This window comes from Micromonospora sp. NBC_01796 (genome assembly GCF_035917455.1).
GTDB lineage: Bacteria > Actinomycetota > Actinomycetes > Mycobacteriales > Micromonosporaceae > Micromonospora_G.
Window position 1 is genome coordinate 1,720,100 of sequence record NZ_CP109078.1, and the last position, 115,343, is coordinate 1,835,442.

A 115,343-nucleotide genomic window follows, 5' to 3' on the forward strand; every position below is an offset into this window, starting at 1 on the left:
TACATCTTGTCAATGTGGCGCCGCACACCGGCTCTCTGATCCAATGACCGCATGAAGGCCTTCGTACCGTGGCTGGTCGTACTGGCGGTCATCTTCGCGCTCAGCGCGTTGCGACTGCGCCCGCTCGCCACCGCGGTCGCGCTCGGCTGGCTCGGCTACTGCGTCTGGACCTGGATCCGCGCCGCCCGCGCCGGAAACAACAGCGGTCGGGCCGGCTGACGCGAGCGCCAACCGACCCGACCGGTGGTACGGCGGAGACTCAGTACCGGTAGTGGTCCGACTTGTACGGACCCTCGACCGGGATACCCAGGTACGCGGCCTGCTCCTTGGTCAGCTCGGTGAGCCGGACGCCCAGGGCGTCCAGGTGCAGCCGAGCCACCTTCTCGTCCAGGTGCTTCGGCAGCACGTAGACGCCGACCGGGTACTCGTCGGTCTTGGTGAACAGCTCGATCTGGGCGATCGTCTGGTTGGCGAACGAGTTCGACATGACGAAGCTCGGGTGCCCGGTGGCGTTGCCGAGGTTCAGCAGCCGGCCCTCGGAGAGCACGATGATCGAGTGCCCGTCGGCGAACTTCCAGACGTCGACCTGCGGCTTGATGTTCGTACGCTGCACGTCCGACCGCTTCTGCAGACCGGCCATGTCGATCTCGTTGTCGAAGTGGCCGATGTTGCCGACGATCGCCTGGTGCTTCATCCGGGCCATGTGCTCGTTGGTGATGACGTCGAAGCAACCGGTCGCGGTGACGAAGATGTCGGCCGTCTCGACCACGTCGTCCAGCGTCGCGACCTGGTAACCGTCCATCGCCGCCTGCAACGCGCAGATCGGGTCGATCTCGGTGACGATGACCCGGGCACCCTGGCCGCGCAGCGACTCCGCGCAGCCCTTGCCCACGTCGCCGTAGCCGAGCACGACCGCGACCTTGCCGCCGATCAGCACGTCGGTGGCGCGGTTGATGCCGTCGATCAGCGAGTGACGGCAGCCGTACTTGTTGTCGAACTTGCTCTTCGTCACCGAGTCGTTGACGTTGATCGCCGGGAACAGCAGCGATCCGGCCTGCTGCATCTCGTACAGCCGGTGCACACCGGTGGTGGTCTCCTCGGTGACACCCTTGATGCCGGCCGAGACCCGGGTCCACCGGGTGTTGTCCTCGGCCAGCGAGCGGTGCAGTACACCGAGGATGACCGCGTACTCCTCGGAGTCGGCGGACTCGATCGGCGGCACCGCACCCTCGCCCTCGAACTGGGCGCCCCGGTGCACGAGCAGGGTGGCGTCACCACCGTCGTCGAGGATCATGTTGGGGCCCTGCCCGTCCGGCCAGAGCAGCACCTGCTCGGTGCACCACCAGTACTCCTCGAGCGACTCGCCCTTCCAGGCGTATACGGGGACACCGGCGGGGGCGTCGACGGTGCCCTCCGGGCCGACCACGATCGCGGCGGCGGCGTGGTCCTGGGTGGAGAAGATGTTGCACGACGCCCACCGGACCTCCGCCCCGAGGGCGGTCAGGGTCTCGATCAGGACCGCGGTCTGGATGGTCATGTGCAGCGAGCCGGTGATCCGGGCGCCCCGCAGCGGCTGCGCGGCGGCGAACTCCCGGCGGAGCGACATCAGGCCGGGCATCTCGTGCTCAGCCAGCTGGATCTCCTTGCGTCCGAACTCGGCGAGCGACAGATCCGCCACCTTGAAGTCGCCACCGGCGAGGGTCGTGGGTCGGGCCTCGGTCGACGCGCCACCGGAGGGCGCCGGGAGAGTGCTGGTCATGAAAGCTCCTGTCGTACGGGTCTGCTGCGCGACCCTCCACATTACGCCCGACCGCACCCGTGCCGGCACAGGCGGTGCCGTCCGCTGGCGGACAAGCACGACATTTGGCAACGACAACGGGTACGGGGGGGCCATGGTTGGCCGGCGTCTACGCCAGCGATGGTCGCACAGCGCGCGGGGCGGTGGGGCATGGACGGTTTCCCGCCCAGCATCCCTCCGCCCCGCGCATCCCCCCGGTTTGGTACCCCCGCGCGCGTCTTACGACCCCCATCGCAATGACGCTGCGTGGTTATAGAGTCACACTCCGCTAATGGCCTGTCAAGCCGATCCGGGAATATCCGAAATGCCGGCCGCGCCGACAAAAACCTCTCCCCGACCGGAGAAGACCAGCTCACCACCGTCGGCCGCCCCGATCGCCGCCCGACCGGGCTCGACCGTCACCGCACCGGCCGCGTCCCGTACGGTCACCGCACCGGAGGTGCCGACCAGCACCCGCGGCCCGGTCACCGTGAGCCGGGCCTCCGGCAGCGCGTCGTCCAGGCGCACCCGGTACAGGGCGAAGTCGTCCACCGGCACCGGCCAGGTGACCACACCCGGTGCCACCGGAGCCGGGGCGAGCAGCGGATCCTCCAGCACCTCGAACCGCAGCACCCGGAGCAGTTCGGCGATGTCCACGTGCTTCGGCGTCAGCCCGCCCCGCAGGACGTTGTCACTGGCCGCCATGATCTCCACACCGGCACCCCGCAGGTACGCGTGCAGGTTGCCGGCCGGCATCCAGATCGCGGACCCCGGTTCCAGCCGTACGTGGTTGAGCAGCAGCGCGACCAGCACCCCCGGATCGGCCGGATACCAGCCGGCCAGCCGGCGGACGAGTTCCTGCTCCTCGGTGAACTCCGGACCGAGATCGGTGCTCCGGACCGTCTCCACCAGCGCGGCCCGGTCCACCGCCGGCCACGTCAACAACCGCTGTACGGCGTCCCGCAGCCCCGCCACCCCCGTACGCAGGCACGCCACCACCGGCTTCAACGCCGGGATGTCGAACGCCTCCAGCACCGCAGCCGACTCCCGGGGATCCCGGAAACCGCAGAGCGCCTCGAACGGCGCGATCGCCACCAGCACTTCCGGCTTGTGGTACGGGTCGACGTAGTTGCGGTGCGCGGTCGGGGGCAGGTCCTGGTCGGCCGCGTACCCGGTGCGGGCCTGGTCGGGATCCGGGTGGGCCTGCAACGACAGCGGTGCCTCCGGCGCCAGCAGCTTCATCAGGAACGGCAGCCGCCCGTCGAACCGGGCCAGCACCTCGTCCCCCAGCCAGCGCCCCGGCTCGGCGGCGAGCAGTTCCACCAGGCTGATCCGGGCGTCCTGCTGGCACACCATCGCCGGGGATCCGGGGTGTGCGCCGAGCCAGAGTTCCGCCTCCGGCCCGGCGCTCGGCACGGATCTACCCTGCAACCCGGCGATCACCGTCCGGGATCCCCAGGCGTAGTCGCGGATCGGGCCGTACAAGGGTTCCACGCTCAGCCTTTCCCGCCCGTTTCGCCGCCAACCGGCGGCTCCACGTTCTCCGACGCGCTCCGCAGGTTCGCGGCCCGCGCGCTGTAGATGTCCGGCTCCAGGTAGATCACCCGGGCGATCGGCACCGCCGTACGGATCCGCGCCTCGACCGTGTCGATGTCACGGGCCAGTGCCTCGGCCGACGCCGACGGCGTGACCGCGATCTTCGCGGCGACCAGCAGCTCCTCCGGCCCCAGGTGCAGGGTGCGCATGTGGATGATCCGCTCGACCTCGGAGCCCTCGTTGACCGCCCGCTCGATCGCGCTGACGTCCTCCGGGGAGGCCCCCTCGCCGAGCAGCAGGCTCTTCGTCTCCACCGCCAGGATGACCGCGATGCAGACCAGCAGGATGCCGATCGCCAGGGTGCCGGCCGCGTCCCACCGGCCGTTCCCGGTGACCAGCGTCATCGAGACGCCGACCAGGGCGAAGATCAGACCGATCAGGGCACCCAGGTCCTCCAGGAGCACCACCGGCAACTCAGGTGCCTTCGCCCGGCGGACGAACTGCACCCAGTTCGCCCTGCCCCGGATGTGGTTCGACTCCTTGATCGCGGTACGGAACGAGAACCCCTCCAGGCCGATCGCGACGACCAGCACCGTGATCGGCAGCCACTGCCAGCTGTCGAACCCGTGCGGGTCTCTCCACTTGTGGTAACCCTCGTACAGGGCGAAGAGGCCACCGACGCTGAACAGCACGATCGACACGATGAACGCGTAGATGTAGCGCTCACGCCCGTACCCGAAGGGGTGTTGTGGGGTCGCGCCGCGCTGGGCCCGACGGCCGCCGAGCAGCAGCAACGCCTGGTTTCCCGAGTCGGCCACGGAGTGGATCGACTCGGCCAGCATCGACGACGAACTGGTCAGCAGGTACGCCACGAACTTCGTGATCGCGATACCCAGGTTGGCCAGCAACGCGGCGATGATCGCCCGCGTCCCCCCACCGGCGCTCATGCCGGCGTCCCCCGCCGGTCGCTCTGTACGTTCACGGGTTCGAAAGCTCCTTCATCTCGGTGACCGCAGGCACCGCCATCGGATCGAGCCCGTGTGCCAGAGCCAGGTACACGGACGCGAAGTCCGGTACGGCGATCAGCGACGCGAGCCGCTCCAGGGCCGAGCCGCCCTCGGCGGTGACCACGTCGCAGCGCACCCCGCGCCGCTCGGCCAGGGTCTGCAACGCGTCCGCCCGCCGTTCCTCGACGGCCAGCGGCTCGTCGCTGTCGTCGTCGGCGTTCAACCCGCCGTCGCGCAGCAGCACCACCCGCAGCCGGGTCCAGTCGGACTCGTCCTCCGGGTCGGCGAAGATGTCCCGGGTCGACTCGGCGAGCCCGCCGAACACCCCGTCGAGCAGCCCCACCCGGCCCCGGCCCGCCTCGCCGAGCGCACCGGCGACCACGGGGTAACGCGCGTTTGCCGACAGCGTGTCGCCGAACCGCCGGGCGGCCACCGTGGCCAGCGGGGACGAGCCCCAGACCACCGGCACCGACCCGGCCAGCGCCAGGGCCAGCGACTTGGCTGGGTTGACGAACGACTCGGCGTCGGGCCGGCTCCGGTCGGCATCGGCGTCCAGCCGGGCGGCCGTCTCGGCCAGATCCGCCTCGTTGACCTTCACCAGCCCGAGCGCGCGGGCGGCGAGCAGCACCGGCACCGTCAGGCCCCAGAGGCTGGCCCGGGCGGGCGCCCGCCGCGGCACCGGGATGAACGGCGCCCGGACCCCCTCGGCCACCGACTGGAGCTGCGAGTCCGGGGCACCGACGGCGACCAGCCTGGCCCCGCGCCGGGCAGCCGCCTCGGCGGCGCCGAGCGCCTCCGGGCTGCGTCCCGAGGCGCTCACCGCGATCACCACGTCGGCAGCTCCCACCCAGCCCGGCACCCCGGCACTGCGGTGCGCGATGACCGGCACCGGGCAACGCGGCCCGGCGACGGTGGCGAGGATGTCGCCGGTACGTCCGGCGGTACCGATGCCCGCGATCACCACGGCACGCGGGCGGCCCTCCTCGGCCAGCACCCCCAGGTTCGCCTCCGCGGCCAGCGCCGCCGACTCGCGTACCTGGGCACCGGCCGAGGCGGTGAACCGCAGCATGCCGCCCGGATCGGCCTCGGCCAGCGCCGCCACGTCGTCGAGCAGCCCCTCGTCGGGGACCCGTCGCCCGCTCACGCCGGCGTGGGCGTCCATCACTTCTCCTCCTGAGCGGTACCGCCGCGGGCCTCGTCGAGCAGGAGCACCGGTACGTCGTCGCGAACCTCGAAGATCCGCTGGCATTCGGTGCAGGTCAGGGTCTGCGCCTCCGCGTCGTAATCGAGCGGGGCGTGGTGCGTGTCCGGGCAGGCGAGAATCTCGAGTAACTGCGGGTCAAGGGCCACGGTGCGGCTCCTTCCACGTCATCCGGGCGGCCGGATCGGCGTTCCGGCCGGCGCACGGGATCTTATCGGCGTACCAGGTCGAGCACCTCGTCGCGGAGCGAGGTCATCCGGTCCTTGGTCGGCCCCTCCACGTTCAGCCGCAGCAACGGTTCGGTGTTGGAGGGGCGCAGGTTGATCCAGGCCCCGTCCGGGAAGCGGACGGTCAACCCGTCCAGCTCCTCGGTCTCGGCACCCTGGTAGACCTGCTTGACCTCGGCCAGCTTCGCCGCCTGGTCGGCGACCGTGGAGTTGATCTCGCCGGAGCAGACGTACCGCTCGTACTCGGCGGCGAACTCCGACAGCGGGCGGTCCTGCTCGCCGAGCGCGGCGAGCAGGTGCATCGCGGCGAGCATGCCGGTGTCGGCGAACCAGAAGTCACGGAAGTAGTAGTGCGCCGAGTGTTCACCGCCGAAAACCGCATTCGTACGGGCCATGTCGGCCTTGATGAACGAGTGCCCCACCCGGCTGCACAGCGGCTTCCCGCCGTGCTCCCGGATGATCTCCGGGACCGCGCTGGAGGTGATCAGGTTGTGGATGACCGTGGAGCCGGGGTGCTTGGCCAGCTCGCGTACGGCCACCAGGGCGGTGATCGCGGACGGCGAGACCGGCTGGCCGCGCTCGTCGATCACGAAGCACCGGTCCGCGTCGCCGTCGAAGGCGAGTCCGAGGTCGGCGCCGTGTTCCAGGACCGCCGCCTGGAGGTCGACCAGGTTCGCCGGGTCGAGCGGGTTGGCGTCGTGGTTGGGGAAGGAGCCGTCCAGCTCGAAGTAGAGCGGCACGATGGTCAGCGGCAGGGCCGGCAGGACGGCGTCGCCGAGCACCACCGGGACGGTGTAGCCGCCCATGCCGTTGCCGGCGTCGACCACCACCTTGAGCGGGCGGATGCCACTCAGGTCGACCAGTTTGCGCAGGTGGGCGGCGTACTCGGGGAGCAGGTCGCGCGGTTGCACCGGTTCCTGGGGCTCGCCGGCCGGGTGCGCGTCGGCCTTGTCCAGCATCGCCTGGGCCCGCTCGCGGATCTCGGCCAGGCCGCTGTCCTGGCCGATCGGCCGGGCACCGGCCCGGCACATCTTGATCCCGTTGTACTGGGCCGGGTTGTGGCTGGCGGTGAACATGGCACCGGGCAGGTCGAGGCTGCCGGAGGCGTAGTAGAGCAGGTCGGTGGAGCCGAGGCCGGTGTCGATGACCGACATCCCCTCGGATCGGACTCCGGCGGCGAATGCAGCGGCGAGACCGGGTCCGGTCTCCCTCATGTCGTGGGCGATCACGACGGCGTTGCGGTCGCCGGCCGGTTCGCCGTCCGGGTCCGCGCGCACCACCTGTGCGAAGGCCGCGCCCAATGCCTCGGCGACCCGCTCGTCCCACTGTTCGGGGACGGTACCGCGGACGTCGTACGCCTTGACGATTTGGGACAAATCAGACAACGGTCTCGCTCCTCAGTCATGCGCCGCCAACGGCCTGAGCGTATCGGAGCCAACGCCCCGAGCCGGGTGCAAGGCCGGTTGCGGGCAAGGCTCAGCGTGGTCGGGCGCGGGGGTGAAGCTCAGGATCTGGCGTCGGAAACTCGGGCGCGGTCGCCGGAATCGGGCTCAGGGGCGGATCCGGGGCATGACCACGGTCGCGTCGCCACCCGCGCCGGCCGGCGGCGGAAACGGCGGACGCGGCCCGGCACCCGGTACGCCACCGGCACCCGGCTCGTCCCGGCCACCCCTGGCCCGGCGGAGCAGGAGCACCAGCAGGGCGATACCGATCCCCACCATCCCCACCCCGACCACCATCACCATGGAGCCGACCCCGCCACCACCGCTGTCGCCGGCACCGGCACCCAGACCCGGCTGACCGGTCGGTACGACCGCAGCCACCTCGGTCTCCTCCGGCTCCGACCCGAAGGTCGTCTCCTCCGGCGTCGGGCTCGGGCTGGGCGACTTCGAACTCCGCTTGGTCGGGGTGGGAGTGCCCTTGGCCCCGTTCACCTTCCGGGCCTCGGTCGCCCGCGCGATCAGCGGACCCCCGCCCGCGTACGCCTCGGCGACAATGTTCAGCCGACCGGCCGGCACACCGGCGGCGAAGGACAGCCGGTAGCGGACCGAGACGCTCTTGCGCTCACACAGCTCCGGCTTCTCCGGCGCCACCCGGCCACTGCGGACCAGGTCGTTGCCGGACACCGGCACCTCCTGCCAGCGGCCGTTCTGGGCGACCAACAGGGTCACGTCACCCGCGGACAGCCCCGGTAGCTGGAACATCAACGCGGTCCGGGCCGAGACACAGCCCTTGGACCGCTTGGTGACGGCCACCGTGATCGAGCCCGCCGAACCACCGGCGGTGAAACTGCTGGACGAGCCGAGCCGGACCGAGTCCTCGTCGTCGGCGAACGCCGGTGCCGCGCCGACCATGACCAGTCCGGCCAGCAGCGTGCCGACCGTCGCGAACCGAGCCGCTCCGCGCCGTACCAACATGATCACCTCGCCGGTTCCGGTTGGGGTACGGCCGACAGGCTACCGTGCGCCGCCATCCGTACTCCTGCCGCGCACGCCGCCGACCGGTCACCGTACGTGTGGATCACGGCAGTTCGGCGGCCAGCCGAGCCAGCCATGCCCGCGACTCGTCGCAGGTCAGGGCGTCTGCCTGGAGGTTGTCGAAGACCATCCGGTAACGGGCCACCCCGGGCTCCTTCTCCACGTAGATGTCACCCGCCTCGTTCTCCACATAGACCACATCACCGTCGGCCGGTTCCCCGACGACCTCCTCGCCGTCGGCCGGGGAGAAGCCGAGCAGGAGGAACGGGCCGGTGTTGCAGGCGTACGCGCCCCGGTCGAACGGGAGCACCTGGAGCTGCACGTTCGGCCGCCCCGCCATCTCCACCAGGTGGCGCAACTGCGGGCCCATCACGTCCGGTCCACCCACCTGCCGGCGCAGCACCGCCTCGTCCAGGATCGCCCGGAGCCGGACCGGATCCTGGGCTCGGGTGAGAATCCGCTGCCGGGCCAGCCGGACCACGAGTTTCTCCTCGGTCGCGGCGTCGGCCTGCTCCAGCAACGTCTTGCGCAGCACGGTACGGGCGTACTCCTCGGTCTGGAGCAGCCCCGGCAGCACCGACGACTCGAACGTACGCAGCTCGGTGGCGTCGTGCTCCAACGCGATGAGGGTCGAGTACTCCCAGGTCAGGGCGTCGCTGTGGGCCTGCCACCAGCCCGCCTCCTGGGCCTGGCGGGCGAGCGCGACCAGACGCTGCCGCTCGGCTCCCTCGACCCGGTAGACGTCGAGCAGCTCGTGCACCGTGCCGGGCGTGATCCGTACCCGGGCCGTCTCGATCCGGCTCACCCGCGAGGGTGAGCAGCGCACCTCCAGGGCGACCTGCTCCGCCTTGAAGCCCGCGGCCTCGCGCAGTTTGCGCAGCTCGCGGCCGAGTTGCCGGCGTCGCACGGTGGGTGGTGATCCGACGACCATTCGGTGCCTCCCTGTCCGATTCCCCGAGGCAGTCTCCCGCACAGCACGTGCTTTGTCAGCAACAGATCGTTGTCTTTCCTGGCCCCCTCGATCGACATCACCGTGCGTCGCGAGAGCCCCGGTGGCACCGGATTCCGCTCCCCGACCACCATCAGTCCAGGTCCGTCCCCCGCGACCGGCCCAACGCGACCCGACACAACCGATCCGCCTGGCGGGTGGTCTCCGGCAGCCGGTAACGCGGAGTCAGCGCCAACACACGGGCGCAGGCGTTCGCCAGATCCATCCGGTGTCCCACCGACACGAACACCGGCTTGACCCCGTCCCGGGTACGCAGCACCCGGCCGACCACCTCACCGCCGTCGCGCAGCGCCGACCAGGCACCCCGCTCGTCGCCGGGCGGATCCCACGACCCGACCAGCGGGGTCTTGCCCACCCCGATCGCCGGGAGCCCGGTGAGCACGCCCAGGTGGCAGGCCAGCCCGAACCGCCGTGGATGGGCCAGCCCGTGCCCGTCGCAGACCAGCAGGTCGGGCGTGGTGGTAAGGCTCGCGAGCGCGTCCAGCAACGCCGGCAGCTCCCGGAACGCGAACAGGCCGGGAACATACGGAAAGGCCGCCCGACCGACGGTCACCGCCGTCTCCACCACGGCCAGCGTCCGCGCGTCCAAGACCGTCACCGCCGCCGCGAGCCGGTCACCGTCCTCGGCGTACGCGACGTCCAGGCCGGCGACCGTACGCGGCTGGTCCGGTCCCGGCCCGACCAGGTCGACCAACGGCCGCAACCGATCCTGTACGGCCTCCGCCTCGGCAACCGTCTCCGGCCAGTCCCCACCCGTCATCCGCCCGCATCCCTCCCCCGTCCGGTTCGTCCCCACCACCCGAGTCACAGCGGTGGGTTCGAGGCGGGCTCACGCCGCCCGGTGAGAGTCTCGTACGCCACCAGCCCGGCCAGCACGAGGGTGGCACCGAGCGGGGCGGCCAGTGGCGGCAGGAAGACCATTCCCGGCGCGGCGGCGACCATCACGATCAGCCCGACCCACATCGACGGACGTACCCGACCGAACAACTGGTGTTCGAATCGGACCCGACCGGCCAGGAAAAGTGCCGGCCCACCCATGATGGCGACCACCCATGCCGGATCGACCGGCGGTTCGGGGTCGTCGATGATCAGCCGGAAACCGACCCCGGCGACGAGGATTCCGGCCACCATCACCAGCAGGGTGTAGCTCGCCGACTGGCTGAGCTGGATCGCACTGGGTGCCCGGTGCAGGGCCTGCGCGAGGGCGAGTCCGGCATGGTAGAAGAAGATTCTCCAGAACAGCACCGTGGTCAGGAAAGAGGCGACGAAGACAATCATCCGCTCGGTTTCGAATGGGCGTACGCTGATTTCGATTCCGGTGGCGATGACCGATTCTCCGAGCGCGATCAGCAGGAACTGTACGTAACGTTCGGCGAGGTGGTCCTCGGCCAGGGTCCACTCCGGCTCCCGGGGTCGGCCGAGTCGCGGCGTCGGCCACCGCAGCGCCGGACCGACCAGTTCCAGCAGCACCGCCACGATCCAGAAGGCCGCCCGCCCCTCCCCGCCGCTGATTCCACCGGATAGCCAGAGCACACCCGCGGCCAGTGCCCAGACCAGCACCCGGATCGAGGTCGCCTGCCGGTCATGCCCGCGCAGCGCCCAGACCAGGTACAGCGGCCGACCGACCTGGATCGTGACGTACGCGCAGGCGAAGATCAGGCCACGGTCGCCGAACGCCTGGGGCAGACAGACCGCGATCAGCAGGCTGCCGAACATGGTCACCACGACCACGAGTTGGATGTCGGCCCGCTGCGGGTCGAACCTGCTGGTCATCCAGGCGTTGAGGTACCAGACCATCCAGAGGGCGAGCAGCAGCAACAGGGTCTGGCCGGCTTCGGAGAACAGCATGCGACGGGCGATGGTGAGATCGTCGGTCACCCGTTGGGCGACCCGGGTCAGGGCGAACACGAACACCACGTCGAAGAGGAGTTCCAGGACGGTTACCCGGGGCGTACTCGTGTGGTCCCCGAGCCGGCCCCGCGCGGAGGACGCGCTCACGAAGCCTGCCGTGCGCGACTCGTCAGGGTGTGGGTGGACCGATCGGGACAGCACTCGGCGTACGACTGCTCCAGACCCGGCATAACACCCACAACGATCGACCCCGCGCTGCGTCACCGGCGTCCCGTGGTCCGGACCGTCCGCCCTCCCACACCTCGCCCGGTCCACGTTGCCCCCACTGTGGACCGGCGGACGTTTACCGTCGGTATCGCGAGCTGTACGGGCTGACGCGAAACGTCGTGGTCCGGTAACTTCGCGGACGGTGTCCGGCTGAGCAGGAACGGGGGGACTTGCACATGATCAGCCGCCAGGAAGCCGAAGGAATCGCCGACAGATGGGCGCAGCGGGAGGCACTGCGGCTCGGCCATCCCTGCACCCCGACGCTGGACGAGTTCGACGTCGGCTGGGTGATCCTGGTCGATCCGCCCGCCGTTTCCGGAGCCGGTGGAACCACCATCATCGACAAGGAGACCGGCGAGGTGTCGACCTGGCCGGGCCTGCCGCCGGAGGTCGTGTGCGACATGTACCGCACCGACCGGTTGGGGCGCAGCCGGCTGACCCGGACGGTGGACCCGGCGGTGGAGTTGGGCCGGTCCACCCGGCGCCTGCCGACCCCCGGTGCCACCGCCCGCCTGACCGTCCAGCACGACCTGCACGTCGGCCACTCGGCAAAGGGCGACCTCCGTTTACAGCACCACCGGCTGATCCGGGGCTACCTGGACCGCCTGCCGACCGGACATCTGGTACGCGGCGCCGAACGGCACGCCGAACTCGTGGTCGTCTCGGACGTGCTGCACGAGTACGACCGCAGGCTGGCCACGCTCGGGCAGCCCGAACTGACCCAGGAGTCGGCGCGGGAACTGTTCGGCAGCGCCCACCTGGAGGTGTTCCGGGTCCGGGAGCCGGGCGACCCGTTCGGCTGCGCCGCCGAGCGCCCCTGCGACTCGTGCGTACCCGCACTGGTCCACTTCGGACTGCTCCCGTGGGCCCATCTCGCCTTCGCCGAGGAGTGGCGACCGGCACCGCAGCCGGTTCCCGACCCGGACCGGTTTCCGGCCGAGGTCGCGTACGCGCTGGTCGAGGGGGGCTGGCGGCCGGGTTTCGGGGACAGGCTGCTGGCCGGCGAGGCGATCACGAAGGTGTGCGGGGTGCCGGGCGTGCACCACCGGCACCAGGGGTTCGAGGCCGCCGAGCGGACCCTGACCGCGTTTCCCGGCGTGGTCTGCGGGCGGCGCGGGCCGGGCGAGCAGGTGTGGATCCGGCGCTTCGAGATCAACCCGGCCGGGGCCGCGTACAGCGCCGACAGCCTGGCCGGACTCGGCGCCGTGCTCGGCGTACGACTCTTCCCGATCGGCACCGAGGGCGGCGACAGCATCCTCGCCGTCGACGAGTTGGGTCGGATCTTCGCACTCGACGAGGCCGGCGAGTGGTTCCTCGGCCCCGACATCGACACCGCCCTGACCAGCCTGCTCCTCGGTCGCGCACCCGCCCGGGTCCACGACGACGGCACCTGGTAGCCCCGGCCCTGCCCGGCTACAGGTCGACGCCGGTGAGGACCATGACCCGGGGTTCGGTGTAGTCGTCCATCGCACTGCGTACGCCCTCGCGCCCGACACCGCTGCCCTTCACCCCGCCGTACGGCATCTGGTCGGCCCGGTACGACGGCACGTCGCCGACGATCACCCCACCGACCTGGAGGGTGCGGTGGGCGGTGAACGCGGTCTGGAGACTGTGCGTGAAGACCCCCGCCTGAAGCCCGTACGCCGAATCGTTGACCGCGGCGAACGCGGCCCGGTCGTCGGCGACCGGGGCGACCACCAGGACCGGCCCGAACACCTCCTCGGTCCAGACCTTGGCCGCACCCGGCACTCCGGTCAGCACCGTGGGCGGGAAGGAACTGCCCGAACGCGGGCCGCCGAGCGCGGACGCCCCGCCGGCGGCCACCGCCTCGTTCACCCAGTCCTCGACCCGGACCGCGGCCGTCTCGCTGATCAGCGGTCCCACGTCCGTGGCATCGTCGGCCGGGTCACCGACCCGCAGCGCCTTCACCGCGCCGACCAGCCGGGACAGGAAACCGTCGTAGAGCCCCTCGTGCACGAACACCCGCTGCACCGCGATGCAGCTCTGCCCGGCCTGGTAGTTGGCGAAGGTGGCGATCCGCTGCGCCGCCCAGTCGAGGTCGGCGTCGCTCGCCCAGTCACCGCAGATCACCGCGGCGGCGTTCCCGCCCAACTCCAGGGTGACGTGCTTGTCCGGTACGGCCCGCCGGATCGCGGCGCCGACCGGCCCGGAGCCGGTGAACGACACCACCGGCAGGCGTGGGTCCCCGGTCAGCTCGGCGGCCCGGTCGTTGGGCAGCGGCAGCACCGAGAACAGCCCCGCCGGCAGCCCGCCGTGCGGCTCGGTCACCTCGGCCAGCAGTTCACCGAGGAGCAGGGCGGTCAAAGGGGTCGCCGGTGCCGGCTTCACCACGATCGGTGCACCGACGGCGAGCGCCGGGGCGACCTTGTGCGCGACCAGGTTCAGCGGGAAGTTGAACGGCGTGATGCCCAGGACGGGGCCGCGCGGCACCCGGCGTACCAGGGCGATCCGCCCGGTGGCGGCCGGGTCGGTGTCCAGTCGTTGCAGTTCGCCGGAGAACCGCCGGGCCTCCTCGGCGGCCCACCGGAAGGTGGAGACCGCCCGGGTCACCTCGATCCTGGCCCACTTCACCGGTTTGCCGCTCTCGGCGGTGATCAGCCGGGCGAACTCCTCCGCCCGCTCGGCGAGGCGGCGCGACACGTGGTCCAGCGCGGCGGCCCGGACGTGCGCCGGCAGCGCCGCCGCCGTCGCGGCGACGTCGTGGGCGGCGGCCACCGCCCGCTCGACCTGGTCCGCGGTGGCATGACTGGTACGCCCGACCTCCCGCCCGTCGTACGGGTGCGAGACGACCACGACGTCGTCGCCACTGGCCGGCGTACCGGCAACGTAGAACGGGGTTGCCTTCATGCAGTGCAGCGTAAACGAACACGTGCTTGCACTAAAACAGTCGCTCAAGCCCTTGTCTGCCGCGAATTCAGTAGCCAGGATGGCAGGCAGGTTGCGATTACCTCCGCGACACCGCCTCCTCCACGACAGCGCGCAGGCTACCCCCGGGAGACCCGACATGACCGACAAGCAAGTACTGCGCAACTTCGTCAACGGCGAGTACGTCGATCCGATCGACGGCCACAGCGTCGACCTGATCGACCCGTGCACGGGTGAGGTGTTCGCCCAGTCGCCGGTCTCCGGGGCGGCGGACGTCGACGCGGCGATGACCGCCGCCGCGACCGCCTTCGAGAGCTGGCGGGACGTCACCCCGGCCGACCGGCAGCGGGCCCTGCTGAAGCTGGCCGACGCGGTGGAGTCACGGGCGGCCGAGCTGGTCGACGCCGAGGTACGCAACACCGGCAAGCCCCGCCAGCTCACCGCCGACGAGGAGCTGCCGCCGTCGGTGGACGAGTTCCGGTTCTTCGCCGGGGCGGCCAGGATGCTGGAGGGACGCTCCGCCGGGGAGTACCTGGCCGGGCACACGTCCTACGTACGGCGCGAGCCGATCGGCGTCTGCGCCCAGGTCACCCCCTGGAACTACCCGCTGATGATGGCGGTCTGGAAGATCGCCCCCGCGCTCGCCGCCGGCAACACGGTGGTGCTCAAACCGTCGGACACCACCCCGGTCTCCACCCTGCTGCTCGCCGAGATCGCCGCCGAGTTCTTCCCACCGGGGGTCTTCAACGTGGTCTGCGGTGACCGGAACACCGGCCGCAGCCTGGTCTCCCACCCCACCCCGAGAATGGTGTCGATCACCGGCTCCACCCGTGCCGGCATCGAGGTGGCGGCCTCCGCCGCGTCCGACCTGAAGCGGACCCACCTGGAGTTGGGCGGCAAGGCACCGGTGGTGGTCTTCGACGACGCCGACATCGCTGCGGCGGCCGAGGCGATCGCGGTCGGCGGGTACTTCAACGCCGGCCAGGACTGCACCGCCGCGACCCGCGTACTCGCCGGTCCCGGCGTGTACGACGACTTCGTCGCCGCCCTGACCGAACAGGCGCGCAACACCAGGACCGGTGCACCGGACGACCCCGACGTGCTCTACGGCCCACTCAACAACGCCAACCAGCTCGCCAGGGTCAGCGGCTTCCTGGACCGCCTGCCCGACCACGCGGAGCTGCGGTCCGGCGGCAACCGGGTCGGCGAGCGCGGCTACTTCTACGCCCCCACCGTCGTTTCCGGGGTCCGGCAGTCCGACGAGATCATCCAGGACGAGGTGTTCGGGCCGGTCATCACCGTGCAGCGGTTCACCGACGAGGACGAGGCGGTCCGGTGGGCCAACGGCGTCGAGTACGGCCTCTCCGCCTCGGCCTGGACGAAGGACCACGGACGGGCGATGCGGATGACCCGACGGCTCGACTTCGGCTGCGTCTGGGTGAACACCCACATCCCGTTCGTCTCCGAGATGCCGCACGGCGGGTTCAAGCACTCCGGCCACGGCAAGGACCTCTCCATCTACGGCCTGGAGGACTACACCCGGATCAAGCACGTCATGCACAACATCGAGAGCTGACCCGATGACCAGCGCACCCCGGCCCGCATCGCCGGCCAGCTCCGAGGACCTGCACAAACGGCGGGCCGGTGCGGTCGCCCGTGGCGTCGGCAGTGTCATCCCGTCCTACGTGGACCATGCCAGCGGCGGCACCATCGTCGACGTCGACGGCCGGGAGTGGATCGACTTCGCGGCCGGTATCGCGGTCACCAACGTCGGCAACTCCGCCCCCCGGGTCGTCGCCGCCATCCGGGAGCAGGCGGAACGGTTCACCCACACCTGCTTCATGGTCGCGCCGTACGAGTCGTACGTGGCCGTCTGCGAACAGCTCAACACCCTCACCCCCGGCACGTACGAGAAGCGTTCGGCGCTGTTCAACTCCGGTGCCGAGGCGGTGGAGAACGCCGTCAAGATCGCCCGCCACGTCACCGGCCGAGCGGCGGTGGTGGTCTTCGACCACGCGTACCACGGGCGGACCAACCTGACGATGGCGTTGACGGCGAAGAACATGCCGTACAAGCACCGCTTCGGGCCGTTCGCCGGAGAGATCTACCGAGTGCCGATGTCGTACCCGCTGCGCGACGGCGGGTTGACCGGTCCCGTTGCGGCAGCCAACGCCATCGAGCTGATCGAGAAGCAGGTCGGTGCGGAGAACGTGGCCGCACTGCTGATCGAGCCGATCCAGGGCGAGGGCGGTTTTGTCGTACCGGCTCCGGGTTTCCTGCCCGCGTTGCGGGAGTGGGCGACGGCGGCCGGGGTCGTCTTCGTCGCCGACGAGATCCAGACCGGCTTCTGCCGTACCGGCGACTGGTTCGCCCTCGACCACGAACAGGTCGAACCGGACCTGATCACCCTGGCGAAGGGAATCGCCGGTGGACTCCCGCTCGCCGCCGTCACCGGCCGCGCGGAGCTGATGGACGCCGTACACGTCGGCGGCCTGGGCGGCACCTACGGCGGCAACCCGATCGCCTGCGCCGCCGCACTGGCCGCCATCGAGACCATGCACGAACTGGACCTCCCCACCGCCGCCCGCAACATCGAGGCGACCATGCTCCCCCGCCTACAGACCCTGGCCGCCCAGGACCCCAGGATCGCCGAGGTACGCGGCCGAGGCGCCATGCTCGCCGTAGAGCTGGTCCTGCCGGGCACCCTCACCCCCGACCCCACCACCACCGCCGCCATCTCCGCCGCCTGCCACCGCCTGGGCCTACTCACCCTCACCTGCGGCACCTACGGCAACGTTCTCCGCTTCCTCCCCCCGCTCGTCATCGACACCCCCACCCTCACCCGCGCCCTGACCCTCCTAGAAACCGCCTTCACCACCACCTGAACCCCACCCCCCGGTCCCGGCCCCACTCCCTCCCCACCCCGCTCCCTCCCCGCTCCCTCCCCGCCCCTCGCCCCGCTCCCCGCTCCCCGCGTCGATCTTGCAGTTGTGGTCGTAGACATAAGCCGCAAAGGAAATGGATCAGGCGCCACAACTGCAAGATCGACGGGGCCGGGGCGGGCGGGCCGGGGCCGGGGCGGGCGGGGGCGGATTTAGGGGAGGAGGATGGCGCGGACTGTGGCGGCTATGTGGGCGGGGCGGCTGTAGAGGTCGCGGGCGGTGAAGTAGCGCATTTTCCAACCGTTGGTGGCGAGCCAGTTCATCCGGGCGCGGTCGTAACGGAGCCGCTCGGGGTCGAGGTGGGATGCACCGTCGTACTCCAAGCCAATCCGACGCTCCCGGTATCCCAGGTCGAGCCGGTAGACCCGCGAGCCGTACCGGTCGCACGCCCAGATCTGCGGCTCCGGCACCGGCAGGCCCGCGTCGATCAGCACCAGACGGAGTTGGCTTTCCTGCCTGCACTCGGCACGAGGGTCAGCGATCGGCACCAGGTTCCGCACCTGACAGACTCCCCGCAGTCCGGCATGCCGACCGACCTCCGCCCACAAATCGTCGGTACGGCAGGCACCGGACCGGAGTACGGCATCGAGCAGCGGCAGGGCATCCATCCGGCGCAACTGCCGCGCCAGGTCGATCGCGCACCGGGCAGCCGGTACGCAGGGCACACCGGCAAGTTCAACCGGGCCGAGCACCGGCAGCACCGCCTCGTGCGCGACAACGCCCCGAATCCTGGTCACCGCGACGCCCGTCGGCACTATCACGTGGATCATCTCCGGAGGCGAGGTCCCGAATCCGTGTAACGCGGCAGCCGACTGGTAGCCGAGCACCGCCCCGGCCGGAAGCCGCCGGAACGTCGCCCGCAACAGGTCCAGCCGGCTCGGGTTCGGGACGTAGATACCCCGGGTCACCCGTCGCAGATCACCGCGCGCGACCCGATGACGGACCGCCGCCCGTGACATGCCAGCCGTACGCAACTCCGGATAGCGAAACGTCCCCTCGATCTCCACCCACCCAACACTGACCACCCACCCCCGCCCCCACCACCCCCACCCGCTCCCCTGTGGACAACCACCCCACCTGTGGAAAACCCCCTAATCAACCACCCACCTGCTACACACACACCCCCGCCCCTCCCTCCCTCCCTCCCTCCCTCCCTCCCCTCCCCCTCCCTCGCCTGGCGATCTTGCAGTTGTGGCGCCCAGGATGCCGGATTCGGGGCCTTTGTCAGCCACCACAACTGCAAGATCGCCGAGGAAGGCTGGCACGGCGGGCCCGAACCCCATCCGGGCACGGCGGCTCACCGGTCTTCGATGCCCCAGGGGGAGCCGTACGCGGTGAGCAGATCCAGGAACGGCTTGGGCGGCAACGCCTCAGGCCCGAGTACGCCGATGCCGCTCCACACTCCGGTGGCGAGCAGTTCGAGGGCGATCACCGGGTTGATCGCGGTCTGCCAGACGACGGCCTGGTGGCCGTACTCGGCCATCGACCATTCGTTGTCGACCACGTGGTAGAGGTAGGTGCGGCGGGGTTTGCCGTCCTTTCCGGTGCCGGTGACCCAGGTGCCGGCGCAGGTTTTGCCGCGCATCCGGTCACCGAGGCTCGCCGGGTCGGGCAGGCAGGCGGCGACCACGTCCCGGGGAGCGACGGAGACCCCACCGACCCGGACCGGGCGGGTCGAGTCCAGCCCGAGTTTGTGCAGCGTACGGAGCACGTCGATGAACTCGGCGCCGAGCCCGTACTTGAAGGTGACCTTGCGGGCCGGCACCCAGCGCGGGACGAGCAGCACCTCCTCGTGCTCCACGTGCACACACTCGACCGGGCCGATCCCCTCGGGGAAGTCGAACATCTCCGGTTCGGCGAACGGTTCGGTCGTGTACCAGCCCCGGTCGGCCTCCCAGATGACGGGCGGGTTGAGGCACTCCTCGATGGTGGTCCAGATGGAGAACGACGGGGCGAAGTCGTAACCGTCGACGGTCAGGTTCGCGCCGTCGCGTACGCCGATCTCGTCGATGTCGGAGAAGAGCGCGTCGGCGGCGTAGCGGGCGAAGATGTCGGACAGACCCGGTTCGACACCGATGCCGAGCAGCGCCAGCCGGCCCGCCTCGGACCATTTTTCCGCCATCGCGAACTGGTCGTCGCCGAGCTTGACCCCGCACTGCTGGTAGGGACTGTCGGGGTGCGGGGTGGACAGCGACATCGCCATGTCGAGGTAGTCGGCGCCGGCGGCGAGTGCCCCTTCGAAGATCGGCATGACGAAGCGCGGGTCGACCGCGTTGAGGACGTGCGTGATCCCGTGTTCGCGGCAGAGCGCGGCGACCGCGTCGGCCGAGGAGGCGTCGACGGTCGCGGCGACGAACCGGGAACGTCCCGCGACCGCGCGCTCGGCACGGGCCGGGTCGTGGTCGGCGACCACGCAGAGGTCGAAGAAGTCGCGGCGGTCGGCGATCGCGGCAGCGGCGGAGCCGACCCCGCCTGCGCCGAGGAGGAGGAAACGCATGGAAAACCCCTTCCGGGTACGGATATCAGCGCCGTACCCGTAGTCGCCGCCCGACCGAGCCACCGAGCACCAGCAGTACGGCGATCGCGAACATGGCCGTGCCGATCACGTTGACCTGCGGCGGGATACCACGCTGGGCGGCTCCCCAGACGTACATGGGGAAGGTGACGGTGGTGCCGGAGTTGAAGTTCGTGATGATGAAGTCGTCGAACGAGAGCGAGAACGCCAGCAGGGCGGCGGCGACGATGCCGGGCAGCACCAGTGGCAGGGTGATCCGGCGGAACGTCTGCCACTCGTTGGCGTAGAGGTCCATCGCCGCCTCTTCCAGCCGGCTGTCCATCCCGGCGAGCCGGGCCTTGACCGTGACGACCACGAACGAGACGCAGAACATGACGTGTGCGATCAGTACGGTCCAGAAGCCGAGCGGCACCCCGCCGGCGACGAACAGGGCCAGCAGCGAGGTCCCCATGACCAGTTCGGGGCTGGCCATCGGCAGGAAGACCAGCAGGTTGACCACACCCCTGCCCCGGAACCGGTGCCGGACCAGGGCGAACGCCATCAGCGTGCCGAGCGCGGTGGCGACGACGGTGGCGAGGAACCCGATCTGGGCGCTGCGGGCGACCGCCGAGCACAGGTCGGCCGGACCGCACGGGTTGGCCCAGTTGTCGAGGGTGAACTCGTTGAAGTCGTACGACACCCGGCTCGACGGGCGGTTGAACGACAGCGCCCCGACGACCGCGATCGGCAGGAACAGGTAACCGAGGACCACCAGCGCCACCACCATCACCCAGTGGTCCGCGACCCAGCGCCCGATCCGATGACCCATGTCAGATGACCTCCTCGGTGCCGGAGCGGCGCAGGTAGACGAAAACGATGGCCAGGATCGCCGCCATCAGGAGGAAGGAGAGCGCCGCGCCCTGGGGGTAGTCGAGCCGGACCAGGAACGCGGAGTCGATCACGTTGCCGATCATGTACTCGTTCGGCGTACCGAGGAGTTCGGCGTTGATGTAGTCGCCGCTCGCCGGGATGAAAAAGAGCAGGGTGCCGGCAACGAGACCGGGCATGGACAACGGCAGGACGACCGTACGGAAGGTGCGTACCGGACCTGCGTAGAGGTCCTTCGCCGCTTCCAGCAGTCGACCGTCGAGCCGTTCCAGGCTGGCGTAGAGCGGCAGGACCAGGAACGGCAGGAAGTTGTACGTCAGCCCGAGTACCACCGCGAACGGGGTGGCCAGCAGCCTGCCGTCGGCGCCGAGGAGGTGCAGGTCGCGCAGCAGCCCGACCAGGACACCGTTGTCGGACAGGATCGTCTTCCAGGCCAGGGTGCGGACCAGGAAACTGGTGAACATCGGGGCGATGACGCAGACCAGCAGCAGGTTGCGCCACCGCCCGGCGCGCTGCGCGATCGCGTACGCCAGGGGGTAGCCGAGCAGAATCGCGAGCACGGTGGCGATGCCGGCGTACAGGAACGAGCGGCCGAACTGCGGCCAGTAGGCGGCCAGGACGTCACCGTAGTTGCCGAACGCCCAGGTCATCGCGTACCCGGTGGCGAGCGAGCCGCCCGGGTCGTAGAGGCTCGCGGCGGCGAGTTGCACCACGGGTACGACGAAGAAGAGCAGCAGCCACAGTCCGCCCGGCAACAGCAGCAGGTACGGCAGCGCCTTCTTCCTCATGTCGGAAGCTCGGCGGGGGTGTCGAGGATCGGTGCGGTCTGGTCGGCCGCGCCCGGTTCCCGGGGCAGCAAAAAGGCGTGTTCACCGCGCCAGTGCGCCACCACGTCCGAGCCGACCGGCAGCACGCTGGTGGCGCCGCTGTTCGCCACGAAGACCGACAGTTCGGTCCCCCACCCGGTCCGGACCTGGTACTGGGTGCTCACCCCGAGGTAGGCGGCATCACTGACCACGCCGGTGATCTGCTGGTGTCCGGCGGGGACCGGATCCTCCGCACCGACCAGGTGCAGCTTCTCCGGGCGTACGCCGAGGTAGACCGGTCCCCGGTCGACCCGGGACCGGGCGGCGGGCACCGAGAAACGCGAGCCGTACGCCTCGACCGGAACCTCGTCCCCGGCGCGCCCGGCGGCGTCCCCGGCCAACAGGTTGGACTGGCCGAGGAAGTTGGCGACGAACGCGGTGGCCGGGAACTCGTAGAGGTCGGCCGGGGCGCCGAGTTGTTCGATCTTCCCGGCGTTCATCACCGCGACCGTGTCGGCCATCGTCATGGCCTCCTCCTGGTCGTGGGTGACGTGTACGAAGGTGATGCCGACCTCGGTCTGGATCCGTTTGAGTTCGAGTTGCATCTGCCGGCGCAGCTTGAGGTCCAGGGCGCCGAGCGGTTCGTCGAGCAGCAGCACCTGCGGTCGGTTGATCAGCGCCCGGGCCAGCGCCACCCGCTGCTGCTGGCCGCCGGAGAGCTGCGCCGGGTGCCGCTTGGCGTAACCGTCGAGCTGCACCAGCGCCAGCATCCGGTGCACCTGTTCGGTCACCTCGCGGACCTTGCGACGGCGCAGCCCGAAGGCGACGTTCTCGAAGATGTCCAGGTGCGGGAAGAGCGCGTAGCTCTGGAAAACCGTGTTCACCGGCCGCCTGTACGGCCGCAGCCGGCTGATGTCCTGCTCGCCGAGGAGGACCTGCCCGCTGGTCGGCTCGGTCAGCCCGGCGACCATGCGCAGGGTGGTGGTCTTGCCGCACCCGGAGGCGCCGAGCAGGGCGAAGAACGACCCCTGCGGGACGGTCAGGCTGAGGTCGTCGACCGCGGTGAAGATGCCGTACCGCTTGGTCACGTTGGTCAGGCGCAGGTCGCCCGCAACCTGTTCTGTGGTTTCTTTGGTCATCGCCGGCTACGCACCGATGACCTGCTGGAACTTGCCCTCGTACGCGCGTTCCTGGGCGTCGGTCAGGGCCATGAAGACCTTCGCCTTGGCCAGCAGCGCGGCATCCGGGAAGATCAGCGGGTTGGCGGCCAACTCCGGGTCGATCTTCTCCATCTCCGCCTGCGCGCCCTCGACCGGGCAGATGTAGTTGACGTACGCGGCGACCTGGGCGGCCACGGCCGGGTCGTAGTAGTAGTCGATGAGTGCCTCGGCGTTGCCCTTGTGGGTCGCCTTGTTCGGCACCTCCATGTTGTCCGAGAAGAGCATCACCCCGGAGTCCGGCGCCACGAACTGGATCTTGTCGTTCTCGGCGGAAAGTTGGATGACGTCGCCGGACCAGCCGATACACGCCGCCACGTCGCCCTTGGCCAGGTCGGGCGCGTAGTCGTTGCCGGTGAACCGGCGGATCTGCCCGCTGTCCACGGCCTTCTGCAACTTCGCGAGCGCGTCGTCGAACTGGGCGTCGGTGAACTTCGCCGGATCGTGCCCGTTGGACTGCAACAACAGACCCATGGTGTCGCGCATCTCGCTCAACGCGGTCACCTTGCCCTTGAGATCGGGGCGGGTGAGCAGTTCGTCGACCGTACGGATCTCCTTGGTGACACTGCCGTTGTAGGCGAGCCCGGACAGGCCGGACTGCCACGGCAGGGCGTACTCGTTGTTCGGGTCGAAGGAGCGACCGCGCAGCGAGGCGAGCAGGTTCTTCTCCACATTGGGGAGTTTCGCCTTGTCGAGCTTCTGCACCCAGCCGAGCCGGATCACCCGGGCGGCCATCCAGTCGGTGAGCACGATGATGTCGCGCCCGGTCGACTGACAGGCGGCGAGCTGGTTCTGCACCTTGCCGAAGAACTCGTTGTTGTCGTTGATGTCCTCGGTGTACGTAACCTGGATGCCGGACTTCGTCTGGAAGGCGTCGAGGGTGGGCCGCTTCGACTCGTCGGCCTCGTCAACGTCGAGATACTGCGGCCAGTTGGAGAAGGCGAGCGTCTTCTCGGTGCCGGAGAGGTCCTCGCTGACACAGCCGGCCTCGGTCTGCTGCGCACCCTTGGTGCCGCAGGCGGCCAGGGCGCCACCGGCGGCGAGCAGCGCCGCCGAGCCGGCGGCACCGTGCAGCAGGGTCCGACGGGAGACTCCGGGCAGCAGGGTCGGACGGGAGGCACCGAGCGGCGGGGGGCGGAAACGGTTACGCATATGACGGCTCCTCGGGGGTCGAGCCAGCGGTGCGGAACATGGGGGGTGGCGCCCGCCGGCCGGATGTCATCGCGACTGATTCAATGTGACGACGATCCTGGCATGCAGCACCGCTTGTTACAAGGGATTCCGTCGCGGAAGTAGCTGTTCGCAACGAAATGCGCCAGACTCACCGCGGTAACACAACAGGCATCCAATGCCTGGTCAGCGACTGGGGGAAAGATGGCCAACGGGCCCACCGACGATCGCCGCGCACGACGAGTCACCGTACGCGAGGGCGCGAATCACGCCCTGCTCGACGATGTCGCGAAACAGATCATCGAACAGTTGCAGGAGGACGGGCGCCGGGCGTACGCGACGATCGGTCGGGCGGTCGGCCTCTCCGAGGCGGCCGTACGCCAGCGGGTGCAGCGGCTGCTCGACGCCGGGGTGATGCAGATCGTCGCGGTGACCGATCCGCTCCAGCTCGGCTTCCCCCGCCAGGCGATGATCGGCCTGAAGACCGACGGCGACCTGGAACAGGTGGCGGACCGCCTCGCCGAACTGGACGAGGTCGACTACGTGGTCATCACCGCCGGCTCGTTCGACCTGCTCACCGAGGTCGTCTGCCGCAACGACGACCACCTCCTGGAGATCCTGCAACGCCTACGCGCCGTCCCCGGCGTCGTCTCCACAGAAGCCTTCGTCTACCTAAAACTCCGCAAACAAACCTACTCCTGGGGCACCCCCTAACCCCGCTCTCCCAACCCCACCCCCGTTCACCCCGTTGATCATGAAGTTAGCGACCGGATGAGGCTGATTTCAGGTCGCTAACTTCATGGTCAACTTCGCGGGGTGGGGTGGGGTGGGGTGGGGCGGGGTGGGGCGGGGTGGGTGGGGTGGGCGGGGTGGGGCGGTGGGGTGCGCGCTGGCAGTGGTAGCGCGTTCAGTTCGTACATCAGAGATGGTGTGCGTACACAATGCCGCTTAGTTAAGGCGTTGGTTGGTGATTTTGGTGGTGGTTTGGCTGGGTGTGATGGTGATGTGGTGGTGGGTGTGGGTGGGTGGTCGGGGTTGGTGGCGGGGTTTTGTGGGGTAGGGGGTGGCGGTTGGTCGTCGTTGGCGGGGGTAGGTGCGGTGGCGTCTGGTGAGTGGTGGTTCGTTGAGGATGTCGGTGATGGTGTGGTTGCGGGTGTGGTGGGTGGGGGGTTGGTGGAGGGCGGTGCGGGCGGTGCGGAGGGTGAGGGTGAAGGAGATGTGGTCGGGGTCGTGGTTGGCGGTGGTGGCGGCTTCGGTGCGGAGGTGGCAGAGGGCTTGGTAGGTGATGAGGAGTGCGTAGATCTCTTGGGTGATGCCGGTGGGTGTGTGTGAGCGGAGGGTGGTGTTGGTGCCGATGAGGCGGGGTTTGAGGAAGCTGTAGTGGGTTTCTGATTCCCAGCGTTGTTGGTAGAGGGTGGCGAGTTGTTGCGCGGGGGCGTGGTGGTGGTCGAGCAGGGTGGTGAGTAGCCGGTATTCGTCGGTTCGGGTGTCTTGGCCGGTGGTGGTGGTGATGGTGAATTCCACGACGCGGATTTGGTGGCCGTGGCGTGGTGGTTGGGGTGCGCGGCCGCGGGCGCGGGCGCCGTTGAGGCGGGCGGTCTCGCGTCTGGTGGGGAGTGTGGCGAGGAATGAGCCGTCGGGTAGGTGGGTGGTGGGGACGAGTTGGAGGTTCTTCTTCGCTCGCCAGATGAGGTCGGCGCCGGTGGCGGTGGCGTGTGACCACAGGTCGTGACTGGTGAAGTTCCGGTCGGCGAGGAGGAGCATGCCGGGGGTGAGTGAGGCGAGGAGCCGCCGGGCGAGGGCGGGTTCGCTGGAGGTGACGACTCCGTCGAAGGCGGCGTCGATGATGCTGTGGGTGCCGCAGTCGATGAGTGTCATGAGTCGGATCAGTGGGGTGCTGCCGAGCCGGCGTAGGTAGCTGTCCACTTGTTTTTTGGTGGGTTTGCGGGCTTGGCCGTGGTAGCCGAATTCGGTGGCGTTGGCGGGGGTGTCCGGGGCGGGGAGGGTGGTGGCGTCCCATGCGACGAGACGTCGACCGAAGGCGTAGGTCGAGCCGGTTGTGGGGGTGTTGGTGGAGTCACGGACCCGGTCGAAGAGCAGGTGGAAGGGCTTGACGCCGAGTCGCTGCCGGGCCTGGGTCAACGCTGAGCTCGACGCGATCACGCATCCCTGACACAGGCCCCGCCACCGTAGGACCAGGATCCGTAGGACGGCCCGGTATCCCGGTGGGCGGTAGCCGTCGGCGGCGCTGAACAGTGTTAACGCGAGTACGAAGTAGATCACCACCCGGGCGGGTAGGACCCGGCGTCGTTGTTCCCGGCAGCCGGTGGTCTCGATGACCTCGTCGACCAGGTCGGGTGGGACGGTACTGGTCAACACCCCGAGATCGATGTGATCGCGGGCTGGGCCACTCATCGCGGGCATGGCAAACTGAACCGACAACGGAACTCCCGGGACAGACGGTCTTTCTTGGTCGATCGACAGTCATACCGGTAGTTCCGTTGTTCCATGTTCCGCCACGCCGCCGTGACCATCCGGCGTCACCCGACCACCCACCGCCCTAACTGAGCGGCATTGTGTACGTACATCGTTTTTGATGTAAGAAATTTCCGCGTTATGTGGTCCGGCGAGGAGGTCGTCCCCGCATCGTGACGGGTCGTCACGGCAGTACCCCGCAGGGCGACACCCCCGGTACGGCAACGCCACGGCGCGGCACGGCACGCGCGGCAACGCCCCGCGCCGAAGTGTCCGCGGCGGGGGCGGGTGGTGAAGAAAAGGGTCAGTGCTTCGCCAGGGCCACGAAGGCTCGCCCTGCGGCGGGGGGCGAAACTGAGGGTGCCGCCGTCGCGGTTCCTGGTGTCCGGACCAGGACCCGTCCGGGCAGGTTGTCCGCCACTTCGACGCAGTCCCCGCCGTTGTTGCTGCTGCGGGTGGAGGTGCGCCCGCGGGCGTCGGTCATGTCCATGTCCGCGCCACATCCCTGATCAGCTCGATCGTCTGCCGACGGGACAGCGCCTCACCGGTCAGGCTGTCCCAACGCTTTGCCGTCCCTGAGCTGGGCGAGGACGAACGGACCGGCCAGGCCGGTGCGCCACGGCGCGGCGGCGGGGATGACCCGGAACTGGACAGACGGAAGCTCGGCGACCTTCACCAGGTGTTCGAGCTGCCCCCGCATAACGTCACGATCTGCTCCACCGTCTCCGGCGGCAGCACCCGGCCGACGTTGAGCATCGCGCGGGCACCCACCCTCTAGCAGCACCTACGGATTTCGTTGCGGGCAGCAGCGCAATGCACAGAAACCGTTGCCGTGATCGCGAATGAGTGGCGTTAACCCTTGCGTCACGGCCCACGCCTGTGCGATAACCGTGGTCACAGCGGCCGGGATCCGGCCCGATCACGGAACAGGGGCAGGCAGCCATGGCCAACGCCACCGACCACCTCTGGATGCACTTCACCCGGATGTCCGGGTACCGCGACGCGGAGGTGCCGACCATCGTCCGGGGCGAGGGTGCGTACGTCTGGGACAGCCAGGGGCGCCGCTACCTCGACGGGTTGGCCGGGCTCTTCGTGGTCAACGCCGGGCACGGCCGTACCGAGCTGGCCGAGGCGGCAGCCAAGCAGGCCGCCGAGCTGGCGTACTTCCCGCTCTGGTCGTACGCGCACCCGACCGCGATCGAGCTGGCCGAGCGGATCGCCTCGCTGACTCCGGGCGACCTGAACCGGGTCTTCTTCACCACCGGGGGCTCGGAGGCGGTGGAGTCGGCGTGGAAGCTGGCCCGCGCGTACTTCAAGCGGACCGGCAAGCCGACCAAGTACAAGGTGATCAGCCGGTACATCGCGTACCACGGGACGTCGATGGGTGCGCTGTCGATCACTGGGCTGCCGGGCATCAAGACGGACTTCGAGCCGCTGGTGCCGGGTGCGATCAAGGTGCCGAACACCAACTTCTACCGGGCGCCGGAGCACGGCGACGACCCGGAGGCGTTCGGCCGGTGGGCCGCCGACGAGATCGGGCGGGCGATCGAACGGGAGGGGCCCGACACCGTCGCCGCCGTGTTCCTGGAACCGGTACAGAACTCCGGCGGCTGCTTCCCGCCGCCGCCGGGTTACTTCGACCGGGTACGCGAGATCTGCGACCAGTACGACGTACTGCTCGTCTCCGACGAGGTGATCTGCTCCTGGGGCCGGCTCGGTGAGTACTTCGGCGCCCAGCGGTACGGCTACCAGCCCGACATCATCACCACAGCGAAGGGCATCACCTCCGGGTACGCCCCGCTCGGCGCGATGATCGCCAGCGATCGGCTGATCGAGCCGTTCCTCGCCAACACCGAGATGTTCGCCCACGGCATCACCTTCGGCGGGCACCCGGTCTCCTGTGCGGTCGCCCTGGCCAACCTCGACGTGTTCGCCCGCGAGGACCTGATCGGCCACGTACGGGCCAACGAAGGCAGCTTTCGGACCACTCTGGAACGTCTGCACGACCTGCCGATCGTCGGCGACATCCGGGGCGACGGCTACTTCTACGGCATCGAGCTGGTCAAGGACAAGACGACCAGGGAAACCTTCGACGAGGCCGAGTCCGAGCGGCTGCTGCGCGGTTTCCTGTCCACCGCCCTGTTCGAGGCGGGGCTCTACTGCCGAGCCGACGACCGCGGCGACCCGGTGGTGCAGCTCGCCCCGCCGCTCATCGCCGACCAGCGACAGTTCGACGAGATCGAGCAGATCCTGCGCACCGTGCTGACCGAGGCGTGGCGGTTGGTGTGAGCTACCGGGACATCTCCTACTGGATGTCCACAGTAGAAGACGACCTGACGCCGCAGGATCCGCTGCCCGGTGACCGGGACGTCGACGTCGCCATCGTCGGTGCCGGTTACACCGGGCTCTGGACGGCGTACTACCTCGCGATCGCCGACCCGTCGCTGCGGATCGCCGTACTGGAAAAGGAGATTGCCGGCTACGGCGCCTCCGGGCGAAACGGCGGCTGGTGCTCGGCGCTGTTCGCCACCGCCATGCCCAAGCTCGCCCGCCGGCACGGGCGGGACGCGGCGATCGCCATGCAGCGGGCCATGCAGACGACGGTGGACGAGGTCGGTCGGGTGACCGCCGCCGAGGGCATCGACTGCGACTGGCACCGGGGCGGGACGGTCACCCTGGCCCGGGGCGCGGCCCAACTCGCCCGGGCCCGCGCCGAGGTCGACGAGGCCCGTGAGTACGGCTTCGACGAGTCCCACCTCGCCCTGCTCGGACCGGCCGAGGCGACCCGCCGGTGCAACGCCGAGGGCGTGCTCGGCGGCACCTTCACCCCGCACTGCGCCGCGATCCACCCGGCCAAGCTGGCCCGTGGCCTGGTCCGGGTGGTCCGGCGACACGGTGTACGGGTCCACGAGCGGACCCCGGTCACCGCGATCGGGCCGGGCCGGGTGCGAACCCCCGCCGGAACGGTCCGGGCCCCGATCGTGATCCGGGCCACCGAGGGATACACCGCCGGCCTGCCCGGTCACCGGCGCACGCTGGCCCCGCTCTACTCGCTGATGGTGGCCACCGAGCCGCTGCCGGCGCCGGTGTGGGAGCGGATCGGGCTGGCCGAGCGGGAGACGTTCTCCGACTTCCGCCGCATGATCATTTATGGGCAACGGACCGCCGACGATCGGCTCGCCTTCGGCGGCCGGGGGGCGCCGTACCACTTCCGCTCCCGGATCCGCCCCGAGTACGACCACGAGCCGAGGATCTTCGACGCCCTCCGTGAGTGCCTGGCCACCCTCTTCCCCGTACTCGGGGCGGAGGTGGCGATCAGTCACCGCTGGGGTGGCCCGCTCGGGGTGCCCCGGGACTGGTCCACCTCCGTCGGGCTGGACCGCTCGACCGGGCTCGGCTGGGCGGGCGGTTACGTCGGCGACGGGGTGGCGACCACCAACCTCGCCGGGCGTACGCTCGCCGACCTGATCCTCGGGGTGAGCAGCGACCTGACCTCGCTGCCGTGGGTGGGACACCGGTCCCGCCGCTGGGAACCCGAGCCGCTGCGCTGGCTCGGCGTCAACGCAGGCCTTCGACTCACCAACGCCGCCGACGCGGTCGACAGGTAGGCGCAGGCCAGGAACGGGGGCAGGCGCAGGAAACGGCGCAGGCCGGGAACGGGGCGGGCGCGGGGAACGGGCGGGCGCGGGGAACGGGGCGGGTCAGTGAGTGGGTGGGATGACCCGGAGGTGACCGCGCCGGCCGGTCTGCTGACCGGGCGGCAGGTCGATGTCGATGTCGTCCTGGCGCTGCACCGGGCGGGCCGCCTCGCGTACCGCCTCGGCGAGCGCGACCAGGTCGTCGGTGGTCGGGGGCGGGGGCTCGAACTCGCCCTCGTGCCGGACCACCTCCCAGCCGCGCGGGGCGGTCAGGCTGCGGGCGTGCTGCTCACAGAGGTCGTACGTGTGCGGCTCGGCAAAGGCGGCCAGCGGACCCACCACGGCGGTCGACTCGTTGTAGACATAGGTCAGCGTGGCGACGGCCTGTCGGGGGCAGCCGTTGCGCGAACAACGCCGTGGTGACCTCACGGCGGCACGGTATCTCTCTTACCGCCTCCAACACACCGCTTGCCGGTACGACACGCCGACCGTCCTGGCCACAATTCGGGCAACGGCCGGACGCGCCGGAGATCCCGGTCCCGACACGGGGTGGTCCGCGATCCGGGATCTGCCCAACCTGGGTCTACCCTGTGCACATGACCAGTCCGGACCACCGCCGGCCGGGGCCCGGGCGGCGTACCCGCCGGGACCGCCACGGCCGAGGCCTGCGCGGTCGGCTGGTGCCGGCGACGGTGCCGCTGGCGCGTACCAAGGCCGAAATCTTCGATGATCTTGTGTTGGACACCGTGGAAACCCTGGAACGGCGGTTCGCCAAGGAGCTGGCGGGTGTCGAGTTCGCCGTCGAGGACGTACCCCCGGATTTGAACGTCTACGACTCCGACGTCCTGGAGGACGGCGAGGTGCCGCTGGCCCGGCTGCTGCCGGGCCGACCGGGCCGGCAGGAGGTGCCGCCCCGGATCGTGCTGTACCGCCGACCGCTGGAGTTCCGGGCCATGGACCGGGAAGACCTGGCCGACCTCGTCCATGACGTGATCATCGAACAGGTCGCGAACCTGCTCGGCGTCGATCCGGACGAACTCGCCTGAGCCGGGCGGCCCCCACCGCCCGGCCGGCGTACGTCAGGCCACCCGACGCTTGAGCTTGCGGCGCTCCCGCTCGGAGAGCCCACCCCAGATACCGAACCGTTCGTCGTGCCCGAGCGCGTATTCCAGGCATTCGGCCTTCACGTCGCAGCGCGAGCAGATCCGCTTTGCCTCACGGGTCGAGCCGCCCTTCTCGGGAAAGAACGCCTCCGGGTCAGTCTGCGAGCAGAGCGCCCGCTCCTGCCACTCCGGCGCATTCCCGAGCAGGTCGGCCACCTCGAGTCGGCCGTCCATCAGATGCCTCCTTATCGCGCGCCGGCAACGTGGCCGGCGCAACCCCCCACGCGGAAGGCGTGTTTTTGTCCGTACGGTGGCAGTTTGATGCGCTCCGTTCGAACGACCCCACTGAAATTACACGGGTGTAATGCGTGCGTCGTCAAGCCGAACCTGATAAATGGGGTCACCCTTCCGGTACGCCTCGAACGACCTGCTGACCCATCCGGTGTCGCCGCCTGCCCTACCGATTGAGACCCGGCAGGAGTAACGCCTCATCGGCGAGTTGCCGCCGAAATCCGGCGTGGCGCGACGGGACACGCCAACCAATCGATCGGCGTGTCGCCCGTGAACTGTCGGATATCCAACCCTGGATCCGGTCGACTCCGCCCGGTGGTCGGGACGGGACGACGGGTCACCCGGTCGGGAGTCAGCCGGTGTGCCCGTAGGCCGTGGTGCGCCGCCGCGCGGGCCGTCCGGCCGCCGCCGCGATGGCCTCCAACTGCGCCACCGTACGGGCCGAGCCGTTGTCGGAGCCGGCCATCCGGGAGATGGTCTCCTCCATCAGGGTGCCGCCGAGGTCGTTGCACCCACCCCGGAGCATCTCCACCGTGCCCTCGTCGCCGAGCTTCACCCAGGAGCACTGGATGTTGTCGATCCGCCCGTGCAGCAGCAGCCGGGCCATGGCGTGGACGACCCGGTTCTCCCGCCAGGTGGGGCCGGGGCGGGCGATGCCGGCCAGGTAGATCGGGGCGTTGGTGTGCACGAACGGGAGCGCCACGAACTCGGTGAAGCCACCGGTACGGTCCTGCACCCCGGCCAGCACCCGGAAGTGCCCGAGCCACTGCCCGGGGTGGTCGACGTGGCCGTACATCATCGTTGAGCTGGAGCGGATGCCGAGCTCGTGCGCGGTGCTGACCACCTCGACCCAGGTCGCGGCGGGCAGTTTGCCCTTGGTCAGGACCCAGCGCACGTCGTCGTCGAGGATCTCGGCGGCGGTGCCCGGAATGGTGTCGAGCCCGGCGTCGCGCAACTGGGTCAGCCAGTCCCGTACGGAGACGCCCGCCTTGGCCGCCGCGGTGACGATCTCCATCGGCGAGTACGCGTGCACGTGCATCCCCGGCACCCGTGCCTTCACCGCCCGGACGATGTCGGCGTACACGGTGACCGGGAGCTTCGGGTCGATCCCGCCCTGCATGCAGACCTCGGTGGCACCGGCCTGCCAGGCTTCCTCGGCCCGGTCGGCGACCTGCTCGACGGAGAGCCGGAACGCATCGGCGTCCCGTTCCCGCTGGGCGAAGGCGCAGAAGCGGCAGCCGACGTAACAGACGTTGCTGAAGTTGATGTTGCGGTTGACCACGTACGTGATGTCGTCACCGACAGCCGAGCGCCGTACGTCGTCGGCCACCCGGCACAGCTCGTCCAGGGCGGTGCCGTCGGCGGCGAAGAGCGCCATCGTGGCCGCCTCGTGCCGTGGCTCCAGCAGGGCCGCCGGATTCTCCGATGCCAGCCGCAGCCCGGCCAGCAGGTCGGCGGGGAGCCGCTCGGCCGCACCGCCACCGGCCCGCAACGCCGCCGCACCCTCGTCGACGTGGGCCGCGAGCTGCGCCCAGTCGCCGTAGACGCTGTCGAAGTCGCCGCGCCGGTCGTCGGTCCGCCCGGTGGTGTCGATGGTCGTGTGCAGGTCGGTCCGCCCGCCGGGCACGTACGCGTCCTCCGGCTCCTGCCACGGCCGACCGACCGGCAGCGCCGACTCGACCGCGAGCCCGGTCGCCGGGTCGGAGAGCGCACCCACGTGCGGCCCGATCCTCGGGTCGAGCCACGGGTCGCCGCGACGGACGTACTCCGGGTAGATGGTGAGCCGTTCCCGCAGGGTGAACCCGGCGGCGGCGGTACGGCTGGCCAGCTCCTCGATCTGCGGCCAGGGGCGCTCCGGGTTGACGTGGTCCGGGGTCACCGGTGACACGCCGCCCCAGTCGTCGATCCCGGCCCGCAGCAGCAGGTCGAACTCACCGGCGATCAGGTTCGGCGGCGCCTGGATCCGGGCGCCGGGGCCGAGCAGCACCCGCGCCACCGCCACGGTCGCGGCCAGGTCGTGCAGCTCGGCGTCGGGCATGCCGCGCATCGCCGTGTCCGGCTTGGCGCGGAAGTTCTGCACGATGACTTCCTGGATGTGGCCGTACTCCCGGTGGGTGCGGCGGATCGCGAACAGCGCGTCCACCCGCTCGGCCGGGGTCTCCCCGATGCCGATCAGCAGACCGGTGGTGAACGGGACCCCGACCCGTCCGGCGTCGTCGAGCACCCGCAGCCGTACGGCGGGTTCCTTGTCCGGGGAGCCGTAGTGCGGACCGCCGGGCTCGGACCAGAGCCGGGTGGCGGTCGTCTCCAGCATCATCCCCATGCTCGGCGCCACCGGCTTGAGCCGCTGCAACTCGGCCCAGGAGAGCACACCGGGGTTGAGGTGCGGCAGCAGTCCGGTCTCCTCCAGCACCGCCACCGCGCAGGCGCGTACGTAGTCCAGTGTGGAGTCGTAACCACGCTCGTCGAGCCACTGCCGGGCCGCCGGCCAGCGTTCCTCCGGGCGGTCACCGAGGGTGAACAGCGCTTCCTTGCAGCCCTGGGCGGCGCCCTCGCGGGCGATCGCCAGCACCTCGTCGCGGTCCAGGTAGGCGGCGGGCAGCCGGTGCGGCACGGTGGCGAAGGTGCAGTAGTGGCAGCGGTCCCGGCAGAGCCGGGTCAGCGGGATGAAAACCTTTTTGGAGTACGTGACCACGCCGGGACGGCCGGCGTCGCGCAGGCCCGCGTCCCGGATCGCACCGGCGATCGCGAGCAGGTCGTCCAGCGGTTCACCGCGTGCGCTCAGCAGCGCGACGGCCTCGTCGGTGTCCACCGCCCGGCCGTCGGCGGCGCGCTTCAACGCCCGACGCAGGCTCGCCTCGGTCGGAGCCACGGTCGGACCGGAGTCGATGCGATCAGCCACCAGTGCAGCCTAGGCGCTACCTCCGACGTGATCGCATGGTGCCGGTCACATCAGCGTCCCGGTCACATCGTGTGCCGCTCACATCGTGCGTCGGGCGCATCGCGTGCCGTTCACATCGTGTGTCGGGCGCATCGGCCGGAGCGGACGCCCACCGTCGGGCGCCCGCTCCGGTCGACGGTCAGCGCTGGTACGGCTCGGTCGGCTCGTCGCCGTCGATCCGGGGGGCCGGCGGCTGGCCGCCCGCGCTCGGCTGCTGGCTCGCCGGGTTGATCAACTGGGTCCGCTCGCTGTTCTCGTCGCCCTCCGGAGACCGCTGGATCACCTGGGTGGGCTCACCCGAGGCCGGCGGCGTGGAGGTCGGTGCGGCGAACGGCGACGCGACCGGACCCGGCGCCTGGGCCGGTACGACCGGTGCCTGGGCACCGGAGGTCGGAGCCGACGGCGGCGCCGAGACCGGCGGCGCGGAAGCCGGCGCGGGTACGCCGAAGCCCCCGGTCGGCTGGCCGTAACCCGGCTGCGGGTACGCCTGCTGCGGATAGCCCTGCGGGTAACCCGGCTGCGGCTGCTGGGGGTAACCCTGCGGGTAGCCCGGCTGCCCCGGCTGTCCCGGCTGCTGCGGGTAACCCTGTTGGGGGTATCCCTGCGGGTAGCCCTGCTGGGGGTAACCCGGCTGGCCGTAGTAGCCCGGCTGGGGCTTCGGCTTGGGGACGTAGTAGAAGGTCCGCCAGACCTTGAAGACCAGGAAGGCCGCGACCGCGAAGATGGCCAGGTAGGCGATCTGGGTCAGCAGCCCGGTGAACGCCTGCCGGAACTCCCCGTCGGCCAGCACACCGACCAGCCAGGCGAGTACGGCGAGGGCCCCGAAGAGCGCGGAGACGGCGTACTCGACCAGGGCGACCTGCGTGATCAGCTTGGCCTGGGCGACGACCGGCTGGAGGTGCGTGGCGAGCAGGACGGCGAGCAGCGGCAGCAGGATCGTGGTGACCCCGACGAAGTCGCCGAAGCTGCTCCCCGCCCGGTCGGTGAACTCGTCACCCTCGCCGCGCGGGATCAGCATGTTGATCACGGCGACGAAGAGCAGCAGTGCGTTGGCACCCACCAGCACCAGCGCCGCCGGCTCCCGCAGTGGTTGTGTTATCTGTCGGACCTGCGCCGAGTCGGTCGGCGCGGGTCCAGGCTGACTGGTCAAAGCTCCCCCTGGGGCGGTTTGCGGACGGGTGCCGCAGGTGAGCCTAGTCGCCAACCCGCATAACGGCTCGGCACGCGGGGTGCGGGAGGATGGTCGTATGCACATCGTGGTACTCACCGGCGGCATCGGCGGAGCCCGCTTCCTGGCCGGCGTACGGGCGTACGCGGCTACGACGGGCGACGAGGTGACCGCCGTGGTCAACGTCGGCGACGACGTGATCATGCACGGGCTGCGGATCTGCCCCGACCTGGACAGCGTCATGTACACCCTGGGTGGCGGCGCCGACCCGGAGCGCGGCTGGGGACGGGTCGGTGAAACCTGGACGATCAAGGAAGAACTCGCCGGGTACGGCGCGGAGCCGAGCTGGTTCGGGCTGGGCGACAAGGACATCGCCACCCACCTCGTACGGACGAACATGCTCAACGCCGGCTACCCGCTCTCGGCGGTGACGGAAGCGCTCTGCGCCCGCTGGCAGCCCGGCGTACGGCTGCTGCCGGCGACCGACGACCGCCTGGAGACGCATGTGGTGGTCGACGCCCCGGCCGACGACGCGGGTGACGGCGGCGGACAGCGGGCGATCCACTTCCAGGAGTGGTGGGTACGCCACCGCGGCGCCATCCCGACCCACCGGTTCGTGTTCGTCGGTGCCGAGGCGGCGAAACCGGCGGCCGGGGTGCTCGACGCGCTCGCCGGGGCGGACGTGGTGCTGGTGGCGCCGAGCAACCCGGTGGTGAGCATCGCCCCGATCCTGGCGGTGCCGGGGCTGCGCGAGGCGCTGACCGCCAACCGGGCCCCGGTGGTCGGGGTGTCACCGATCATCGGCGACGCCCCGGTACGCGGCATGGCCGACCGGTGCCTGTCGGTGCTCGGCGTGCCGGTCTCCGCCGCCGGGGTGGGTGCCCTGTACGGCGCCCGCGCGACCGGTGGGATCCTCGACGGCTGGTTGGTGGACACCACGGACGCGCAGACGTCGGTGCCGGACCTGACCGTCCGGGCCGCCCCGCTCTGGATGACCGACGAGACCGCGACCGTGGCGATGGTCCGGGCCGCGCTGGAGCTGGCGTGATCAGCGCATCCGGCGGGAGAAGCGAATACGGCACGATCGTGGAGTTGGCGTGAAACTGGAGATCCTGCCGGTGCTCGGCATCGGTGACGTGGCCGAGGGCGACGACCTCGCGGCGATGATCACGACGGCCGCGCCGTGGCTGCGCGACGGGGACGTACTGATCGTCACCAGCAAGATCGTCTCGAAGGCGGAGGGGCGGCTGGTCGACGTACCGGCGGCCGAGGGGCCGGAGCGGGACGCGGCGCGGGAGGAGATCCTGGTCGCGGAGACCGCCCGGCCGGTCGCCCGGCGCGGGCCGGTCCGGATCGTGCAGACCCACCACGGTTTCGTGATGGCCTCGGCCGGCATCGACGCGTCCAATGTGGACCCGTCCCGGCTGGTGCTGCTGCCGAAGGACCCGGACGCCTCCGCCCGGGGGCTGCGGGCCGCACTGCGCGCGCGGCACGGCGCCGACGTTGCCGTGATCATCTCGGACACCATGGGTCGGCCGTGGCGCAACGGTCTCACCGACGTGGCGCTCGGCGTCGCCGGCCTGAGCGCGATCCGGGACCACCGGGGCGAGGTCGACCCGTACGGCAACGAGTTGAGCATCACCCAGATGGCCGTGGTCGACGAGCTGGCCGGCGCGGGTGAGCTGGTCAAGGGCAAGCGCGACCAGGTCCCGGTGGCGGTGGTACGCGGTTACCTCAACACGACCGAGCCGGCCGACGGAGCGGGCGCCTCGGTCCTGGTCCGCGACGCCGAACTCGACCTGTTCTCGCTCGGCACCGCCGAGGCGCGGGCCAGCGGGCTCCGGGCGGCGGCCACCCTGCCCGAGACGGCCCCGACCGGGGCCGGCTCGGACGGCACCGGGGTCGACCCGGTCGCGGTGCGGCGGGCGATCGCCACCGTGGCCGACGCGGTGGCGCCCGGCACCGTCTTCACCCCGGTCACCCGCGAGGAGGTACGCGACCCGCTCGGCGTACCCGACCGGCCGGTGGCTGCCATCTCGATGGTGCTCTGCACCGCACCGGGCGAAGTCACCGCGACCGCCGGCACGCTCATCCGGTTCGGCGCCGACCTGCACCGGCTGCGCGCCGCCCTGGCCGCCGAGGGCGTCGCGTCGTCGGTCACCACGGCACCGGCCGACAGCACCGCGTCCGCCGCCCTCACCCTCTGACCCGCCAACCGCCGGCGAGCGAGCCGGACGGCTCCGTCGCGGGCCGGACGGTTCACGAGTGCGGCATAGCAGGGTTCACCGACGCGGCATGGCTCGGTTCACTGGTGCAGCATGGCTCGGCCGAGCGGGGTGAGCGTGTGCCGGACCGTGTTGCGGTCGCGCTGGCTGACCAGCAGCCCGGCGTTGCGCAGGACGGTGGCGTGCTGGCTCGCCGCCGCGGCCGAGATGTGCAGCCGGCGAGCCACCTCGCCGGTGGAACAACCCTCGTCCACCACCTCGAGGACGTTGGCGCGGGTCCGGCCGAGCAGCGCGGCCAGGGCCTCCCGACCGCCGCCCTGGCCGATGGCGGGTGCCGTACCGGCGCCCTCCCCGGGGGCGGGGGTGAGCCCGCCGAGCCGGTCGACCGGGTAGACCAGGACCGGCGGCAGGTCCGGGTCGAACAGGGCCACCGGCGTACGTGAGCAGAAGAACGACGGGATGAGCGTCAGCCCACGATCACCGAGGTGCAGTTCCCGGCTGTACGGGTAGTCGAGCACCTCCAGCACCCCGGCCGAGTAGCGGACCGCCGGACGCAGGCTCGCCAACAGCCCTTCGGCGCCTCCGTCGAGCAGTGCCCTGGCCCGACGGATCCGGTCCGCCTCCACCGCCGCCTCGACCCGGTCCCAGTACGGTCCGAGCGCCACCGACTGGTACTGCCGCATCGAGTCGGTGAGCTGCCGCAGCACCTCCGGCTCGCCCCGGGCCAGGGCGCCGGCCGTGCTGGGCAGCGCGTTCTCGGTGGCGAGCACGGACAGGTCGCGGTGCAGCAGGCGGGCCGGTGTGGACCGGATCGCGTCCAGGCCCGCATCGAGCCCCCGGGATCCCTGGGAGGGGGTGAGGAAGTCGGGGAAGTATCCGCGTGGCGGGTTGAGCGCGAAGAGCAGACGCTGTTGACCGGCCTGGTTCTCCCGACGAAGGCCCCGGTACACGTCCCGCCGCCAGCCGGACATCACCGGGTCGTGGGTGCGCCCCTGCAACAGGTGCAGGCTCAGGATCAGTTCCCAGACCGGGTCGGCCGCCGAGGCCACCCGGGTCCGGGCGATGTCCTCACTGGAGAAGAAGATTTTCAGCATCCAGGCGGCTCCCGGTGGTGGCGGCCAGGGGGCATTCCGACACCTGTCAGATCGTACCCGCCACGATCCACCTGCATCTTTCAGCCTGAACTGAAAGACCTCGACGCCCCCGGTGCTGTCCCGGCATGCTCGCTATTGCCCAGCGCAACGCAAGTCTTGCCGGGGGTAAGGGGAGGTACGGACGTCCGGGCAGGTCACCACGAGGTTTCGCGGCCGTTGATCCGCGAAGGTGTCGCCCGGACGTCCCACTCCGTTCCAGCGCTGGACCAGAGCCCGATCCGCTGGTCCTCGTCGGTGACGTAGAGGTGCCCACCGGCCACCTCGGCCAGTCCCTCCACATTGCGCAGCGGCGCGAGATCGGCCACCAGTTCTCCCGGCACCTCCCGCCGCCCCGGACCGGTCGACGGGGGCAGCACGTCGGCGTCGGCCGGCAGTCGGAAACGTACGTGCCGCGACGTCACGTCACCCCCGGCCGGGTGGTCGTCGAGCAGCACCGAGCCCTTCCCGAGCGCGTCGATCGATCCGATCACCGCCGAGTAGGACCCGTCGGCGTCGGCCGACAGGGCACGGAACCCGGTCAGGGCACCCGGTGGGGTCACCCCGGTCAACGCGTACGCCCGGACCACCCGTGGCCAGGCGGCCGACTCGAACATGTCGGCCATTCCGGTCACCTCGACCAGGATCGGTTCACCCCGGTCGGTGACCGGGAACCGGAGCCCGAGCAGCAGGGATCCGCCCGGGGTGAACGCCGCCCCCTCGACGTTCAGCGGATGGTCGTCCGGGGCCAGTCGGCTCACCCAGGTCTTCGCCCTGGCACTGCCCCGGGCCACCGTCTCGGCGATGAACCGGTGCCGGACCCGGTCGCCCGGCGGGAGGACGGTGATGTCGGCGCCGGCCAGCACGTCGTTGACCGCGCGGTGCAGTCGGAACTGGTTGCGTACCACCTGGAGGCGGGCCAGCCCGGTGGCGGCGTCCGTCTCCCGGAACCGGGCCACGAACGCCCGCCGGGGACGCAGCGGACCGGCCTTCGATCCGAAGTGCGAGCCGAACACGTAGATCCACTCGCCGAACCGGGCCAGCGCCTCGGCGTCCTCGGTCCGGCCCTGTTCCAGCCCGGCGTCCGCGGCGAGCGGGTACGCGCCCCACCCGCCGCCGTTGCCCTGGACCAGCAGGCCGATGCTCCGCTCGACCGGTGCCTCGTCCAGCACCGTCCAGAACGCCTGCCGGGCGCCGTACGCGGCGAGCACCGCCGGTGCGCGTACGGGGAGCAGGTCGCTTGCCTCGTTACCGCCGAGGGCCAGGTCCACGGTGTGCACGGCGCCGGTCATGTCGATCAGGGTACGGACCGGCGCCAACGCCGCCGGCTCAGATGTAGCCTTCCTCGCCCCGCTGCTTCAACTCGTCGACCAGCTTCTTCACGTCCTGGGCCCGGTCACGGGGGCAGATCATCAACGCGTCCGGGGTGTCCACCACGATCAGGTCCCGCAGGCCGAGCGCGGCGACCAACCGGCCCGAGTGCGGCACCACGACCATGTTGGTGCTGTCCCAGAGCAGCACACCCGGCTTCTCCGTCTCCTCGCCACCGAGCACCACGTTGCCCGCCGCGTCCGCCGGCAGTACGTCACCGAGGGTGTGGAAGTCGCCGATGTCGTTCCACCCGAAGTCGCCGGGGACGGTCGCCACCCGACCCGCCGCGGCGGCACCCTCCATCACCGCGTAGTCGACCGAGATCTTGGTCAGCGTGGGCCAGACCGTGCCGAGCACGTCCTCCCGTTCCGGGGTGTGCCACGCCTGCGCGATGGCGGTCACCCCGGCGTGCAGTTCGGGCTGTTGGCGGGCGAGTTCGGTGAGGAAGACGTCGACCTGCCAGACGAACATGCTGGCGTTCCAGAGATAGCGCCCGGACCGGACGTACGCCTCGGCGACGTCGGCGGCCGGCTTCTCCTTGAACTCCTCCACCATGCGCAGCGGGCCGCCCTCGATCAGGGGACCGCACTGGAGGTAGCCGTAGCCGGTCTCCGGGCGGGTCGGGGTGATGCCGACCGTCATCAGCAGGCCCTGTTCGGCGCCGGTGATCGCCATCCGGACCGTCTCCACCCAGCGGGCCGGGTCGCCGATCAGGTGGTCCGCCGCGAACGAGCCCATCACCGCCGTCGGCTCCCGCAGTGCGATCACCGCCGCGGCCAGGGCGATCGCCGCGCAGGAGTCCCGTGGCGAGGGCTCGACCAGGATGTTCTCCTCCGGCAGCCCGGCGAGTTGGCGGGCGACGGCGGTGACGTGCGCGACGCCGGTGACCACCATCGTCCGGTCCGGGGTGGTGAGCGGGCCGATCCGGTCGACCGTCGCCTGGAGCAGTGACGCGTCGGTGCCCGTGAGCGGATGGAGGAACTTCGGGTGTCCGGCGCGGGACAGCGGCCAGAGGCGGGTGCCGCTGCCGCCCGCTGGGATGACGGCGAAAAACATCAACACATCATGCCGGACGTTTCGCCCCTCATATGCATGCTTGCTCTGAGCGCGGAATTCCGGTTCATCCGCTGATCCGGCTCCAGGCCGCCAGGTGCACCTCGGCGCTGGACTCCCAGGTGAACTCCTTCGCCCGGTCCAGTCCCGCCTTGGCCAGGGTCAACCGGCGCGATTCGTCGTCGAGCAGGGCGGCCAGGTCGGTGGCGATCTGCTGCGGGTCCTCGCTGGTGTAGGCGACGGCGTCGCCGCCGACCTCGGGGAGCGAGAGCCGTGGGGTGGTCAGCACCGGGGCGGCGCAGGCCATCGCCTCCAGGATCGGCAGGCCGAAGCCCTCCCCGTACGACGGGTAGGCGGCGACCAGCGCACCGCCGAGGAAGCCGGGCAGGTCGGCGTAGCGCAGATAGCCGGGGCGGAGCAGCCGCAGGTGCGCGGGTACGTCCGCGACGGCCTGGTCGATGTCGTCGTCGTGCCCCTGCCCACCGGCGATGACCAGGGCCGGCGGATCGTCCCGGTCCTGTACGGCGAGCACCCAGCCACGGATCAGGTTCGGTACGTTCTTGCGCGGCTCCTTGGCCCCGAGGAACGCCACGTAGTTGTGCCCGCCGAGGCCGAGCCGGGCGCGTACCCGGGCCTTCTCCTCCTCGCTGGGTGCGTGGAAGGCGCTCTGGTCGACCCCGTGGTAGGCGACGTCGATCTTGGTCGGGTCGGCGTCGAGCAGCCGGATCAGCTCGTCCCGGGTGGCCTTGCTCGGCACGATCACCCGGTCGGCCCGGCGCAGCGAGGTCTTGATCGCACTGCGGAAGAAGGTCCGCCGGGACTTGTCGTAGTGCTCCGGCTCGGTGAAGAAGGTCGCGTCGTGCACGGTCACCGTGACCGGACAACCGGCCCGCAGCGGGCAGGTGTAGAACGGCGAGTGCAGGACCTGCGCGCCGACCTGCTGGGCGAGCAGCGGCAACCCGGTCTGCTCCCAGGCCAGCCGGGCCGGTCGGTGGGCGACGGCGGCCGGTGCGGAGATCACCTCGACCGCCGGCAGCATCCGCGCGTAACGCTCCGCGTCGGTCCGGAGTCCGACCACGACCAGATCGACCCCACCCGATGCGCACATTCTGCCCAGCGCGCCGAGCAGGCCATCGACGTATCGACCGACGCCGCCACGGTCGGCGGGGACGCTGGTGGCGTCGATGAGCACGCGGGGCGGGCGACCGGGGGTCACTTGGCGACTCCTCAAACTGCGGGTTGTGGGGAACAACACTCTTGCCAAGCCTACGCCGCCCCGCTGTCCCGGCGTCGACTGCGACCCGACAGCCCGTTGTCTTTCCGGCGACTGAACCGATACCGGCGACCGGACCCGGACCCAGCCGCGAAGGCTATCCTCAGTGGCGATGACGGACAAAACCACGACGGCCGACACCATCGCGCGCGTGCTCGCCGCTGCGGTCGCCGCCGACCCGACCAGACCCCTGCTGACCTGGTACGACGACGCCACCGGCGACCGTACGGAGCTGTCCGGGGCGACGCTCGCCAACTGGGTCGCCAAGACCGCGAACCTGCTGGTCGACTCGGCCGGACTGGCTCCCGGAGACCGGGCCGGCGTACTGCTGCCGCCGCACTGGCAGACCGCGTCCGTCCTGCTCGGCTGCTGGTCAGCGGGGTTGGCGGTGCACGGGAGCGGGGTGTCCGTACCGGCCGGCGCAGCGACGCCCGCCGATGCCTCGACGGACAGTCCGGAGCCGCCGCGTCCGGTCGACGTCCTCTTCGTGGCGGCCGACCGGATCGACACCGCCTCGGCCTGGCCGGCCGGTGACCGGTACGCGCTGGCGCTCGCCCCGATGGCCGCACCGCTGCGTACGGTCCCGCCGGGCTTCGCCGACTACGTGGTGGAGGTACGCGGCCACGGCGACCACTTCACCCCGGAACCGGGCGGTGGCCCCCAGGACGCCGGGCTGACCGGGCTCGCGGCCCGGTCTGCGGCAACGCTCGGGATCACCGCCGGTGCCCGGGTGCTGATCGACGCGACCACCCACCCGGATCCGGTGGACTGGCTGCTCGCGCCCCTGGTCGCCGGGGCCAGCGTGGTCCTCTGCGGGCACCTCGACCGGGCCCGACTGGCCGACCGGCTGACCTCCGAACGGGTCACCCTCGACCTGTCCTGAGCCGGCACCGGGTGTTCACAGCTCGGACGGGAAGACTTCACGCAGCACGCCGTCCGGACCGCACCGGTAGAAGCCGGCGACGTCACCCAGCCACGGACGGGATCGTGCCTCGGCCGGGGTGAGCACCGTGGCCTGGACCCGCAGCACCACGGACCGCCCCCGGTACGGGGTCCGCGTACCCACCAGGCCGTCGACCAGGACCGCCCGACGCCCGGAGACGAGCGCCCCGTCGACCACCCAGTCCGCCGGCAGGTGACACCAGGCGGTACGGACCATCCGGGCCAGCGGGCTGAGTGCCCCGCCGCCACCGGTGCTCGGATGGACGGTGTCGGTGATGGTCAGTTGCAGGTAGGCGCCCACAAAAGATGAAACGCTCAGGCACCACCCTCACGTTGTCGGTCGGGCGGACGGAGTGCACCGACCGCCCGACGAACATCACCGACCTACCGGTCAGCCCGCGCCGCCCCTCGGCTCAGCCCCGCGACCGCTCCTTGGCGAAGAGTTCGAAGGCGATCAGCGACTCCGGATTCACCAGCGCCCCGGTGGCCGCGGCGGCGGCTACCGGCGTACCGGTGAGGATCTTCTTGACCGGAACCTCGAGCTTCTTCGCGGACAGCGTCCGGGGCACCGCGCGAACCTGGTGGATCTCGTCCGGCACGTGCCGGGGCGAGAGCGCGGTACGCAGCTCGCGCGCGATCTTCGCCTTCATCGGATCGTCGAGCTCCAACCCGTCCGCGAGTACGACGAACAGCAGCAGCTCACCGGCGCCGCCCTCGTTGTCCTCCAGGTGCACCACCACCGAGTCGGTGACCTCGTCCAACCCCTCGACCACGGAGTAGAACTCGGCCGTGCCGAGGCGTACGCCGCCGCGGTTGAGGGTGGCGTCGGATCGGCCCGTGATCACACAACCGCCGCGCTCGTTGATCGTGATCCAGTCCCCGTGCCGCCAGACCCCCGGATAGTGGTCGAAGTACGCCTCCCGGTAACGGCGGCCGTCCGGGTCGTTCCAGAAACCGACCGGCATGCTCGGCATCGGTGCGGTGATCACCAGCTCGCCGAGTTCACCGACGACCGGCCGCCCGTCCGCCGAGCGGGCCTCCACCCTGGCCCCGAGCGCACGGCAGGCGATCTCACCGGCGTACACCGGCAGGAGCGGGACGCCGCCGACGAAGCCGGTGCAGACGTCGGTGCCACCGGACAGCGACTGGAGCTGGAGGGTGGTGCTGACCTCGTCGTACACCCAGGTGAAGCCCTCGGCGGGCAGGGGTGCGCCGGTCGAGCCGAGACCGCGCAGCCGGCTGAGGTCCGCGATCTCCTTGGGGCGCACGCCGGCCTTGCGGTTGGCCAGCAGGAACGGGGCGGAGGTGCCGAAGTAGGTGGTGCCGGTCTCCTCGGCCAGCTGCCAGAGCGCACCGAGGTCCGGCTCGGCGGGGCGGCCTGGCTCGGCCCGTACGGCGGGGTTGCCGTCGTAGAGCACGATCGCCGCGCCGACCGCCGGCCCGGAGACCAGGAAGTTCCACATCATCCAGCCGGTGGTGGTGAACCAGAAGAACCGGTCGGCCGGACCGAGGTCGTGGTGCAGGGCGAGCATCTTGAGGTGTTCGAGCAGGATGCCGCCGTGCCCGTGCACGATCGGCTTGGGCAGCCCGGTCGTGCCGGAGGAGTAGAGCACGTAGAGCGGGTGGTCGAACGGCACCGGGTCGAAGGCCAGCGGCTCGTCCGTGGGGGCCGCGAGGTCCGCCCAGGCCAGGGTGCCGTCCGGCGGCGCGGCGTCCGGGTGCAGATAGTCCAGGACCACCGTGTGTACGAGCGACGGCAGCGCGGCCCGGATCGCGGCCACCTCGCCCCGCCGGTCGACCGGCTTGTCCCCGTAGCGGTAGCCGTCGACGGCCACCAGGACCTTCGGCTCGATCTGCTGCCACCGGTCGGTGACGCTGCGGGTGCCGAACTCCGGCGCGCAGGAGGAGAAGATCGCCCCGAGGCTGGTGGTGGCGAGCATCAGCACGAACGTCTCGGGGATGTTCGGCGCGTACGCGGCGACCCTGTCCCCCCGGCCCACGCCGAGCCGGCGTAGTCCGGCACGCACCCGGCGTACGTCCTCGCGCAGTTGCGTGGCGGTGAGGGTGACCGGCGCGCGGGTCTGGCTGTGCGCGATGACCACGGGAGAGTCGTCGGCCAGGCCCGGCATGCGCAGCACGTGTTCGGCGTAGTTGAGCGTGGCGCCCGGGAACCACTCGACGCCGGGCATCCGGTCGCCGCTCAGCGTCGCGGTCGGCGGGGTGTGCGCGATGACCTGGAAGTAGTCCCAGATCGACCGCCAGAAGGCGTCGATGTCGGTGACCGACCACTGCCAGAGTGCCGGGTAGTCGGCGAAGTCGAGGCCGCGGTGCTCCCGCAACCAGCGCAGGTAGTCACCGATCCGCGTGGTCTCGCGGACATCGACCGGCGGCTCCCAGAGCACGTCACCCATGGTCCTCCCCTCCCCGGGCCTGCCACAACACCGTGGTGTGACCCAGCCGCCATCCTGCCGTACCCCAGGCCCATTCTCCGCACGCCCCAGCCCACCCGAGACGTGCCCACCCCACACCCTTCACCCCCCTCCATATGTCCCCACCACACCTCCTCGTCGATCTAGGGCAAATGGGTGCTTGTTGATCTCTAATCACACGTATCTGCCCTAGATCGACGAGGAGGTTCGCGGGGGAGGGTGGACATGTGATCAGGGCGGGCCATAGCGTATGGTCGATCGCCCGTGGCATCGCCCTGGTCGACCCCGACCAGCCACGTGTGGTCCGAGAGGACCCATCATGGATATCGGTACCCGTACGCCAGTCGCCAGAAAAAGACTGGTCCAGCTCCTCGCGCTTTTCCTGGCGCTGATCTGCGTATCGTCCAGCCCGGCAATCGGAAATGCGAAAGCGGCTGCCGCCGCACCCGCATTCAACGTCATTGCCTTCTACAACGGCACCTGGGACGCGGCGCACATCAGTTTCGTCCGGGAAGCCAACCAATGGTTCCCGCAGATCGCGGCGCAGAACAACTTCACCTACACCGCGACAACCGACTGGAGCCGGCTCAACACGGCCAACCTGGCCCAGTACCAGGTGGTGCTCTTTCTGGACGACCTGCCGCCGGTGGCACAACGGCCGGCGTTCCAGCAGTACATGCAGAACGGCGGGGCGTGGCTCGGCTTCCACGTGTCCGCGTTCAACACGAATCCGGGCGGCTGGGACTGGTACCACAACCAGTTCCTCGGCACCGGCGCGTTCCGCAACAACACCTGGGGACCGACCACGGCCGTACTGCGGGTCGAGGATCAGACGCACCCGTCGACCGCACGGCTGCCGCAGACCTTCACCTCGTCGGTCAGTGAGTGGTACAGCTGGAACAACGACCTGCGCAACAACCCGAACATCGACATTCTCGCCTCGGTCGACCAGAGCAGCTTCCCGCTCGGCACGGACCCGAACCAGACCTGGCGCAGCGGTTACTACCCGATCATCTGGCGAAACGTCAACTACAAGATGCTGTACGCGAACTTCGGCCACAACGCGATGAACTACGAGAACAACACCCCGCTCTCGTCCACCTTCGCCAGTGAGGTGCAGAACCGGTTCCTCATCGACGGGCTGCTCTGGCTCGGCGGTGGCGGCGGCACCACTCCCCCGCCGACCACTCCGATCTCCCCGACCGCCTGGTACACGGTGGTGAACGCGGGCAACGGCAAGTGCGTCGACAGCCGCGCCGCCGGCACCGCCAACGGCACCGCGATCCAGCAGTACACCTGCAACAACAGCAACGCCCAGCAGTTCCAGTTCCAGCCGACGAGCGGCGGCTTCGTACGCGTCAACAACCGTGCCAACAGCGCCCGGTCGATCGACGTGACGAACGTGTCCACCGCCGACAACGCACCAATCCAGCTCTGGACGTACACCGGCGGCAACAACCAGCAGTGGCAACCGGTCGCCGAGACCGGCGGCACCTACCGACTGGTCAACCGCCTCAGCGGCAAGTGCCTGGACGTCCCCGGCGCCTCGACCGCCAACAGCGTCCAACTCGTGCAGTACGCCTGCAACGGCTCAGCCGCCCAGTCGTTCCGCCTGGTCCAGCAACCCTGACATCGCCCGGAGGATTTAGGGGCCGGCGCCGGCAACGGCGCCGGCCCTTCCTCGTCGGGCCTTTGTCGTCGGGCCTACGCCTCGCCGAGGTCGATGACGCCCCACCCGTTCGGGAGAATGGCGGAGGCCGTGCCGCGCTTGGCGGTGACGTAGTGGGCCTGGTGGGCCAGGGCGGATCGGATGGCGTGGCCGGCAGCGAGGTCATCACCGGCCGCACGGGCAAACGTCCCGGTCTGGCGCACGTCGTCGCCCCCGGGGTCGACTCCGAGCGGCAGAAGACGCACGGCCGGGGTGGTCATCAGCAGGGCCAGCAGCGCCGTACCAACCTCGTCGGTGGTGGCCGCGTACGCGGAGGCCAGGCACGCGGCCGGGACACCGACCTGACGGTCCTCGTCGGCGATCTCGGCGATCAGCTCGCCGACGGCGACCTGGCCGGCGACGTACGCCCGCAGCGCACTGTCGTCGAGAATCACGGCAATCTCCTGGCTCACGCGGCGCCGCCGAGCAACCGGCGTCCGGCGTCGAGCACGTCGGCCGGCATCGGCTCGGCCAGCCGGTCACGCCAACGGGCCTTGCCCTCCTCGGTGACCTCGATCCCGGCGCGGCGCATCACCTCGTCGACCCGGCCGCCGGCCATCTGGGCGCGCAGGGCTGAGGTGATCGCGGCGGACGCGTTGGGCTGGTCGTCAAGCCACTGGGCGACGTCGTCCGGGACGCTGATGCTGCGCTTCGAGGTCATGTGGCCGAGCCTACCCCAAGCGGTATTACCGGCGGTGCTACCGCACAGTGGTCGGCCTCTGCCGCGTGCCGTCCCGACCCGTCGGGCGATTTCCCGGTACGCGCCCGCCCGGTCCCCCCGCTTGCTTAACTTGGGCAGATGTGGCCGACTCCTTCGTCAACCTGATCCGTTCGGCCCGGCATGGGCGCAGCGCGGACCGGGGCGGATGATCGATGACGGACGAGGGCAGGACCGGGCTGATCCGCAGCTCCGACGCGCCGGAGCGGGCCACCCTGCTCGAGCTGCTCTTCGACGTGGCGTACGTGGCCGCGCTCACCCTCTCCTCGATGCGGCTGGCGGAGGAGGTGACCCTGACCGAGGCCGTGCGGTTGCTCGTCCTCGTGATGGCCATCTGGTGGACCTGGTCGATCACCGCGCTGCTGACCGACTTCTACAACCCGGAGCGACTGCCGATCCAGGCGATGATCGCCGGGAAGCTGCTCGGCAGCATCCTGCTCGCGGCCACCATGCCGCGCGCGTTCTCGAACCTGGGCTGGCTGTTCGCCGCCGCGTACGTGGCCATGCACGTCGGTCGCGGGGTGGTACTGGTGAGCGTGCTACGCAGCACCACCGCGCGGACCCGGGCGGCACGGTTCCTGTTCTGGTTCGTGATCTCCGGGGCGCTGTGGGTCGGTGGCATCTTCGCCGAGGGCTGGGACCGGTTCGGCCTCTGGGCGCTCGCGATCACGATCGACTACGTCTCGGCGGCGCTGCGGTATCCCACGCCCTTGATCGGCCGGGTGCCGCTGAAGCAGTACGACAAGGCCAGCGGCCACCTCGGCGAGCGGTACCAGCAGTTCCTCATCCTCGCGCTCGGCGACCTGCTGCTGGTACCGACCCTGCGGATCAGCGGGAGCGAGTTCACCGTGATGCGGGTCGCCGCCTTCGTCCTGGCCTTCGTCACCACCCTGATGTTCTGGCAGATCTACGTCTTCCGGGCCGGCGCCTTCCTCCAGGTCGCCCTGGAGGTGAGACCCGGCCGGATCACCCGGTGGGCGCCCTACACGCACCTGCTCATGGTGCTCGGTGTCGTCTCCAGCGCGGCCGGGTTCGACCTGGTCATCGACCGGCCGGGCGGCTCCACCCAGGCCGGGCTGATCTGTGTCATCTTCGGCGGGCCGGCACTGTTCCTGATCGGCCGGAGCGCCTTCGAGTACGAGGTGTTCCGGACCGTCTCGCGGGCCCGGCTGGGCTGGCTGCTGGTCCTGGTGCTGGTCGCCCCGACGATGGTGTTCCTGCCGCCGGTCCTGGTCACGACCACCACGTGCGTCGTCCTGCTCGGCATCGTGATCTCCGACGCGGTACGCGCCCACCACGGCAGGTTGGCCACGCCCGATGTGAGTCTCCGGGAGGGCTGACCGGTCAGGCCGGTGCCCGGAGCTGTTCGGCGATCTTCCGGCAGTTGTCCATGCCGTAGTCCCAGCCGAGGGCGACCGGGTAGCGGGTCATCACGCCCATCGTCCAGTCGCCGGAGATGGCCAGGCAGTTGACGTGGTACTCCTGCTCCTTGGTCCGTTCGACCCAGCCGTTCTTGATCGCGATCGTCTTCCGTTGCGCCGCCGGGAAGGCGTGCCGGATGCCGAAGTCGCCGACTCCGCGTACCAGGCGCATCTCGTTGAGCAGCCAGGTGGTCCACGTGTCGCCGGCCGCCCGCCCGTCGGCGATGCAGACGCCGAGCCGGGCGGTGTCCCGGGGTGACAGGGCGGTACGGCTCCAGCCGCCGTCCGCGGCCGGGCCGCTGTCGGTGAGCTTGCAGATGCCGACCAGCCGGTTGATCGACTCGGTCCGACCGATCTCGGTGAAGAGCGTGTCGGTACGGGTGTTGTCGCTGTCACGGATGATCTTGGTGAGGTCGGCGAGCTTCGCCTCGGTCGGGGTCACCCCGTCGGCTGCCGCCCGACGCAGGTAGTCGGCGGTGAGCCAAGCCTTGATCAACGATGCGGTGGTGCTCGTCTCGCCCATGTTGGCGGAGCCGGAGACCGCGCCCGTACGCCGGTTGACGATGCTCCAGGCCCACCAGCCCTGGAGGTCGAGCTTGACCGTCGTCGGTCGTACGCCGAGCGGGGACAGCGGCGGGGTGACCTTGCCGGTGGGTGAACCGGACGGCGACTTCGCGGGTGACTTCGTCGGGGAGGCAGACGGCGACCCGGACGGCACGGGGGACGGCGACCCGGTCGGGATGGACGTGCCACCTGCCGACGGGGCGCCACCGGCACCGATCGGGGCGGCCGGCTCGTCCCACTGGGCGACCGCCTCGGTGTCCGTGGACCCGCCCGGCAGGACCCGGATCCCGACCAGCACCAGGAGGACCAGTGCGCCCGCGACGGCGGCCAGCCACCAGGGCGACCGCCGGATAGGACGGTGGGAGCGGGCGGTGGTGGTGCTGCTTTCCAACGTGTCAGCTCCCGGTCAGGGGTCGGGGGATCCGCAGCGCGGCGCCGACCCCCGGGGTGACCAGTTGGGCGGCGACGTTCGCGCAGACCCGGGCACCATATTCCAGACCACGCTTGTCGGGATAGCGCTGCTGCACCGCCAGCACCCAGTTGTTACTGATAGCGAGGCAGTTGACGTGCCAGTTCCCGTCGTAGACGAGTGAGGTCCAGCCGTTCTTGATGCTGACCGGATCGCTCTGTACCAGTTCCTTCGGCAGGCCGTCGATGATGCCCCAGCGGCCTCCTCCCCTGGTCCGTTCCTGGTCCTTCTTTGCCGCCGTGCCCCAGACGTTGCGCATCTCGTCCAGCACCCAGTCCGTCCATTTTGGACCGGCGGCGGTGCCGTTCCGGACGCACTCGCCCAGCCGTACCGCGTCCTGCGCGGTCATCTCGGTGAAACTCCACCAGCCGACGTATCCGGGCACGGTGCCGAGCCGGGTGTTGGTGAGCTTGCACATGCTCATCATCCGTTTGGTCACGGCCGTACCGCCACCGGCGGAGTAGAGCGCTCCGGCGGCGTCGTCATCGCTGTACCGGAGCGCGGCGCTGCCCTGTTTCAGGCGGTCCGCCGAGGGGGTCCTGCCCGCCTCCGCCGTCCGGCGCAGGAAGTCCGAGACGATCCACACCTTGATCATCGACTCGGTGGAGTTGGTCGACTCGGCACTGTTGGGCGAGCCGGTGATCTGCGCGCTCCTGCGGTCGAGCAGCGCCCAGGCGACGAAGCCGTCCGCCGGCACCGCGACCGGCGCCGGGGCCAGGGTCGGCGGTGGCGGCGGGACGAGGGCGGCCCGCGCCGCCGCGGTGGTCGCGACCGGGTCCGGCCCGGCCGGATCGGGCCCGGTGAGTTTGCCGTACGCGGCGGGCACCAGCAGGCCGCCACCGAGAAGGATCATCACGGCGGCGAACAGCATGATCACGCGGGGGCGCATGTGACGGGCTCCAGGGGGGCGGGGCCGAGGGGGTAAGGGGTGCCGAGAGGGTACGGCGCGCCGACGAATCGGCGTCGCAAAGCTTACGGGGCAACAACTTTTCCGGTAGCCCGCCAGACCCCCGGCCCCGCTTCATTCGGCCAGGGCCGAATCCTGCCCGACCCTTACTCGGCCGCCGCCCGGTTGGCCTGGATCGCGTTCCGCTTGGCCAGCCGGTGCGCACGGCGGATCTCCGCCTCCCGCCACCGCCGCTCGTCGTCCAGCGTCTCCGGCAGCACCGGGCGCACCTCGCGCGGATTGCCGGCCACGTCCACGGCGACGAAGACCAGGTACGCGGTGACCACCCGCAACGGCTGGTCCTCGGCGCTGTCCCAGCGCTCGGCGACCACCTTCACCCCGACCTCCATCGAGGTGCTCCCGGTCCAGTTGACCTGCGCGTGCGCGTGCACCAGATCGCCGACCCGGACCGGCTCGGAGAAGACGATCTCGTCGATCGCGGCGGTGACCGCCGTACCGCCGCTGTGCCGGGCGCCCGACGCACCGGCCACGTCGTCGACGAACTTCATCAGCACCCCGCCGTGCACGGTGCCGTACAGGTTGACGTCGACCGCGGTCATGATGCGGCTCAGCGTCACCCGCGAGTACGAGGTCGGCTTGCCCGACAGCGGGGCCGGAGTCTGCTCGGTCATGCCCCGAACGGTACGGCCCCGGCCCACCGCCCGGTACGCGCACCGGCGGGTGGATGACCTGCGTCTCCGCTGGCCAGCCACCCGCCGGCTGATCGCTACCCGAAGTTACTGGTAGACGCGTACGTAGTCGACGAGCATCCGGGACGGGAACGGGGTGGTGCCGTCCACCGGTCCGGGGAAGTCGCCGCCGACCGCCAGGTTGAGGATGATGTAGAACGGGTGGTCGAAGACCCAGGGGCCACGGGTCGCCTCGACGGTGGCCTTGCTGGCGTAGAAGACCGTGGTGCCGTCGAGCTTGAAGGTCATGCCCCGGCTGTCCCATTCGACGGCCCAGACGTGGTAGTCCAGGGACAGGTCCGCGCCACCGGGCGCCGGGTACTTCTGGCCGTACCCGCCACCGCCGTTGTAGGCCGGTGCGTGCAGGGTGGAGTAGCCCTCGAACGTGTTGCGGCCGAGGACCTCCATGATGTCGATCTCACCGTTGTACGGCCACGGGCGGCCGGTGAGGAAGTCGGCGCCCATCATCCAGAACGCCGGCCACAACCCGTTGCCCTTCGGCACCTTGACCCGGGCCTCGACCCGCCCGTACTGGGTGGTGAACTTTCCGCCGGTGTTCATCCGGTGCGAGGTGTAGTCGCGGCCACCGGCGGTCTCCCGTCGGGCCTCGATGACGAGGGAGCCGGTGCCGTCCATGTTCGCGTTGTTGTTGTTCGTGTAGTACTGGATCTCGTTGTTCTGCCCGGTGCCCGGGTCGATGGTCCACTTCGCCGGATCGGGCTTGCTGCCGGCGGCACCGTTGAACTCGTCACTCCAGATCAGCCGGGTGGCCGGGAAGGTCGGGTCGGCCGGCTGGGCCGGGGGCGTGATCGGGGCGCCGCCGGTGCCGTAGACCTGGAACTCCCAGAGCGAGTAGCCGTACGCGGTGCCCCGGGCGGTGCCGTACATCCGGACGTAGCGACCGGAGCCGGAGACGTTGAGGGTCTCCTTGAAGCCGGCTCCGGTGGTGGTGGAGTAGATCGTGGTCCAGGTGGTCGCGTTCGGCGAGACCTGGATCTGGTACGCCCGACCGAAGGCCGGGTCCCACTGGAGCACCACCTGCGAGATGGTGGCGGTGGCACCGAGGTCGACGTAGATCCAACCGGGGTCTACCCAGCCCGTGGTGGAACTGGTCGCCCAGCGGCTGGCCGGGTCGTTGTCGAACGCCCTGGCCGGAGTGCACTGGTAGCAGTTCGCGTCGCTCTGGTCGGTGGAGGCGACCGCCGGCTTGTTGTACGACAGCAGCCGGGTCCCGCCGGGCGGCGGAGTGGTCGGCGGGGTCGTGGTCGGCGGCGGGGTCGTCGGAGGTGTGGTGGGTGGGGTGGTCGGGGGCGTGGTCGGCGGGGTCGTCGGCGGAGTGCCGGTGCCGGTACGCACCTGGAACTCCCAGAGCGAGTAGCCGTACGCGGTGGCGCGGGCGGTGCCGTACACCCGGATGTAACGTCCGCTGCCGGCGGCGGTGATGGTCTGCACCCCACCGGTGCTGGTGGTGGTGGAGTAGATGGTGGTCCACGGTCCGGTCGCGCCGGCCGAGACCTGGATCTGGTACGCGGTCGCGTAGGCCGCCTCCCAGTTCAGGGTCACGCCGCAGATCGACTGGGTCGAACCGAGGTCGACCTGGAGCCACTGCGGGTCGGTGAACAGGCTGCCCCAGCGGGTGGCCGCGCTGCCGTCGGTCGCACCGCTGGCGGGAGTGCCGGCGGCCTCGGCCGAGGAGGCGGTGGTCGGCCGGTTCAGGGCCGCGTTGGTGGTGCCACAGGCACTGGGTACGTCCGGACCGAAGACCTGGAACTCCCAGAGCGAGTAGCCGTACGCGGTGCCCCGCTGGGTGCCGAGCATCCGGACGTAGCGGCCGGTGCCGGTGACGGTCAACGACTGGGTTCCGCCGGTGCCGGTCGTGGTCGAGTAGACCGAGGTCCAGGTGGTGCCGTTGGTCGACACCTGGATCTGGAAGGCGCGGGCGTAGGCGCCCTCCCAGACCAGGTTTACCCGGTTGATCGCGACGCTCGCGCCGAGGTCGACCTGGAGCCACTGCGGGTCGCTGTACGCGCTGGACCAGCGGGTGCCGGCGTTCCCGTCGACGGCCGCCGAGGCCGGCGTGGCCGCCGACTCGACCGAGGAAGCGGTCGCCGGGCGGCCCTGGGACAGCAGCGGTTCGGCCGCCCCGGCCCGGTCGGCGGAAATTGCCACGTACGCGCTGAGCAGCGCGACAAGAGCGCTCAGCACGACGATCGGACGCCACCGGTTCATCCGGCGGCGCTGGACGTCGGGCAGCAACACGGCCCCATCCATCGTTCCTCCTTGGCGCAGGCGAAACCGGACCAGTGCTTCGGTCTGGTTACGCGAAGGTGTCGAACATGTGTGAGAGCGCTCTCTTATTCGACACTTTCGCTCTCATGACGAGAGGAGTCAATGCCTCGCCGGTTCCGGAACTCGGCCGAGGTGCCCATGTCAGGGCACGATTGGATGATCACCATCAGACAAGGGCAGAACCGGACACGCAGCGCGACCCCGTCATCACGGGACCGGGTCGTCCTTTCCCGGCAGCCGGGCGTACTCGGCTCGCCCCGACCGGAACCGGTACGGTGCGCGGATGCGACATCTCTGGAGCTTGCTCGCCGGAGTGGTGGCGGCACCGTTGACCTGGGTCCTGATTACTCTCGGTCAGGACGGGTCGACCCGCACAGTCACCCGTTGGCTGGAAATCGGCAAGTACAACACGGCCAACCTGATCGAGCCCTCGGTCTACCTCGCGGTCGCCGGGATCCTGCTCGGTCTGCTCGGCACGCTGCGCGTGTCACCGCTCGGCCCGCTGATCGCCGGGCTGGCCCTGATCACCCCGTACGTCGGGCTGTTCGTCGACCCCTTCCGGGTACGCGACACGGTGCCGACGAACTGGAAGGTCTTCGGTGATCCGCTGCCGCTGCTCCACCCCGTGGAGAACGGCACCCTCTTCTTCCTCGGCGCGCTGCTGCTGATGGCGGTGTTCAGCGGTCAGCGCTGGCGGCGGTGGCCGGCACCGGCACCCGTACCGGAGACGGCCACGGCGACCGTCGAGGAGCCCGACAGCACCGAGACGTTCACCCGTACCGACTGGTCGGCGTTGCAGCCGGACCTGGTGGAGCGGGACACCGCACCGCCGACCCTGGGCTACCCGGATCCACCCGCACCGACACCGACACCGGCTCCCGTGGCACCGACCCCGCTGCCCCGCCGTGCCGACAGCGAGAGCCCCTGGTCTGCCCCGCCCCGAAGCGCGGGGAAGACCGAGACTCCCCCGAAGTAACGACCCTCTCCCAACTCCACTCCCGCTCACGAAAGCGTGGCTGTCCCTCGTCGGACAGCCACGCTTTTGTTCTCGCGTCCCGGTTTGGTTTTCGCGTCCCGGTGCGCCCACTCCGCCGCCTCGCCCGTCAGTGCGCCGACTGCCGCCGGGACACCGCTGGCGACTCGGCCTTCTCTGCCTGCTCGGGGTGCTGCCACGCGTTCACCGCCTGCCGGACCAGGTGGATGGCCTCGGTCCGCTCCAGGCCGGTGGCCCGGAGAAGATCACTCGCGGTGGTCCGGACCTGGGCGACCACCACGCTGCCGGAGAAACCGACCCCCTCGCCGTACGCCCGGCCGGCGTCGGTCACGGCAGCCAGCACGCAGGCACGGGTGCGGTCGGGAGTTGCCCGCGCACCGAGTTCCTCGTAGAGCAGCCGGACCGCGTCACCCAACCGGCCCACCGCCGAGGCCAACGGGGCGGGCATCGGCTCCCCGTCCTCGATCGCGGTGACCGCACGGCGTACCAGGGTGCCGCTGTTGTGTACGGCCTGGTTGACGTACTCCAGGCTCGCGGCGTACCGGCTGATCGCCCGACGCCGGTTCCAGTACGCCGGGGACAGGATCGTCGACTCCCGTCCGCTGTCCACCGCCTCGTCCCAGCCCTCCATCCGCTCGACGATCCGGCGCAGCCGGTCCAGCGCCTCCCTGGCCCGGTTCACGTTCCGTTCCGCCAGCGCGGCGGCGGTCATGGACAGGTCGTCGGCGAGGGACTCCAGCACCGGTCGGGCCGCCCGGTCCACCGCCCGGCCCGGATTGAGCGGCAGTACCAGCGACGCCACCACCAGTCCGACACCGCCGCCGATCAGCGCCTCCATGATCCGGGGAAACGCCGGGGAGGTCATCTTCGGATCGAACGCCACCAGCAGTACGGCGGTGGCCGCGGCCTGGGTCAGCGCCGCGACACCGCCGCCGAGGCTGATGGTAACCAGGATCGCCAGCGTGACGATCAGGCCGAGCTGGACGGCTCCGCTGCCGATCGCGCGGATCAGCAGGTCCCCCACCCCGATCCCGACCGCGACTCCGATGACCAGCTCGACGGTCCGGCGGGTCCGGTGCCCGAGCGAGGCGGCGAGGGTGCCGACCGCCGCGACCGGGGCGAAGATCGGTGCCGGGGCACCAAAGACGTCGTGCATGATCGCCCAGGCCGCACCCGCGGCGACCCCCACCTGCAGGGCGAGCAGGAGGTTTCCCCGTACGTCGTGGGCCCGCTCCCGCACCGTCGCCCCGGACCGGTCCCCGATCCGGCTCACCAGGCCGCCGAGCCGCGCGAGGCCACGACCGACCGTCGAGCCGGTCAGCCGGTCCCGGGCACCCGCCATGACCGGAACTACCCGATACCCGTCCGGTAAATCGTCATTGGGGCAAACACACGGCTCGTGCCGCTTGTGGCGCCGTCCGGGCGGCACCGCCCGGTACGCCGCCTACCGGCTTCGGGCGGGTACGCCCTCCTGCAGGGCACCGGCGAGATCCCGGAGTTCGGGCACCGCCTCGGCGTCACGCAGCGCCTGTTCGAGGGCCGCGTCGTGTACGGGACGGGCCCGGTCCAGGAAGTCGTGGCCGGACGGGGTCAGCTCGGTGTAGATCCCCCGCCGGTCGTCAGCGCAGAGGATGCGGGTCAGCAGTCCCCTTTCCTCCAGCCGGTTGACCAGCCGGGTGGTCGCACTCGGACTGAGCGCGGCGGCTCGGGCGAGCTGCTGCATCCGCATGTGCCAGCCGTCCTGGCGGGCCAGGGCGTCCAGGACGGTGTACTCGACCACGGAGAGTTCGACCGCACGGGTGAGCGCCCGCTCCAGCGTCGTCTCGATCAGGCCGTGCAGGGCCGCGAGGGTCCGCCATCCCTGGGCGCGTACCTCGACGGCGTCGTCGCCGATCCCCATCCGAAACCTCCCGGGCCAAGATAGTTGCGTACGCGCCCTAATGGTGTGTACAACTGTAAAGCCCAGCGCGTGCAACTATCGGTGCAAGCGTACGCGTCGTACCCGCCAACGTACAGACGGAGATATTGATGCCGGTCGGACTCATCGCCCTCGCACTCGGTGGCTTCGGCATCGGGCTGACCGAGTTCGTGATCGCGGGCCTGCTGCCCGAGGTCGCCGCGACCTTCGACGTCTCCGAGGCCGCCGCCGGCTGGCTGATCACCGGGTACGCGCTCGGTGTCGTGGTCGGCGCACTGGCGCTCACCGCGGCCACCACCCGGCTACCCCGCAAGGCCGTCCTGCTCGCCCTGCTGATCCTCTTCATCGCCGGCAACCTGCTGTCGGCGGTCGCGCCCGACTACGGGCTGATGCTCACCGGGCGGATCGTCGCCGCCCTGTGCCACGGCGCGTTCTTCGGCATCGGCTCGGTTGTCGCCGCCGACATGGTCCCGCCGAACCGGAAGGCCGGCGCCATCGCGATCATGTTCACCGGGCTGACCGCCGCGAACGTACTCGGTGTGCCGCTGGGCACCCTGCTCGGCCAGCAACTCGGGTGGCGTTCCACCTTCTGGGCCATCACACTCGTCGGCATCGTCGCCTTCGCCGGCATCGCCGCCCTGGTACGCGTACCGCGCGGATCGGCGGGCGCGGGCCGACTGGCGTACGAACTGCGGGCCTTCCGGTCCCGCCAGGTCTGGCTCTCGCTGCTGGTGACGGTCCTCGGCTTCGGCGGGATGTTCGGCGCGTTCACGTACATCGCCTACACCCTGACCGGGGTCAGCGGCTTCCCCGCCTCGGCGGTGCCGTGGCTGCTCATCCTGTTCGGCGGTGGACTCTTCGTCGGCAACATCGTCGGCGGCAGGTTCGCCGACCGGTCCGTGGACCGGACCCTGATCACCGTGCTCGCCGGCCTGACCGTGGTGCTGGTCCTGTTCGCGCTGACCGCACGCAGCCAGCCCGCCACGTACGCGGCGCTGCTGCTGATGGGCGCGTTCGGTTTCGCCACCGTGCCGGGACTGCAGACCCGGGTGATGAGCTACGCCGAGCAGGCCCCGACGCTCGCGTCCAGCGCCAACATCGCCGCCTTCAACCTCGGCAACGCGTTCGGCGCCTGGATCGGCGGGCTGACCATCTCCGCCGGCCTCGGTTACACCTCACCCATCTGGGCCGGCGCCGCGATCACCGTCGCCGCCCTGGGCGTCCTGCTCGTCGCCCGTACCGTCGGCGGGGTGAACCGCGCCCCGGCGACGGACCCCGCCCCCCTCCCCCCGGTCCCGGTCCACTGACCAGGCAGCGCGACGATCTTGCACTTGTGGTGGGACACAAATCCGGATGAGTGCCCTGATCCGGGCACCACAAGTGCAAGATCGTCGAGGGGATCGGTGGTGTGGGTATCGGCGGGAGGTTGGGGATTACTCGTCTAGACCTCGGGGCGTCCGTACGTTTCGAGCAGGCGCAGCCAGATCTCGCTGACCGTCGGGTACGCGGGTACGGCGTGCCAGAGCCGGTCGAGCGGCACCTCGGCGACGATGGCGATCGTCGCCGCGTGCAGCAGGTCGCTCACGTCGGGACCGACGAACGTCACCCCGAGCACCACCTCGCGCTTCGCGTCGACCACCATCCTGGCGGTGCCCGCATAACCGTCGGCGCGCACGCTGGCGCCCGCCACCCGGCCGATGTCGTAGTCGACCACGCGAATGTCGTAACCGGCCCGGCGTGCGCCCTCGGCCGTCAGACCGACCGCCGCCACCTCCGGGTCGCTGAAGGTCACCTGCGGTACCGCCGCATGGTCGGCGGTCGCCACGTGGACACCCCACGGCCGGTCCGAGACGGACGCACCGGTCGCCCGCGCCGAGATCACGTCGCCCGCCGCCCGCGCCTGGTACTTGCCCTGGTGGGTGAGGAGCGCCCGGCGATTGACGTCGCCGACGGCGTAGAGCCAGTCGAAGCCGGGCACGAGCATCGTGTCGTCGGTCTCGATCCAGTCGCCGGGGGTGAGACCGACGGTGTCCAGACCGATGTCCCGGGTACGCGGTGTCCGGCCGGTCGCCACCAGCACCTCCCGGGCGGTGACCGTGGTCCCGCCCCCGGTTTCCACGGTCACCCCGTCCCCGTCGCGGGTGACCCGGGTGGTCGCGGTGTCGAGCAGCACGGTGACGCCCTGGTCCCGGAGCGCCTTCGTGACGGCCTCGCCCACGAACGGCTCCATGCCCTCCAGCAGACCGCTGCGGGAGATCAGGGTGACCTCGGCGCCGAAGCCCGCGTAGGCGGTCGCCATCTCGACGCCGACGACACCACCACCGATGATCGCGAGACTTACCGGAACCGTCTTGGCGCTCGTCGCCTCCCGGCTCGTCCAGGCGTCGGCTCCGGCCAGCCCCTCGATGTCGGGGATCATCGGGTCGGACCCGGTGCTGACCACCACGGCGTGGCGGGCGGTGAGCACCGTCACGCCGCCGTCGGGAGCGGTGACCGTGACCTGCTTCGGACCCGTGATGCGCCCGTGGCCGCGTACCAGCGAGATGCCCGCGCCCTCGACCCACTCCACCTGGCCCTCGTCGGACCAGTTGCTGGTGAACGAGTCGCGCCGGGCGAGTACGGCCGCGACGTCGAGTTCACCGGTCACGGCCTGCGCGGCACCGGCGACCTGTCGGGCCGCACGCAGCGCCTGCGCGGGACGCAGCAACGCCTTGGAGGGCATGCACGCCCAGTACGAGCACTCGCCCCCGACGAGTTCGTGCTCGACGAGTACGGCGCTCAGACCTCCCCGTACGGCACGGTCGGCCACGTTCTCGCCGACGGCGCCCGCACCGAGCACGACGACGTCATATTCGACTGTCTCCATCGACCCCTACTTCTCTCGTCGCTCGACCGGCTCTCCGGCAACCGGCGCCGGTGCACCGCCACCGCAGGAGAAGCCTCTCGCACCCCACGCCGAGTCACCACTCCGGCTCGGGTCGCGGGCGCGGCAAGCGGTCGAGCTTTCCCGAAGGTCCGGCAGACATGCGAGCAGAGCGGCAGCGATGGCGCGGACGTCACACCCGGACGCGGTGGGGGGTCGGGCGTCACACCCGGACGCGGTGACCCTCCGGCCCGACCTGCCCGGCGCGGCGGAACTCGTACTGGCGCTGGAGGGCGCCGTACTGCTCGAACCGGGTCGCGAGGGTCGCCCCGTTGCGCTCCAGGAGTCGCGCGGAGCGCGCGTTGGCGTCCTGGGTCACCGCGATCAGCAGATCCTCGTCCGTGTTCGCGAAGAACCAGTCGACCAGGGCGGAGATGGCCTCCGACGCCAGCCCCCGGCCCCAGGACGCGGGGCGCAACTGGTACGAGATCTCCCACGGACCGCGCTTGCGGCTGATGTCGCCGCTACCCACGACCACACCCGTCGCCAGTTCGACGATCACGAACTGCCCCCGGGTCGCCCCGGACACGATCTCGGCGGCCCGTGCGTGCGCGACCTCCGGTTCCACGGGTCCCCCGAGGAAGCGTCGAACCTCGGGATCGGTGAAGAGTTCCACGATCGCGTCCTCGTCACCGCGATCCGGCGGCCGGACGACCACCCGGCCGGTTCTGATCGGTACGGGCAGCCAGGTGGTTACGGGGTCACTCATCGAGGCGCGACCTCTCCGACGACCACTGGATCCGCTCGATCCGCTCTCGGGACGTCCACTGTCCGTCAACCCCCGCCCGTGCCGGCAAGGGTCCGAGATTACCCGCTCTCCGTTGGAAACCCGTCCACCTTGGCGGGTGTTCGGATGCCCGAACAGGCGATGGGCCCACTCGATCCTCAGACCGCTATCGCGATGCCGATCCGGTGGGCGCGTCGCCGCAGGAGCAGGTCCCAGGCGAACGCGATCCGGGCGATGGGGTACCGGCGCGACATGAGCCGGCGTACCCGGGCCGTCCCGGCCGGATCGAGCAGCCGTGCCCTTCCCTCGACCGGTGCCGCGCCCGCGGCGATCCGGCCGTTCATGTCGCAAGGCACCAGGGTGACCAAGGGGTTGTTGCGGATCCGCTTGACCTTCCCGCTGTCGCGTCCGGTGAGGACAAACACCTCGCCACCGTCCACGACCACGCCGACGGGGGTGGGCACCGGCCGCCCGTCCCGGCGGAACGTGGTCACGTTGACGTAGCGGGTGCGGGCAAACGGAGCGAGGACGTCCTCCGGGTGGGGCGCCGGGCGCGGCGTCGCGGCCCTGGTCATGCCCGCCTCGCGGCGGCCCTGCGATCGGCCCAGGAGGCCGCTCCGATGGCGGCGGCACCCACCGCTTCCCAGGCCGCGGCGTTGACGAAGGATCGGGGTGCCCGGCCGGTGACGGCCAACCCGGCCAGCCCGCCGGCCATCAGCAGTCGGCGCGCCATGACGTACGCGGGAAAGCCCGGCCATCCCTTCCCGGCGCCGACCAGGTACGCCGCGCCCTCGCCGATCGCGGCGAACGAACTGCTCCCCATGACGGCGGCGGTGTGGTCGCCCGGTCCACGCTCGGCCGGGGTCTCGAATCCCGACATCCGCAGTTGGCGATCCGGGCTGACCACGCCCAGGGCACCGAGGACACCGCCGAGGACACCCAGTGTGGTCAGCGTCCAGTAGGTCGCGCCACCTCGCTTCGTGTTCATCTGCTTCTCCGATCTTCGGCCTGTTTCGTCATGATTCATGGTGTTCGGCACCTCCGAGGTCACACGGGGAAACGCACCCCCGTCAGGTCCTCGGAGGCGGCCCAGAGTCGACGTTGGGTGGCGACGTCGTACGACGCGGCGCTCGACCTCACCACCTTCGGGTGCCCCTTGCTCTCCATGAACCCGTCCGGGCCGTAGTACTGGCCGCCCTGTACGGCGGGGTCGGTCGCGGCGCGCAGGGTGGGCAGCGCGCCCATCTCGGCCGACTGGAGCAGCAGCGGGCGTACCAGGGCGAACGCCGCCCGGAAGAGCGCGGGCTGCTGGGAGACCGACTTCCTGGACCCGCCGGTGTCCGATCCGCCGGGATGGGCGGCCACGGCGATCGTCCCGGACCGTACGGAGAGCCGGCGCTGGAGTTCGTAGGTGAACATCAGGTTCGCCAGCTTGGAGTGCGCGTACGCGTCGACCCTGCGGTACGGCCGTTCGGCCCAGTTGAGGTCGTCGAGGTCGATGGCTCCGCCCTGCTTGTGGCCGGCGCTGCTGACGGTGACCACGCGGGAGCCGGGTGTCCGCAGCATCGCGTCGAGCAGCAGGCCGGTGAGCGCGAAGTGGCCCAGGTGGTTGGTCCCGAACTGCAGCTCGAAGCCGTCGTCCGTGGCGAGCTGCGGGGCGTACATCACGCCCGCGTTGTTGATCAGCAAGTTGATGCCCGGATAGCTGGCGAGCAGTTGTTCGGCGGCGGCGCGGACCGAGGCCAGCGAGGTCAGGTCGAGCCGCAGCACGGTGACATCGGCGCCCGGGACGTCGGCGGTGAGCCGGGTCGCCGCCACCTTCCCCTTCTCCAGATCGCGTACGGCGAGCACCACGGACGCTCCACGCGCGGCGAGCACCCGGGCGGTCTCCAGGCCGACACCGGTGTTGGCCCCGGTGATCACGGCGACCCGGCCCTGCTGACCCGGTACGTCGTCGGCGGTCCACCGCGACTTGGCCATGGTTCCTCCAGATATAATCGGGGCGTGCGTTCCGGTTCCCACCGTAGCGGAACGCGCGCCCCGTTTAACAGGGAGGCTGCGGCGTGACGGAGAGATCTCGACCACTGCGCGCCGACGCGGCACGGAACCGGGCCCGGGTGTTGCAGGTCGCCTACGAGACTTTTGCCACGGAGGGGGCCGGTGTCCCGATCGACGAGATCGCCCGCCGGGCGGGTGTCGGCGCGGGCACCGTGTACCGGCACTTCCCGACCAAGGAATCGCTGCTCCAGGCGATCGTGGCCGACCGGATGCGGCAGATCGTCGAGCGGGCGCGGGCCCAGACCGCGGCCGACCCGGGAGAAGGGCTGTACGCGTTCCTGTTGCAGATGGCCGAGCAGGGCGCGAGTGACCTGGGGTTCACCGACGCGCTGGCCGGTAACTCCTTCGACCTGGTGGCCGCGCTGCCGGACGCCGAACACGAGTTCATGGGCATGGTGGCCGAGATCCTCGCCCGGGCCCAGCGCGCCGGGACCGTCCGGCCGGATCTGGAGGCGAGCGACGTCAAGACACTGATCGTCGGGCTACAGGCGATGCGGCGTTTCCGCGGCGAGAGCGACCTGATGCTCCGGATCTACCCGATCATCCGCGCCGGCCTGGCCCCGCCCCGGACCCCCGCCGACACCGGGCCGGATCCGGCAGCGGCGGAGGACTGACCGGACCGGTCACCGGAAGGCGTCGACGAGGGCCTGACCGCACGGGTCGGGCTGCCGGGCGGGCAGGAGCAGGCGTACGGGCAGACGCAGCGGCGGATCGAAGGGCCGGACGGCGACCGTACGGGCTCCGACGCTGCGCGCACAGGCCGACACGTCGAGCAGGGTGTCGGGCAGCACCGTCCAGGCACCCGAGCCGGCACCGATCTCGAGGACGGTGTCCTCCACCGAGGTGAGGTCGCGTCCCCGGCGGACCAGCACGTCGGCCTCGGCACATCGGGCGAGTACGGCGTCGTGCAGCGACGGATCCTCGGTCCGCGAGGGCAGCCGCAGCCGCAGGTCGGCCAGCGCCTCGATCCGTACCGTTCCGCTCCCGGCGGCGGGGTGGTCGGCGGGGAGGACGGCGGAGTAGGAGTCGTGCCCGAGCGGTGTCGCGCGTACCCGTGGTGCCTCGACCTCGCCCCGGACGATGGCGGCACCCAGCTCACCCGCGCCGACCGCGGCGGCATGTGCCTGGCCGGGGCCGTCGACCAGGACGAGTTCGATGCCCGGCGCCAGCGCGCGGAGCGAGGCGAGACCACGGGGCAGCCGGTCTCCGAGTCCCCGGCTCGTACCGAGCCGCAACACACCCGTCCGGCCCCGGGAAAGCTCGTCGGCGACGTCCCGGACCCGGTCGACGGCCGCCAGCGCGGCCCGTGCCTCCACGAGCAGACGACTCCCGTCCGAGGTGAGCGCCACCCGACGCGAGGTACGCCGGAGCAGACGTACCCCGAGCTCCCGCTCGAGCCGCGCGACCTGCTGGCTCACCGCCGGCTGCGCCACCGCGAGCCGGGCGGCGGCCCGGCCGAAGTGCAGCTCCTCGGCGACGGTCACGAAGTAGCGCAACTGTCGCAGTTCCACGGGCACTCCGATCACGATCGCTTATCGCTGGAGAGGCTACTTGACCATTGTTCAACGCAGCCGTACGCGGTGAGCTGGCCGTATGCAAATTGGTTTGTCCAGCTACGGCACCGGACCCCTCCCGGATCTACTGACCGAGATCGAGGAGGCGGCGGCGAGCGGGTTCTCGCGTTTCTGGCTCGGCGAGCACGGCGGTTGGGATCCGCTCGCGGTGTTCGCCGCGCTGGGCGACCGCGCGCCCGGGATCGAGGTGGCGACGTCGGTCGTGGGGATGTACCCGCGTCACCCGCTCGCCCTGGCCGCGCAGGCTCTGACGACGCAGGCCGCCACCGGAGGACGGTTGACCGTCGGCGTCGGACCCAGCCACGCACCGGTCGTACGGGGCCGGTACGGGCTGGACTGGCACCCGCCCCTGCGGCACACGCGGGAGGTCCTGGACGTCCTCGTACCGGTACTTCGGGGCGAGGAGGTGCAGGTCAGCGGCACGGGGGTGAGCGCGGTCGGCGGAGTGGCGGCGCCCGGCACCACCCCGCCGTCCCTGCTGCTCGCCGCGAACGGACCCCGGATGCTGGCCCTCGCCGGGGAGTTGACCGACGGGGCCCTGACCATGTGGGTGACGCCCCGCTTTCTCGACGAGGTGGTCGTACCGACCGTCACCACCTCGGCCGCCGGACGCGTCGTACCCCGGATCGCCGTCGGACTGCTCGCGTCCGTGACCTCGGACGTGGACGCCACCCGGGCGGGCGTCGCCCGGAACTTCAGCCAGGCCGCCACCCTGCCCACGTTCCGGGCCCTGCTGGACCGGCAGGGCTTCAGCGGACCGGAGGAGACCCTGGTCGTCGGTGACGAAACGGTCGTCGAGCGGACCCTGGCCCGCTTCGCCGACGCCGGCGCGACCGAGTTGATCATCTTCCCGGTCGGGCTGCCCGAGGACCGGGACCGGACCGTCGCCCTCTTCGCCGATCTGGCGAAGCGAGCGTGATCTTCGTAGTCGACGCCGGTGAGGTTGTTGCGCGACGATCGGGGTGCATCCGGACATCCGGCGGATATCCGCCCGGTCGCCACCAGGCGCGAGGACCACTCAGCATGGCTGCGCGCCCCCGTTGGACACGGGGGCGCCGGCAGTTGGATGCTCGACCCGTGAGCATCATCCCCGGTCAGCGCCTTGTCGGGCGCGACGACGAGCTGCGATCCCTGTTCCGACATCTCGACGACATCGGTCACCGGGGTCGCGCGGTCGGGTTGCTCGGAGAGCCGGGGGTGGGCAAGAGCGCACTGCAGGCGCAGGTCGTGGAGCACGCGCGGTCGCTCGGGATCACCGTGCTCAGTGCGCAGGGCAGTCAGTCCGAGACGCACCTCCCTTTCGCCAGCCTTCACCAACTGCTCCGGCCCCTGTTGCCCCGCGTCGACCGGTTGCCGGCCCTGCAACGCGACGCGCTCCTCGCCTGCTTCGCCATGAGCGATTCGGATGAAGCAAATCCATTCTTCACATTCCTGGCGGTCTTGGAGCTGCTCGTCGACGCGGCGGGACAGACGCCCGTCCTCGTGTGTCTCGACGATCTTCACTGGATGGACCAGCCGTCGACGGACGCCTTCGCCTTCGTCACCCGCCGGATCGCCAGTGAGCGGATCATCGTCCTCTGCACGTCCCGCCCGGAGGCGTTGCCGTTCAACGACACGTACGCGGTCGAATGGATGGAGCTGGGCGGCATCGACGAGACCGCGTCGGCCGCGTTGCTGGACGCACGGGCACCACACCTGTCCTCGGCGCTGCGTGAGCGCGTGCTGTCGCAGGCCCGCGGCAATCCCCTCGCCCTACTCGAGTTCGCCGCCGCGTTGGAGTCGGGGCGGTCCGCGTCGACCGAGTTCGACGAGGACCTGCCGATGACCACGCGGCTGGAACGGACGTTCGCCGCGCGCGCCGAGCACCTCGCCCCAGCCGTACGCGCGGTCCTGACCGTCGCCGCGGTCGACGACGGCGACGACATCAACGACGTCCTCGCGGCCGCCCAGATCCTCCACGGCTCCCCCCTCGACCGCGCCACGGCCCAGCCGGCGTTCGAGCACGGGCTCCTGACCGTGGTCGGCGAGCGGTACCGCATCGCCCACCCGCTGGTCGGCTCGGCCCTTCGGCAGGCGATGCCGCCGGCCACACGCCAGCGGGCGCACGCGGCGCTCGCGCGCGTCCTGGCATCCCGTCCGGACCGCGCGGTGTGGCACCGAGCCTCCTCCCTGTCCGGACGCGACGAGCAGGTCGCGGCCGAACTGGAACAGGCGGCCGACCACGCCCAACGCCGCGGTGCGGTCGCCTCGGCCGCCGCATGGCTGGAGCGGGCCGCCGCGCTGAGTCCGGACCCGCAGTCCAGAGCCGCCCGCCTGCTCAGCGCAGCGGAACTCGGTTACCAGCTCGGCCGGTTCAGCCAGGTCGAACAGATCAAGGCGCAGGTCTCGGGGATGACACTGCGGGACCGTGACCGGTCCAGGCTGACCTGGCTGGAAGGCGTGTTCCACGACGGCTCGACGGGTGAACCCGCGGAGGTACGTCACCTGGTCGGCATGGCACAGCACGCCACGGACGCCCAGGACGTCGACCTCGCGATGCAGTTGCTGGTCGGCGCGGCCCGCAGGGTGTGGTGGCGCGACCCCGGTGAGACGGTGCGGCACGAGATCGTCGTGGCGGCCCAGCGGGTGAGCGTGCCGGCCCACGACCCTCGGCTGCTGGCCATCTACGCGCTCTCCGAGTCCCACGAGCAGGGGCCGATGGTCATCGAGCAGCTCTCCCGGTGGCCCGCGGACGCCGGTGGGCGACCGGACTCAGCGGGCCTGCTGGGCATCGCCGCGTTCTGCACGGGCGATTTCCGCTCTGCCATCACCTTCCTGTCCACGCCGGTCCAGGAGCTACGCGCGCAGGGCCGGATGAGCCTGCTCGCCGAGGCGCTGGCGATACGTGGGTGGGCCGAGATCTACCTGGGCATCTTCGACGTGTCGAACTCGGCCGACGAGGCCATGCGCCTCGCCGACGAGACCGGCCAGTCCCTCTGGGCCGCCACCGCACGCATCGCCGTGGCACTGATCGACGCGGTGGCCAAGGGCTGGGACACCCGCCACGATCTGCTCTCGGAAGCCGAGCAGGTGGCGTTGCGGACCCCGAATGCGGCATCGTCCCTGCTCGCCGGCGTACAGCTCGCTCGTGGCATCGCCGAGCTGGGCGCGAACCGTCACGATCAGGCGTACGGCGAGCTTCGCCGCATTTACACACCGGGCGACCCCGCATTTCAACGGGTACAGCAGGTGTGGGCTCTCAGCTACCTCGCCGACGCCGCCGTCCGCACCGGCCGTCATGCCGAGGCAAGATCCGTGTTGACCTCCCTGGAAGATCTCGCCGGTGCTTCGCCCTCGACGGGATCGACCATCGCCTTGGAGTACGCGAGAGCGGTGCTGGCCGACCCGGCGTCGGCCGAGTCGCTCTTCCGGGCCGCCATGGACGGTACGGGTCGCCAGTTGCCTTGGCACCGGGCCCGGGCCGAACTGGCCTACGGCTCCTGGCTGCGTCGGCAACGACGCGTCGTCGACTCCCGGGAACCACTGCGGGCGGCGCGGAGCACCTTCGACGCGATAGGTGCTCGCACCTGGGCGCAGCGGGCCGATCAGGAGCTGCGTGCGACGGGCGAACGCGGGTGGCAGCCGACGTCGAGCCCGCGCGAGTTGCTCTCGCCACAGGAGGCCCAGATCGCCGAACTGGCGGCGCGGGGCCTGTCGAACCGCGAGATAGGCCAGCGCCTGTTCCTGTCTCACCGCACGGTCAGCTCCCACCTGTACCGAATGTTCCCCAAGCTCGGAATCGTCTCCCGCAGTCAACTGGGTGCCGCGCTGGGCATCCCCGGCAACCCGGCTCGGGTGGGGCCAAGTTCAGTCAGTTGACGCTAGCCGGCGCTCCTGATGCCGGTGACCAAGCGCGGATGACTCACGCCCACGACCGAAGATGGCAGGCCCTCCGCCGTCCTACGGTCGGGAGCGACGTCTGTGGTGCGTTCGGCGCCCGGACGGTGACGAGTGGAGACCTCCGTGAGAACGCCCGTGCTCTTCATCCATGGCCTCTGGCTGCACGCCTCCTCCTGGGATCCGTGGGTGCAACATTTCCAGGACGCCGGCTACGCACCACAGGCTCCGGGCTGGCCCGGCGACGGCGACACGGTCGCGGCGTCGCGGGCGAATCCCGACGCGATCGCCGGCCACGGCATCGACGACGTGGTGGCGCATTTTGCCGGCATCATCGAGCGGCTGCCTTCGGCCCCGATCCTGGTCGGGCACTCCTTCGGCGGGATGATCGCCCAGAAGCTGCTCGGCCTCGACCTCGGCGTTGCGGCGGTGGCCATCGACGCCGCCCAGATCAAGGGCGTGCTGCCCCTACCGCTGTCGGCGCTGCGGTCCGGGTTCCCCGTGCTCGGCAATCCGGCGAACAAGAGCAGGTCGGTTTCGCTCACCCCCGAGCAGTTCCGCTATGCCTTCGGTAACGCCGTCTCCGAGCAGGAGTCCCGGGAGCTGTACGACCGCTGGTCCATTCCCGCGCCCGGCAAGCCGCTCTTCGAGGCCGCCGCCGCCAACTTCAACCCGCACTCGCCGGCGAAGGTGGACACCGCGAACGAGTCACGCGGACCGCTGCTGCTGATCGCGGGCGGCAAGGACCACACCGTGCCCGAGACCGTGGTACGGGCGACGCTCAAGCAGTACCGCCACTCGCACGCCGTCACCGACATCATCGACTTCCCGGACAAGGCGCACTCGCTCACCATCGACTCCGGCTGGCGGGAAGTCGCCGACACCGCCCTGACCTGGCTGAAGGATCAGAACCTGTAAGGCTGAGTCCACGCGTACGGGCCAGGGTGTCGCTCGGTGCGGCCACCCTCCTCAGATAACTGCCGATCGCCAGCCCCTCGTCCCCGGAGCAACCAATGGATCTTCATCTTTCGGGCAAGACTGCCCTGGTCACCGGCGCCAGCCGCGGCATCGGACTGGCAATCGTCCGGGCCCTCGTCGACGAGGGCGTGAGCGTCGTCGCGGGGGCCCGGACCAGCACGCCCGAACTGGCCGCCCTCGCCCTGACCGGCCACGTCCACCCGGTCACCGTCGACCTGAGCACCCCGGACGGCCCGGCCGCCTTCGTCGAGGCCGGAACCGCCCTGCTCGGTGGCCGGCTGGACATCCTCGTCAACAACGTCGGCGGGGTACGCCCCCGCACCGGCGGGTTCCTGTCGATCTCGGACGCGGACTGGTTGGAGACGTTGAACATCAACTTCCTGTCCGCCGTACGGGTCACCCGTGCCGCCCTGCCGCACATGCTGCCGCAGGGCGGTTCGATCGTCACGGTCAGCTCGGTCAACTCGTCGCTTCCCGACCCGCTCGTCATCGACTACAGCGCCAGCAAGGCGGCGTTGGCCAACTTCTCCAAGGCGCTGTCGAAAGAGGTCGGTCCGCAGGGCGTACGGGTCAACACCGTCAGCCCCGGGCCCGTGGAGACCGATCTGTGGCTGGGCGTCGGCGGGGTGGCCGAAACCGTCGGCGCAGCGGGCGACCTGGCCCCGGAGGACGTCGCCAAGGGTGCGGTCAGCGGCTCCGCGACCGGGCGTTTCACCCGGCCGGACGAGGTCGCGGACGTGGTCCTGCTGCTGGCCTCCGGCCGTGCCACCAACATCACCGGTGCCGACATCCTGATCGACGGTGGCCTGATCCCGACCCTGTGACACACGTTCCACCCATTTTCACCGTGGTCCGGGCTCGATGGTCCAGCAGCCCGGTACCACCCAGAAAGGCCAATCTCCATGAACACACAAACGTCTGTTGGCGACCTTCGAGCGATCGTGACCGGTCCCGTCCTCCTGCCGGAGGATGGGGGCTACGCGGAGGAGCTTCGTACGTACAACCTGACGGTGGTGCACACGCCGGCCGTGGTGGTCGGCGCCATGAACGCGGCCGACGTCAGGGCCGCGGTGAGGTTCGCCGCAGCTCGGGAACTGCCGGTCGCGGTGCTGGGCGCGGGTCACGGCAGCTCGGTGTCGTCGGCGGGATCGGTTCTGATCTCGACCCGGCGCCTGACCGGGCTGGCGATCGACGAGAGCACCCGTACGGCCCGGGTCGAGGCGGGAGTCCGGTGGGCCGACCTCATCGAGCAGGCGGGCAAGGTGGGCCTGGCGGGCCTGAACGGTTCGTCGCCGACGGTGACGGTCGTCTCGTACACCCTGGGCGGAGGTCTGGGGCCGTTCGGCCGCAAACACGGCTACGCCGCCGACCACGTCACCGCCCTGGAGGTTGTGACCGCGGACGGCCAGTTGCGGCGCGTCACCGCGGATTCCGAGCCCGACCTGTTCTGGGCGCTGCGCGGCGGGAAGGGCAACTTCGGGGTCGTGGTGGCGATCGAGATCGACCTGTTCCCGATCCCCGGCTTCTATGGCGGCGGCATCTTCTTCCCGGGTGAACTGTCCGGCAAGGTGCTGCACCTGTTCCGCGAGTGGACGGCCGACGTGCCGGAGGAGATGTCAGCTTCGGTCGGGTTGCTGCACCTGCCGCCGCTACCGTTCGTGCCGGAACCGCTGCGCGACCGGTTGGTGGCCCACCTGCGGATCACGTACCTCGGAGACCCGGCGGAAGGCGAACGGCTGGTCGCGCCGTTCCGGGCGCTGGGCGAGCCGATCATCGACGCGGTCGGCGAGATGCCGTACTCGGCCGTCGCGGCGGTACACAACGATCCGGTCGACCCGCTGCCGTTGTTCGAGCACGGTGCACTCCTGCGCGAGTTGCCGGCCGAGGCGGTGGACGAGTTCCTCCGGCTGGCCGGCCCGGACGCGGCCTCACCGCTGGTCCTGGCCGAGATCCGCCACCTGGGCGGTGCACTGGCCCGGCCGCCGGCAGTGCCGAACGCGGTGGCCAACCGTGACGCGACGCTCTTCAACATCTTCCTCGCGGCCGCCGGTGGCCCGCCGGACGCCGAGGCCCTGCACGGCTACGAGCAGAGGCTGGTCGACGCCCTGGCACCGTGGTCGACCGGCCGCCGGTACCTGAACTTCATGTTCGCGGGCGACGCGGAGCCGCAGGCCGCGGCGCTGGCCTGGTCGCAGGATGCCTACCCCCGGCTGCGCGAGATCAAGCGGCGGTACGACCCGGCGAACCTGTTCCGGATCAACCACAACATCCCGCCTGCGAACTAGCGGTCGGCCACTTCCGGCACGCGCCGGCAGTTCCAGGACCGGGATCGAGGGCACACGGCCGATCGACCGTGTGCCCTCGACCACCGGCCGGCGCCAACCGAGGTCAACCCGGTCCGCCACCATGACTTCGGGCTGGGCGAGCAGCCTAGGCGATGCCGTTCAACAACTGCCTGGCCATCACGATCCGCTGCACCTGGTTCGTACCCTCGTAGATCTGGGTGATCTTGGCGTCCCGCATCATCCGCTCCAGCGGGTAGTCGCGGGTGTAGCCGTAGCCGCCGAGCAACTGGACCGCGTCGGTGGTGATCTCCATGGCGGCGTCCGAGGCGAAGCACTTCGCCGCCGCGCCAAAGTAGGTCAGGTCGGCGTCACCGCGCTCCGACTTTCCCGCCGCCGCGTACGTCAGCTCACGGGCGGCGGCCAGCTTCATGCCCATGTCCGCGAGCATGAACTGGATGCCCTGGAAGTCCGCCACCGGCTTGCCGAACTGCTTGCGCTCCTTGACGTACCCCAGGGCGTAGTCGAGCGCTCCCTGGGCGATGCCGAGCGCCTGCGCGGCGATGGTGACGCGGGTGTGGTCGAGGGTGCGCATCGCGGCGGCGAAGCCGGTGCCGGGTTCGCCGATCATCCGGTCGGCGGGAATCCGTACGTTGTCGAGGTAGACCTCACGGGTCGGCGAGCCCTTGATGCCGAGCTTCTTCTCCGGGGCGCCGAAGCTGACCCCGGCGTCGGACTTCTCCACCACGAAGGCGGAGATGCCGCGCGAGCGGGCGGACGGGTCGGTCACCGCGAAGACGGTGTAGTACTCCGAGATGCCGGCGTTGGTGATCCACCGCTTCACGCCGTTGAGCACGTAGTGGTCGCCGTCGAGCACCGCGCGGGTGGTCATCGAGGCCGCGTCGCTGCCCGCCTCCGGCTCCGAGAGGCAGTACGAGAACATCGCCTCGCCCCGGGCGACCGGCGGCAGGTAGCGCTGCTTCAGCTCCTCCGACCCGGCCAGCAGCAGCGGCATGGTGCCCAGCTTGTTCACGGCGGGGATCAGGGAGGACGAGGCGCAGGCGCGGGCCACTTCCTCGATCACGATCGCGGTGGCGAGGGCGTCCGCACCGGCGCCGCCGTACTCGGCGGGGATGTGCGGGGCGTGGAAGTCGGCGGCGCGCAGGGCCTCGTACGACGCCTTGGGGAACTCGCCGGTCTCGTCGGCTTCGGCGGCGTGCGGCGCGACCTTGGCGTCACAGACGTCCCGGACCGCCTCCCGGATCGCCCCGTGCTCCTCGGGCAGTTGGTAGACGTCGAACGCTTCGCTGCTCATCGCGGCCCTCCCCTGGGGAACACAACTTCGTGGACCCAGTTGTACCGCGCCGAGGTGGGGCGGGGCTACTGAACGGTAACAAAGTTCACTAGCCCCGCCCCCGGTGGACCCCGGTCAACCGGGGTCCACCAGTGTTCAGTCGGGGTCTCGCAGGTCGGCCGGGAGGTCAGCCGACCGGATCACCCGACCCGGTCAACCGACCAGCGAACGCACCGGAATTCCGGCCGTACGCAGCTCCCGGACCAGGTCACCCAGGTACGGGTGCTCGTCGGACTGGAGTCCGTCCGGGTTCGGGATGACCAGGAAGCTCGAACCGTTGGCGACCGACGCGCGGGCGTCACCGGTGTACTTCGCGATCACGGCCTCGGTCCGGGCCTGGTCGGCGGCGGCCACCTCGATGGTGATCGGCCGCCACTGGCCACCCAGGTTCTCCGGGGCGGGTGCGGCGGCAGCCGCGGCCCGCTCCGGCGACACCGCGTCGGTCATCCGGCGCAGCGTCTTCGGCTCGTCGCCGGACGGGTAGAGCAGCGCGTTCGCGACCAGGTGCAGGCCGCTCTCGTTGTACGCCCGGAACAGCGGGTTGAACGCGAAGAGCACCGCGTGCCCGTCCCCGGTCGGCTCGTCGACCAGCGCGACCGTGCCCTTGAGCAGGTCCTCGCCGACCGTGTAGCCGTTGTGCCAGAACCGGTCGTCCGACGGGTACGTGAGGACGTTCACACCGGTCGTGCTCGGCCGCAGGACCGAGTCGCCGTTGTTGAACTCGAAGTCCTCCGCCGGCCGACCCAGGGCCACCGGGCTGTCGTGGTCCACGTCCACCCGCAGGTGGGAGCCGACCATGGTGTAGCCCGCCGGCTTGGTCACCTCGGTGGTCGAGGTGAGCCCGGCCGCACGGGCCATCCGGGTGCCCTCGTTGCGCAGCCCGATGTAGGTGCCGCCGGCCGAGATCCAGGCGCGCAGGTTGGCCTGGCCGGTGGCGGTGAGCCCGCCGGTGGCGTTGCTGCCGTCCGGCACCAGCAGGGTGCTCCGGTCGGTGAACCGGGTCGTGTTGTCGTTGATGTCGGCGGTGGTGACCGTGGTGAGGTCGAGACCCCACTGGTCGCCGAGCACGAACCGGGCCTCGCCGTACGAGCCGGAGGTGGTGCTGATCCCGGTGCCGGCGTACAGGCCGACGTCGGGCTGGGTGAGCTTGACGCCCGTGGCCGGCTGGCGGTTCGGGTGCAGGGTCACGCCGTAGGAGGCGGCGAGTTGGTCCAGCTTCGGCGTGAGCCGGGCGGACCGCATGCCGACCAGGTTGGTGTTCAGGTCACGGACCAGCGGTACGCCCTTGTCGAGCAGCGCGAAGGTGAACTTGGCCGCCGCGGCCGAGTCGAGCTTCCACTGGTACGAACCGCCGTCCCCCACGAAGGAGGTGGTGCCGCCGCGGTTCTCCTTGACCCGGTTGGCCCGGGGGTTGACCACGTCGCCGGTGTAGATCGTGTTGATCCCCATCAGCAGCGGGTTGCTCCACGACGACACGTCGTAGAAGTACGGGAACGGGGTGTACGGGTCCTCGCCCAGGGTCGCCTGGATCCAGTGCTTCTGCGGCTGGTCCATCTTGATCCAGTACGCGCCCGCGGGTACGACCACGTCGGTCGCCGTACGCCCGCCGAAGACCTTCGCCGTCGGTACGGTCACCGGCTCCTTGAGCTCGTAGACCTCGACATCCATCTTGCGCAGCCGCTCGACCAGCGCCCGGACGTCGGCGAGCTGCCGGTCCGGAAGCAGGAAGTACGACTTGATGTTGACGTCCGGCACCGGGAACTGGACCTCGTTGGTGGGCTGGACCACCTCGTTCGGGGAGAGCGTGCCGGCCACCCCCTCGGCCAGGGCGTCCTGCCAGATCTTGTAGTAGCCGTTCAGCACCTCGCGCTTGTTCGCCGCGGCCCAGCCGAGCGTCGCCCACTGCGTGTTGAACTGCTGCTGCACCCGGTCCTGTACGGCCGAGCTGCTGCCCTTCTCGAACGTCATCCCGGCGGCACCGAAGCCGGTCGCCGGGACGGTGTCGCCGTACCCCATGAAGAAGAGGTCATAGGTGTCGTAGTTGAAGTAGCACTCGGTGGTGACCGTGGCGGTGCAGGCCCCGTTGTAACCGAAGCCCGCCTTGTTCGCCTCACCGATCCGGTTGATCCAGTCGACGACCTCGCTGGAGATCTCGTGGTGGATCGGGTCGGCGTTCGGCGGGAAGAAGTACTCCCGGCCGCCCATCTCGTGCGCGTCGATGTAGACCTGCGGCGGGTACTCCCGCAGCATCTCCAGCTTCGCGTCGGTCTCCGGCTGGGTACGGGAGAACCAGTCCCGGTTCAGGTCGAACCCGAACTCGTTCTGCCGCCGGTTGGCGTCGCGCCCGTCCGGGTTCTGGGTCGGCACGATCACCGTGACCAGTTCCTGGTTGCGCTTCTCCACGTCGCAGGAGAGCCCGGCGGCCAACTCGTACAGGGTCTTCAGCGCCGCGTCGGCGCCGCTCTTCTCGCCACCGTGCACGTTGCCGGTGACCCAGACGATCGCCGGGCCGCGCAGGGCGGTACCGGCGGCCGTGGCCGGGCTGGTCTTGCGGGGGTCGCGCAGGTCCTTGATCCGCTCGGTGATCGCGTCCAGCGCGGCGGGCTTGACGTTCGCCGAGTTCGACACGATCGCGTACGGCAGCGCCTGGCCGGTCACGCTGGTCGCCATGGTGCCGGAGACGACCCGGTCGGAGGCCGCGTCGACGGCTCCGAGGTAGGAGCGGATCTCGTCGCTGGTGACCACACGCTCCTGGCCGGTGCCGAGCGGGAAGCCGAGGGCGGCCTCCGGGCTGGGCACCGAGTCCAGGTGGGCGGTGGGGTCGGGGACACACGCAGGCGACGGGGTGGTCGCGTGTGCGGCGGTAACGTTGAGCAGGGGTAGCAGCGAGGTCGCCAGGGCGATCGCCGCTCCGGCGGCCAGCCGGCGACGGGCCGGCAGGTAGTTAGCGCGGGATATTCTCATGTAGTACTTTTGTCCCCTTCTGCGAAGCGGGCGTCAGGTGGATCGGAGCCTAGGTGCCTTACATAGAGGGGGCAAGATCAATTTGGGCGAGGTGGGATCGGGCGAACGGCGGCAACGCGCGACGTACGCACATCCGGATGCACGTCGCGCGGGATTGTGAAGATGCCGACCGAACGGGCGGTGGCCCGACCGGGCCGCGTAAGCTCTGCCTCTGTCGTTGCCTGCGCAGTCGGCGTTCGAGCCGGCCCCTCGCAGTAGCGAACTAAAAAAGCACTAGCAACTGATTTGTCCCAATTGGCGTCGTGGTGACGCCGCCCTGCCCACCGCGACGCAAGGAAGCGCCGCCCAGTGCGAGCGGAGAGAAAAGGCGTGACAATCCCGTACCCGAGCACACAACCCAAGCCGGCAATCGTCGCGGTGAGCCCTCCATCCGGCGCGGCGCGGCCGCGGCTGACCTTCCTCGGCACCGGCTACCTGGGTGCGACGTACGCCATCTGCTTCGCCGAACTCGGCTACGACGTGATCGGGTTCGACGTCGACGCGGAAAAGATCGCCAAGCTCTCCGGCGGCGAGGTGCCGTTCCACGAGCCCGGCCTGGACGAACTGCTGCGGCGCAACCTTGCCGCCGGCCGGCTCCGGTTCAGCACCTCCTACCAGGAGACCGCGGACTTCGGCGACGTCCACTTCATCTGTGTCGGCACCCCGCAACGGGCCGACGGCATGGGCGCCGACCTGTCGTACGTCGAAACCTCCGTCACCGGGCTCGCCCAGCACCTGACCCGCAAGGCCCTGATCGTCGGCAAGTCGACAGTTCCGGTCGGCACCGCCGAGTGGATCGAGCAACTGGTCGGCAAGCACATCCCGGCCGACCTGGGTGTCGAGGTCGCCTGGAGCCCCGAGTTCCTCCAGGAGGGCTTCGCCGTCGAGGACGTGCTCCGCCCCAACCGGATCGTCGTCGGGGTCAAGAGCGAGTGGGCGAACGGCATGCTCTACGCCGCCCACAAGGGCGTCTTCGACCTGGCCGCCACCGAGGACCGCGAGGTTCCGCTGGTGGTCACCGACTTCGCCACCGCCGAACTGGTCAAGGTCGCGGCCAACGCCTTCCTCGCCACCAAGATCTCGTTCATCAACGCGATGGCCGAGGTCTGCGAGGTCGCCGGCGGCGACGTCACCCAGCTCGCCCGCGCGATCGGCTACGACCCGCGCATCGGCAACCGGTTCCTCCAGGCCGGCGTCGGCTTCGGCGGCGGCTGCCTGCCCAAGGACATCCGGGCGTTCCAGGCCCGTGCCCAGGAGCTGGGTGCCGGCGAGGCGCTCCGGTTCCTGCACGAGGTCGACCTGATCAACCTGCGGCGGCGTACCCGGGTGTTGCAGTTGTCCGCCGAGTTGCTCGGCCGCCGCTACGGCCCGGCCGGTCCCGACCTGTCCGGCACCCGGATCGCGGTCCTCGGCGCCACCTTCAAGCCCAACTCCGACGACGTACGCGACGCGCCGTCGCTGGCTGTCGCGGCACTGCTCGCCAAGGCCGGCGCCGACGTGCGGATCTTCGACCCCGAGGGGATGGAGAACGCCCGCCGGGCCCAGCCCGACCTGAACTACGAGGCCAGCATGAACGACGCCGTCACCGGCGCCGACCTGGTCTGCGTGCTCACCGAGTGGGCCGACTTCCGCAACGCCGACCCGGTCGCCCTCGGTGAACTCGCCGCCGGTCGCCGGGTGGTCGACGGCCGCAACTGCCTCGACTCCGGACTGTGGACCCAGGCCGGCTGGGAATACCGGGGCATGGGTCGCCCCTGACCCGGAGTCACCACTCCCGGACGTGAACGTACTCGGCCGGTCACGGATCCAATCGGATCCGTGACCGGCTTTTTCCGATCTCCCACCGGCGAGGGTCTGTTCAACCGTTGCCTGCTTTCGGCATGCTTCCAGGTGAGTCCACATTGCTGGCCGCCGCCTCGGGAGGTTGCATGAGTACGTACCGGTGCTCTTCGTGCGGCCGGGAGATCGAAGCCGCCCCCCGCTGCCCGCACTGCGGGGCTGAGCAGGGCCAGTGGGCGGACGACCTGGCGCGGATCGAACGCTCCATCGCCGAGATCAAGATGCGGGACGCGGCCATCGCCAGCGAACAGCGCCAACTCGCCGCGAAGATGCAGGCGGCACTGTTCCAGCGGGACATCCTCACCCACGCCAACGACGAACGACTCAAACAGGCGACCAAGCCCCGGCGGGTGCTGCGCCGCCGCGCCGGGCGACGACCCCCGACCGCCGAACCGGGCCTGCCACCGCCGCCCCGGGTCCCCCGCTCCACCCCCACCGGCGGCGAGGCACCACCGCCGCCACCCCCACCACCGCCGCCACCCCCGCCCCGGCGTACCGCACCGACCGGCGTCCGCCGGCCCGGAGGCCGCCCCGGCGTCGAGCCGCCGCCGGGCAACCAACCGGAAGCCTCCTCGCGCGAGGTGCAGAACATCCTGCTCGGCCTCGGCGCGCTGCTGCTCGGCGTCGCCGCCGTCGCCTTCGCCGCCGTCGCGATCAGCTCCCAGAACGACTTCAGCCGGGTGGCGATCCTGCTCACCGCGACCGCGCTGATGCTGATCGCACCGCCGGTGGTGGCCCGGCGCGGGCTCACCGCCACGGCCGAGACGATCGCCGCCGTCGGCCTGCTCCTGGTGCCGCTCAACGGGTACGCCGTCTGGGCCATCGACGCGGTCTGGACCAGTGGCCTCTCCGGGAGTGTGTTCGCCGGCCTGACCTGCCTGGTCACCGCCGGGGTCGGCTGGCTGTACGGCAGCATGACCGGCCTGCACGTCGGCCGGTACGCCACCGTGATCGCCGGACAGCCCGTACTGCCCCTGCTCGCGTACGAGTGGATCAACGGGGCGACCGGGTGGGCGCTGGTGCTGGCCGCGGTTGCCGCGATCGACCTGATCCTGGCCCGGGCGTTCACCCGCGACGGCCGGCTCGTGGCACCGCCGCCCCCGGCACAGCGCCGGCCCGGTGCGTCCCGGACCGGTGTCGCCCCCGACGAGGACACCCCGGGCACCGGTGACCCGCAGCGGCGTGCCGGGGAGCAACGGCGTGCCGGTGACGAGGACGGCGACGGCGGGCTGGGGCGGCCGGAGTCGGCGCCGGAAGAGGCGGATGCCGTACTCATCGTGCCCGGCTCGCAACGGGACGGACGGACCGGCCGTACAACCCGCGAGCCGCAGCAACCGGACCCGCCGCGGCCCGCCCGTACCGCCGCCGCCTGGACCGCCACCGCCGTGCCGAACACCCCGTGGCTGCGTGAACTGACCTGGGCGCTGCACGGGGTGGCCGTCGGCGCCGCCCTGCTCTACGCGGTGATCGCCCTGGTCGGCACCGAGACCGTACCGGGAGCCTTCCGCGCCGGTGTGGTGCTGGTGCTGGCCGCCGCGATCGGCCTGGCCGGCGCCCTCATGATCGGCCGGGCACCGCTGCCCGCGCTCGCCGCCGGCATCCTGACCCTCGCGGTGATCGGCGCGGCCGGTCGGATCGCCGCCGTCGCGCTACCCGGCCGGGCCCTGCTCCTCATCGCCGTCGTTGTCGCCCTCACCGGCCTCGGGGTACGCGCCGTACCGGCGGCGGCCCGACGCGGGCCACAGCTCGCCTCGGCGGTCGCACTGGTGGTCATCGGTGTGGTCGTCGCCGGTGGCGCCCTGCGCGCGGCGCTGGCCCCGATCCAGGCCGCCCTGCCGGTCTGGCGGGCCGACCTCGACGACTACGCGACGACCCTCGCGGACACCGTCGGCCCGGCCGCCTGGCAACTCGCCGCGACCGCCTTCCTGCTCACCATCGCCGCCGTGCTCGCCCTCCCGGCCGAGGTACGCCGCGAGTTCGCCGTCACCGGCGCCGCGCTGACCGCACTGGCCGCCCCCGCCTCGCTCGGGCTCCCCTGGATGGCCGCGCCGTGGCCACCGGTCCTCGTCGCCATCGGGATCGGCGTCGTCGGCCTCACCGCCGACACCCGCCGGGCCGCGCTCGCGCACACCTGCGCGGCGGCGGTGCTCGGACTGGCCGGAGCCGGAGCGGCGGCGGCCCGCCCCAGCCTCACCGCGGCGGTGCTGTTTACCCTGGCCGTCGCCGGCCTGCTGATCAGCCTGGCGCCGCGCCTGCCCGCCGTCTCCCTCGGCGAATCGGCCCACCTGGTGACCTCCTGGGCCGCCGGTGGAGCCGCCTTCGCCCTGCCCGGGGCGGTCGCCGCGTTTGTCGCCGCGACCGTACCGGTCGACCCGACGCCGACCGCGATGTCCCTGCGCGACGCCACCGAGCCGGTGCTCGCGGCCAGCTACCTGGCCGTCTGCGCGACCCTCGGGTACGCGGCCATCGCCCAGGTCTCGCAACGTCACATCAGCCTCCCGCTGACCCTCGGCACCGGGTTCGGCGCGCTCGCCGTCACCGCCGCCGCGTTCGGCGCACCCGGTGCCACGGTCGCCGACGCCTGGGTCGGCGCCCTGCTCATGGTCGCCGCCGTCCTGCTCTTCCTCGCCCCGTCGATCGACTCCGGGCGGCGCGCCGACCGGCTCCTCGACGGCTCCGACTTCGCCGCCGCCGCCGCGACCGCCGGCCTGGTCGGCGCGCTGGCCCGGATCGCCGGCATCCTCGCCCCCGGCGCCGAACTGGCCGCCGCCGCCGGGCTCGTCCTGGTCGTCGCGGTCGGCGTACGCGCCCTGCCCGAGGACTGGCGTCGTGGCCCGATCCTCGGCATCGCACTCAGCGGTGGCGTGATCGCCCTGATCGCCGGCTACACCGCGCTCAGCGGTGGACTGCGGGTGCTGGCCACCCCCGGCCGGATCTGGGCCGCCGACCTCGACGCGTGGCCGATGGGGAGCACCGGCGACAGCGCCTGGCAGGCACCGATCGCCCTGGTCCTGCTCGCCGCCGCAGCCGCCGCCGCGCTGCCGCGCCCGTGGAAGTACGACGTCGCCGGTGTCTGCGTCGGGCTCGCCACCATCGGCACCCCGGCCGCCCTCGACCTGCCCTGGTGGTCCCCGATCGTCGTCGGCGGAGCGGTGGCGATCGCGTACGGGATGGCCGCCGCCGCTGCCGCCGACCCCCGCGCCGGCCTGACCCGGGCCACCGTCGCCGCCGTGGTGGCCCTGCACGCGGTCGGAGCCAGCCTGGTCCGGCCCTGGACCACGGCAGCCGCACTCGGGGTGGTCGCCCTGGTCGGGCTCGTGGTGGCGGTGCTCGCCCGGGTGCTCGGCAGTTACGCCGCCGCACCCGACACCGCCCGTACGGAGACCGGCGAACCGGACGACGACGACCTCGGGTACGACGAAACCGACCGGGACCCCGACCGACGTCCCGAACCCGTCGACGACCTGCCGCCGCACCTCGGTCAGATCGGCGGTGCCGCGACCGGTGGCGCCCTGCTCGCCCTGCCCGGGGCGTTCGCCGCCCTCGCCGCCGCCCTCGGGTCCCCGGCCGAGATCGTGCTGACCAGTGCCCTGGCCGCGTCGAGCCTGGGCGTCGCCCTGCTCACCCTCGCCCGCCGGTGGGTCCCGCGCTACCTGCCGTACGCGACCCTCGGTGTAGTCGGCGGGGCGACCATCACCGCCTGCGCCTCGATCCCCACCGACCTGCCCACCGGCGTCTACGCCGCCGCCGCCGCGCTGCTGGGCGTACTCGCCGAACTGGCCCGGTCGGCCACTCCACCGCCCGGTTCCGGGATCCGGCCGATCCGGCGCTGGTCGGTGATGCTCGGCGGCACCGTACGCCGGATGCCGGACCAGCCGCGCGGGCGCTGGGCGATCAGCCCGGCGGTGGGTGCGATGGCCGCCGCCGTACTGCCGACCCTGGTTGCCGTGGCGACCCTGGGACCGGTCCTGGTCGCCGCGCTGATGGAGCCGTACCAGGTGCTCTACGGGATCTGGGACGGTGCGCCGGAGACGCTGGCGAACCCGACCGGCAGCGCGGTCGACCCCACCCACGTCCTCGCCGCGCTGCTGCTGACCGTCGCGGCGGCACTGGCCGCGACCGGATTCACCGGTGGACGACCCGCCCGGGCCATCCCGGTGGTCCTGCCCGGAGCCGCGATCACCGTGCTGATCGCACCGATCTCGGTCGGGCTGGGCTGGCCGAACAGCACCATGGCCGCGCTCGCCGTCTTCACCATCGCGATGCTCGGGCTGGCGCTCACCCCACCGCCGCCGGACGTGGAACGGGCCCGGTCGCTTCGGCTCGCCCGGATCCTGGTCTTCGCCATCGGGCTGGCGGCCGGCGGCGCCGGGCTGGCCGGTGCCCTGGCCACCCGGGAGCTGACCCTGTTCACCCTGGGCGCCGCGGTAGTCGTCGGCGGGATCGCCGCGTTCGCCGGGCGGACCCAGGCGGCCAGGATCCTCGGCTGGCTGTTCGCCTCGGTCATGGCCCAACTCTTCGTCTTCACCGTGGGGCTGGTCGCCGGACTGGACCCGGTCTGGTCCGCGTTCGGCGTACTGGCGGTCGGTGCGGCGCTGCTGCTGCTCGCCGCGACCCTGCCCCGGCTGCGCCAACCCGAGTCGCTGCGCGAGGCGGCCACCGTCGAGTGGACCGGGTACGGTGCCGCCCTCATCGCCGGGGCACTGGCCTTCGACTCGCCCCGGCACATCGCCGCCCTGCTCGCCGCCTGGGGTGCCGTACTCGGGGTGGCGGCCACCCGTCCGGGGCGGCGGGTGATCGCCCGGCGGATCCTGTTCTGGGCCGCGGTGGCGTGCGAGATCAGCGCCTGGTGGCTGCTGATGAGCATCGCCGACGTGGCCCTGCCGGAGGCGTACACGTTGCCGTTCGCGGCGCTCGCGCTGCTGGTCGGGATCCTGGAGCTGCGCCACCGCCCGGACCTGAGCAGCTGGGTCGCGTACGGGCCGGCGCTGGTCGCCGCGTTCCTGCCCACGCTGGTGATCGTGCTCGGCAGCGAGGGCGGCGACCTGCGCCAGATCCTGCTCCTGCTCGGCGGCGTCGCGGTGCTGATCTTCGGCTCGTGGCGGCGCCAGCAGGCTCCGGTGATCATCGGTGCGGCGGTGACGGTCATCGCCACCCTGCACCTGCTGACCGTCTTCGGGCCGTGGCTGGTGCTGATCCCGGTCGGCATCGTGCTGCTGGTGCTCGGGGCCAGCAACGAACGGCGTACGCAGGCCCAGGAACGCCTCCGGGGGGCGCTGCGCGGGATGCGCTGACCAGCCCGGCGGATCGCCGGCTGAAGGGAACTCAGCCGGCGAGGTTGGCCTGGAGGGCCTTTTCCTTCTGCTCGACCAGGGCCTCCAGCGACTCCGAGAAGGCGACGACCTTGGCCTGCAAGACGTCGTCGGCGGTGGCCAGGATGCGTACGGCGAGCAGCCCGGCGTTGCGGGCGTTGCCGATCGAGACGGTGGCGACCGGGATGCCGGCCGGCATCTGCACGATCGAGTAGAGCGAGTCGACGCCGTCCAGGTGCTTGAGCGGCACCGGGACACCGATCACCGGCAGCGGGGTCACCGAGGCGACCATGCCCGGCAGGGCCGCCGCCCCACCCGCGCCCGCGATGATCACCTTGAGGCCACGGCCGGCGGCCTGCTGGCCGTACTCGATCATCTTGACCGGCGTACGGTGCGCCGAGACGATCCGTACCTCGTAGCCGATCCCGAAGTCGTCCAGGACGTCGGCGGCGGCCTTCATGGTGGGCCAGTCCGAGTCACTGCCCATGATCAGGCCAACCCGGGTCGCTGCCTGCGCAGCCGTCATCGCCCCTCCTGGAGCCACTGTGCGGCCCGCGCGGCGCGGGCGCGTACCTGTTCGAGATCGTCACCGAGCACCGTGACGTGGCCGATCTTCCGACCGGGACGGACCTGCTTGCCGTAGAGGTGCACCTTGGCGCCGGGGTCGGTGGCGAAGAGGTGGTGCAGCCGCTCGTCGATCGAGATCCCGCCCTCGGCCCCGCCGAGCACGTTGGCCATCACCACCACCGGCGCGGTCAGCGCGGTGTCGCCCATCGGGTAGTCCAGGACCGCCCGCAGGTGCTGCTCGAACTGCGAGGTCCGAGCCCCCTCGATGGTCCAGTGCCCGGAGTTGTGCGGTCGCATGGCCAACTCGTTGACCACCAGCGCCGGACCCCCGTCCGGACCGGCGACCTCGAAGAGTTCCACCGCGAGCAGGCCGACCACGTCGAGCGTGGTGGCGATGTCGATCGCCAGTTGCTGGGCGGCCAGGGCCAGCGGCTCCGGCAGGTCCGGTGCCGGGGCGAGCACCTCGACGCAGATACCGTCCCGCTGCACGGTCTCCACCACCGGGTACGCCGCGACCTGCCCGAACGGCGAGCGGGCGACCTGTACGGCCAACTCCCGACGCAACGCCACCCGCTCTTCCACGATCAGCGGGGTCCCGCCGTCGAGCAGCTTCGTCACCTGGGCGGCCCCGTCGGTGGCGTTCGCCACGACCCACACCCCACGGCCGTCGTAGCCGCCCCGGGCGGCCTTCAGCACCACCGGCCAGCCGACCTCGTCACCGAACCCGGTCAGGTCCGCGGGCGCCGTCACCGGCCGCCAGCGCGGTACGGGCGCACCGAGCGCGCTGAGCCGTTCCCGCATCGCGTGCTTGTCCTGCGCGTAGAGCAGGGCGTCGGCCGACGGGTAGAGCTTCACGTCCTCGGCGGCGAGGGCGCGGATGTGTTCGCTGGGCACATGCTCGTGGTCGAAGGTGACCACGTCGCAGCCCTTGGCGAAGATCCGCAGCGCGGAGAGGTCGGTGTGGTCGCCGTACCGGACGTCGGCGGCGACCAGCGCGGCCCCGTCCTCCGGGGCTTGCGCCAGTACACGCAGCGACTGGCCGAGGGCGATCGCGGCCTGGTGGGTCATCCGGGCGAGCTGGCCGCCCCCCACCATGCCGACAACGGGCAGACCGGTTCGGGAATCCATAACGCCGGCAAGCCTAGCGGGCGGTCCCGCCACCGACCGCCGCACCCGGCGTCCGGGTGCGGCACCGCTCGTCGGTCACCGCCGGGAAAGCTGGGCGACCAGGTCCTCAACGGTACGGACCGGGCGATCGCAGACAAACCCCCGGCAGACGTACGCGGTGGAGCCGCCGTCCAGCATCGGGCGGTCCGCCAGCAGCGGCACCCCCTCCTGGTCCGGGGCCCCCGCGACAACCACCGCCCCCGGCGGGGCGTGCCGACGGGCGGCAGCCACCAGCGGGTCACCGGCCGGGTCGGTGGTGACGATCGCCACCTCGTACGGGCCGGAGAGCAGCGCCTCACCGCTGGCGGCGGCGTACCCGGTGAACCGGGCGTGCCGGGCCACTATCGGTGCCACCGTCGCCAGCGCCGTTTCGGCCACCTCCCGGTAGCGCGGCTCACCGGTCAACGCCGAGTAGGCCACCAGCCCCGCCACCACCGCCGACAGGCCGGACGGGGTGGCGTTGTCGGTCGGGTCGGCCGGGCGGGCGATCAGCTTCTCGGCGTCGTCGGCGGTGTCGTAGAAGCCGCCCTGCCCGGTGGAGAAGTGGTCCAGGGCGACGTCCAGCAGTTCTCCGGCCAGGGTCAGCCACCGGCCCTCGCCGTTGAGCTGGTGCACCGCGCAGAACGCCTCCGCCACCGCCCCGTAGTCCTCCAGCACCCCGGCCGGCTCACCGACCTTCCCGTCCCGGGAGACCCGGCGCAGCCGCCCGTCGACGATGTGCCGCCCGGCCAGCACCTCGGCGATGTCCACCGCCGCCGTGGCGGTCACCGGGTCGCCGGTCAGGGTCGCGTACTCGACCAGGGCGGTGACGGCCAGCCCGTTCCAGGCGGCCACCACCTTGTCGTCCCGGGCCGGCTGCGGACGCAGGTCGCGTACGGCCCGCAGCTCGGTGCGTACGCGCTGCCACCGGTCCGCCACCTCGGGGTCGACGTCGTCGATGTCGCGGCCGAGTTCCAGCACGCTGGTGCCGTGTTCGAAGGTTCCCGCGGCGGTGACCGTGAACAGGTCGGCGGCGAAGCGGCCGTCGTCGGTGCCGAGCGCCTCCACGAGTTGGGTCGGGGTCCAGGCGTACGTGGCGCCCTCGACCCCGTCGGTGTCCGCGTCCAGGGCGGAGGCCAGCCCGCCGGCCTCGGTGCCGAGACCGTCCAGGAGGAAGGCCGCGGTCTCCCCCGCCACCCGCTGCGCCAGCCGGTCCCCGGTGAGCCGCCAGAGCTGGGTGTAGACCCGGAGCAGGAGGGCGTTGTCGTAGAGCATCTTCTCGAAGTGCGGCACGGTCCAGTGGGCGTCGACCGAGTAGCGGGCGAAACCACCGGCGAGCTGGTCGTAGATGCCGCCCCGGGCCATCGCCTCGGCGGTGTGCCGGACGATCTCCAGGGTCCGCTCCGAACCGGTGCGCTGGTAGTGCCGGAGCTGGAACAGCAGGTTCATGTGCGGCGGGAACTTCGGGGAGCCACCGAAACCGCCGTTGACGGAGTCGTACTCCCGGCCCAGCTGTTGCGCGGCGGCGTCGAGCAGTTCGGCGGTGAGCGGGGCGGTCGGGCCGCCGACGGCCTGCGCGCCGCCGATCGCCTCGACCACGGCGGCGCCCTGCTGCAACACCGCCTCGCGCTGGTCCCGCCAGGCGGTGGTGACCGACTCCAGGAGGCGGACGAAGTTGACCCGGGGGAAGTACGTGCCGCAGAAGAACGGCGTCCCGTCGGGCGCGGCGAGTACGGTCATCGGCCAGCCGCCCTGCCCGGTCATCGCCTGGGTGGCGGTCATGTAGACCGCGTCGACGTCCGGCCGTTCCTCCCGGTCCACTTTGATCGACACGAAGTTGTCGTTGAGCAGCTTCCCGACCGCCGGGTCCTCGAACGACTCGTGCGCCATCACGTGGCACCAGTGGCAGGCCGCGTACCCCACGGAGATCAGCACGGGTACGTCGCGTCGTTTCGCCTCGGCGAACGCCTCGTCGGACCACGGCCACCAGTCGACCGGGTTCTCCGCGTGCTGGAGCAGGTACGGGCTGGTCGCGCTCGCCAGTCGATTCACCCGACGACCATATCCACCGGCGGCCGACGGCGGGCGGGTGTCCCCCGGCTCTAGGACGCGCCGTCGGCGTGCAGGGGGAAGATCCGGGCCTGTTGGGAGTTGTCGAGCTGGGTCTGCAACACCGTGACGATCTTGTCCGACCCCATCGGGCGGAAGAAGTGGTAACCCTGGGCCGCGGTGCAGCCCAGCTCGGCCAGGGCAGCCCGCTGGTCGGCCGTCTCCACACCCTCGGCGACCACCCGCAGGCCGAGTTCGCGGCCCAGCCCGACGGTCGACCGGACGATCGCGGCGGCCTCCGGCGAGTCGGCCATCGCCATCACGAAGGACCGGTCCACCTTGAGTTCGTCGACCGGGATCCGGGTCAGGAAGGTGAGCGACGAGAAGCCGGTGCCGAAGTCGTCCACGGCGAGCTGGATCCCCATCGCCCGCAGCTCGGAGAGGACCTCGTCGATCACGCCCAGCTCGCTCATCACCACCGTCTCGGTGATCTCCAGGACCAGCCGGTGGGCCGGCACCTGGTGGCGGCGCAGGGATTCGGCCACCTCCGAGGGGAGCCGGGGGTCGAGCAGGCTGCGCGCGGAGAGGTTGATCGAGATGGGTACGTCCAGTCCGTGCCGGGCCCAGTCGGCGGCCACCGCGAGGGCCTTGTCGACCACGTACCGGGTGAACGGGCCGAGCAGTTCGCTGCCCTCGATGGTCCGGACGAAGTCGACCGGACCGAGGCGGCCCCGGCGCGGGTGCCGCCACCGGATCAGCGCCTCCACCCCGGTCGGCGCCCCGGTGGCGAGGTCGACCGCGGGCTGGAGGGCGAGCATGAGCTGGTCGTCGGCGGCGAGCGCCTCACGCAGCTCGGCGAGAAGCGCGAGCTGGTCGGTGCTGGCCGCGTCCTGGCTGCTGTCGTAGCTGGCGACACTGCCGCCGCCCGCCTTGGCCTGGTACATCGCGATGTCGGCCCGGCGCAGCAGTTCGGTCATGTCTGCGGTGCCGGCACCGGCCACCACCACACCGACCGACGCCTCGACCGACATCCGTACGCCGGCCACCTCGGTCGGGGCGGCCAGTTCCTCCACGATCTCCCGAGCCCGGCGCAGCGGGTACGGCAGCGACGCGGGCCATTCGCCGAAGACGCTGAGTTCGGTGGCGACCGGCAGTTGCAGCGCCGGCACGGCGGGCGTCGGCAGCGGGGTCGCCGGGAGGGAGGTGACCAGCAGGGCGAACTCGTCGCCGCCGAGCCGGCCGAGCACCTCACCGTCGCGGCGCAGTTCCTGCAACCGGCGGGCGGTCACCTGGAGCAACTCGTCCCCGGCGGCGTGCCCGAGGGTGTCGTTGACCTCTTTGAAGTTGTTGATGTCGAGCAGGAGCAGGGCCACCGGGTGGTCGTGTCCGAGCCGGTGCAGCGCGAGGTCGCCCTTGCTCAGCATCGCCGCGCGGTTGACCAGTTTGGTCAGTGGGTCGTGCACCGCCTCGTACGACGACTGGGCGGCCATGATCCGCAGTTCCTGGTGGGTGGCGGCGTCGTGCAGCGCGGCGGCCAGGGCGTCGGCGAACGCGGACAGGACGTCCCGCTCGCGCTCGCCGGGCCGGACCGAGCGGGGGAACCGTACCCGGAGTTCGCCGACCGGCCTGGCCCCGACCTCGAGCGTCCGGGACAGCAGGTGGGGGTCGGTCTCCGGCTCGGGTGGCGCCGTCAGGTCCTGGTCCGTGACCGGCTCGCCGCCACCGCCCCGGTAGCGGCGCCACCGGTTGCCGCTGCGGGCGACGTGGAGGTCGACCCGGTCCGCGCCGAACACGGCGAGCGCGCCGTGCACCCCGGCGGTCGCCACCCCGCGCTCGTCGAGCTGGTTCAGCGCCCCGGTGGCCTCGGCGAAGGCCCGCCACGTACGCCGCTCGTCGTCGGTACGCAGCCGCTGGCTGTACGTCTGCTGCAACAGCCACCACAGCGGTGGGAGGAGCAGCAGCCAGCGGAGACTGTGTTCGAGGATGGTGATCACGGCCAGCCCGACCAGGACGTTGCCGACGAACATCGGCAGCTTGCCACGGAGCGCACGCAGCAGCAGGGGTCCCATCGGGAGCCGGTGGCGCAGCGACATGGTGAGCGAGGCCAGCCAGCCGGTGGCGAACAGGTAGGTCAGCGAACCGAGGACGAGCGCGACGGTCAGCGCGGGCGTCAGCGGGGCACCGAGCGGTTCGCCGAGGGCGGTGGTGACGGCGGTGGCCAGCGCGACGGCGGCGGTCAGGGAGGCGGCGATGTGCACGACCTCGACGAACGATCGCCGATCGGGGAAGATCGACAGCAGTCCCCAGCCGAGCCCGGCGCCGACCAGGGCGGTGACCGGCAGCCAGCCGGCGGGCGCCAGGTAGAGGCCGATGACGAGCGCGGCCTCACCCCAGGTGACGTTGACGGTGCCGGAGGCGACCCGGAACCGGAGCCGGGCCAACTGGGCGAGTGCGAACACGCCGGCCACGATCGCCAGCCGGGCGAGCGGATGGACGGAGCCGAGCGGGTCGTCCGGCGGCAGGTCCGCCGGTACGGCGAGACCGACCACGGCGGCGGCGAGGGCTGCGGCGAGCACGGCTGCGGTGAGGATGAGCATCCGCCGGGGGGTGCCGGAGATGCCGACCAGGGCCGCCGTCCGTGAGGCGGCAGGCCGGCCGGATGTCACGGGCCGCCTCCGCCCGCCGTCCAACGACGCGGCGCCTGCTCGGGCCGCGCACCGCCTCGGGCGTCGGGTCTGACTCTCATCGGCGCCCCCTCCCGCGCACGGTGCGGGGACTTTTGGTCCCCGGCGGAAGGCTAAGCCAAACCGGTTTGGCGCAACAGGGGGCGCCTGGCCGGTTTAGCCGCGATCATGTCGTCGTGTGCCCGTTACTGCGCAGGTGGGAGGCCCTGGGAGCGGTTCCATCAGATTCCTCTGCCAAGTCCGCCTCGACTGGTCCCGGAACGGACGAATCGACCCGGCCGCCCGGTTCGTCGGTGCGCTGGTCCGGGAACCGGTCCGGCAGCCGACGCAGTCGCGCGTTCATGTTGCGGATCAACAGAACCGTGGCGATGGCCAGCACCACGATCAGGAACAGGCCCATCGGGCCGGCCAGGCCACCGGTTCGGGTGTCCCCGAAGTTGTTCGCGGCAAGCACGTCAACAGCGGTCAGCATGACTGGGATCCTTCGATAGGCGAGCTGCCATAACAGTACGCCCCGGCGAGGTCAACGGGCACGGGCGGTCTCACGTACGCCGGCGAACAGGTCGGATTCCGGCAGCGGACTCTCCACCAACGACTTGACCAACTGGAAGTCCTCGGTCGGCCAGGCGCGCTGCTGGATCTCCATCGGCACCTGGAAGAAGAAGCCGTCCGGGTCGATCTGGGTGGCGTGCGCCCGCAGCGCGTCGTCGCGTACGGGGAAGTACTCCGCGCACTCCACCCGGGTGGTGACCCGGGGCCCCTTGTCCGGGCGGTCCTCCCAGTTCTTGAGCCACTCCTCGTACGGCGACTCCCGCCCGGCCGCGAGCACCGCCTCGTGCAGGGCCATGAAGCGCGCCTTGGAGAAGCCGATGTCGTAGTAGAGCTTCAGCGGCTGCCACGCCGGCCCCAACTCGGGGAACTGGTCGGGGTCACCGGCGGCGTCGAAGGCCGCGACGCTGATCTTGTGGCACATGATGTGGTCGGGGTGCGGGTAACCGCCGTCCTCCGGGTAGGTGGTCACCACGTGCGGACGGAACTCCCGCATCAGCCGGACCAGCGAACCGGTCGCGACGGCGACATCCTGCAGCGCGAAGCACCCCTCGGGCAGCGGCGGCAGCGGGTCGCCCTCGGGCAGCCCGGAGTCGACGAAGCCCAGCCAGGCCTGCTCGACACCGAGGATGCCCCGGGCCGCGTCCATCTCCGCCCGACGGATCTCGCCGATGTTCGCCCAGACGTCCGGCCGGTCCAGCTTGGGGTTCAGGACGCTGCCCCGCTCACCGCCGGTGCAGGTCGCGACGAGCACGCTCACGCCCTCGGCGACGTACTTCGCCATGGTCGCCGCGCCCTTGCTCGACTCGTCGTCGGGATGCGCGTGTACGGCCATGAGACGCAGTTGCTCTGCCAACGAAATACTCCTCGTCCGTGCTGCCGCCGAGCCCCCGCGGCTCGACCGGCTGACCTGCCGGTATCGTTCGGTAACCGTTTGCGAAGATGGACTCTGCCATTCTGGCCGATGCCACCGACAACGCCCCGCAGGAGATGTGCCCGGTGACCGAGACGAACGCCACTCGTTCTTCCGACGCGCCGGTCTTCCCCGCCGACCGGTACGGACACCGACGCGCGCCCCGACGCCGCCGCCCCTGGCTGCGCGCACTGCTGGTGGTCGCCCTGGTGGCCGTCCTCGGCCTGGCTTCCGCCCGGCTCTACCGACAGTACGGCGACCCCACCTACGACGCCCAGGTGATCACCTACACCGACATTACCGACAGCCAGTTGCGGCTGGTCTTCCGGGTGACCGTCCCGGCCGGTGGCTCGGCGATCTGCGCGGTACGCGCCCGGTCCCGGGACGGGGCCGAGGTCGCCCGCGAAGAGGTACGGGTCGACGCCCCGGCCGGCGAGCGGCAGCCCGTGGTCGAGCACCAGCTCACCACCACGGGCAAGGCCCTCGTCGGCGAGGTACTGCGCTGCCGGGCGGCCGACTGAGCCGGGGCCGGACCAGCCCCGAGCCGTCGCGACGCGAGGCCCCCGAACACCGTCTGTGAGCCGATCGGGGCCGTTCGGTTCAGTTCGGCAATAAATCATCACCCGTCCGGTGTGTATCGCACTGGTAACTTGGTACTTCGTTCCTGTCCGCAGCAGTCCGTTTACCCAAGGAGATCGTCTGTGTCCACGACCGACCGCGAGGCGCCCGCCACCTGGCTGTCCCAGGACGCGCACGACCGCCTGCAGGCCGAGCTCAACGAGTTGATCGCCGGCCGGCCGGTGATCGCCGCGGAGATCAACGCCCGGCGCGAAGAAGGCGATCTGCGGGAGAACGGCGGATACCACGCCGCCCGCGAGGAGCAGGGCAAGCAGGAGCATCGCATCCGCTACCTCCAGGAACTGCTGCGTACCGCCTCCGTGGGTGAGGCGCCGAACGCCGACTCGGTCGCCCCGGGCACCGTCGTCACGATCCACTTCGACGACGACGAGGAGGACAAGGAGACCTTCCTGCTCGGCTCCCGGGAGATCGCGGCCACCACCGACCTGACGGTCTACAGCCCCGAGTCCGCGCTCGGCAAGGCCATCCTCGGCACCCGTGCCGGCCAGACGGTCACGTACACCGCGCCGAGCGGTGCGGACATCAAGGTCACCGTGGTCGCCTTCGAGCCGTTCGCCGGCTGACCGGTCGACCCCTCGATCACGATTCGACCGGGGTCGGGACCACCCCGATCCCGGTCGAACGGCACCGCGCCGGTGACGGCCGAGTCGGTTAGGGCCGGCGTTCCTAGCCGGCCGCCTCACCGAAGGCCACCTGGTAACCGCTGGCCCGCAGCGCGCTGATCAGCCGGTCGGAGTGCTCCGCTCCCCTGGTCTCCACCGAGAGCGCCACCTCGACCTCGCCCAGGCGCAGGTGCGGATTGTGTCGCTGGTGCACCACGTCGACCACGTTGCCCCGGTGCTCGGCGATCTGGCTGAGCAGCAGCGCGAGCTGACCCGGCCGGTCGTTGCAGCGCACCGTCAGACGCAGGTAACGCCCGGCCGCGGCGAGCCCGTGCTCGATCACCCGCAGCAGCAGCAGCGGGTCGATGTTGCCGCCGGAGACCACCGCCACCACCGGCGCCTCGACCTCCACCACGCCCGCCAGCAGCGCCGCCACCCCGGCCGCGCCGGCCGGCTCGACCACCTGCTTGCCCCGCTCCAGCAGCATCAGCAGGGCCCGGGAGATGTCCTCCTCGGAGACCGTCACCACCTCGTCGACCAGCTTGCTCACGTGCGCGAAGGTGAGATCGCCGGGGCGTCCCACCGCGATTCCGTCGGCGATGGTGGCGAACGCCGGCAGCCGTACCGGCCGGCCGGCGAGCAGCGAGGGCGGGAAGGCCGCCGCGCCGGCCGCCTGGACCCCGATCACGCGTACGTCGGGACGGAGCGCCTTCACCGCGACCGCGATCCCGGAGACCAGCCCGCCGCCGCCCACCCCGGCCACGATCGTCTTCACGTCCGGGCACTGCTCCAGGATCTCCAGCGCGACGGTGCCCTGGCCGGCGATCACGTCGGGGTGGTCGAACGGGTGGATGAACACCGCTCCGGTGCGGTCGGCGAAGTCGCGGGCCGCGACGAGGGACTCGTCCACGGTGTTGCCGACCAGTTCGATCCGGGCGCCGTACCCCTTGGTCGCCGCCACCTTGGGCAGCGGCGCGCCGACGGGCATGAAGACGGTCGAGTTGATGCCGAGCAGGCCGGCGGCGAGAGCCACCCCCTGGGCGTGGTTGCCGGCGCTGGCCGCGACCACCCCGCGCGCCCGCTCCTGCTCGGACAACCGGGCGATCCGCACGTACGCACCGCGCACCTTGTACGACCCGGCCCGCTGGAGGTGTTCGCACTTGAGCCAGGCCGTCCCGCCGAGCGCGGCGCTGAGCGGCCGGGATGGCTCCAGCGGGGTGGTACGGGTGATGCCGGCGAGCAGTTCGCGCGCGGCGTGCACGTCGGCGAGGCCGACCAGGTCCGTCATGTCCAGATCGTCGCACCCCGTCCCGGCCCCGCCCTCCGGGGCGCCCCGCCGATGCCCGCCATCACACCGCCCACCGCCCACCACCCCCCGGGTGGTAGGGAACTCATGTAGAGAAAGAGTGGCTATCCGCCGCCGGACAACCACTCTTTCTCTACCTGAGCGCGGATCTTGGGGTTAGGGGGTGGGGTGTGGGACTCGGGGCCAGTTGGGGGCGTGGCGGGGCCACGGGGCGGCCATTTCGAACTGGCCGGCCACGCCTAGCAGCAGCAGTTCCGAGCCGGGCGGGCCGACGAGTTGCACCCCGACCGGGAGCCCGTCCGGGCGCAGGCCGACCGGGACCACCAGCGACGGCAGGCCGGCCATGTTCCACGGGGCGGCGTACGGGGCGTACCGGATGTTGGTCATCATGTTCGCCCGCCACGAGCGGCCGGCCCAGCCTTCCGCCCGCGGCGGGGTCGCCGCCAGCGCCGGGGTGAGCAGCAGGTCGACCGAGTTGTCGGTGAAGAAGCCGATCGACCGTTCCCGCCACCCGGACCGGTCGGACTCCCGGACGTAGCCCCGCCGGTACGCCCAGGCGCCGAGTCCGGTGTGCCGCCGGCTGCGCGGTTGCAGGGTCCGCCGGTCGAGTCCGGCCTCCTCCACGTCACGGGAGGCGGCGGCCAGCCAGGTGGCGATCCCGCGCAGCCCGAGCGAGGTCGGGTAGACCGGGTCGACGGTGACGGTGTCGTGCCCGGCGGCGGCGAGCAGCCGGGCACCGGTGGCGACCGCGTCGGTGTTGGGCGCGTCGGCGCGTACGCCGGCCACCGGTGAACGCAGCGAGACCGCCACCCGCAGGCGCTGCGGCGGCACCAGCTTGTCCGGTCGCCGGCCGGCGAGTACGGAGAAGCCGACGGCCGCGTCGGCGACGGTGGTGGCGAGGATGCCGTGTTCGGTGAGCCCGAACCAGTCGTCCGCGCCGAGTTGGCAGGGCACCACACCGGAGCCGGGCTTGAGCCCGACCAGCCCGCAGCAGGCGGCGGGGATGCGCAACGAGCCGAGCCCGTCGTTGCCGTGCGCGATCGGCACCAGACCGGAGGCGACCGCAGCCGCCGCACCACCGGACGAGCCGCCCGGGGTGCGGTCGAGCTGCCACGGGTTGCGGGTGACCGAGCCCTCGTCGTCGGTCAACGCCCAGAGGCCCAGTTCCGGCATCCGGGTCACGCCGACGATCACCGCGCCCGCACCACGCAGCCGCCGGACCACCTCGTGGTCGTCCTCGGCGATCGCGGTACGGGCCGCTGCGGAGCCGTTCCAGGTGGGCAGGCCGGCGACCGGAGTGTTCTCCTTGACCGCGATCGGCACCCCGGCCAGCGGCAGGTTGGCCAGGTCGTCCTGCTCGTCGACCTTCTCCGCCTCGACGATCGCCTCGCCACCCCGTACCACCCGGAACGCGGCGAGTTCGCCGTCGCTGCGGGCGATGTGGTCGAGGTGGTCCGCCACCACCTGGGTGGCGGACGCGTCACCACGGCGGACCGCCCGCGCGATCTGCTTCGCGGTCGCGCCGACCCAGGACGGCATGAGCTCCTGCACTCCCCACCCCTCCCGAAAGGTCAGCCGAGCGCCTGCTCCAAATCGGCGAGCAGGTCGTCAGCCGTTTCGATGCCGACAGACAGTCGCACGAGATCGGCGGGAACTTCAAGCGGCGAGCCGGCAGCACTCGCATGTGTCATCCGGCCGGGGTGTTCGATCAGCGATTCCACCCCGCCGAGGGACTCGGCGAGCACAAAGAGCTTGGTCCGGTTGCAGATGTCGACCGCCTGCGCCTCGCCGCCGGCCGCCCGGAACGAGATCATGCCGCCGAACCGGCGCATCTGCTTGGCCGCCGTCTCGTGCCCGGGGTGGTCGGGCAGGCCCGGGTAGCGAACCTCGGCCACGGCCCGGTGCGCGGAGAGGTAGTCGACGATCCGCTCGGCGTTGTCGCAGTGCCGGTCCATCCGTACGCCGAGGGTCTTGATCCCGCGCAGGGTGAGCCAGGCGTCGAACGGGCCGGGTACGCCGCCCATCGCGTTCTGGTGGTACGTCAGCTCCTCGCCCAGGCCGCGGTCGGCCGTGATCAGCGCCCCACCGATCACGTCGGAGTGGCCGCCGAGGTACTTGGTGGTGGAGTGGACCACCACGTCGGCGCCGAGCGCCAGCGGCTGTTGCAGGTAGGGCGAGGCGAACGTGTTGTCGACCGCGAGCAGTGCCTGGGCCTCGTGGGCGATCGAGGCGAGAGCCGGCAGGTCGGCGATGTTGAGCAGCGGGTTGGTCGGCGTCTCCACCCAGATGACCTTGGTCTGGCCGGGGCGGATCGCGGCCCGTACGGCTTCCGGGTCGGAGAGCTTCGCGGCGGTCCAGCTCAGCCCCCACCGGTGCAGGACCTTGGCGAAGAGCCGGTACGTGCCGCCGTACGCGTCGTCCGGGATCACCACGTGGTCGCCGGGGCGGCAGACCGTACGCAGGAGGGTGTCCTCGGCGGCGAGGCCGCTGGCGAAGGCGAGCCCGACCTGGCCGCCCTCGATCGCGGCGAGGCACTCCTGCAGTGCCGTACGGGTCGGGTTGGCCGACCGGCTGTACTCGTAACCGAGCCGCGGCGCCCCGACCTCGTCCTGGGCGTAGGTGCTGGTTGCATATATGGGTGGCACTACCGCGCCGGTGCGTGGATCAGGTTCCTGACCGGCGTGGATGGCGAGCGTCTCGAAGCCGTAATTCATTGGGGTGACGTTAGTCTGCCGGGGTGAAGCCTTGCGTCTTCTGTGGCATTGTCGCGGGTTCCGTGCCGGCCTTCACCGTCGCCGACGAGCCGGCCGGGATGGCGTTTCTGGACACCAGACCGGTTTTCCGGGGTCATGTACTGGTCGTACCCCGAGAGCATTATGAGGTTTTGCCCGATTTGCCTGTTTCTTCGCTTTCTGGATACTTCGGTCTGGTACAGCGGATCACCATCGCCGTCGAGACCGGACTCGGCTCGGGCGGCACCTTCGTCGCCATGAACAACCGGGTGTCCCAGTCCGTCCCGCACCTGCACACCCACGTGGTCCCCCGGACCAAGGGCGACGGCCTGCGCGGTTTCTTCTGGCCCCGGACCACGTACGACGACGCCGACGCGGCAACCGGCTACGCGGCCCGGATCGCCGCCGCACTCCCGCCCGCCTGACCGCGCCCTCCTCGCCCGCCACCGACCGCCTGAGCCGCCCGTCGGCGGGTACCCCCGGGTGCCGGACGAGCCGGGTAAGGATCTTGACCGGCGCGTGGTTACACAGGGCAGAGGTATGAGAGGAGACCTACCGTGTTCCTACGGCGAATGAAGGCCAGCCTGCCCAGCCCCGACCAGGTGCTGCCCGGACGCGACTTCCCGATCTCGGCGCCCGACCGGCACGTCGTCCTCGGGACGCCGTTGCAGGGTCCCTGGCCCGAGGGCAGCCGGACGGCCGTCTTCGGCATGGGCTGTTTCTGGGGCGCCGAGCGACTGTTCTGGACGCTGCCGGGGGTGATCTCCACCTCCGTCGGTTACGCCGGCGGCCAGACCCCGAACCCCACGTACGAGGAGGTCTGCTCGGGCTTCACCGGGCACACCGAGGCCGTACAGGTGGTCTACGACCCCACCGAGATCAGCTACGAGGACCTGCTCAAGGTCTTCTGGGAGAACCACGACCCGACCCAGGGCATGCGCCAGGGCAACGACGTGGGCACCCAGTACCGCTCGGCGATCTACACCACGACCCCCGAGCAGTCGCGCGTGGCGCAGGCGTCCCGCGAGGCGTTCGCCCCGGTGGTGGCCGAGGCGGGCCTGCCCGAGATCACCACCGAGATCGGGGAGCTGGGCGACTACTACTACGCCGAGGACTACCACCAGCAGTACCTGGCGCCGACCAAGAACCCGAACGGGTACTGCAACCACGGCCCGAACGGGATGAGCTGCCCGGTCGGCGTCGCCCGGGTGCCGTCCGACCTTCACTAGTCCGCACCAGCGCTCCCCTGCCAACCATCGACGCGGGAATTTCCGGCCTGACGTGTCGCATCCGCCCGGCGCCGTTCGTAGCGAAGATGGAGGCGGACAAAGGTCCGCCCGAGTCGAGGGAGCAGACATGGCCGAGTACCTCATCTACTTCAACCAGCAGTGGGTGGGTGACCACACCGAGGAGTGGTTTCGCGAGCGCGGCCCACTCGCTGCGGCGGTCGTGGACGAGATCAAGGCAGCCGGGGCGTACCTGTTCGCCGGGGGCTTGGAAGTGGACGGCCCCGTATCCAGTGCCGACGCCACGAGCGGCACGGTGATGTTCACCGACGGGCCGTACGTCGAGACCAAGGAGTGGCTGGGCGGGCTGACCGTGGTGGACGTGGCCGACGAGGAAACGGCCCGAATGTGGGCCGGCAAGCTCGCGCAAGCGTGCGGCTGGCCCCAGGAGGTCCGACGGTTCGGCCGCGCCCCGCAACCCGGTGACGGGTGAGCGGGGAGTCGGCAGTCCCGGCCGCGAAGGATGAGCTGCCCGGTCGGCGTCGCCCGTGCAAGCGTCTGATCAGTGATCTAAAACCATTGGCGGACCGGCCCGAAGGTGGTTAACGTGGCCGTACACGTGAGAGGAGGTGGTCCAAGCTTTGTGTAGCAACGGGACTCGTGAGGTGGCTGTCCGCTAGCCGCTGTCCTTGACAGTGCAACATCGTCGAGACCGTGTGGCAGCGGTGCGGCGAATCCGAGACAGCCACCCGACCCCCGGGGTGCCGGCTTTGTCCAGCCGGCCCGCGCACCGCGCGGAAGCCCCGGGGGTCGTTCCATATCCGGTGCACCTTTTCGACCCCGGAGGCCCCAGATGACCCGTGAACTGGTCGTCCTGGGCACCGCCAGCCAGGTACCGACCCGGCAGCGCAACCACAACGGTTACCTGCTGCGCTGGGACGACGAGATGATCGTCTTCGACCCCGGCGAGGGCAGCCAGCGGCAGATGCTGCGGGCCAAGGTCTCGGCCACCGACCTGACCCGGATCTGCATCACCCACTTCCACGGCGACCACTGCCTCGGCCTGCCCGGGATGATCCAACGCCTCTCCCTGGACCGGGTGCCGCACCCGGTCCCGGTGCACTTCCCGGCCGGCGGCACCGAGTACTTCGACCGGCTGCGGCACGCCAGCGCCTTCCACGAAACCGCCGACGTCCGCCCGGAACCCGTCGAATCCGACGGCCAGACCATCCCGATCAGCGGCGCGACGATCACCGCCCGCCGACTCGATCACCCGGTCGAGGCGTACGGCTACCGGCTGGTCGAGCCGGACGGGCGCCGGATGCTGCCGGAACGGCTGGCCGCGTACGGCATCTCCGGGCCGGCCGTCGGCGAGCTGATCCGCGCCGGGGAGATCGAGTCCGGCGGGCGCCGCGTGCCCCTGGACGCGGTCAGCGAACCGCGCCGGGGGCAGCGGTTCGCCTTCGTCATGGACACCGGGCTCTGCGACGCCGTGTACGACCTCGCCGACGGGGCCGACCTGCTGGTGATCGAGTCGACCTTCCTCACCGAGGACGCCGCGCTGGCCGCCGAGGCGGGGCACCTGACCGCGGCGCAGGCCGCGCGGGTGGCCACCGAAACCGGCGTACGCCGACTCGTGCTGACCCACTTCTCCCAGCGCTACCCCGACCCGGCCCGGTTCGCCGCCGAGGCACGCGAACACTTCGCCGGCGACCTGGTGGTGGCCGAGGACCTCGGTCGGGTACGGGTGCCCCGGCTATCCTCGGCCGGGTGACCGTCACCCTGCGCCCGGCCACCGCCGACGACCTGATGGCCGTGGGCGGGCTGCACGCGCGTTCCCGGCAGGCCGCCTACCGGGACTTCGTACCCGCCGAGGCGCTCGCCTCGGACTCCGGCGACCTGCTCGGCCAGTGGTGGAGCGAACGCTGGAAGTGGGAGCGGGACACCCACCTGATGACCGTGGTCGACGCCGGTGACCGGCTGGTCGGCTTCAACTACGTCGGACCGCACGAACTCGACCCGACCGGGTACGGCGAACTCTGCGCCATCCACCTGGAGCCGGACCACCAGGGCCGGGGCCTGGGTCGGGCGTTGATGGTCGACGCGCTGGGCACCCTGCACGGGCGCGGCTGGCACCGGGCGGCCCTCTGGGTGCTGGCCGGCAACAAGCACGCCCAGGAGTTCTACCGGCGCGGCGGGTGGACCGCCGACGGGGTCGAACGGACCGAACACGTCGGCTCCGCCCTCGTGCCGCAACTGCGCTACGTCCGGGACCTGCCCTAACCGCCCGCGCGTCCCCCGCGTTGTTCGCTGTCAGCGGAGCCCGGTCGGGCATCGAAGCGCACCGCTGGACGTTGTCCGCGACATGGACGGCGAACAGATCCAGCCACCTCCCACCGAAGCCGACGCCCTGGACGCGTACTCCCGGGTGGTCACCGGGGTCGCCTCCCGGGTCCTGCCGAGCGTCGCCGCACTCGCGGTGCGCTCCGCGCGGGGCAACGGGGCCGGCTCCGCGGTCACCTTCACCGCCGACGGTCTCCTGCTCACCAGCGCCCACGTGGTCGACGGAGCAGAGGGCGGTACGGCCACCTTCGCCGACGGCGCCGAATCCCGGTTCGACGTGGTCGGCACCGACCCCCTCTCCGACCTGGCCGTACTCCGGGTCCGGTCGACCAGCGTGCCGCCGGCCGAACTCGGCGACGCCGACCAGCTCCGGATCGGCCAGCTCGTGGTGGCCGTGGGCAACCCGATGGGGCTGGCCGGCTCGGTCACCGCCGGGGTGGTCTCCGGCCTGGGCCGGTCCCTGCCCGCCCGCGACGGCCGGCTGGTCCGGCTGATCGAGGACGTGATCCAGACCGACGCCGCCCTCAACCCCGGCAACTCGGGCGGGGCACTGGCCGACTCGGCCGGACGGGTGATCGGGGTGAACACCGCCGTGGCCGGTTACGGGCTCGGCCTGGCCGTACCGATCAACTCCACCACCCGGCAGATCATCGGCGACCTGGTCTCCACCGGGCGGGTACGCCGGGCCTGGCTCGGCGTCGCCGGGGTGCCGGTCCCGCTGCCCCCGGCGGTGGCCGAACGCACCGGTCAGCGCCGGGGCCTGCGGGTGGTCGAGGTGGTGCCGGGCAGCCCCGCCGGCAGCGCCGGGATCTACCTCGGTGACGTGCTCATCTCGGCCGGGGGCCGGCCGGTGCAGAGCGGGCAGGGGCTGCAGCGCCTGATGCTCGGGCCGGCGATCGGCAGCCGCCTGCCGGTCACCCTGCTCCGCCGGGGAGCCTTCGTCGACGTGATCGCCGTCCCGGCGGAGCTGAGCCGCTGACCGACGCTCAGCGGGCGCCGAGGTGGGCGAGCAGGTCCTGCCGGGTCAGTACGCCCCGAGGCTTGCCGTCGACCAGTACGAGCGCGGCGTCCGACTTCTCCAGCAGGTTGACCGCCTCGCTCACCGGCTGCCCACCGCCGATCATCGGCAGCGGCGGACCCATGTGCCGCTCGATCGTGTCGTGCAGGTGTGCCTGGCCGGTGAAGAGCGCGTCGAGCAGGTCCCGCTCGGCTATCGAACCGGCCACCTCACCGGTGACCACCGGCGGTTCGGCCTTGAGTACCGGGAGCTGGGAGACGGCGTACTCGCGCATGTAGTCGATCGCGTCCCGGACCGTCTCGGTCGGGTGCACGTGGATCAGCTCCGGCACCCCGCCCGGCTTGCTGGCCAGGGCGTCCGCCACGGTCGGCTCGGCGTTTCCGGTCTCCAGGAACCCGTACCGGGCCATCCACTCGTCGTTGAAGATCTTCGACAGGTAACCGCGCCCGCCGTCGGGCAGCAGCACCACGACAACGTCGTCCGGACCGGCCTTGCGGGCCACCTCCAGCGCCGCCACCACGGCCATCCCGCAGGACCCACCGACCAGCAGGCCCTCCTCGCGGGCCAGCCGCCGGGTGAGGTCGAACGACGCCTTGTCCGACACCTCGATGATCTCGTCGGCGACCGTCCGGTCGTAGGTGGTCGGCCAGAAGTCCTCCCCCACCCCCTCGACCAGGTACGGCCGCCCGGTGCCGCCGGAGTAGACCGAACCCTCCGGATCGGCGCCGATGATCTTCACCGCGCCGCCGGAGACCTCCTTGAGGTAGCGGCCGATCCCGGAGATCGTGCCACCGGTGCCGACCCCGGCCACGAAGTGCGTGATCCGCCCCTCGGTCTGCTCCCACAGCTCCGGTCCGGTCGTCTCGTAGTGCGACCGGGGGTTCGCCGGGTTGGAGTACTGGTCGGGCTTCCAGGCGTTCGGGATCTCCTCGGCGAGCCGGTTGGAGACGTTGTAGTACGAGCGGGGATCCTCGGGCGCGACGCTGGTCGGGCAGACCACCACCTCGGCGCCGTACGCCCGCAGCACGTTGCGCTTGTCCTCGCTGACCTTGTCCGGGCAGACGAACACGCACTTGTAGCCCCGCAACTGGGCGACCAGGGCCAGCCCGACACCGGTGTTGCCGCTGGTCGGCTCGACGATGGTGCCGCCGGGCCTGAGCAGGCCGGCCCGCTCCGCCTCCTCGACCATCCGCAGCGCGATCCGGTCCTTCACCGAGCCACCGGGGTTGAAGTACTCCACCTTCGCGAGCACCGTCGCGGAGATGCCGGCGGTGACCTGGTTCAACCGCACCAGGGGTGTGTGCCCGATCAGGTCGACGACATTGTCGTAGTAGCGCACCTCGATGTGCCTTTCCGCGTGGCCCGTCCGGCTCGTGGCCGGGTGATGGTCCGTGGCTGTGCCAGGTCAGCCCCGATGGCTGCGTAGATCAGCCTACGTGGGGTCACGGCACCACGTGGCCGGGGACTCAGGGCACCACGTGGCCGGGGACCACGCTGTCCCGACGGGCCTCCCAGACCAGGAAGCGCTCGGTCTCGGCGAGCACGCTGCCGGCCAGCCAGGTCACCATGAGCGCGTCGTCGGCCAGTCCGAAAACCGCCAGCAACAGCTCGGGTGCCAGGTCGATCGGTGAGACCACGTACGCGGTCGCCGCCGCCATCAGGGCCAACCGCAGGCCGCCGTCGTACTCGCCGCGGGCCGTCGCGCGGATCATCCGGGGCAGCGCCCCCAGCCGGGCCCCCAGCGACGGGCCGCCCCGCGTCCCGGATGTCAACGCCCGGGCCAGCGCCGCAAACGCCGCGGTCCGCTTCAGTGTCTTCGCCATGTCCGCACCCTCCTTCCGCCCATGATGCACATGGGGGCAACTTCCCCGCAGCGCGGGAAAGGGACACCCGCCGCATCCCGACCCGGGAGGAGCCAAAACACCGACAGCGCGAAACGACCCACCGAGATAGCCTCGAAGGCCGCAGGATGTCCGCGAAGGCGGGGGGCGCTTGATGAGTACGGCCGGTTCGGTGACGCGGCAACAGGCGCCGTGGCACACCGTGCGCCGGGTCGCGAAGCTGACGATCCTCGGTGCCGGGGTGACGGCGGCGACCACGGCCACCGCCTGGGCGGTGCTGATCGGCCAGGCCCGGCAGGCCCGACGGATCATCCCGCTCGCGCAGGCACCGCCGCCGCGCGGTGACGGGGTGTACGGGGCGAGGTTCCCGGGCAAGCCCCTCACCATGGTCATCCTGGGCGATTCGTCCGCGGCGGGGTACGGCGTACACCGCCCCCGGGAGACGCCCGGCGCCCTGCTCGCCACCGGTATCTCCCGCCGCCTGCGCCGGCCGGTACGACTGCACCGGTTCGCCGTGGTGGGCAGCCGCTCGGCCGGATTGGCACCGCAGGTCGAGGCGGCCCTCGAACTGGAGCCGGAGCTGGCGGTGATCCTGGTCGGCGGCAACGACGTGACCGCGCGTACGCCGCTGTCGATCGCCGTACGTTATCTGGTCGACGCGGTCCGCGACCTGCGCGGCGCGGGCGCCGAGGTGGTCGTCGGCACCTGTCCGGACCTGGGCGCGATCCGGCCGATCAAGCCGCCGCTGCGGTGGCTGGCCCGGCGCTGGAGTCGCCAGCTCGCCGCCGCGCAGACGGTGGCCGTGGTCGAGGCCGGTGGCGCGACGGTGTCCCTGGGTGACCTGCTCGGTCCCCGATTCGCGGCCGAACCGACCCGGATGTTCGCCTGGGACCACTTTCACCCGTCCGCCGAGGGTTACGCGGTCGCGGCTGCGGCACTGCTGCCGACGGTCCTGGTGGCGCTGGGCGCGGCCGAGGAGCGTCGGCCGGCTCTCGCCGAGGGCGAGGGGGTCCGCTCGCTGCCGGCCGCCGCGCACGAGGCGGCCCGCAACGCCGGTACGGAGGTCAGCGGGACCGAGGTCGGCGGACGCGAGCGCGGGCCCGCGGGGCGTTGGGCGCAGTTGCGCCGACGCCGGGCCTGGTTCGGCCACCAGCGCGGCGAGGAGCCGGCCGCGCCCGCCCATGAAGCAGGCTCGACCGGGGCGACCACGACCGGAGCCGAGCCGTCCACAGTGGAGGAACGAGCATGACAGCGAGCGGGACTCCGCGCCAACGGAGCGGTACCGCCGGCCAGCTCGGCCGGAGCGCCGCGCTGACCCTGATCGCCGGCACCGTCGGCGGCGCCGCCCTGCTCGCCGGTGAGGTGCTGCTGGCCCGCAACCGACGCTACGCCCAGCCGGAACTGGGACTGGCGCTGCGTTCCGTGGTCGGTCGGACCGGTGCGCCCGTACTCCGGCTGGTCCTGCTCGGCGACTCGTCGGCGCTCGGCGTCGGGGTGAACCGGGTCGAGGACACCGTCGGCGGTCAGCTCGCCCGGCTCCTGGCCGACGGTACGGGCCCCACCAGCGGGAACCTGGCCGGCGAGGGTCACCGTCTGGTGCACCTGTCCAGCGTCGGGGTGTCCGGCTCCCGGGCCACGGACCTGGCCACCCAGGTGGCGCGGGCACTGCTCGGGGAACGCCCGGACGTGGCGGTGATCCTGATCGGGGCCAACGACGTGACCGCACTGCGCCGACCGGGTGAGACGGCCGCCTACCTGGGTGCCGCCGTACGCCGGCTGCGCAACGCCGGGGTGGAGGTCGTCGTCGGCACCTGCCCCGACCTCGGTGCCGTACGCGCCATCGCGCAACCGCTGCGCCAGGTCACCGGCCTGCTCGGTCGGCGTACGGCCAGGGCCCAGTCGCGGGCCGTGCTCGCGGCCGGCGGCGTCGCGGTCGACCTGGCCGCCGAGACCGGTCCCGTGTTCCGGGCCGACGCCGGGACCCTCTGCCACGACGGTTACCACCCCTCGGCGGACGGGTACCGGGTGTGGGCCCACGCCCTGCTGCCGGCCGTGGCCGAGGCGGCGGCGGTCACCCGGCAGCACTGACGGGGCGCCCTCGGCTCCAGCCGGAATCATCACAGCCTCGATGACTTCCGCCGTAAGTTACCGGCCGGTTAAGTTAGAGGTATGTCGACCGATCCGTCTCGCACCGCCGTCATCGTCGCCACCGCCCGCTCCCCGATCGGCCGAGCCGGCAAGGGCTCCCTGCGCGACCTGCGGCCGGACGACCTCGCCGCCACCATCGTCCGGGCCGCGCTGGACCAGGTACCCGAACTCGACCCCACCCAGATCGACGACCTCTACCTCGGCTGTGGCCTGCCCGGCGGGGAACAGGGCTTCAACATGGGCCGGGTGGTGGCCACCCTGCTCGGCCTGGACACCCTGCCGGCCGCCACGGTGACCCGCTACTGCGCCTCGTCGCTGCAGACCACCCGGATGGCCTTCCACGCCATCGCCGCCGGCGAGGGGGACGTCTTCGTCTCCGCCGGGGTCGAGTGCGTCTCCCGGTTCGCCCGGGGCAGTTCCGACGGACTGCCCTCCGAGGCCCAGGCACTCGTCGGGGGCGGCTGGCAGAACCCCCGGTTCGCCGCGGCCCAGGCCCGGTCGGCCGCCCGTACCCAGGCCGGGGCCGAGCCCTGGACCGATCCCCGGCTCGACGGGGAACTGCCCGACATCTACCTGACGATGGGTCAGACCGCCGAAAATCTGGCCCAGGTGTACGACGTCACCCGCGCGGACATGGACGAGTTCGGCGTACGCAGCCAGAACCTCGCCGAGCAGGCCATCGCGGCCGGCTTCTGGGCTCGGGAGATCACCCCGGTGACCCTGCCCTCGGGCGAGGTGGTGAGCGCCGACGACGGCCCCCGCGCCGGGGTGACCATGGACGGCGTGGCCGGCCTCAAGCCGGTGTTCCGCCCCGACGGCCGGATCACCGCCGGCAACTGCTGCCCGCTCAACGACGGTGCGGCGGCGGTGGTCGTGATGAGCGAACAGCGCGCCCGCGACCTCGGCATCACCCCGCTGGCCCGGATCGTCTCCACCGGGGTCACCGGACTCTCACCCGAGATCATGGGGCTGGGCCCGGTCGAGGCGTCCCGGCAGGCGCTGAAGCGGGCCGGGATGAGCATCGACGACGTCGACCTGGTGGAGATCAACGAGGCGTTCGCCGCCCAGGTGATCCCCTCCTACCGGGAGTTGGACATCCCGCTGGAGAAGCTCAACGTGATGGGCGGCGCGATCGCCGTCGGACACCCGTTCGGCATGACCGGCGCCCGGATCACCGGGACGCTGATCAACTCGCTGCGGTGGCACGACAAGAGCATCGGGCTGGAGACCATGTGCGTCGGCGGCGGGCAGGGCATGGCCCTGGTCCTCGAACGCCTCAGCTGAGCAGCCAGCAGGTCCCCGAAAGTCTCGGCTGAGCCGCCGGCAGGTCATCGCCGGGCTCGGTCGGGCCGGCAGGTGCTCGCCGTCAGAGGGCGCTGCGGGTGGCGGTGACCTCGGCGGCGGCTTCGGCCAGCACCGGCTCCGGCGGGTCGGCGGCGAGCAGATCGGCGGCGACCACCCGGAGCTGGTCGGGCAGGGCGAGATCGTTGTCGAGCCGGGGCACGGTGCGCCGTGGCTCACCCTCGGCATCGGCGGCCAGGTTCGCGACCTGCTGGACCAGCCGGTGCATCAGGTCGGCCCGGGACACGTTGCCCGTGGTGGCCGTGGCCGCCCACCGTGGCGCCATCCAGTGCGCCACCTGCCCGACCAACAGCTCAACCGCCCGCCCCAACTCCCCCACCCCACTCATCCCCCAAACCTAGCCCCCCACCCCACCCCACCCCGCACCCCACCGCCCACCCGGCGAGCCTCGTTGATCATGAAGTTAGCGACGGTTTTCGACGCCCACAGCGCGCTAACTTCATGATCAACGCCCCGAGGCGGGGAGGGAGACGGCGGACGCCCGCCCCCGGAGGGGGCGGGCGTCCGCCGTGGTGCTGGGGCTGGGGTGGGTCAGTCGTCGCCCTGGAAGTAGCTGATCAGGCGCAGGACCTCGAAGTAGAGCCAGATAAGGCTGACCAGGATGCCGAACGCGGCGGTCCAGGAGTAGCGCTGGGGCAGGCCCAGGCGTACGCCCTCTTCGACCTCGTGGAAGCTCAGGATGAAGCTGAGCGAGGCGACCACGATGCAGATCAGGCTGAAGCCGATCGCCAGCGGTCCGCCGCTGCGCAGGCCGGTGTCGAAACCGAAGAGCGACAGCACCAGGTTGATCAGGATGACCGCGAACAGTCCGACCATCGCCGCGATGACGCCCCGGACGAACTTCGGCGTCGCCCGGATCGCCTTCGCCCGGTAGAGGATCGCCATCAGGAAGAACACCCCGAAGGTGGCGACCACCGCCTGGAGCACGATGCCGTCGTAGAACGACTCGTACGCCTTGCTGACGGCGCCGACGAGGACACCCTCGACCACGGCGTACGTGACCACGAGTGCCGGGTTGGCCATCCGCGAGAAGCTGATCACGAGGCCGAGCACCAGCCCGACCACCAGCGCACCGATCCAGGCCACGCCCATCAGCGCGTCCGGCACCAGCACCCACGCGGCGGTGGCGGCGGCACCCGTGATGGCGAGCAGGGTGACGGTCTTGACGACAACGTCGTCGATGGTCATCGGCTGCACGGTGGGGGGTGCGGCCGGGTAGGCTCCCGCCGTGGTCGGGTACGGCTGCCCGTAGCCGGGCTGCCCGTGCGGGCCGGCCGGGGCGTACCCGGCGGCCCGCTCGCGCTCGGCCGCCTGGCCGAGCCGGGCCAGCACCGGGTTGGAAGTCTTCACTTTCAGGCCTCCCTCAGGGGGTCGATACACGGTGAGACCGTGCCGCGCTCAAGGGTAATGGGTCCCAGCGAACTTTGTGGGATTCAGATACCCAGATGGTATGGCAAACGCTGGTGCCCGGGGCGGGGGTCGAACCCGCATGCCTTGCGGCAGCCGCTTTTAAGGCGGCCGTGTCTGCCTTTCCACCACCCGGGCGGGCGGTTCGGGAGGGCTCATACACCCTCACGCCTGTCACGGTAGCGGGTTCCGACCCACCGGGCGCACCCCGTCGACCGATCGGCACTAGGGTCAAGGCCGTGACCAGCCCCGCCCCCGCAGCGCAGGACACCGAACTTAGCGAGGACACAGCGGACACGACATCCGGCGTACCCCGGTCCCGCCGGGCCCGGTGGCTCGAAGCCATCCGCCCGTACGCACCTGACCTGGGGATCTGCCTTCTCTTCCTGCTGTTGGCCGGATGGTTGACGCACGGCATGTGGCCCGATCCGGGTGCCCGTACGCTCGCGCTCAACCCCGAGGACCAGGTGCTGTACGAGTGGTTCCTGGCCACCGACGCCCGCGCCCTGCTGGGCGACTTCGGTCTGCTCACCGACCGGCTCAACGCCCCCGACGGGGTCAACCTGATGGCCAACACCACGGTCATCGCGCTGGGTGTGTTGTTCGCCCCGATCACCCTCGTGTTCGGGGTGGCCACCACCTTCGCCCTGCTGGTCGCCGGCAACCTGGGGATCACCGCGGTCGCCTGGTACCTGCTCTTCCGCCGGGTCCTCGGCACCCACCGGCTGGCCGCCGCGCTCGGTGGCGGCTTCTGCGGCTTCGCCCCCGGCATGATCTCGCAGACCAACAGCCACCTGCACATGACCGCGCTCTGGCTGGTGCCGGTGATGGTCTGGCTGGTGGTCCGGCTGGTCCGCGCCGCCGACCCGGACGGCCGACCGGACCGCCCCGGACCGGATCGCCGACGGGTGGTCACCTCCGGGGTGGGACTGGCCGCGACGGTCACCGCGCAGGTCTTCGTCGGTGAGGAAGTGCTCTTCCTCACCGCACTCACCTTGATCATCATGACCATCGCGTACGGGGTCACGGACCGGGCACTGCTCCGCCGGGTGCTGCCCGGCTTCGCCACCGGTCTGGCGGTCGCCGTCGGGCTGGCCGGGTTGGCGCTGGCCTACCCGCTCTGGTTCCAGTTCGCCGGGCCGCAGAGCGTGCCGAACGGCATGTTCAGCCCCTACTACTTCTCGGCCGACCTGGCGAGCTGGGTGGCGATCTCGCCGCTGTCGATCGGCGGCAGCAACGAGGCCGCCCGGCTGACCACCGGCCCGGCCGAGTACAACACCTTCCTCGGCTGGCCGCTGCTGCTCGTCACCCTCGCCGCCGTGGTCTGGCTGCTCCGCTACCCGGCCCGGCGCCCGCTGCTGATCGCCGTGACCGTCTCCGGCGTACTGATGGCGGCCCTTTCCCTCGGCCCCGACCTGGTGGTCAACGGCGAGCGGACCAGCGTGCCCGGACCGTACTCGTTGCTGCTCGGCCTGCCGGTGGTGGACGGCGCGCTGCCGATGCGGTTCGCCCTGGCGCTGATCCCACTGGTCGCCACCGTCCTGGTGCTCGCCCTGGACCGGGCGCTGCGCACCGGTACGCGGCTGCCCCGGATCCTGGTGCCGGCCGTGGTCGTCGCCGCCCTGCTGCCGATCTTCCCCGCGCCGCTGCCGACCGCCGCCCGGCCGGCGCTGCCGACCTTCATCACCGGCGAGCACTGGCGCGACTGTGTCCCGCCGGGTGGGGTGATGGTGCCGGTTCCGCTGCCCACCCCGAAGGAGCCGTGGGCGATGCGCTGGGGGGCCGCCGCCAACGCCGAGTTCGGGATGCCGGAGGGCTTCTTCATCGGGCCGTACTCGGCTCGGGGCAAGGCGTCGATGGGCACGTACAAGCAGGCGACCTCCGCCCTGCTGGCCGAGGTCGCCAAGACCGGGGTGGTACCCGAGATCACCGACGAGCACCGCCAGCGGGCCCGACAGGACGTGGAGTTCTGGAACGCCTCCTGCGTGGTCCTGGCCAGCGACGCACCGCACCTGGAGAGCCTGCGGACCGCGCTGGAGGATCTGTTCGGTCCGGGGACCCGGATCGCCGACGCCTGGACCTGGAAGGTCGGCTGAGAGCGGGAGCCGGCCACGACGCCGACGGAAAGGGCCCCGAGTTGTCGCTGCGGCGACGACTCGGGGCCCTCCCTGTCGGATCAGGCGCGGGGGGTGATCCTGGGGGTCGCCTCGACGAACTCCTCGCGGGGGTCGTGGAGCTGGCCCAGGGCGACCACCTCGCGGCGCAGGAAGAAGGCGAGCAGCCAGTCGACCAGAACCCGGATCTTGCGGTTCAGCGACGGGATCCGCCCCAGGTGGTACGCCCGGTGCATGGCCCAGGCCGGCAGGCCGGTCAACTTGATCCCGTACACCTGGGCGACGCCCTTGTGCAGGCCCAGGCTGGCCACGCTGCCCGCGTGCTTGTGCTTGTAGTTCTTCGGCAGGCGGCTGCGGAGGACCGCGCGGATGTTGTCCGCCATCACGACCGCCTGACGGACCGCGTGCTGGGCGCTCGGCGAGCAGAACGTGCCGGGCGGGCCGGTCAGGTCCGGGACCGCCGCGCAGTCCCCGGCGCTCCACGCCCCGTCCAGCACCCGGTCACCGTCGACCACCTGGAGGGTCGGCAGGCAGGTGACCCGGCGCCGCTCGTCACGCGGCAGGTCGGTCTGGTCCAGCACCGGCGACGGCTTCACTCCGGCGGTCCAGACGATGGTGTCGGCCCGGAAGCTGTCCCCGTCGGAGAGCTTGACCACGCCGTCCACGCAGGATTCCAACCGGGTGTCCAGCCGGATGTCCATCTTGCGCTTGAGCAACTGCTGCACGGTGTACGCGCCCATGTCCCGGTCGACCTCCGGCAGGACCCGCAGGGTCGCCTCGACCAGCACCCAGCGCATCTCCTCCGCCGAGATCTCCGGGTAGTACTTCAGCGCGTCCCGGGCCATGTCCTCCATCTCGGCCAACGCCTCGATCCCGGCGTAACCACCGCCGACGAAGACGAAGGTCAGCGCGTTGCGCCGGGTCTCCGGGTCGGTCGTGGCAGCCGCCACGTCGAGCCGGTCCAGGACGTGGTTGCGCAGGTAGATGGCCTCACCGATGGTCTTGAACCCGATGCCCTGCTCACGCAGGCCGGGGATCGGCAGGGTCCGGGACACCGACCCGGGCGCCACGATGATGTGGTCGTACGGGATCTCCCGGGGCGGTCCGATGATCGGCTGCACGGTCGCCGTCTTGCGGGCGTGCTCGATCCGGGTCACCTCACCGGCGACGATCGTGCAGTTCTTCAGTGCGCGCCGCAGCGGCACCACCGCGTGTCGGGGGGAGATGTTGCCCGCCGACGCCTCGGGCAGGAACGGCTGATAGGTCATGTGTGGCTGGGGATCGACCACCATCACCTCGGCCTCCCACGAGCGGAGCTTCTTCGACAACCGCAGGGCCGCGTACAACCCGACGTGCCCAGCGCCAACTACGAGGATCCGTTGTTTCACCCTTCTATCTTTCCCCGGTCTGAGAATTTGTGTGCGGTAGATGCCCTTGTTGTGATGGAGAACGCCACGGTGGGTCGCGCCACCCGCTCCGGATGCGACCCGGGTCACTCCGGCCGGGGACGCCGGAGCAGCCAGCTCAGCAGGAAGGACGCCAGCACCGCCACGGCCATCCCGGCGATCGCGGCGACCACGAAGCTCCCCTGGTCCCACCGCTCGGCCAGTGCGATCAGCAGCACCGCCAGTACGGCGGTGGCGAGCACCACCGCCAATGCGTTCAGCACCCAGCTCGCGAACACCTCGGGGGCCACCGCCGCGTCGTACGGCAGTTGGGCGGCCAGGGCGCAGAGGCTGTGCGTCAGGTAGAGGAACGTCGCCAGCCCGAGCAGCCGCCACAGCGCGACCGGTTCGCCGTAGTAGCTCGTCTGGGCCACCCAGCCGGCAACGGTGGCGAGCGCGGTCAGGGTGGGCCAGGACCGGCCCGGGGCGACCGCCGGCAGCAGCGCCGCGATCAGGATCAGCAGGATGCCCGGACCGCCCAGCATCGGCACCGGGTACGCCAGCACGAACCCGGCCAGCCCGCTGAGGAAGATCGCGCAGCGCAGCAGCAGCGGGGCCAGGGTGGCCCGGACGATCATGGTGTAGACGGACCGGATCCGCTCCGAGATGGCGTTCAACGGATCCACCTTCCGCGTACGGGATCGGTCATCGGCCAACCGCCCTGGGAGCGGAGGCGAGGCGGGCCACGTCCCGCAGCACCAGGTCCAGGCTGCCCGCGCCGGCCCAGGCCACCACCGGTACGCCGTGCTCGCGCAACTGGCCGATGGTGTTCTCCCGGTCCAGCCGCCACAGCCGGTGCGCCACCTCGGTCCACTGCCCGCGCCGGGGCGGGGTGGTCAGCTCGGGCAGGGTGTCCACCGCGACCACGAACCGGCCGGAGCGGGCCAGCCGGGCCAGCATCGCCGCCGAGCGGGGGTCGACCAGCGGGGTGAGCACCACCACCAGCGCGTTCGAGGAGAGCAACTGCGGACCGAAGACCTGCTCGTACAGCTCGTTCTCGGAGTTCGCGGCGGTGACGTCGAGCAGCCACTCCAGCGCGATCAGGTACTGCCGCCGGCCGGTGGCGGGACGGAGCCGGCGGGCGGCGGGGCCGTACTCGAGCAGGGAGACCCTGTCCCCCCGGTGCAGGTAGTGCTCGGCGACGGCGGCGGCGGCCCGGACGGTGGTGTCCAGCACCGAGGCGGTCCCCCGTACGCCGCCGGACTGGCCGACCTCGGCGAGCACGTCGAGCAGGAGCACCACCTCGGCGTCCCGGTCGGAGAGGGTGGCCGCCACGTGCAGTTGCCGGGCCCGCAGGGACACCCGCCAGTCGATCCGGCGCAACCGGTCACCGGGGCCGAAGATCCGTACGCCGGCCAGCTCGCCGCCCTCGCCGGGCCGGCGGGAGCGGTGCCCGCCAACCAGGCCGGCGGCCCGGGGCATGGCCTCGTCGGCATCGAACGGCTCGGTCTTCGGGTAGATCCGGACCGACTCCGGGTCGATCAGCACCGGCCGGCTGGCCAGCAGTCCGGCGCAGGCAACCGCCCGGACACCGGCCGGACCGAGCGGGTGCCGACCCCAGCGCAGGGCCTCCCCGCGCAGGTCCAGGTCGACCGCCTCGCCGGGTGACACGCCCAGGGCGAGCGGCCGGTCGACCCCGCCCGGTCCGGCGAAGCCGATCTCGGTGAGCTTGAGCCAGGGCGAGACCCGGGTCCGGACCACGGCCAGGTCGTAACCGGCGAGGTCCGGGTTGCCGATCGTCACCGCCCCGGTGATGTCACTCCCCTCGACCAGTGCCCCGTCCTCGGCCGAGATCGCGATCCGGGGCGCCTCGGTCGGCCGGCGGCGCAGCGCGTACGCGGTCCCGAGCGCGAACGGCGCGGCCAGCACGACCAGGTCGACCCGGCCGAAGAGCACCCCGGCCAGCAGAAGTACGCCGGTGAGCAGCACCGCCCGGCCGAGCGCCCGGGTCGGCGTCCACCACTGCGGTACGGGCTCCACGCGCTCCGCCTGCTCCTGCGCGCCCACCGCCGGGCGGCGACGCGGCTGCGGTACGGCGGCCCGCAGTGGCCCGGGGCTGCTGGTCATACCGCGCGTGCTCCGGCGGCGTAACTGGGCAGGGCGCCGCTGGCCGGAGCCGGGGTCCGGTCGAGCACCTCGTGGACGACGAAGGACGGGTCGACCCGGCGCAGCCACATCTCCGGACGCAGGGTGATCCGGTGCGCCAGCGCGGGCGCCGCCACCTCCTTGACGTCCTCCGGGACGACGTAGTCGCGGCCGGCGAGGGCTGCCTTCGCCCGAGCCAGGAGCAGCAACGCGAGCGATCCTCGGGGCGAGGCCCCGACCAGCACCGACGCGTGCTCCCGGGTCGCCGCGGTGAGCTCGACGATGTAGCGGCCGACGGAGTCCTCCACCACCACGTCCTCCAGGGCGGCCTGCATCTCGCGCAGCCGGGCGGCGTTGACCACCGGGGCCAACTCCGCCTCCTCCTGGCGGCGGGACATCCGGCGGCGGAGCACCTCCCCCTCCTCCTCGCGGGTCGGGTAGCCGAACGAGACCCGCAGCAGGAACCGGTCGAGCTGCGCCTCCGGCAGCGGGTAGGTGCCCTCGTACTCGATCGGGTTGGCGGTGGCCAGCACGTGGAACGGCGGGTCGAGCCGGTACGTGACGCCCTCGACCGAGACCTGCTTCTCCTGCATCGCCTCCAGCAGCGCCGACTGGGTCTTCGGCGGGGTCCGGTTGATCTCGTCGGCGAGCAGCAGGTTGGTGAAGATCGGTCCGGCCCGGAAGGTGAAGTCGGCGCTGCGCTGGTCGTAGAGGAACGAGCCGGTGACGTCCGCGGGAAGCAGGTCGGGGGTGAACTGCAACCGGCGGAAGTCCAGCCCGAGCGCCTGCGCGAACGACCGGGCGGTCAGCGTCTTGCCCAGCCCCGGCAGGTCCTCCAGCAGTACGTGGCCGCCGGCCAGGATGCCGGCCAGGACGAGTTCGAGCGAGTCCCGCTTGCCGACCACGACGGTGCAGACCTGGTCCAGCACCGCCCGGGCCAGTCGGGCCACCTCGAAGATGGGCGTCGTCTGGACCTGGTCCGCGTCGTTCATAGCTTCTCCAATTGAGCGACGATCACCGCGAGGTCACGCGGCGGAGGCGTCCGCTTCGGGGGGCTGTCGAGGAATTTCCACACCTGCTCGCCGAGCAGGGCACGGGCTCGCGCGGGGTCGCTGGCCCGGGTCACTCCGTGCCGCTGGCGCAGCCGCTCGTCGACCAGCTCACCGAGGCTCGGGTGCACGCCCTTGGCGTACCGGCCGGGCTCGGCGTGGGACCAGACCAGCTTGTTCTCCCACCGGTCGACCACGCCGCGCAGCCCGTCGAGGGCACCGAAGTTGTACATGCCGTCGTCGGCGGCGGACGAGCGCATCGGCTGGACCGTACGGTGGGCCGGTGCCTTCACCCGGGCGGTGGCCCGGCGCAGCAGCAGCAGGGCCAGCCAGGCGGCGAAGACCGCCGGTACGGAGATCCCGAGCGCGAACATGCGGAGTCCGACCACGGTCACGGCGGTGAACCCGGCCGCGATCAGCACCGGCCAGATCCACGGGCCGATCCGGCGTCGCCGGCCGGGCGGCTCCTCCGGTTCCTCCCGGAGTCGGATCAGCTCGTCGCTGCCCAGCAGGTCGTCGATGCTGGCGGTACGTTCGGTCACGACGTCACCCCCGCGGTCAGTTCGGTACGCAGCCGCTGCAACGCCGACCGGGCCTGTGCCCGCATCTGCTCGTCCACGCTGTGGGTGGCGTACCTGGCCTCCCGGTAGACGTGGGCGAACGCGGCCAGCACCTCGGCGCT

At 71.2% G+C, this 115,343-nt stretch carries 99 protein-coding genes, 1 tRNA gene and 1 pseudogene (1 of these 101 cut by a window edge); 35 read left to right on the forward strand and 66 right to left on the reverse strand.

From position 1 onward, the window contains the following. Positions 1-51: 51 nt before the first annotated feature. Positions 52-219 carry a hypothetical protein gene (locus tag OIE47_RS07930; protein WP_326560855.1) on the forward strand — a complete coding sequence of 56 codons (168 nt, stop codon included), beginning with the start codon at positions 52-54 and terminating at the stop codon, positions 217-219. A gap of 40 nt (positions 220-259) precedes the next feature. Here the strand turns inward: OIE47_RS07930 and ahcY are convergent, their stop codons facing one another. The 10 genes from ahcY to OIE47_RS07980 all read right to left on the reverse strand — a co-directional run bounded on the left by ahcY (position 260) and on the right by OIE47_RS07980 (position 11,232). Continuing rightward, positions 260-1,759, reverse strand: coding sequence for an adenosylhomocysteinase (gene ahcY / locus OIE47_RS07935; protein WP_326560856.1), 1,500 nt, complete (start codon positions 1,757-1,759; stop codon positions 260-262). Between the two features lie 318 nt (positions 1,760-2,077). After that, positions 2,078-3,271: a mannose-6-phosphate isomerase, class I gene (manA, locus tag OIE47_RS07940; protein ID WP_326560857.1), complete on the reverse strand. Its 1,194-nt coding sequence runs from the start codon at positions 3,269-3,271 to the stop codon at positions 2,078-2,080. Positions 3,272-3,273: 2 nt separating this feature from the next. Next, a complete protein-coding gene (locus tag OIE47_RS07945; RefSeq protein WP_326560858.1) occupies positions 3,274-4,260 on the reverse strand; it encodes a cation diffusion facilitator family transporter in 987 nt (328 codons plus the stop codon). Positions 4,261-4,291: 31 nt separating this feature from the next. Next, positions 4,292-5,485: an SIS domain-containing protein gene (locus OIE47_RS07950; RefSeq protein WP_326560859.1), complete on the reverse strand. Its 1,194-nt coding sequence runs from the start codon at positions 5,483-5,485 to the stop codon at positions 4,292-4,294. Then, on the reverse strand, positions 5,482-5,670 hold the full coding sequence (locus OIE47_RS07955) for a Trm112 family protein (protein WP_326560860.1): 189 nt from the start codon (positions 5,668-5,670) through the stop codon (positions 5,482-5,484). The genes OIE47_RS07950 and OIE47_RS07955 overlap by 4 nt, the downstream gene beginning before the upstream one ends. A 62-nt stretch (positions 5,671-5,732) precedes the next feature. Continuing rightward, a complete protein-coding gene (locus tag OIE47_RS07960; RefSeq protein WP_326560861.1) occupies positions 5,733-7,133 on the reverse strand; it encodes a phosphomannomutase/phosphoglucomutase in 1,401 nt (466 codons plus the stop codon). Between the two features lie 165 nt (positions 7,134-7,298). Beyond that, positions 7,299-8,165: a hypothetical protein gene (locus tag OIE47_RS07965; RefSeq protein WP_326560862.1), complete on the reverse strand. Its 867-nt coding sequence runs from the start codon at positions 8,163-8,165 to the stop codon at positions 7,299-7,301. 103 nt (positions 8,166-8,268) lie between these two features. Next, positions 8,269-9,156: a helix-turn-helix domain-containing protein gene (locus tag OIE47_RS07970; RefSeq protein WP_326560863.1), complete on the reverse strand. Its 888-nt coding sequence runs from the start codon at positions 9,154-9,156 to the stop codon at positions 8,269-8,271. Between the two features lie 151 nt (positions 9,157-9,307). Continuing rightward, entirely contained in the window at positions 9,308-9,994 is a 687-nt protein-coding gene (gene nfi, locus OIE47_RS07975) for a deoxyribonuclease V (protein WP_326560864.1), read from the reverse strand. Between the two features lie 44 nt (positions 9,995-10,038). Beyond that, positions 10,039-11,232 carry a low temperature requirement protein A gene (locus OIE47_RS07980; RefSeq protein ID WP_326560865.1) on the reverse strand — a complete coding sequence of 398 codons (1,194 nt, stop codon included), beginning with the start codon at positions 11,230-11,232 and terminating at the stop codon, positions 10,039-10,041. A 296-nt stretch (positions 11,233-11,528) separates the two neighbouring features. Here OIE47_RS07980 and OIE47_RS07985 point away from each other — a divergent pair, with 296 nt between their 5' ends. Next, complete coding sequence (locus tag OIE47_RS07985; protein ID WP_326560866.1) at positions 11,529-12,749, forward strand: SUKH-3 domain-containing protein; 1,221 nt, start codon at positions 11,529-11,531, stop codon at positions 12,747-12,749. A gap of 16 nt (positions 12,750-12,765) precedes the next feature. On the opposite strand, the gene OIE47_RS07990 is transcribed toward OIE47_RS07985, so the two are convergent. Further along, on the reverse strand, positions 12,766-14,220 hold the full coding sequence (locus OIE47_RS07990) for an aldehyde dehydrogenase family protein (protein WP_326560867.1): 1,455 nt from the start codon (positions 14,218-14,220) through the stop codon (positions 12,766-12,768). A gap of 157 nt (positions 14,221-14,377) precedes the next feature. Between OIE47_RS07990 and OIE47_RS07995 the strand changes: the two genes are divergently transcribed. Then, the gene (locus OIE47_RS07995; protein WP_326560868.1) at positions 14,378-15,814 is read left to right on the forward strand and encodes a gamma-aminobutyraldehyde dehydrogenase; all 1,437 of its coding nucleotides are present in this window, start codon (positions 14,378-14,380) and stop codon (positions 15,812-15,814) included. Positions 15,815-15,818: 4 nt separating this feature from the next. Next, a complete protein-coding gene (gene gabT / locus OIE47_RS08000; protein ID WP_326560869.1) occupies positions 15,819-17,123 on the forward strand; it encodes a 4-aminobutyrate--2-oxoglutarate transaminase in 1,305 nt (434 codons plus the stop codon). Between the two features lie 209 nt (positions 17,124-17,332). Here gabT and OIE47_RS08005 read toward each other — a convergent pair whose 3' ends face one another. The 6 genes from OIE47_RS08005 to OIE47_RS08030 form a co-directional block, all read right to left on the reverse strand. After that, on the reverse strand, positions 17,333-18,187 hold the full coding sequence (locus OIE47_RS08005; protein WP_326560870.1) for a type IV toxin-antitoxin system AbiEi family antitoxin domain-containing protein: 855 nt from the start codon (positions 18,185-18,187) through the stop codon (positions 17,333-17,335). A gap of 290 nt (positions 18,188-18,477) precedes the next feature. Continuing rightward, complete coding sequence (locus OIE47_RS08010) at positions 18,478-19,677, reverse strand: saccharopine dehydrogenase family protein (protein ID WP_326560871.1); 1,200 nt, start codon at positions 19,675-19,677, stop codon at positions 18,478-18,480. Between the two features lie 25 nt (positions 19,678-19,702). After that, positions 19,703-20,503, reverse strand: coding sequence for an ABC transporter permease (locus OIE47_RS08015; RefSeq protein WP_326560872.1), 801 nt, complete (start codon positions 20,501-20,503; stop codon positions 19,703-19,705). A gap of 1 nt (position 20,504) precedes the next feature. Next, a complete protein-coding gene (locus OIE47_RS08020) occupies positions 20,505-21,350 on the reverse strand; it encodes an ABC transporter permease (protein WP_326560873.1) in 846 nt (281 codons plus the stop codon). Then, positions 21,347-22,507, reverse strand: a complete 1,161-nt coding sequence (locus OIE47_RS08025) for an ABC transporter ATP-binding protein (protein ID WP_326560874.1) — start codon at positions 22,505-22,507, stop codon at positions 21,347-21,349. Before OIE47_RS08025 ends, OIE47_RS08020 begins: the two co-directional genes overlap by 4 nt. Before the next feature lie 6 nt (positions 22,508-22,513). Beyond that, on the reverse strand, positions 22,514-23,737 hold the full coding sequence (locus OIE47_RS08030; RefSeq protein WP_326560875.1) for a polyamine ABC transporter substrate-binding protein: 1,224 nt from the start codon (positions 23,735-23,737) through the stop codon (positions 22,514-22,516). A 222-nt stretch (positions 23,738-23,959) separates the two neighbouring features. Here OIE47_RS08030 and OIE47_RS08035 point away from each other — a divergent pair, with 222 nt between their 5' ends. Beyond that, positions 23,960-24,469: an Lrp/AsnC family transcriptional regulator gene (locus tag OIE47_RS08035; protein ID WP_326560876.1), complete on the forward strand. Its 510-nt coding sequence runs from the start codon at positions 23,960-23,962 to the stop codon at positions 24,467-24,469. Between the two features lie 234 nt (positions 24,470-24,703). Here OIE47_RS08035 and OIE47_RS08040 read toward each other — a convergent pair whose 3' ends face one another. The 3 genes from OIE47_RS08040 to OIE47_RS08050 all read right to left on the reverse strand — a co-directional run bounded on the left by OIE47_RS08040 (position 24,704) and on the right by OIE47_RS08050 (position 26,930). Further along, positions 24,704-26,170, reverse strand: a complete 1,467-nt coding sequence (locus tag OIE47_RS08040) for an IS4 family transposase (RefSeq protein WP_326556267.1) — start codon at positions 26,168-26,170, stop codon at positions 24,704-24,706. Positions 26,171-26,534: 364 nt separating this feature from the next. Then, the gene (locus OIE47_RS08045; protein WP_326560877.1) at positions 26,535-26,720 is read right to left on the reverse strand and encodes a DUF397 domain-containing protein; all 186 of its coding nucleotides are present in this window, start codon (positions 26,718-26,720) and stop codon (positions 26,535-26,537) included. A gap of 51 nt (positions 26,721-26,771) precedes the next feature. Next, positions 26,772-26,930 (reverse strand): Scr1 family TA system antitoxin-like transcriptional regulator, encoded by a 159-nt coding sequence (locus tag OIE47_RS08050; RefSeq protein WP_326560878.1) that lies wholly within the window; start codon positions 26,928-26,930, stop codon positions 26,772-26,774. A 242-nt stretch (positions 26,931-27,172) separates the two neighbouring features. Here OIE47_RS08050 and OIE47_RS08055 point away from each other — a divergent pair, with 242 nt between their 5' ends. Further along, a complete protein-coding gene (locus OIE47_RS08055; protein WP_326560879.1) occupies positions 27,173-28,519 on the forward strand; it encodes an aspartate aminotransferase family protein in 1,347 nt (448 codons plus the stop codon). A gap of 23 nt (positions 28,520-28,542) precedes the next feature. After that, complete coding sequence (locus OIE47_RS08060; protein WP_326560880.1) at positions 28,543-29,838, forward strand: NAD(P)/FAD-dependent oxidoreductase; 1,296 nt, start codon at positions 28,543-28,545, stop codon at positions 29,836-29,838. A 93-nt stretch (positions 29,839-29,931) separates the two neighbouring features. Here OIE47_RS08060 and OIE47_RS08065 read toward each other — a convergent pair whose 3' ends face one another. Next, positions 29,932-30,297: a DUF3499 domain-containing protein gene (locus OIE47_RS08065; RefSeq protein WP_326560881.1), complete on the reverse strand. Its 366-nt coding sequence runs from the start codon at positions 30,295-30,297 to the stop codon at positions 29,932-29,934. Positions 30,298-30,464: 167 nt separating this feature from the next. On the opposite strand from OIE47_RS08065, the gene OIE47_RS08070 reads away from it, so the two are divergent. Next, positions 30,465-30,914, forward strand: coding sequence for a metallopeptidase family protein (locus tag OIE47_RS08070; protein WP_326560882.1), 450 nt, complete (start codon positions 30,465-30,467; stop codon positions 30,912-30,914). Between the two features lie 33 nt (positions 30,915-30,947). Here OIE47_RS08070 and OIE47_RS08075 read toward each other — a convergent pair whose 3' ends face one another. From OIE47_RS08075 to OIE47_RS08085, 3 genes are all read right to left on the reverse strand, one after another. Next, entirely contained in the window at positions 30,948-31,205 is a 258-nt protein-coding gene (locus tag OIE47_RS08075) for a WhiB family transcriptional regulator (protein WP_091555113.1), read from the reverse strand. Between the two features lie 409 nt (positions 31,206-31,614). After that, positions 31,615-34,164 carry a bifunctional FO biosynthesis protein CofGH gene (locus OIE47_RS08080; protein WP_442792061.1) on the reverse strand — a complete coding sequence of 850 codons (2,550 nt, stop codon included), beginning with the start codon at positions 34,162-34,164 and terminating at the stop codon, positions 31,615-31,617. A gap of 178 nt (positions 34,165-34,342) precedes the next feature. After that, complete coding sequence (locus OIE47_RS08085; protein ID WP_326560883.1) at positions 34,343-35,353, reverse strand: hypothetical protein; 1,011 nt, start codon at positions 35,351-35,353, stop codon at positions 34,343-34,345. Between the two features lie 97 nt (positions 35,354-35,450). On the opposite strand from OIE47_RS08085, the gene cofD reads away from it, so the two are divergent. Next, complete coding sequence (gene cofD, locus OIE47_RS08090) at positions 35,451-36,419, forward strand: 2-phospho-L-lactate transferase (protein WP_326560884.1); 969 nt, start codon at positions 35,451-35,453, stop codon at positions 36,417-36,419. A 49-nt stretch (positions 36,420-36,468) separates the two neighbouring features. After that, entirely contained in the window at positions 36,469-37,578 is a 1,110-nt protein-coding gene (locus tag OIE47_RS08095; RefSeq protein ID WP_326560885.1) for a coenzyme F420-0:L-glutamate ligase, read from the forward strand. Between the two features lie 98 nt (positions 37,579-37,676). Here OIE47_RS08095 and OIE47_RS08100 read toward each other — a convergent pair whose 3' ends face one another. The 4 genes and pseudogenes from OIE47_RS08100 to OIE47_RS08115 all read right to left on the reverse strand — a co-directional run bounded on the left by OIE47_RS08100 (position 37,677) and on the right by OIE47_RS08115 (position 42,366). Beyond that, on the reverse strand, positions 37,677-38,690 hold the full coding sequence (locus tag OIE47_RS08100; protein ID WP_326560886.1) for an ArsR/SmtB family transcription factor: 1,014 nt from the start codon (positions 38,688-38,690) through the stop codon (positions 37,677-37,679). 266 nt (positions 38,691-38,956) lie between these two features. Continuing rightward, positions 38,957-40,018 (reverse strand): annotated as a pseudogene (locus OIE47_RS08105) (hypothetical protein); the annotation flags it as partial. Positions 40,019-40,055: 37 nt separating this feature from the next. Next, positions 40,056-41,153, reverse strand: a complete 1,098-nt coding sequence (locus OIE47_RS08110) for a mannose-1-phosphate guanylyltransferase (protein WP_326560887.1) — start codon at positions 41,151-41,153, stop codon at positions 40,056-40,058. 64 nt (positions 41,154-41,217) lie between these two features. After that, complete coding sequence (locus tag OIE47_RS08115) at positions 41,218-42,366, reverse strand: glycosyltransferase family 4 protein (protein ID WP_326560888.1); 1,149 nt, start codon at positions 42,364-42,366, stop codon at positions 41,218-41,220. A gap of 169 nt (positions 42,367-42,535) precedes the next feature. On the opposite strand from OIE47_RS08115, the gene OIE47_RS08120 reads away from it, so the two are divergent. After that, positions 42,536-43,306: a TIGR03089 family protein gene (locus OIE47_RS08120; protein ID WP_326560889.1), complete on the forward strand. Its 771-nt coding sequence runs from the start codon at positions 42,536-42,538 to the stop codon at positions 43,304-43,306. A 15-nt stretch (positions 43,307-43,321) separates the two neighbouring features. On the opposite strand, the gene OIE47_RS08125 is transcribed toward OIE47_RS08120, so the two are convergent. Then, on the reverse strand, positions 43,322-43,666 hold the full coding sequence (locus OIE47_RS08125; protein WP_326560890.1) for a hypothetical protein: 345 nt from the start codon (positions 43,664-43,666) through the stop codon (positions 43,322-43,324). 112 nt (positions 43,667-43,778) lie between these two features. Then, entirely contained in the window at positions 43,779-45,776 is a 1,998-nt protein-coding gene (locus OIE47_RS08130; RefSeq protein ID WP_326560891.1) for an acetoacetate--CoA ligase, read from the reverse strand. A gap of 337 nt (positions 45,777-46,113) precedes the next feature. Here OIE47_RS08130 and OIE47_RS08135 point away from each other — a divergent pair, with 337 nt between their 5' ends. Continuing rightward, the gene (locus tag OIE47_RS08135; RefSeq protein ID WP_326560892.1) at positions 46,114-47,424 is read left to right on the forward strand and encodes a ThuA domain-containing protein; all 1,311 of its coding nucleotides are present in this window, start codon (positions 46,114-46,116) and stop codon (positions 47,422-47,424) included. 74 nt (positions 47,425-47,498) lie between these two features. Here the strand turns inward: OIE47_RS08135 and OIE47_RS08140 are convergent, their stop codons facing one another. After that, positions 47,499-47,897, reverse strand: a complete 399-nt coding sequence (locus OIE47_RS08140; RefSeq protein WP_326560893.1) for a hypothetical protein — start codon at positions 47,895-47,897, stop codon at positions 47,499-47,501. Between the two features lie 14 nt (positions 47,898-47,911). Further along, positions 47,912-48,163 carry a hypothetical protein gene (locus tag OIE47_RS08145; protein ID WP_326560894.1) on the reverse strand — a complete coding sequence of 84 codons (252 nt, stop codon included), beginning with the start codon at positions 48,161-48,163 and terminating at the stop codon, positions 47,912-47,914. 212 nt (positions 48,164-48,375) lie between these two features. Here OIE47_RS08145 and OIE47_RS08150 point away from each other — a divergent pair, with 212 nt between their 5' ends. Further along, positions 48,376-49,560 carry a low temperature requirement protein A gene (locus tag OIE47_RS08150; RefSeq protein ID WP_326560895.1) on the forward strand — a complete coding sequence of 395 codons (1,185 nt, stop codon included), beginning with the start codon at positions 48,376-48,378 and terminating at the stop codon, positions 49,558-49,560. Between the two features lie 4 nt (positions 49,561-49,564). On the opposite strand, the gene OIE47_RS08155 is transcribed toward OIE47_RS08150, so the two are convergent. The 4 genes from OIE47_RS08155 to OIE47_RS08170 form a co-directional block, all read right to left on the reverse strand. Beyond that, complete coding sequence (locus tag OIE47_RS08155) at positions 49,565-50,596, reverse strand: hypothetical protein (RefSeq protein WP_442792062.1); 1,032 nt, start codon at positions 50,594-50,596, stop codon at positions 49,565-49,567. A gap of 4 nt (positions 50,597-50,600) precedes the next feature. After that, complete coding sequence (locus tag OIE47_RS08160; RefSeq protein ID WP_326560896.1) at positions 50,601-51,563, reverse strand: hypothetical protein; 963 nt, start codon at positions 51,561-51,563, stop codon at positions 50,601-50,603. A gap of 164 nt (positions 51,564-51,727) precedes the next feature. Then, positions 51,728-52,252 (reverse strand): acyl-CoA thioesterase, encoded by a 525-nt coding sequence (locus OIE47_RS08165; RefSeq protein ID WP_326560897.1) that lies wholly within the window; start codon positions 52,250-52,252, stop codon positions 51,728-51,730. Positions 52,253-52,357: 105 nt separating this feature from the next. After that, complete coding sequence (locus OIE47_RS08170; RefSeq protein ID WP_326560898.1) at positions 52,358-54,580, reverse strand: discoidin domain-containing protein; 2,223 nt, start codon at positions 54,578-54,580, stop codon at positions 52,358-52,360. Positions 54,581-54,881: 301 nt separating this feature from the next. Here OIE47_RS08170 and OIE47_RS08175 point away from each other — a divergent pair, with 301 nt between their 5' ends. Then, positions 54,882-55,574 carry a hypothetical protein gene (locus tag OIE47_RS08175; protein ID WP_326560899.1) on the forward strand — a complete coding sequence of 231 codons (693 nt, stop codon included), beginning with the start codon at positions 54,882-54,884 and terminating at the stop codon, positions 55,572-55,574. A 127-nt stretch (positions 55,575-55,701) separates the two neighbouring features. Here the strand turns inward: OIE47_RS08175 and OIE47_RS08180 are convergent, their stop codons facing one another. Continuing rightward, positions 55,702-56,934 (reverse strand): FUSC family protein, encoded by a 1,233-nt coding sequence (locus OIE47_RS08180; RefSeq protein ID WP_326560900.1) that lies wholly within the window; start codon positions 56,932-56,934, stop codon positions 55,702-55,704. 102 nt (positions 56,935-57,036) lie between these two features. Next, the gene (locus tag OIE47_RS08185) at positions 57,037-57,492 is read right to left on the reverse strand and encodes a MarR family winged helix-turn-helix transcriptional regulator (protein WP_326560901.1); all 456 of its coding nucleotides are present in this window, start codon (positions 57,490-57,492) and stop codon (positions 57,037-57,039) included. A gap of 128 nt (positions 57,493-57,620) precedes the next feature. On the opposite strand from OIE47_RS08185, the gene OIE47_RS08190 reads away from it, so the two are divergent. Further along, positions 57,621-58,817 carry an MFS transporter gene (locus OIE47_RS08190; RefSeq protein ID WP_326560902.1) on the forward strand — a complete coding sequence of 399 codons (1,197 nt, stop codon included), beginning with the start codon at positions 57,621-57,623 and terminating at the stop codon, positions 58,815-58,817. Positions 58,818-58,951: 134 nt separating this feature from the next. On the opposite strand, the gene OIE47_RS08195 is transcribed toward OIE47_RS08190, so the two are convergent. From OIE47_RS08195 to OIE47_RS08215, 5 genes are all read right to left on the reverse strand, one after another. Beyond that, entirely contained in the window at positions 58,952-60,376 is a 1,425-nt protein-coding gene (locus OIE47_RS08195) for a dihydrolipoyl dehydrogenase family protein (protein ID WP_326560903.1), read from the reverse strand. Between the two features lie 220 nt (positions 60,377-60,596). Then, positions 60,597-61,142: a GNAT family N-acetyltransferase gene (locus OIE47_RS08200; protein WP_326560904.1), complete on the reverse strand. Its 546-nt coding sequence runs from the start codon at positions 61,140-61,142 to the stop codon at positions 60,597-60,599. Between the two features lie 176 nt (positions 61,143-61,318). Continuing rightward, entirely contained in the window at positions 61,319-61,735 is a 417-nt protein-coding gene (locus OIE47_RS08205; protein ID WP_326560905.1) for a PPOX class F420-dependent oxidoreductase, read from the reverse strand. Then, a complete protein-coding gene (locus OIE47_RS08210) occupies positions 61,732-62,148 on the reverse strand; it encodes a hypothetical protein (protein WP_326560906.1) in 417 nt (138 codons plus the stop codon). The genes OIE47_RS08205 and OIE47_RS08210 overlap by 4 nt, the downstream gene beginning before the upstream one ends. A gap of 59 nt (positions 62,149-62,207) precedes the next feature. Further along, positions 62,208-63,140, reverse strand: coding sequence for an SDR family NAD(P)-dependent oxidoreductase (locus OIE47_RS08215; protein WP_326560907.1), 933 nt, complete (start codon positions 63,138-63,140; stop codon positions 62,208-62,210). 83 nt (positions 63,141-63,223) lie between these two features. Between OIE47_RS08215 and OIE47_RS08220 the strand changes: the two genes are divergently transcribed. Beyond that, positions 63,224-63,832, forward strand: coding sequence for a TetR/AcrR family transcriptional regulator (locus OIE47_RS08220; protein WP_326560908.1), 609 nt, complete (start codon positions 63,224-63,226; stop codon positions 63,830-63,832). 9 nt (positions 63,833-63,841) lie between these two features. Here the strand turns inward: OIE47_RS08220 and OIE47_RS08225 are convergent, their stop codons facing one another. Next, on the reverse strand, positions 63,842-64,744 hold the full coding sequence (locus tag OIE47_RS08225) for a LysR family transcriptional regulator (protein ID WP_326560909.1): 903 nt from the start codon (positions 64,742-64,744) through the stop codon (positions 63,842-63,844). A 67-nt stretch (positions 64,745-64,811) separates the two neighbouring features. Here OIE47_RS08225 and OIE47_RS08230 point away from each other — a divergent pair, with 67 nt between their 5' ends. The 5 genes from OIE47_RS08230 to OIE47_RS08250 all read left to right on the forward strand — a co-directional run bounded on the left by OIE47_RS08230 (position 64,812) and on the right by OIE47_RS08250 (position 71,931). Further along, on the forward strand, positions 64,812-65,711 hold the full coding sequence (locus OIE47_RS08230) for a TIGR03564 family F420-dependent LLM class oxidoreductase (RefSeq protein ID WP_326560910.1): 900 nt from the start codon (positions 64,812-64,814) through the stop codon (positions 65,709-65,711). 158 nt (positions 65,712-65,869) lie between these two features. Then, positions 65,870-68,650, forward strand: coding sequence for an ATP-binding protein (locus OIE47_RS08235; RefSeq protein ID WP_326560911.1), 2,781 nt, complete (start codon positions 65,870-65,872; stop codon positions 68,648-68,650). Positions 68,651-68,794: 144 nt separating this feature from the next. Then, positions 68,795-69,586, forward strand: coding sequence for an alpha/beta hydrolase (locus OIE47_RS08240; protein WP_326560912.1), 792 nt, complete (start codon positions 68,795-68,797; stop codon positions 69,584-69,586). A gap of 95 nt (positions 69,587-69,681) precedes the next feature. Further along, entirely contained in the window at positions 69,682-70,470 is a 789-nt protein-coding gene (locus tag OIE47_RS08245; RefSeq protein WP_326560913.1) for an oxidoreductase, read from the forward strand. 117 nt (positions 70,471-70,587) lie between these two features. After that, entirely contained in the window at positions 70,588-71,931 is a 1,344-nt protein-coding gene (locus OIE47_RS08250; RefSeq protein WP_326560914.1) for an FAD-binding oxidoreductase, read from the forward strand. Positions 71,932-72,076: 145 nt separating this feature from the next. On the opposite strand, the gene OIE47_RS08255 is transcribed toward OIE47_RS08250, so the two are convergent. Further along, entirely contained in the window at positions 72,077-73,243 is a 1,167-nt protein-coding gene (locus OIE47_RS08255; protein ID WP_326560915.1) for an acyl-CoA dehydrogenase family protein, read from the reverse strand. A gap of 192 nt (positions 73,244-73,435) precedes the next feature. Beyond that, a complete protein-coding gene (locus tag OIE47_RS08260) occupies positions 73,436-76,246 on the reverse strand; it encodes a M14 family zinc carboxypeptidase (protein WP_326560916.1) in 2,811 nt (936 codons plus the stop codon). 369 nt (positions 76,247-76,615) lie between these two features. On the opposite strand from OIE47_RS08260, the gene OIE47_RS08265 reads away from it, so the two are divergent. Both OIE47_RS08265 and OIE47_RS08270 read left to right on the forward strand, forming a co-directional pair. After that, entirely contained in the window at positions 76,616-78,043 is a 1,428-nt protein-coding gene (locus tag OIE47_RS08265; RefSeq protein ID WP_326560917.1) for a UDP-glucose dehydrogenase family protein, read from the forward strand. Positions 78,044-78,213: 170 nt separating this feature from the next. After that, positions 78,214-83,418, forward strand: a complete 5,205-nt coding sequence (locus OIE47_RS08270) for an SCO7613 C-terminal domain-containing membrane protein (protein ID WP_326560918.1) — start codon at positions 78,214-78,216, stop codon at positions 83,416-83,418. 31 nt (positions 83,419-83,449) lie between these two features. Here OIE47_RS08270 and purE read toward each other — a convergent pair whose 3' ends face one another. From purE to mca, 6 genes are all read right to left on the reverse strand, one after another. Next, complete coding sequence (gene purE / locus OIE47_RS08275) at positions 83,450-83,962, reverse strand: 5-(carboxyamino)imidazole ribonucleotide mutase (RefSeq protein WP_326560919.1); 513 nt, start codon at positions 83,960-83,962, stop codon at positions 83,450-83,452. Next, positions 83,959-85,131: a 5-(carboxyamino)imidazole ribonucleotide synthase gene (locus tag OIE47_RS08280; protein ID WP_326560920.1), complete on the reverse strand. Its 1,173-nt coding sequence runs from the start codon at positions 85,129-85,131 to the stop codon at positions 83,959-83,961. Before OIE47_RS08280 ends, purE begins: the two co-directional genes overlap by 4 nt. A 75-nt stretch (positions 85,132-85,206) precedes the next feature. Further along, a complete protein-coding gene (locus OIE47_RS08285; RefSeq protein WP_326560921.1) occupies positions 85,207-87,201 on the reverse strand; it encodes a thioredoxin domain-containing protein in 1,995 nt (664 codons plus the stop codon). A gap of 50 nt (positions 87,202-87,251) precedes the next feature. After that, the gene (locus tag OIE47_RS08290; RefSeq protein WP_326563021.1) at positions 87,252-89,795 is read right to left on the reverse strand and encodes a putative bifunctional diguanylate cyclase/phosphodiesterase; all 2,544 of its coding nucleotides are present in this window, start codon (positions 89,793-89,795) and stop codon (positions 87,252-87,254) included. Positions 89,796-90,048: 253 nt separating this feature from the next. Then, a complete protein-coding gene (locus tag OIE47_RS08295; RefSeq protein ID WP_326560922.1) occupies positions 90,049-90,354 on the reverse strand; it encodes a hypothetical protein in 306 nt (101 codons plus the stop codon). Positions 90,355-90,405: 51 nt separating this feature from the next. Further along, a complete protein-coding gene (gene mca, locus OIE47_RS08300; protein WP_326560923.1) occupies positions 90,406-91,287 on the reverse strand; it encodes a mycothiol conjugate amidase Mca in 882 nt (293 codons plus the stop codon). A gap of 143 nt (positions 91,288-91,430) precedes the next feature. Here mca and OIE47_RS08305 point away from each other — a divergent pair, with 143 nt between their 5' ends. After that, positions 91,431-91,865 carry a DUF4307 domain-containing protein gene (locus OIE47_RS08305; RefSeq protein ID WP_326563022.1) on the forward strand — a complete coding sequence of 145 codons (435 nt, stop codon included), beginning with the start codon at positions 91,431-91,433 and terminating at the stop codon, positions 91,863-91,865. 180 nt (positions 91,866-92,045) lie between these two features. Continuing rightward, positions 92,046-92,546, forward strand: coding sequence for a transcription elongation factor GreA (gene greA / locus OIE47_RS08310; RefSeq protein ID WP_326560924.1), 501 nt, complete (start codon positions 92,046-92,048; stop codon positions 92,544-92,546). Between the two features lie 103 nt (positions 92,547-92,649). On the opposite strand, the gene ilvA is transcribed toward greA, so the two are convergent. The 3 genes from ilvA to OIE47_RS08325 form a co-directional block, all read right to left on the reverse strand. After that, complete coding sequence (gene ilvA / locus OIE47_RS08315) at positions 92,650-93,873, reverse strand: threonine ammonia-lyase (RefSeq protein WP_326560925.1); 1,224 nt, start codon at positions 93,871-93,873, stop codon at positions 92,650-92,652. Between the two features lie 174 nt (positions 93,874-94,047). Continuing rightward, positions 94,048-95,430 carry an amidase gene (locus OIE47_RS08320; protein ID WP_326563023.1) on the reverse strand — a complete coding sequence of 461 codons (1,383 nt, stop codon included), beginning with the start codon at positions 95,428-95,430 and terminating at the stop codon, positions 94,048-94,050. Positions 95,431-95,462: 32 nt separating this feature from the next. Beyond that, positions 95,463-96,605 (reverse strand): cystathionine gamma-synthase, encoded by a 1,143-nt coding sequence (locus OIE47_RS08325; protein ID WP_326560926.1) that lies wholly within the window; start codon positions 96,603-96,605, stop codon positions 95,463-95,465. 23 nt (positions 96,606-96,628) lie between these two features. Here OIE47_RS08325 and OIE47_RS08330 point away from each other — a divergent pair, with 23 nt between their 5' ends. The 6 genes from OIE47_RS08330 (at position 96,629) to OIE47_RS08355 (ending at position 101,171) form a co-directional block, all read left to right on the forward strand. Beyond that, positions 96,629-97,048, forward strand: coding sequence for an HIT family protein (locus tag OIE47_RS08330; RefSeq protein WP_326560927.1), 420 nt, complete (start codon positions 96,629-96,631; stop codon positions 97,046-97,048). Positions 97,049-97,180: 132 nt separating this feature from the next. Continuing rightward, positions 97,181-97,852: a peptide-methionine (S)-S-oxide reductase MsrA gene (msrA, locus tag OIE47_RS08335; protein WP_326560928.1), complete on the forward strand. Its 672-nt coding sequence runs from the start codon at positions 97,181-97,183 to the stop codon at positions 97,850-97,852. Between the two features lie 127 nt (positions 97,853-97,979). Continuing rightward, positions 97,980-98,342, forward strand: coding sequence for a YciI family protein (locus tag OIE47_RS08340; RefSeq protein WP_326560929.1), 363 nt, complete (start codon positions 97,980-97,982; stop codon positions 98,340-98,342). Positions 98,343-98,702: 360 nt separating this feature from the next. Beyond that, entirely contained in the window at positions 98,703-99,623 is a 921-nt protein-coding gene (locus OIE47_RS08345) for a ribonuclease Z (RefSeq protein ID WP_326560930.1), read from the forward strand. Continuing rightward, entirely contained in the window at positions 99,620-100,132 is a 513-nt protein-coding gene (locus tag OIE47_RS08350; protein ID WP_326560931.1) for a GNAT family N-acetyltransferase, read from the forward strand. Before OIE47_RS08345 ends, OIE47_RS08350 begins: the two co-directional genes overlap by 4 nt. Before the next feature lie 82 nt (positions 100,133-100,214). Further along, positions 100,215-101,171 (forward strand): S1C family serine protease, encoded by a 957-nt coding sequence (locus OIE47_RS08355; protein ID WP_326560932.1) that lies wholly within the window; start codon positions 100,215-100,217, stop codon positions 101,169-101,171. Between the two features lie 7 nt (positions 101,172-101,178). Here OIE47_RS08355 and OIE47_RS08360 read toward each other — a convergent pair whose 3' ends face one another. Both OIE47_RS08360 and OIE47_RS08365 read right to left on the reverse strand, forming a co-directional pair. Continuing rightward, positions 101,179-102,549 carry a cystathionine beta-synthase gene (locus tag OIE47_RS08360; RefSeq protein WP_326560933.1) on the reverse strand — a complete coding sequence of 457 codons (1,371 nt, stop codon included), beginning with the start codon at positions 102,547-102,549 and terminating at the stop codon, positions 101,179-101,181. A 127-nt stretch (positions 102,550-102,676) separates the two neighbouring features. After that, positions 102,677-103,033 (reverse strand): YkvA family protein, encoded by a 357-nt coding sequence (locus OIE47_RS08365; protein WP_326560934.1) that lies wholly within the window; start codon positions 103,031-103,033, stop codon positions 102,677-102,679. Positions 103,034-103,205: 172 nt separating this feature from the next. On the opposite strand from OIE47_RS08365, the gene OIE47_RS08370 reads away from it, so the two are divergent. From OIE47_RS08370 to OIE47_RS08380, 3 genes are all read left to right on the forward strand, one after another. After that, positions 103,206-104,300: an SGNH/GDSL hydrolase family protein gene (locus OIE47_RS08370; protein WP_326560935.1), complete on the forward strand. Its 1,095-nt coding sequence runs from the start codon at positions 103,206-103,208 to the stop codon at positions 104,298-104,300. Further along, positions 104,297-105,139 (forward strand): SGNH/GDSL hydrolase family protein, encoded by an 843-nt coding sequence (locus OIE47_RS08375; protein ID WP_326560936.1) that lies wholly within the window; start codon positions 104,297-104,299, stop codon positions 105,137-105,139. The genes OIE47_RS08370 and OIE47_RS08375 overlap by 4 nt, the downstream gene beginning before the upstream one ends. An 81-nt stretch (positions 105,140-105,220) precedes the next feature. Continuing rightward, a complete protein-coding gene (locus OIE47_RS08380; protein ID WP_326560937.1) occupies positions 105,221-106,483 on the forward strand; it encodes an acetyl-CoA C-acetyltransferase in 1,263 nt (420 codons plus the stop codon). An 82-nt stretch (positions 106,484-106,565) separates the two neighbouring features. Here the strand turns inward: OIE47_RS08380 and OIE47_RS08385 are convergent, their stop codons facing one another. The 3 genes from OIE47_RS08385 to OIE47_RS08395 all read right to left on the reverse strand — a co-directional run bounded on the left by OIE47_RS08385 (position 106,566) and on the right by OIE47_RS08395 (position 108,106). Further along, a complete protein-coding gene (locus tag OIE47_RS08385; RefSeq protein WP_326560938.1) occupies positions 106,566-106,889 on the reverse strand; it encodes a hypothetical protein in 324 nt (107 codons plus the stop codon). A gap of 203 nt (positions 106,890-107,092) precedes the next feature. After that, positions 107,093-107,911 (reverse strand): Bax inhibitor-1/YccA family protein, encoded by an 819-nt coding sequence (locus OIE47_RS08390; protein WP_326560939.1) that lies wholly within the window; start codon positions 107,909-107,911, stop codon positions 107,093-107,095. A gap of 111 nt (positions 107,912-108,022) precedes the next feature. Beyond that, positions 108,023-108,106, reverse strand: a tRNA-Leu gene (locus tag OIE47_RS08395). A 101-nt stretch (positions 108,107-108,207) separates the two neighbouring features. On the opposite strand from OIE47_RS08395, the gene OIE47_RS08400 reads away from it, so the two are divergent. Beyond that, complete coding sequence (locus tag OIE47_RS08400; protein WP_326560940.1) at positions 108,208-110,064, forward strand: hypothetical protein; 1,857 nt, start codon at positions 108,208-108,210, stop codon at positions 110,062-110,064. 80 nt (positions 110,065-110,144) lie between these two features. On the opposite strand, the gene OIE47_RS08405 is transcribed toward OIE47_RS08400, so the two are convergent. The 6 genes from OIE47_RS08405 to OIE47_RS08430 all read right to left on the reverse strand — a co-directional run. Continuing rightward, a complete protein-coding gene (locus OIE47_RS08405; RefSeq protein WP_326560941.1) occupies positions 110,145-111,470 on the reverse strand; it encodes an NAD(P)/FAD-dependent oxidoreductase in 1,326 nt (441 codons plus the stop codon). A 104-nt stretch (positions 111,471-111,574) separates the two neighbouring features. Next, positions 111,575-112,144 (reverse strand): hypothetical protein, encoded by a 570-nt coding sequence (locus tag OIE47_RS08410; protein ID WP_442792063.1) that lies wholly within the window; start codon positions 112,142-112,144, stop codon positions 111,575-111,577. Positions 112,145-112,172: 28 nt separating this feature from the next. Then, the gene (locus OIE47_RS08415) at positions 112,173-113,594 is read right to left on the reverse strand and encodes a DUF58 domain-containing protein (protein ID WP_326560942.1); all 1,422 of its coding nucleotides are present in this window, start codon (positions 113,592-113,594) and stop codon (positions 112,173-112,175) included. Beyond that, positions 113,591-114,604 carry an AAA family ATPase gene (locus tag OIE47_RS08420; protein WP_326560943.1) on the reverse strand — a complete coding sequence of 338 codons (1,014 nt, stop codon included), beginning with the start codon at positions 114,602-114,604 and terminating at the stop codon, positions 113,591-113,593. Before OIE47_RS08420 ends, OIE47_RS08415 begins: the two co-directional genes overlap by 4 nt. Further along, entirely contained in the window at positions 114,601-115,203 is a 603-nt protein-coding gene (locus OIE47_RS08425) for a hypothetical protein (protein ID WP_326560944.1), read from the reverse strand. Before OIE47_RS08425 ends, OIE47_RS08420 begins: the two co-directional genes overlap by 4 nt. Further along, positions 115,200-115,343 carry the end of a DUF4129 domain-containing protein gene (locus OIE47_RS08430; protein ID WP_326560945.1) on the reverse strand. The gene runs 558 nt beyond the window's last position, so the window shows 144 of its 702 coding nt (coding positions 559-702); its start codon lies off the right edge, out of view; the stop codon is at positions 115,200-115,202. Before OIE47_RS08430 ends, OIE47_RS08425 begins: the two co-directional genes overlap by 4 nt.

Excerpts from the sequence above, each read along its gene's own strand:
- OIE47_RS08175 (WP_326560899.1), top strand. The coding sequence starts at position 54,882 with ATGCGACATCTCTGGAGCTTGCTCGCCGGAGTGGTGGCGGCACCGTTG.
- OIE47_RS08165 (WP_326560897.1), bottom strand. The coding sequence starts at position 52,252 with ATGACCGAGCAGACTCCGGCCCCGCTGTCGGGCAAGCCGACCTCGTAC.
- OIE47_RS08370 (WP_326560935.1), top strand. The coding sequence starts at position 103,206 with ATGAGTACGGCCGGTTCGGTGACGCGGCAACAGGCGCCGTGGCACACC.
- OIE47_RS08035 (WP_326560876.1), top strand. The coding sequence starts at position 23,960 with ATGGCCAACGGGCCCACCGACGATCGCCGCGCACGACGAGTCACCGTA.
- OIE47_RS08050 (WP_326560878.1), bottom strand. The coding sequence starts at position 26,930 with ATGCGGGGGCAGCTCGAACACCTGGTGAAGGTCGCCGAGCTTCCGTCT.
- OIE47_RS08280 (WP_326560920.1), bottom strand. The coding sequence starts at position 85,131 with ATGGATTCCCGAACCGGTCTGCCCGTTGTCGGCATGGTGGGGGGCGGC.
- OIE47_RS08075 (WP_091555113.1), bottom strand. The coding sequence starts at position 31,205 with ATGGACGGCCGACTCGAGGTGGCCGACCTGCTCGGGAATGCGCCGGAG.
- OIE47_RS08375 (WP_326560936.1), top strand. The coding sequence starts at position 104,297 with ATGACAGCGAGCGGGACTCCGCGCCAACGGAGCGGTACCGCCGGCCAG.
- OIE47_RS08190 (WP_326560902.1), top strand. The coding sequence starts at position 57,621 with ATGCCGGTCGGACTCATCGCCCTCGCACTCGGTGGCTTCGGCATCGGG.
- OIE47_RS08060 (WP_326560880.1), top strand. The coding sequence starts at position 28,543 with ATGTCCACAGTAGAAGACGACCTGACGCCGCAGGATCCGCTGCCCGGT.
- OIE47_RS08055 (WP_326560879.1), top strand. The coding sequence starts at position 27,173 with ATGGCCAACGCCACCGACCACCTCTGGATGCACTTCACCCGGATGTCC.
- OIE47_RS08215 (WP_326560907.1), bottom strand. The coding sequence starts at position 63,140 with ATGGCCAAGTCGCGGTGGACCGCCGACGACGTACCGGGTCAGCAGGGC.
- OIE47_RS08255 (WP_326560915.1), bottom strand. The coding sequence starts at position 73,243 with ATGAGCAGCGAAGCGTTCGACGTCTACCAACTGCCCGAGGAGCACGGG.
- OIE47_RS08150 (WP_326560895.1), top strand. The coding sequence starts at position 48,376 with ATGACGGACGAGGGCAGGACCGGGCTGATCCGCAGCTCCGACGCGCCG.
- OIE47_RS07970 (WP_326560863.1), bottom strand. The coding sequence starts at position 9,156 with ATGGTCGTCGGATCACCACCCACCGTGCGACGCCGGCAACTCGGCCGC.
- OIE47_RS07995 (WP_326560868.1), top strand. The coding sequence starts at position 14,378 with ATGACCGACAAGCAAGTACTGCGCAACTTCGTCAACGGCGAGTACGTC.
- OIE47_RS08380 (WP_326560937.1), top strand. The coding sequence starts at position 105,221 with ATGTCGACCGATCCGTCTCGCACCGCCGTCATCGTCGCCACCGCCCGC.
- OIE47_RS08170 (WP_326560898.1), bottom strand. The coding sequence starts at position 54,580 with ATGGATGGGGCCGTGTTGCTGCCCGACGTCCAGCGCCGCCGGATGAAC.
- ilvA (WP_326560925.1), bottom strand. The coding sequence starts at position 93,873 with ATGACGGACCTGGTCGGCCTCGCCGACGTGCACGCCGCGCGCGAACTG.
- ahcY (WP_326560856.1), bottom strand. The coding sequence starts at position 1,759 with ATGACCAGCACTCTCCCGGCGCCCTCCGGTGGCGCGTCGACCGAGGCC.
- OIE47_RS08320 (WP_326563023.1), bottom strand. The coding sequence starts at position 95,430 with ATGCCGTCCTGGGTCGGCGCGACCGCGAAGCAGATCGCGCGGGCGGTC.
- OIE47_RS08200 (WP_326560904.1), bottom strand. The coding sequence starts at position 61,142 with ATGAGTGACCCCGTAACCACCTGGCTGCCCGTACCGATCAGAACCGGC.
- OIE47_RS08345 (WP_326560930.1), top strand. The coding sequence starts at position 98,703 with ATGACCCGTGAACTGGTCGTCCTGGGCACCGCCAGCCAGGTACCGACC.
- OIE47_RS08120 (WP_326560889.1), top strand. The coding sequence starts at position 42,536 with ATGACGGACAAAACCACGACGGCCGACACCATCGCGCGCGTGCTCGCC.
- OIE47_RS07990 (WP_326560867.1), bottom strand. The coding sequence starts at position 14,220 with ATGAAGGCAACCCCGTTCTACGTTGCCGGTACGCCGGCCAGTGGCGAC.
- OIE47_RS08110 (WP_326560887.1), bottom strand. The coding sequence starts at position 41,153 with ATGTTTTTCGCCGTCATCCCAGCGGGCGGCAGCGGCACCCGCCTCTGG.
- OIE47_RS08205 (WP_326560905.1), bottom strand. The coding sequence starts at position 61,735 with ATGACCAGGGCCGCGACGCCGCGCCCGGCGCCCCACCCGGAGGACGTC.
- OIE47_RS08040 (WP_326556267.1), bottom strand. The coding sequence starts at position 26,170 with ATGAGTGGCCCAGCCCGCGATCACATCGATCTCGGGGTGTTGACCAGT.
- OIE47_RS08045 (WP_326560877.1), bottom strand. The coding sequence starts at position 26,720 with ATGGACATGACCGACGCCCGCGGGCGCACCTCCACCCGCAGCAGCAAC.
- OIE47_RS08185 (WP_326560901.1), bottom strand. The coding sequence starts at position 57,492 with ATGGGGATCGGCGACGACGCCGTCGAGGTACGCGCCCAGGGATGGCGG.
- cofD (WP_326560884.1), top strand. The coding sequence starts at position 35,451 with ATGCACATCGTGGTACTCACCGGCGGCATCGGCGGAGCCCGCTTCCTG.
- OIE47_RS08210 (WP_326560906.1), bottom strand. The coding sequence starts at position 62,148 with ATGAACACGAAGCGAGGTGGCGCGACCTACTGGACGCTGACCACACTG.
- OIE47_RS08130 (WP_326560891.1), bottom strand. The coding sequence starts at position 45,776 with ATGGGTGACGTGCTCTGGGAGCCGCCGGTCGATGTCCGCGAGACCACG.
- OIE47_RS07965 (WP_326560862.1), bottom strand. The coding sequence starts at position 8,165 with ATGTTGGTACGGCGCGGAGCGGCTCGGTTCGCGACGGTCGGCACGCTG.
- nfi (WP_326560864.1), bottom strand. The coding sequence starts at position 9,994 with ATGACGGGTGGGGACTGGCCGGAGACGGTTGCCGAGGCGGAGGCCGTA.
- OIE47_RS08145 (WP_326560894.1), bottom strand. The coding sequence starts at position 48,163 with ATGACCTCGAAGCGCAGCATCAGCGTCCCGGACGACGTCGCCCAGTGG.
- OIE47_RS08010 (WP_326560871.1), bottom strand. The coding sequence starts at position 19,677 with ATGCGTTTCCTCCTCCTCGGCGCAGGCGGGGTCGGCTCCGCCGCTGCC.
- OIE47_RS08180 (WP_326560900.1), bottom strand. The coding sequence starts at position 56,934 with ATGGCGGGTGCCCGGGACCGGCTGACCGGCTCGACGGTCGGTCGTGGC.
- OIE47_RS07945 (WP_326560858.1), bottom strand. The coding sequence starts at position 4,260 with ATGAGCGCCGGTGGGGGGACGCGGGCGATCATCGCCGCGTTGCTGGCC.
- OIE47_RS08290 (WP_326563021.1), bottom strand. The coding sequence starts at position 89,795 with ATGCTCATCCTCACCGCAGCCGTGCTCGCCGCAGCCCTCGCCGCCGCC.
- OIE47_RS08230 (WP_326560910.1), top strand. The coding sequence starts at position 64,812 with ATGCAAATTGGTTTGTCCAGCTACGGCACCGGACCCCTCCCGGATCTA.
- OIE47_RS08135 (WP_326560892.1), top strand. The coding sequence starts at position 46,114 with ATGGATATCGGTACCCGTACGCCAGTCGCCAGAAAAAGACTGGTCCAG.
- OIE47_RS08160 (WP_326560896.1), bottom strand. The coding sequence starts at position 51,563 with ATGCGCCCCCGCGTGATCATGCTGTTCGCCGCCGTGATGATCCTTCTC.
- OIE47_RS08030 (WP_326560875.1), bottom strand. The coding sequence starts at position 23,737 with ATGCGTAACCGTTTCCGCCCCCCGCCGCTCGGTGCCTCCCGTCCGACC.
- OIE47_RS08025 (WP_326560874.1), bottom strand. The coding sequence starts at position 22,507 with ATGACCAAAGAAACCACAGAACAGGTTGCGGGCGACCTGCGCCTGACC.
- OIE47_RS08015 (WP_326560872.1), bottom strand. The coding sequence starts at position 20,503 with ATGGGTCATCGGATCGGGCGCTGGGTCGCGGACCACTGGGTGATGGTG.
- OIE47_RS07930 (WP_326560855.1), top strand. The coding sequence starts at position 52 with ATGAAGGCCTTCGTACCGTGGCTGGTCGTACTGGCGGTCATCTTCGCG.
- OIE47_RS07985 (WP_326560866.1), top strand. The coding sequence starts at position 11,529 with ATGATCAGCCGCCAGGAAGCCGAAGGAATCGCCGACAGATGGGCGCAG.
- OIE47_RS08245 (WP_326560913.1), top strand. The coding sequence starts at position 69,682 with ATGGATCTTCATCTTTCGGGCAAGACTGCCCTGGTCACCGGCGCCAGC.
- OIE47_RS08270 (WP_326560918.1), top strand. The coding sequence starts at position 78,214 with ATGAGTACGTACCGGTGCTCTTCGTGCGGCCGGGAGATCGAAGCCGCC.
- OIE47_RS08295 (WP_326560922.1), bottom strand. The coding sequence starts at position 90,354 with ATGCTGACCGCTGTTGACGTGCTTGCCGCGAACAACTTCGGGGACACC.
- OIE47_RS08420 (WP_326560943.1), bottom strand. The coding sequence starts at position 114,604 with ATGAACGACGCGGACCAGGTCCAGACGACGCCCATCTTCGAGGTGGCC.
- OIE47_RS08385 (WP_326560938.1), bottom strand. The coding sequence starts at position 106,889 with ATGAGTGGGGTGGGGGAGTTGGGGCGGGCGGTTGAGCTGTTGGTCGGG.
- OIE47_RS08070 (WP_326560882.1), top strand. The coding sequence starts at position 30,465 with ATGACCAGTCCGGACCACCGCCGGCCGGGGCCCGGGCGGCGTACCCGC.
- OIE47_RS08340 (WP_326560929.1), top strand. The coding sequence starts at position 97,980 with ATGGCCGAGTACCTCATCTACTTCAACCAGCAGTGGGTGGGTGACCAC.
- OIE47_RS08415 (WP_326560942.1), bottom strand. The coding sequence starts at position 113,594 with ATGACCAGCAGCCCCGGGCCACTGCGGGCCGCCGTACCGCAGCCGCGT.
- purE (WP_326560919.1), bottom strand. The coding sequence starts at position 83,962 with ATGACGGCTGCGCAGGCAGCGACCCGGGTTGGCCTGATCATGGGCAGT.
- OIE47_RS08365 (WP_326560934.1), bottom strand. The coding sequence starts at position 103,033 with ATGGCGAAGACACTGAAGCGGACCGCGGCGTTTGCGGCGCTGGCCCGG.
- OIE47_RS08325 (WP_326560926.1), bottom strand. The coding sequence starts at position 96,605 with ATGAATTACGGCTTCGAGACGCTCGCCATCCACGCCGGTCAGGAACCT.
- OIE47_RS08260 (WP_326560916.1), bottom strand. The coding sequence starts at position 76,246 with ATGAGAATATCCCGCGCTAACTACCTGCCGGCCCGTCGCCGGCTGGCC.
- OIE47_RS08355 (WP_326560932.1), top strand. The coding sequence starts at position 100,215 with ATGGACGGCGAACAGATCCAGCCACCTCCCACCGAAGCCGACGCCCTG.
- gabT (WP_326560869.1), top strand. The coding sequence starts at position 15,819 with ATGACCAGCGCACCCCGGCCCGCATCGCCGGCCAGCTCCGAGGACCTG.
- OIE47_RS08195 (WP_326560903.1), bottom strand. The coding sequence starts at position 60,376 with ATGGAGACAGTCGAATATGACGTCGTCGTGCTCGGTGCGGGCGCCGTC.
- OIE47_RS08020 (WP_326560873.1), bottom strand. The coding sequence starts at position 21,350 with ATGAGGAAGAAGGCGCTGCCGTACCTGCTGCTGTTGCCGGGCGGACTG.
- OIE47_RS08100 (WP_326560886.1), bottom strand. The coding sequence starts at position 38,690 with ATGCTGAAAATCTTCTTCTCCAGTGAGGACATCGCCCGGACCCGGGTG.